Origin of the sequence: Arthrobacter bussei (assembly GCF_009377195.2) — a bacterium.
GTDB classification, from domain to species: domain Bacteria; phylum Actinomycetota; class Actinomycetes; order Actinomycetales; family Micrococcaceae; genus Arthrobacter_D; species Arthrobacter_D bussei.
In genome coordinates this window covers 1359159-1471265 of sequence record NZ_VJXX01000001.1, presented here as the reverse complement: position 1 = coordinate 1471265, position 112107 = coordinate 1359159, and the positions used below count along the sequence as shown (strand labels likewise).

The 112107-nt window shown below is 69.5% G+C and carries 105 protein-coding genes and 1 pseudogene (2 of these 106 running past the window's edge); 63 read left to right on the top strand and 43 right to left on the bottom strand.

The window, feature by feature from the left end:
* The 3 genes from FNH21_RS06975 to FNH21_RS06965 form a co-directional block, all read left to right on the top strand.
* Window positions 1–612 carry the 3' portion of a DUF305 domain-containing protein gene (locus FNH21_RS06975; RefSeq protein ID WP_152813330.1) on the top strand. The gene continues 51 nt to the left of window position 1, outside the view, so 612 of the gene's 663 nt are visible here — the last part of the coding sequence; its start codon lies off the left edge, out of view; the stop codon is at window positions 610–612.
* Window positions 613–738: 126 nt separating this feature from the next.
* On the top strand, window positions 739–1392 hold the full coding sequence (locus FNH21_RS06970) for a DUF3105 domain-containing protein (RefSeq protein ID WP_152813328.1): 654 nt from the start codon (window positions 739–741) through the stop codon (window positions 1390–1392).
* A gap of 207 nt (window positions 1393–1599) precedes the next feature.
* Window positions 1600–2340 (top strand): GAF and ANTAR domain-containing protein, encoded by a 741-nt coding sequence (locus FNH21_RS06965; protein ID WP_152813326.1) that lies wholly within the window; start codon window positions 1600–1602, stop codon window positions 2338–2340.
* Between the two features lie 85 nt (window positions 2341–2425).
* On the opposite strand, the gene FNH21_RS06960 is transcribed toward FNH21_RS06965, so the two are convergent.
* Window positions 2426–2599, bottom strand: a complete 174-nt coding sequence (locus tag FNH21_RS06960; protein ID WP_191931681.1) for a hypothetical protein — start codon at window positions 2597–2599, stop codon at window positions 2426–2428.
* Here FNH21_RS06960 and FNH21_RS06955 point away from each other — a divergent pair.
* Entirely contained in the window at window positions 2598–2849 is a 252-nt protein-coding gene (locus FNH21_RS06955; RefSeq protein ID WP_152813324.1) for a hypothetical protein, read from the top strand. The two genes, FNH21_RS06960 and FNH21_RS06955, sit on opposite strands and share 2 nt — an antisense overlap.
* Window positions 2850–2953: 104 nt before the next feature.
* Here FNH21_RS06955 and FNH21_RS06950 read toward each other — a convergent pair whose 3' ends face one another.
* Complete coding sequence (locus tag FNH21_RS06950) at window positions 2954–3358, bottom strand: hypothetical protein (protein ID WP_152813322.1); 405 nt, start codon at window positions 3356–3358, stop codon at window positions 2954–2956.
* 342 nt (window positions 3359–3700) lie between these two features.
* Window positions 3701–5314: a peptide chain release factor 3 gene (locus FNH21_RS06945; protein ID WP_191931680.1), complete on the bottom strand. Its 1614-nt coding sequence runs from the start codon at window positions 5312–5314 to the stop codon at window positions 3701–3703.
* A gap of 128 nt (window positions 5315–5442) precedes the next feature.
* Here FNH21_RS06945 and FNH21_RS06940 point away from each other — a divergent pair, with 128 nt between their 5' ends.
* Entirely contained in the window at window positions 5443–6699 is a 1257-nt protein-coding gene (locus FNH21_RS06940; protein WP_152813320.1) for a GAF domain-containing sensor histidine kinase, read from the top strand.
* Window positions 6700–6708: 9 nt separating this feature from the next.
* Here FNH21_RS06940 and FNH21_RS06935 read toward each other — a convergent pair whose 3' ends face one another.
* Window positions 6709–7623, bottom strand: coding sequence for an NmrA family NAD(P)-binding protein (locus FNH21_RS06935; protein ID WP_152813318.1), 915 nt, complete (start codon window positions 7621–7623; stop codon window positions 6709–6711).
* Window positions 7620–8246: a MarR family winged helix-turn-helix transcriptional regulator gene (locus FNH21_RS06930; protein WP_152813316.1), complete on the bottom strand. Its 627-nt coding sequence runs from the start codon at window positions 8244–8246 to the stop codon at window positions 7620–7622. The genes FNH21_RS06935 and FNH21_RS06930 overlap by 4 nt, the downstream gene beginning before the upstream one ends.
* 105 nt (window positions 8247–8351) lie before the next feature.
* Here FNH21_RS06930 and FNH21_RS06925 point away from each other — a divergent pair, with 105 nt between their 5' ends.
* Window positions 8352–9587: an epoxide hydrolase family protein gene (locus FNH21_RS06925; RefSeq protein WP_152813314.1), complete on the top strand. Its 1236-nt coding sequence runs from the start codon at window positions 8352–8354 to the stop codon at window positions 9585–9587.
* A 129-nt stretch (window positions 9588–9716) separates the two neighbouring features.
* Here FNH21_RS06925 and FNH21_RS06920 read toward each other — a convergent pair whose 3' ends face one another.
* From FNH21_RS06920 to FNH21_RS06910, 3 genes are all read right to left on the bottom strand, one after another.
* Window positions 9717–12347, bottom strand: coding sequence for an FtsX-like permease family protein (locus FNH21_RS06920; protein WP_191931679.1), 2631 nt, complete (start codon window positions 12345–12347; stop codon window positions 9717–9719).
* 1 nt (window position 12348) lies between these two features.
* Window positions 12349–13146, bottom strand: coding sequence for an ABC transporter ATP-binding protein (locus FNH21_RS06915; RefSeq protein WP_152813312.1), 798 nt, complete (start codon window positions 13144–13146; stop codon window positions 12349–12351).
* 158 nt (window positions 13147–13304) lie between these two features.
* On the bottom strand, window positions 13305–14906 hold the full coding sequence (locus FNH21_RS06910) for an MFS transporter (RefSeq protein ID WP_152813310.1): 1602 nt from the start codon (window positions 14904–14906) through the stop codon (window positions 13305–13307).
* A 61-nt stretch (window positions 14907–14967) separates the two neighbouring features.
* Between FNH21_RS06910 and FNH21_RS06905 the strand changes: the two genes are divergently transcribed.
* The 3 genes from FNH21_RS06905 (at window position 14968) to FNH21_RS06895 (ending at window position 16845) form a co-directional block, all read left to right on the top strand.
* Window positions 14968–15525, top strand: a complete 558-nt coding sequence (locus FNH21_RS06905) for a TetR family transcriptional regulator (protein ID WP_191931678.1) — start codon at window positions 14968–14970, stop codon at window positions 15523–15525.
* Window positions 15526–15742: 217 nt separating this feature from the next.
* Entirely contained in the window at window positions 15743–16162 is a 420-nt protein-coding gene (gene mscL / locus FNH21_RS06900) for a large conductance mechanosensitive channel protein MscL (protein WP_152813308.1), read from the top strand.
* Entirely contained in the window at window positions 16159–16845 is a 687-nt protein-coding gene (locus tag FNH21_RS06895) for a Pr6Pr family membrane protein (protein ID WP_191931677.1), read from the top strand. The genes mscL and FNH21_RS06895 overlap by 4 nt, the downstream gene beginning before the upstream one ends.
* A 16-nt stretch (window positions 16846–16861) precedes the next feature.
* Here FNH21_RS06895 and FNH21_RS06890 read toward each other — a convergent pair whose 3' ends face one another.
* Entirely contained in the window at window positions 16862–18349 is a 1488-nt protein-coding gene (locus FNH21_RS06890; protein ID WP_152813306.1) for an FAD-dependent oxidoreductase, read from the bottom strand.
* A 104-nt stretch (window positions 18350–18453) separates the two neighbouring features.
* On the opposite strand from FNH21_RS06890, the gene FNH21_RS06885 reads away from it, so the two are divergent.
* From FNH21_RS06885 to FNH21_RS06865, 5 genes are all read left to right on the top strand, one after another.
* The gene (locus tag FNH21_RS06885; protein WP_152813305.1) at window positions 18454–20136 is read left to right on the top strand and encodes a cryptochrome/photolyase family protein; all 1683 of its coding nucleotides are present in this window, start codon (window positions 18454–18456) and stop codon (window positions 20134–20136) included.
* A gap of 9 nt (window positions 20137–20145) precedes the next feature.
* Window positions 20146–21129 carry an aldo/keto reductase gene (locus FNH21_RS06880; RefSeq protein WP_152813303.1) on the top strand — a complete coding sequence of 328 codons (984 nt, stop codon included), beginning with the start codon at window positions 20146–20148 and terminating at the stop codon, window positions 21127–21129.
* A gap of 135 nt (window positions 21130–21264) precedes the next feature.
* Window positions 21265–21519: a hypothetical protein gene (locus FNH21_RS06875; protein ID WP_152813301.1), complete on the top strand. Its 255-nt coding sequence runs from the start codon at window positions 21265–21267 to the stop codon at window positions 21517–21519.
* 14 nt (window positions 21520–21533) lie between these two features.
* Window positions 21534–22448 carry an FHA domain-containing protein gene (locus FNH21_RS06870; RefSeq protein ID WP_152813299.1) on the top strand — a complete coding sequence of 305 codons (915 nt, stop codon included), beginning with the start codon at window positions 21534–21536 and terminating at the stop codon, window positions 22446–22448.
* 117 nt (window positions 22449–22565) lie between these two features.
* Window positions 22566–23126, top strand: a complete 561-nt coding sequence (locus FNH21_RS06865; protein ID WP_152813297.1) for a 2'-5' RNA ligase family protein — start codon at window positions 22566–22568, stop codon at window positions 23124–23126.
* Here the strand turns inward: FNH21_RS06865 and FNH21_RS06860 are convergent.
* The 3 genes from FNH21_RS06860 to purB form a co-directional block, all read right to left on the bottom strand.
* On the bottom strand, window positions 23103–24545 hold the full coding sequence (locus FNH21_RS06860; protein ID WP_152813295.1) for a lipase maturation factor family protein: 1443 nt from the start codon (window positions 24543–24545) through the stop codon (window positions 23103–23105). The genes FNH21_RS06865 and FNH21_RS06860 overlap by 24 nt on opposite strands.
* A 72-nt stretch (window positions 24546–24617) precedes the next feature.
* Complete coding sequence (locus FNH21_RS06855) at window positions 24618–25496, bottom strand: endonuclease/exonuclease/phosphatase family protein (RefSeq protein WP_152813293.1); 879 nt, start codon at window positions 25494–25496, stop codon at window positions 24618–24620.
* Window positions 25497–25557: 61 nt separating this feature from the next.
* Window positions 25558–26988 carry an adenylosuccinate lyase gene (gene purB, locus FNH21_RS06850; RefSeq protein ID WP_152813291.1) on the bottom strand — a complete coding sequence of 477 codons (1431 nt, stop codon included), beginning with the start codon at window positions 26986–26988 and terminating at the stop codon, window positions 25558–25560.
* Between the two features lie 123 nt (window positions 26989–27111).
* Here purB and FNH21_RS06845 point away from each other — a divergent pair, with 123 nt between their 5' ends.
* From FNH21_RS06845 to FNH21_RS06810, 7 genes are all read left to right on the top strand, one after another.
* A complete protein-coding gene (locus FNH21_RS06845; protein ID WP_152813289.1) occupies window positions 27112–27417 on the top strand; it encodes a hypothetical protein in 306 nt (101 codons plus the stop codon).
* Window positions 27414–28715, top strand: a complete 1302-nt coding sequence (locus tag FNH21_RS06840) for a hypothetical protein (RefSeq protein ID WP_152813287.1) — start codon at window positions 27414–27416, stop codon at window positions 28713–28715. The genes FNH21_RS06845 and FNH21_RS06840 overlap by 4 nt, the downstream gene beginning before the upstream one ends.
* Window positions 28712–29872: a histidinol-phosphate transaminase gene (locus FNH21_RS06835; RefSeq protein WP_191931676.1), complete on the top strand. Its 1161-nt coding sequence runs from the start codon at window positions 28712–28714 to the stop codon at window positions 29870–29872. The genes FNH21_RS06840 and FNH21_RS06835 overlap by 4 nt, the downstream gene beginning before the upstream one ends.
* A gap of 135 nt (window positions 29873–30007) precedes the next feature.
* On the top strand, window positions 30008–31228 hold the full coding sequence (pdhA, locus tag FNH21_RS06830) for a pyruvate dehydrogenase (acetyl-transferring) E1 component subunit alpha (protein WP_338403179.1): 1221 nt from the start codon (window positions 30008–30010) through the stop codon (window positions 31226–31228).
* Window positions 31228–32202, top strand: a complete 975-nt coding sequence (locus tag FNH21_RS06825; RefSeq protein WP_152813283.1) for an alpha-ketoacid dehydrogenase subunit beta — start codon at window positions 31228–31230, stop codon at window positions 32200–32202. The genes pdhA and FNH21_RS06825 overlap by 1 nt, the downstream gene beginning before the upstream one ends.
* A 9-nt stretch (window positions 32203–32211) precedes the next feature.
* A complete protein-coding gene (locus FNH21_RS06815) occupies window positions 32212–33960 on the top strand; it encodes a dihydrolipoamide acetyltransferase family protein (protein ID WP_152813280.1) in 1749 nt (582 codons plus the stop codon).
* 9 nt (window positions 33961–33969) lie between these two features.
* Window positions 33970–34194, top strand: coding sequence for a hypothetical protein (locus tag FNH21_RS06810; RefSeq protein ID WP_152813278.1), 225 nt, complete (start codon window positions 33970–33972; stop codon window positions 34192–34194).
* Between the two features lie 3 nt (window positions 34195–34197).
* Here FNH21_RS06810 and FNH21_RS06805 read toward each other — a convergent pair whose 3' ends face one another.
* Window positions 34198–35496 (bottom strand): aminotransferase class I/II-fold pyridoxal phosphate-dependent enzyme, encoded by a 1299-nt coding sequence (locus FNH21_RS06805; protein WP_191931675.1) that lies wholly within the window; start codon window positions 35494–35496, stop codon window positions 34198–34200.
* 63 nt (window positions 35497–35559) lie between these two features.
* Window positions 35560–36528: a helix-turn-helix transcriptional regulator gene (locus FNH21_RS06800; RefSeq protein ID WP_152813276.1), complete on the bottom strand. Its 969-nt coding sequence runs from the start codon at window positions 36526–36528 to the stop codon at window positions 35560–35562.
* 377 nt (window positions 36529–36905) lie between these two features.
* Between FNH21_RS06800 and FNH21_RS06795 the strand changes: the two genes are divergently transcribed.
* The 3 genes from FNH21_RS06795 to FNH21_RS06785 all read left to right on the top strand — a co-directional run bounded on the left by FNH21_RS06795 (window position 36906) and on the right by FNH21_RS06785 (window position 38336).
* A complete protein-coding gene (locus FNH21_RS06795; protein ID WP_191931674.1) occupies window positions 36906–37046 on the top strand; it encodes a hypothetical protein in 141 nt (46 codons plus the stop codon).
* A gap of 87 nt (window positions 37047–37133) precedes the next feature.
* A complete protein-coding gene (locus FNH21_RS06790; protein WP_152813274.1) occupies window positions 37134–38102 on the top strand; it encodes a lantibiotic dehydratase C-terminal domain-containing protein in 969 nt (322 codons plus the stop codon).
* A gap of 42 nt (window positions 38103–38144) precedes the next feature.
* On the top strand, window positions 38145–38336 hold the full coding sequence (locus tag FNH21_RS06785; RefSeq protein WP_152813272.1) for a hypothetical protein: 192 nt from the start codon (window positions 38145–38147) through the stop codon (window positions 38334–38336).
* Between the two features lie 106 nt (window positions 38337–38442).
* Here FNH21_RS06785 and FNH21_RS06780 read toward each other — a convergent pair whose 3' ends face one another.
* Window positions 38443–39003, bottom strand: a complete 561-nt coding sequence (locus FNH21_RS06780; RefSeq protein WP_152813270.1) for an NAD(P)H-dependent oxidoreductase — start codon at window positions 39001–39003, stop codon at window positions 38443–38445.
* Window positions 39004–39117: 114 nt separating this feature from the next.
* Between FNH21_RS06780 and FNH21_RS06775 the strand changes: the two genes are divergently transcribed.
* From FNH21_RS06775 to FNH21_RS06760, 4 genes are all read left to right on the top strand, one after another.
* Window positions 39118–39711 carry a TetR/AcrR family transcriptional regulator gene (locus FNH21_RS06775; RefSeq protein ID WP_152813268.1) on the top strand — a complete coding sequence of 198 codons (594 nt, stop codon included), beginning with the start codon at window positions 39118–39120 and terminating at the stop codon, window positions 39709–39711.
* Between the two features lie 135 nt (window positions 39712–39846).
* A complete protein-coding gene (locus tag FNH21_RS06770; RefSeq protein WP_152813266.1) occupies window positions 39847–40674 on the top strand; it encodes a GAF and ANTAR domain-containing protein in 828 nt (275 codons plus the stop codon).
* A 15-nt stretch (window positions 40675–40689) separates the two neighbouring features.
* Window positions 40690–41583, top strand: coding sequence for a Gfo/Idh/MocA family protein (locus FNH21_RS06765; protein WP_152813264.1), 894 nt, complete (start codon window positions 40690–40692; stop codon window positions 41581–41583).
* Between the two features lie 17 nt (window positions 41584–41600).
* On the top strand, window positions 41601–41756 hold the full coding sequence (locus FNH21_RS06760; RefSeq protein ID WP_191931673.1) for a hypothetical protein: 156 nt from the start codon (window positions 41601–41603) through the stop codon (window positions 41754–41756).
* Between the two features lie 22 nt (window positions 41757–41778).
* Here FNH21_RS06760 and ald read toward each other — a convergent pair whose 3' ends face one another.
* Window positions 41779–42894: an alanine dehydrogenase gene (ald, locus tag FNH21_RS06755; RefSeq protein ID WP_152813262.1), complete on the bottom strand. Its 1116-nt coding sequence runs from the start codon at window positions 42892–42894 to the stop codon at window positions 41779–41781.
* A gap of 267 nt (window positions 42895–43161) precedes the next feature.
* Between ald and FNH21_RS06750 the strand changes: the two genes are divergently transcribed.
* Window positions 43162–44391 (top strand): helix-turn-helix domain-containing protein, encoded by a 1230-nt coding sequence (locus tag FNH21_RS06750; RefSeq protein WP_191931672.1) that lies wholly within the window; start codon window positions 43162–43164, stop codon window positions 44389–44391.
* 29 nt (window positions 44392–44420) lie between these two features.
* On the opposite strand, the gene FNH21_RS06745 is transcribed toward FNH21_RS06750, so the two are convergent.
* Window positions 44421–44837, bottom strand: a complete 417-nt coding sequence (locus tag FNH21_RS06745; protein ID WP_152813258.1) for a helix-turn-helix domain-containing protein — start codon at window positions 44835–44837, stop codon at window positions 44421–44423.
* A gap of 158 nt (window positions 44838–44995) precedes the next feature.
* Here FNH21_RS06745 and FNH21_RS06740 point away from each other — a divergent pair, with 158 nt between their 5' ends.
* Window positions 44996–45259: a hypothetical protein gene (locus tag FNH21_RS06740; protein ID WP_152813256.1), complete on the top strand. Its 264-nt coding sequence runs from the start codon at window positions 44996–44998 to the stop codon at window positions 45257–45259.
* A gap of 107 nt (window positions 45260–45366) precedes the next feature.
* On the opposite strand, the gene FNH21_RS06735 is transcribed toward FNH21_RS06740, so the two are convergent.
* Window positions 45367–46332: a hypothetical protein gene (locus FNH21_RS06735; protein ID WP_152813254.1), complete on the bottom strand. Its 966-nt coding sequence runs from the start codon at window positions 46330–46332 to the stop codon at window positions 45367–45369.
* 156 nt (window positions 46333–46488) lie between these two features.
* Between FNH21_RS06735 and FNH21_RS06730 the strand changes: the two genes are divergently transcribed.
* Window positions 46489–47253, top strand: a complete 765-nt coding sequence (locus FNH21_RS06730) for a MerR family transcriptional regulator (protein ID WP_152813252.1) — start codon at window positions 46489–46491, stop codon at window positions 47251–47253.
* 79 nt (window positions 47254–47332) lie between these two features.
* On the opposite strand, the gene FNH21_RS06725 is transcribed toward FNH21_RS06730, so the two are convergent.
* Window positions 47333–48895 (bottom strand): GGDEF domain-containing protein, encoded by a 1563-nt coding sequence (locus tag FNH21_RS06725; RefSeq protein WP_152813250.1) that lies wholly within the window; start codon window positions 48893–48895, stop codon window positions 47333–47335.
* Between the two features lie 200 nt (window positions 48896–49095).
* Between FNH21_RS06725 and FNH21_RS06720 the strand changes: the two genes are divergently transcribed.
* Together FNH21_RS06720 and FNH21_RS06715 are read left to right on the top strand one after the other, a co-directional pair.
* Complete coding sequence (locus tag FNH21_RS06720; RefSeq protein ID WP_152813248.1) at window positions 49096–49956, top strand: DUF1206 domain-containing protein; 861 nt, start codon at window positions 49096–49098, stop codon at window positions 49954–49956.
* Between the two features lie 16 nt (window positions 49957–49972).
* The gene (locus FNH21_RS06715; RefSeq protein WP_152813247.1) at window positions 49973–50356 is read left to right on the top strand and encodes a DUF2256 domain-containing protein; all 384 of its coding nucleotides are present in this window, start codon (window positions 49973–49975) and stop codon (window positions 50354–50356) included.
* A gap of 142 nt (window positions 50357–50498) precedes the next feature.
* Here FNH21_RS06715 and FNH21_RS06710 read toward each other — a convergent pair whose 3' ends face one another.
* From FNH21_RS06710 to rhaI, 3 genes are all read right to left on the bottom strand, one after another.
* Window positions 50499–51947 carry a rhamnulokinase gene (locus FNH21_RS06710; RefSeq protein WP_152813245.1) on the bottom strand — a complete coding sequence of 483 codons (1449 nt, stop codon included), beginning with the start codon at window positions 51945–51947 and terminating at the stop codon, window positions 50499–50501.
* A 1-nt stretch (window position 51948) separates the two neighbouring features.
* A complete protein-coding gene (locus FNH21_RS06705) occupies window positions 51949–53970 on the bottom strand; it encodes a bifunctional aldolase/short-chain dehydrogenase (RefSeq protein WP_338403204.1) in 2022 nt (673 codons plus the stop codon).
* 62 nt (window positions 53971–54032) lie between these two features.
* Window positions 54033–55199, bottom strand: a complete 1167-nt coding sequence (rhaI, locus tag FNH21_RS06700) for an L-rhamnose isomerase (RefSeq protein ID WP_152813243.1) — start codon at window positions 55197–55199, stop codon at window positions 54033–54035.
* Between the two features lie 227 nt (window positions 55200–55426).
* On the opposite strand from rhaI, the gene FNH21_RS06695 reads away from it, so the two are divergent.
* The 7 genes from FNH21_RS06695 (at window position 55427) to FNH21_RS06665 (ending at window position 63576) form a co-directional block, all read left to right on the top strand.
* Window positions 55427–56458, top strand: a complete 1032-nt coding sequence (locus tag FNH21_RS06695) for a LacI family DNA-binding transcriptional regulator (protein WP_152813241.1) — start codon at window positions 55427–55429, stop codon at window positions 56456–56458.
* Between the two features lie 202 nt (window positions 56459–56660).
* Window positions 56661–58151 (top strand): ATP-binding cassette domain-containing protein, encoded by a 1491-nt coding sequence (locus FNH21_RS06690; protein WP_191931759.1) that lies wholly within the window; start codon window positions 56661–56663, stop codon window positions 58149–58151.
* Entirely contained in the window at window positions 58148–59191 is a 1044-nt protein-coding gene (locus tag FNH21_RS06685; protein WP_152813237.1) for an ABC transporter permease, read from the top strand. The genes FNH21_RS06690 and FNH21_RS06685 overlap by 4 nt, the downstream gene beginning before the upstream one ends.
* Before the next feature lie 166 nt (window positions 59192–59357).
* Entirely contained in the window at window positions 59358–60446 is a 1089-nt protein-coding gene (locus FNH21_RS06680) for an ABC transporter permease (RefSeq protein ID WP_152813235.1), read from the top strand.
* Window positions 60447–60507: 61 nt separating this feature from the next.
* Window positions 60508–61572 carry a rhamnose ABC transporter substrate-binding protein gene (gene rhaS / locus FNH21_RS06675; RefSeq protein WP_152813233.1) on the top strand — a complete coding sequence of 355 codons (1065 nt, stop codon included), beginning with the start codon at window positions 60508–60510 and terminating at the stop codon, window positions 61570–61572.
* A gap of 157 nt (window positions 61573–61729) precedes the next feature.
* Window positions 61730–63199, top strand: a complete 1470-nt coding sequence (locus tag FNH21_RS06670; RefSeq protein WP_152813231.1) for an L-fucose/L-arabinose isomerase family protein — start codon at window positions 61730–61732, stop codon at window positions 63197–63199.
* A gap of 50 nt (window positions 63200–63249) precedes the next feature.
* A complete protein-coding gene (locus FNH21_RS06665) occupies window positions 63250–63576 on the top strand; it encodes an L-rhamnose mutarotase (RefSeq protein WP_152813229.1) in 327 nt (108 codons plus the stop codon).
* A 170-nt stretch (window positions 63577–63746) separates the two neighbouring features.
* Here the strand turns inward: FNH21_RS06665 and FNH21_RS06660 are convergent, their stop codons facing one another.
* From FNH21_RS06660 to FNH21_RS06645, 4 genes are all read right to left on the bottom strand, one after another.
* Complete coding sequence (locus FNH21_RS06660) at window positions 63747–66227, bottom strand: glycoside hydrolase family 65 protein (protein ID WP_152813227.1); 2481 nt, start codon at window positions 66225–66227, stop codon at window positions 63747–63749.
* 49 nt (window positions 66228–66276) lie between these two features.
* Window positions 66277–67008 carry an HAD family hydrolase gene (locus tag FNH21_RS06655; protein WP_152814157.1) on the bottom strand — a complete coding sequence of 244 codons (732 nt, stop codon included), beginning with the start codon at window positions 67006–67008 and terminating at the stop codon, window positions 66277–66279.
* Between the two features lie 294 nt (window positions 67009–67302).
* The gene (locus tag FNH21_RS06650; protein WP_152813225.1) at window positions 67303–68199 is read right to left on the bottom strand and encodes an NADP-dependent oxidoreductase; all 897 of its coding nucleotides are present in this window, start codon (window positions 68197–68199) and stop codon (window positions 67303–67305) included.
* 39 nt (window positions 68200–68238) lie between these two features.
* Window positions 68239–69117: an NmrA/HSCARG family protein gene (locus tag FNH21_RS06645; RefSeq protein WP_191931671.1), complete on the bottom strand. Its 879-nt coding sequence runs from the start codon at window positions 69115–69117 to the stop codon at window positions 68239–68241.
* 68 nt (window positions 69118–69185) lie between these two features.
* On the opposite strand from FNH21_RS06645, the gene FNH21_RS06640 reads away from it, so the two are divergent.
* Window positions 69186–69692: a MarR family winged helix-turn-helix transcriptional regulator gene (locus FNH21_RS06640; RefSeq protein WP_152813221.1), complete on the top strand. Its 507-nt coding sequence runs from the start codon at window positions 69186–69188 to the stop codon at window positions 69690–69692.
* Between the two features lie 47 nt (window positions 69693–69739).
* On the opposite strand, the gene FNH21_RS06635 is transcribed toward FNH21_RS06640, so the two are convergent.
* The 3 genes from FNH21_RS06635 to FNH21_RS06625 all read right to left on the bottom strand — a co-directional run bounded on the left by FNH21_RS06635 (window position 69740) and on the right by FNH21_RS06625 (window position 72607).
* The gene (locus tag FNH21_RS06635) at window positions 69740–70123 is read right to left on the bottom strand and encodes a cupin domain-containing protein (protein WP_152813219.1); all 384 of its coding nucleotides are present in this window, start codon (window positions 70121–70123) and stop codon (window positions 69740–69742) included.
* A 245-nt stretch (window positions 70124–70368) separates the two neighbouring features.
* Window positions 70369–71391, bottom strand: coding sequence for an SDR family oxidoreductase (locus tag FNH21_RS06630; RefSeq protein WP_241742746.1), 1023 nt, complete (start codon window positions 71389–71391; stop codon window positions 70369–70371).
* A 199-nt stretch (window positions 71392–71590) separates the two neighbouring features.
* Window positions 71591–72607: a LacI family DNA-binding transcriptional regulator gene (locus FNH21_RS06625; protein WP_152813217.1), complete on the bottom strand. Its 1017-nt coding sequence runs from the start codon at window positions 72605–72607 to the stop codon at window positions 71591–71593.
* Window positions 72608–72727: 120 nt separating this feature from the next.
* Between FNH21_RS06625 and FNH21_RS06620 the strand changes: the two genes are divergently transcribed.
* From FNH21_RS06620 to FNH21_RS06565, 12 genes and pseudogenes are all read left to right on the top strand, one after another.
* A complete protein-coding gene (locus FNH21_RS06620) occupies window positions 72728–74029 on the top strand; it encodes an ABC transporter substrate-binding protein (protein ID WP_152813215.1) in 1302 nt (433 codons plus the stop codon).
* Between the two features lie 9 nt (window positions 74030–74038).
* Window positions 74039–75064, top strand: coding sequence for a carbohydrate ABC transporter permease (locus FNH21_RS06615; protein ID WP_152813213.1), 1026 nt, complete (start codon window positions 74039–74041; stop codon window positions 75062–75064).
* Entirely contained in the window at window positions 75064–75936 is an 873-nt protein-coding gene (locus FNH21_RS06610) for a carbohydrate ABC transporter permease (protein WP_152813211.1), read from the top strand. The genes FNH21_RS06615 and FNH21_RS06610 overlap by 1 nt, the downstream gene beginning before the upstream one ends.
* A 34-nt stretch (window positions 75937–75970) precedes the next feature.
* Window positions 75971–78316: a beta-xylosidase/alpha-l-arabinosidase gene (locus tag FNH21_RS06605; RefSeq protein ID WP_152814152.1), complete on the top strand. Its 2346-nt coding sequence runs from the start codon at window positions 75971–75973 to the stop codon at window positions 78314–78316.
* Complete coding sequence (locus FNH21_RS06600) at window positions 78313–79569, top strand: endo-1,4-beta-xylanase (RefSeq protein ID WP_152813209.1); 1257 nt, start codon at window positions 78313–78315, stop codon at window positions 79567–79569. The genes FNH21_RS06605 and FNH21_RS06600 overlap by 4 nt, the downstream gene beginning before the upstream one ends.
* Window positions 79570–79881: 312 nt before the next feature.
* Complete coding sequence (gene arfA / locus FNH21_RS06595; RefSeq protein WP_191931670.1) at window positions 79882–81387, top strand: arabinosylfuranosidase ArfA; 1506 nt, start codon at window positions 79882–79884, stop codon at window positions 81385–81387.
* Window positions 81388–81560: 173 nt separating this feature from the next.
* Window positions 81561–82310, top strand: coding sequence for a YfbU family protein (locus tag FNH21_RS06590; RefSeq protein ID WP_191931669.1), 750 nt, complete (start codon window positions 81561–81563; stop codon window positions 82308–82310).
* Between the two features lie 293 nt (window positions 82311–82603).
* Complete coding sequence (locus FNH21_RS06585) at window positions 82604–83782, top strand: Gfo/Idh/MocA family protein (protein WP_152814148.1); 1179 nt, start codon at window positions 82604–82606, stop codon at window positions 83780–83782.
* Window positions 83775–84113, top strand: a pseudogene (locus FNH21_RS17535) (sugar phosphate isomerase/epimerase); the annotation flags it as partial. The gene FNH21_RS06585 and the pseudogene FNH21_RS17535, both read left to right, overlap by 8 nt.
* A 257-nt stretch (window positions 84114–84370) precedes the next feature.
* Window positions 84371–85066: a ThuA domain-containing protein gene (locus FNH21_RS06575; protein WP_055766735.1), complete on the top strand. Its 696-nt coding sequence runs from the start codon at window positions 84371–84373 to the stop codon at window positions 85064–85066.
* On the top strand, window positions 85051–86145 hold the full coding sequence (locus FNH21_RS06570; RefSeq protein WP_191931668.1) for a Gfo/Idh/MocA family protein: 1095 nt from the start codon (window positions 85051–85053) through the stop codon (window positions 86143–86145). The genes FNH21_RS06575 and FNH21_RS06570 overlap by 16 nt, the downstream gene beginning before the upstream one ends.
* Window positions 86146–86668: 523 nt before the next feature.
* Window positions 86669–87679: a DUF808 family protein gene (locus FNH21_RS06565; protein ID WP_191931667.1), complete on the top strand. Its 1011-nt coding sequence runs from the start codon at window positions 86669–86671 to the stop codon at window positions 87677–87679.
* Window positions 87680–87745: 66 nt separating this feature from the next.
* Here the strand turns inward: FNH21_RS06565 and FNH21_RS06560 are convergent, their stop codons facing one another.
* Genes FNH21_RS06560 through FNH21_RS06535 form a run of 6 tightly spaced genes read right to left on the bottom strand, consistent with a single transcriptional unit; the run spans window position 87746 to window position 94127 of the window.
* Window positions 87746–88552, bottom strand: a complete 807-nt coding sequence (locus FNH21_RS06560) for an aldolase/citrate lyase family protein (protein WP_191931666.1) — start codon at window positions 88550–88552, stop codon at window positions 87746–87748.
* A complete protein-coding gene (gene hpaH, locus FNH21_RS06555; RefSeq protein WP_152813201.1) occupies window positions 88537–89322 on the bottom strand; it encodes a 2-oxo-hept-4-ene-1,7-dioate hydratase in 786 nt (261 codons plus the stop codon). The genes FNH21_RS06560 and hpaH overlap by 16 nt, the downstream gene beginning before the upstream one ends.
* Window positions 89323–89324: 2 nt before the next feature.
* Window positions 89325–90398, bottom strand: a complete 1074-nt coding sequence (gene hpaD / locus FNH21_RS06550; RefSeq protein ID WP_152813199.1) for a 3,4-dihydroxyphenylacetate 2,3-dioxygenase — start codon at window positions 90396–90398, stop codon at window positions 89325–89327.
* A gap of 40 nt (window positions 90399–90438) precedes the next feature.
* The gene (gene hpaE / locus FNH21_RS06545) at window positions 90439–91989 is read right to left on the bottom strand and encodes a 5-carboxymethyl-2-hydroxymuconate semialdehyde dehydrogenase (protein WP_152813197.1); all 1551 of its coding nucleotides are present in this window, start codon (window positions 91987–91989) and stop codon (window positions 90439–90441) included.
* A gap of 10 nt (window positions 91990–91999) precedes the next feature.
* Window positions 92000–92668, bottom strand: a complete 669-nt coding sequence (locus FNH21_RS06540) for a GntR family transcriptional regulator (protein WP_152813195.1) — start codon at window positions 92666–92668, stop codon at window positions 92000–92002.
* On the bottom strand, window positions 92661–94127 hold the full coding sequence (locus tag FNH21_RS06535) for a fumarylacetoacetate hydrolase family protein (protein ID WP_152813193.1): 1467 nt from the start codon (window positions 94125–94127) through the stop codon (window positions 92661–92663). Before FNH21_RS06535 ends, FNH21_RS06540 begins: the two co-directional genes overlap by 8 nt.
* A gap of 287 nt (window positions 94128–94414) precedes the next feature.
* Between FNH21_RS06535 and FNH21_RS06530 the strand changes: the two genes are divergently transcribed.
* From FNH21_RS06530 to paaK, 4 genes are all read left to right on the top strand, one after another.
* Window positions 94415–96331: an FAD-binding monooxygenase gene (locus FNH21_RS06530; protein WP_152813191.1), complete on the top strand. Its 1917-nt coding sequence runs from the start codon at window positions 94415–94417 to the stop codon at window positions 96329–96331.
* A gap of 1 nt (window position 96332) precedes the next feature.
* Window positions 96333–97055, top strand: a complete 723-nt coding sequence (locus FNH21_RS06525; RefSeq protein WP_152813189.1) for an IclR family transcriptional regulator — start codon at window positions 96333–96335, stop codon at window positions 97053–97055.
* Window positions 97056–97236: 181 nt separating this feature from the next.
* Window positions 97237–98601, top strand: coding sequence for an MFS transporter (locus tag FNH21_RS06520; protein ID WP_191931665.1), 1365 nt, complete (start codon window positions 97237–97239; stop codon window positions 98599–98601).
* A 60-nt stretch (window positions 98602–98661) separates the two neighbouring features.
* Window positions 98662–99993, top strand: coding sequence for a phenylacetate--CoA ligase PaaK (gene paaK, locus FNH21_RS06515; protein ID WP_152813187.1), 1332 nt, complete (start codon window positions 98662–98664; stop codon window positions 99991–99993).
* Between the two features lie 18 nt (window positions 99994–100011).
* Here the strand turns inward: paaK and FNH21_RS06510 are convergent, their stop codons facing one another.
* Entirely contained in the window at window positions 100012–100236 is a 225-nt protein-coding gene (locus FNH21_RS06510) for a hypothetical protein (protein ID WP_152813185.1), read from the bottom strand.
* Between the two features lie 25 nt (window positions 100237–100261).
* On the opposite strand from FNH21_RS06510, the gene FNH21_RS06505 reads away from it, so the two are divergent.
* Window positions 100262–100786, top strand: a complete 525-nt coding sequence (locus tag FNH21_RS06505; RefSeq protein WP_152813183.1) for a CGNR zinc finger domain-containing protein — start codon at window positions 100262–100264, stop codon at window positions 100784–100786.
* Between the two features lie 134 nt (window positions 100787–100920).
* On the opposite strand, the gene FNH21_RS06500 is transcribed toward FNH21_RS06505, so the two are convergent.
* Together FNH21_RS06500 and FNH21_RS06495 are read right to left on the bottom strand one after the other, a co-directional pair.
* Window positions 100921–101355, bottom strand: coding sequence for a VOC family protein (locus tag FNH21_RS06500; protein ID WP_152813181.1), 435 nt, complete (start codon window positions 101353–101355; stop codon window positions 100921–100923).
* A gap of 106 nt (window positions 101356–101461) precedes the next feature.
* Window positions 101462–101998 carry a MarR family winged helix-turn-helix transcriptional regulator gene (locus tag FNH21_RS06495; RefSeq protein WP_152813179.1) on the bottom strand — a complete coding sequence of 179 codons (537 nt, stop codon included), beginning with the start codon at window positions 101996–101998 and terminating at the stop codon, window positions 101462–101464.
* A 254-nt stretch (window positions 101999–102252) separates the two neighbouring features.
* Between FNH21_RS06495 and FNH21_RS06490 the strand changes: the two genes are divergently transcribed.
* Complete coding sequence (locus tag FNH21_RS06490; RefSeq protein WP_152813177.1) at window positions 102253–102576, top strand: nuclear transport factor 2 family protein; 324 nt, start codon at window positions 102253–102255, stop codon at window positions 102574–102576.
* 66 nt (window positions 102577–102642) lie between these two features.
* Here FNH21_RS06490 and FNH21_RS06485 read toward each other — a convergent pair whose 3' ends face one another.
* Complete coding sequence (locus tag FNH21_RS06485; protein ID WP_152813175.1) at window positions 102643–104304, bottom strand: thiamine pyrophosphate-binding protein; 1662 nt, start codon at window positions 104302–104304, stop codon at window positions 102643–102645.
* Between the two features lie 279 nt (window positions 104305–104583).
* On the opposite strand from FNH21_RS06485, the gene FNH21_RS06480 reads away from it, so the two are divergent.
* Window positions 104584–105432, top strand: coding sequence for an HpcH/HpaI aldolase/citrate lyase family protein (locus FNH21_RS06480; RefSeq protein ID WP_152813173.1), 849 nt, complete (start codon window positions 104584–104586; stop codon window positions 105430–105432).
* Window positions 105433–105435: 3 nt separating this feature from the next.
* On the opposite strand, the gene FNH21_RS06475 is transcribed toward FNH21_RS06480, so the two are convergent.
* The gene (locus FNH21_RS06475; RefSeq protein ID WP_152813171.1) at window positions 105436–105666 is read right to left on the bottom strand and encodes a zinc-ribbon domain-containing protein; all 231 of its coding nucleotides are present in this window, start codon (window positions 105664–105666) and stop codon (window positions 105436–105438) included.
* A gap of 174 nt (window positions 105667–105840) precedes the next feature.
* Between FNH21_RS06475 and FNH21_RS06470 the strand changes: the two genes are divergently transcribed.
* Window positions 105841–106593 carry an ABC transporter ATP-binding protein gene (locus tag FNH21_RS06470; RefSeq protein WP_152813170.1) on the top strand — a complete coding sequence of 251 codons (753 nt, stop codon included), beginning with the start codon at window positions 105841–105843 and terminating at the stop codon, window positions 106591–106593.
* Window positions 106590–107993, top strand: a complete 1404-nt coding sequence (locus tag FNH21_RS06465) for an FtsX-like permease family protein (RefSeq protein WP_338403178.1) — start codon at window positions 106590–106592, stop codon at window positions 107991–107993. Before FNH21_RS06470 ends, FNH21_RS06465 begins: the two co-directional genes overlap by 4 nt.
* A gap of 36 nt (window positions 107994–108029) precedes the next feature.
* On the opposite strand, the gene FNH21_RS06460 is transcribed toward FNH21_RS06465, so the two are convergent.
* The 3 genes from FNH21_RS06460 to FNH21_RS06450 form a co-directional block, all read right to left on the bottom strand.
* Window positions 108030–109112 (bottom strand): fatty acid desaturase family protein, encoded by a 1083-nt coding sequence (locus FNH21_RS06460; RefSeq protein ID WP_152813168.1) that lies wholly within the window; start codon window positions 109110–109112, stop codon window positions 108030–108032.
* 116 nt (window positions 109113–109228) lie between these two features.
* On the bottom strand, window positions 109229–109858 hold the full coding sequence (locus FNH21_RS06455; protein WP_152813166.1) for a flavin reductase family protein: 630 nt from the start codon (window positions 109856–109858) through the stop codon (window positions 109229–109231).
* Window positions 109859–109966: 108 nt separating this feature from the next.
* On the bottom strand, window positions 109967–111484 hold the full coding sequence (locus FNH21_RS06450; RefSeq protein WP_152813164.1) for an MFS transporter: 1518 nt from the start codon (window positions 111482–111484) through the stop codon (window positions 109967–109969).
* A gap of 392 nt (window positions 111485–111876) precedes the next feature.
* Between FNH21_RS06450 and FNH21_RS06445 the strand changes: the two genes are divergently transcribed.
* A protein-coding gene (locus FNH21_RS06445; protein WP_055766803.1) for an SDR family oxidoreductase crosses the window boundary here: on the top strand, window positions 111877–112107 show its beginning. 687 nt of this gene lie beyond the right edge of the window; 231 of the gene's 918 nt are visible here — the first part of the coding sequence; it begins with the start codon at window positions 111877–111879; its stop codon lies beyond the right edge, outside the window.

Genomic DNA, 112107 nt, shown 5'->3' with positions numbered 1-112107 from the left:
GCGCTCGCCGTCGTCGCGCTCTTCGCCCTCGCCTTCTCGGCAGGGCGCCTGTCCGCCGCGCCCACCCACCCGGGCACCACCAGTGCCGATGCCGGTTTCGCCCGCGACATGCAGGTCCACCACCACCAGGCGGTCGAGATGTCCATGATCGTCCGGGACGAGGTGGACGACGAGACGCTGCGGGCGGTCGCCTACGACATCGCCACCACGCAGCAGCAGCAGGCGGGCCAGATGTACGCGTGGCTCGAGGAGTGGGGCCTGTCGCAGAGCAGCACCCAACCCCGGATGGAGTGGATGGCCGGCGCCTCCGGCGATCACGGCGGCATGCAGATGGGGCAGTCCGCCGGGTCCGGCTCGATGCTCGAACCGGACGGCCGGATGCCCGGCATGGCGACCGAGCAGCAACTCGACGAGCTGAGGTCCGCATCCGGTGACGACGCCGCGCGGCTCTACCTGCAGCTCATGATCACCCACCACGTCGCAGGCGTCGACATGGCGAAGGCAGGGGCGGAGCTGGGGACCACCGACCAGGTCCGCGACCTCGCATCGAAGATCCAGTCGGGGCAGCAGTCGGAGATCACGCTGATGGAGTCCCTGCTCGACAAGCTCTGACCGAACCGTGGACCCGACCCGCGCGCCCGCCGGTTCGGGGACTGGCAGCACCCGCCGGTACATTGGGTTCCGGCGCCACCCGATCCGCGGCCGTTGCCGCAGACCCCCAGCACTGAAGGACGACCGTTGAACAAGAAGCGATCACAGGAGAACCAGGACCGCCAGGCGCGCCTGGCCGCCATCCAGGCCGAGCAGCGGGCCGGTGAGCGCAAGCGCAACGCCCTCATCTTCGGCGGGATCGGCGCCGTGATCCTGGCCGTCATCATCGCCGTGACCCTGGTGATCGTGAACCAGGTCCAGGTCAACCAGGAGCGCGAGGCGGCGGCGTCCCAGCCCATCGAAGGCATCCAGGAGTACCCGGACGTGACCTTCAACCACGTCGAGGGTGAGGTCGAGTACGACCAGGCCCCGCCCGTCGGTGGGGACCACAATCCCATCTGGACGAACTGCGGTGTGTACACCGAGCCAGTGCCGAACGTGAACTCCGTCCACTCGATGGAGCACGGCGCCGTCTGGATCACGTACGACCCGGAGATTGGGCAGGCCGAGATCGACAAGCTCACGGAGCTCGTGGGGACCCGGTCCTACGTGCTGCTCAGCCCGTACCCCGATCTGGACACCCCGATCGCGGCCAGCGCCTGGGGCCTCCAGCTCAAGGTCGACTCCGCGGACGACTCCCGTCTCGCCACCTTCCTCGACAAGTACATCCAGGGTGAGCAGACCCGCGAGCCCGGCGCCGCCTGCTCGGGTGGCCTCACGCCGGCGGGTCGCGCCTCCTAGTCGGACCGGTCCCGGGTCCGCCCGCGCAGGGCGCCGTCGTCGTACCGTGCACCCGCTCGCCCCGTCCACGGCGGGCGCGCTGTCCTCGTACAGTGCGCCCGCTCGTTCCGAGCGAAATCCGCGGCCTTCCATCCGGGCGACCCGGCCCGGTAGCGTGACCTCAGCGGACCGCGCGGACGTGGCCCGAAGGTGAGGGAAGGCGCTGTGATGACCGACGACAGGATTCTTGGTGAGGTCAGCCTGCCGCGGATGCTGCAGGACATGGTGCTCGAGAGCCTCGACATCCATCAGTTCCTCGATGGCCTGGCCGGGCTCGCCGCTGACAGGCTCTCCTCCGAGGGCACCGGGATGCTGTGTGGGATCACTTTGCTGAGGCCCCGGTCCAAGGGCACGGTGGCGAGCAGCAGCGAGCAGGCCCGCCTGATGGACGAGATCCAGTACCAGTTCGACGACGGCCCCTGCATCCGCGCCGCCCGGGAGGGCCAGATCTACGTGGTCCCGGACTTCCGTGAGGAATCACGGTTCGGCGAGTACCCGAGGGCGGTCGCCGGGCACGGGTTGAGATCCGCCCTCGGTGTGCCGATCCCCCTCGACGGCTTCGCCGCGGCCGGCCTCAACCTGTACTCCCCGCAGCCCGGAGCCTTCGATGACGCGATGATCACCACCGCGAGCGACCTGGCGCGGGAGGCATCGCAGTCGCTGCGCCTGGCCGTGCGCGTGGCCCACCTGTCCGACACCGGGAAGCAGCTCAGGGACGCCATGAGCTCCCGGACCACCATCGACGTGGCGGCCGGCGTCATCATGGGCCAGAACCGCTGCAGCCACGACACCGCGATGACCATCCTCAAGGCGGCCTCGAGCGGGCGCAACGTGAAACTGGCGGAGATAGCGGCGGCCGTGGTCGCATCGATCGGCCAGCAACTTCCCGAGACACACTTCGACGCCTGAGGGCGGTCGAACCCGCCGCTCGCGACATCGACCGGGCGGAGGTGTCCTGTGCTGCATCCGATGGGTGGAATCCGGTCCTCGAGGGTCAGGCGTTCGTGTCGCGGAGCCATGCCTCGACGGAGCGCGGATGACGCCCGAGGAGTGTCTGGGCACTGCGGCTCGCGTCGATGACGTCATCCTGCTGGGTATACCGCGCGTTGCGGGACGTGGCAGCGTCGACGTGCAGGGCCTGTGTCCGGTCGGGAAGGCTGGGCAGCATGGGCGAGATCGGGGGCGGGACATCAGCGGCCGGGGCGAGGGGTGGTCGAGCCCTCGTGGGCGCCGTGGTGTGGTCCATGATCGCCGGCGTCCGGCTGTGGGCGGCGATCGTCGGTGATGGAATCGCCGGGCCGCTGTTCTTCCTCAACATCAGCGCCGTCTGCTTGTGTCTTGCAGTAGCTGCCCAGTGCTGCGTCGTGTTCCGCCGCCGGATCCGCCTGGCACACCAGGACGACGGCCGCCGGCGATAGCACCTCGATGTGGGGCGACTGATCGGGGCGTCAGCCGCGCTCCCTGCGGCATGGCTCCATGCTGGGGCGGCAGTACGAGGGCCGGACGCAGGGCGTCAGCGTGGTCAGTCCGGGAGGTAGGGCCGGTAGGGGTCCAACGTGCCGTCGACGACCGGTACGAGCAGGTCCACGGATCCGTCGGCTGTGGTCGCCACCAGGGTTGTCCGGGCTCCCGGTGCATCACCGGAGGTTCGGAGCAGCGTCTCCCGCGTATCCAAGGCGATACTTCCCTGTCCCGGGACGGTCAGACGTGTCTCCTCGTCATCGTCGCTGATGGTCAGGTCGATCGGCTGGTCGGTGTTGTTCTCGAAGGTTCCGAGGATCCTCGCTGCTGCGCCCTCGTCGCCGGTGACGAGAAGGACGCTGCGCAGGTCGAGGGCTCCGATGCTCTTGTCGTCTCCGACGGCGGTGGAGTTCCAGTTGTCCTCGCCCCCGGTCGCACAGGACGAGACGGCGATCACAAGGGCCACCAGCCCGCTTGCCTGAGCGCCGATCAGGGGTAGCCGCACACGACGGCGGATACCGGCGCTTCGTAGCTGTCGTTCTGGCTGCCTTCGCTGGTGTGGGGGGAGTCGCATGGTCCGGTCCTCTGCGGTGTCGGTGATCGGGCGGTCTCTTCGACCGTAGGTCGGATCGTCGAGAGGTGACACCGCGGGGACAGCACTGCAACCAACCCTTCACCGGATTCCGGGCGGACACCCAGTCGGCGGGGAGCACGCGCCCAGCTTCGAAGGAAGGACGACTGCCGGAGCAGCCGGAGGGAGGTGAACGAGGTCTGCAGCCGGGGAGGCACCCACCGTCGCCCTGGACCGCTACAGGTCGGCGGACGCGCCGATCGGCTCGAGGACGACGTCCGGGTAGTCCTTCGTGAAGTGGCCCACCTTCCACTTGTCCCCGAACACGGCGACCTTCTCGCCGTCGGACCGGGACAGGATCTCGCCGCCGCGGAAGGTCTCGGGGACGCCCTGGCTCTCGGGGGCCACGCGCATGGCGAGGGTGTAGGAGAGGTTGTCGAGCGAGGTGGGGGCGTTGAACTCGGTGCCGAGGCGCCGGGCGGCGACCTCGAACTGCAGCGCCCCGACGGCGGCGAGCACCGGCGCCTGGTCACCGCGGAGGTCGGAGCGCAGCACCTGGACCACGCCCTCGTGCTCGAGCTGCTCGATCCCGCGGCGGAACTGCTTGTACCGCCCCGGATCCTTGGCGCGCGCCACGGCGAACAGCTCGGGGGAGAAGCGGGGGATGTCCGGGAACTGCACGGGCTCCTCCGCGAAGAGGCTGTCACCGACGCGGAGGCTCGTCGCATTCACCAGCCCGACGACGTCGCCGGGCCAGGCGGTGTCCACGACCTCGCGGCTGCGGCCGAGGACGCGGTGCGCGTACTTGGTCGCGAAGGGCTTGCCGGTGCGCTGATTGGTGATGACCATGCCGCGCTCGAAGGTGCCCGAGCAGATGCGCAGGTAGGCGATGTGGTCGCGGTGGGCGCTGTCCTGGCCGGCCTGCACCTTGAAGACGAAGCCGGACATCGGTGCGTCGATCGGGCGCGGCTTGTCGTCGCGGGAGGGGCGGGGCGTCGGGGAGGGCGCGACGTCCACGAGGATGTCGAGCAGCTGCGACACCCCGAAGTTCTTGGCCGCCGCGGCGAAGAGGACAGGTGTCTGGCGGGCCGCCTCGAACTCCTCGCGGTCGAACGAGCCGTTGGAGGACTCGACGAGTTTGGATTCCTCCCGCGCTTCGAGCCAGGGTCCGGCGTCACGCGGATCCAGGGCGTCGATGTCGATGTCCGTCTCCTCGGCCGCCTGCGCACCGGCCTCGACCGCCTCGAGGGCGATGGCCCGCTCGGCGCGGAGATCCAGCAGTCCCTCGAAGTGGCCCGCGATGCCGGCCGGCCACGTGAGCGGCACGGGCGTCATCCCGGTACGCTCACCGACGTCGTCGATCAGGCCCAGGGCGTCCAGGCCCGGCCGGTCCCACTTGTTGATGACCGTGATGATCGGGATGTTCCGTGCCTTGCAGACAGCCAGCAGCTTCACGGTCTGCGGCTCGAAGCCCTTCGCGGCGTCGATGAGCATGACGGCGGAATCGACGGCGGCGAGGACCCGGTAGGTGTCCTCCGAGAAATCCGCGTGCCCCGGGGTGTCCACCACGTTGAGGATGGTGTCGCGGTAGGTCAGCTGGAGGGCGGCGGAGCTGATGGAGATCCCGCGCTCCTGCTCGATGCCCATCCAGTCGGACACCGTGGCATGGCGGCTGGACTTCCCGTGCGTCACGCCGGCGTCCTGGATGGCGCGGGCCAGCAGGGCGAGGGCCTCGGTCAGCGTCGACTTGCCGGCGTCGGGGTGCGAGATGACGGCGAAGGTACGACGGCGTCCGGCCTCACGGCGGACGGCATCGGCGTCGAGGACGGGGGATTCGGTAAGCAGGGCCACGCTTCCATTGTCCCCGATCGCGCGGTGCGGCCCGTCGGGGTGCTGCCGGTGTTCGCTGTGCGCGTGGGTACCGGGGACTACCCTTGGAGGCAGATCATGGCGTGCGGCTACCGGGAGGACGTGATCGCATGACCGATCAGGTATCGGAACGACGTCCGGCCAGGGGGTCGGTCCATGCCGAGCTGCTCGCGCAGTACGGACTCGGCGTGGCCCTCGGCGAGGTATTACCGGTCGGGTCCATGCCTCAGCCTGCCGCACCTTCGGGCGCACCCGCCGCCCTCCAGAACCTCGTGTCCCTCGCGGTCCAGCTCTGCAATGCCCAGTACGGCGCGATCAATGTCATCACGGAGGACGAGTTCCACCAGATCGCCGCCCTCGGCCTCGAGCCGCTCATGTGCGCACGGGAGGACTCGCTGTGCGGGCAGGTGTTCAGGTACGGGCACACCGTGGTCGTGGCGGACTGCACCGAGGATGCCCGCTTCCGCACCAACCCCTTCGTCGACGGGCGCTTCGGGGCCGTGCGTTTCTATGCGACGACGCCGCTGCTCACCACGGAGGGTGTCCCGCTGGGAACGCTCTGCATCTTCGACGAGCACCCAGGCGAACTCACGGAGCAGCAGGCCGCAGGACTCGAGACGCTCGCGGCCCAGGTGGTCGACGTCCTCGACCTGCAGCTCCGGACGCGCCAGCTCGACGCCACCGTCTCGGAACTCCGCCGCAGCAACGAGCTGCTGGGCGAGTTCGCCGGGCGCATCAGCCATGACCTGCGCGGCCCGCTGACCAACGTCGTGGGGCTGGCCGAGCTCGCCGAGGACGAGCCGGCACTGCAGGAGGGGCCCGCCGGCACCTACTTCAAGCGCATCGGCGCGAGCGCGCTCCGCATGTCCTCGATGGTGGAGAACCTCCTCGGCTACTCCCGGGTGGGGGGCGCCACGCGGAGGGACCCCGTGTCCCTCGCCGAGGTCGTGTCCGCGGCCGTCGACGACCTCGGGCACCATGTCGACGGCGTGCGCGTCACCGTGGACGACTTCACCGGCCACGCGGACCGCGAGCAGCTCCGGGTGCTGATCCAGAACCTGGTGGCGAATGCCGTCGCGTACGCGCGGCCCGGATTGCCGCCGAGCGTGCACATCACCGGCTCCGGCAGCCCCCCGTTCTGGCGTCTCGACGTCGCCGACAACGGGAAGGGCATCCCGGAGGAGGACTACGACCGCGTGCTCGAGCCCCTCGTCCGGCTGGAGCGTGAGGGTGATCCGGCGGGTACGGGGATCGGCCTGGCGACCTGCGCGCGGATCGCGCAGGCCCACGACGGACACCTGGCGTTCGACCGGACGCCCGGCGGCGGGCTCACGGTGCGGGTCTGGTTCGGTTCCGGGCCGGGCTGAGCAGCCCGGTCAGCCTGCGGCGTCGACCTGCAGGTGCTTCGCCAGGACATCGCGCACGGATGTCCAGTCCTGCTGCCCGTAGCGGTGGTTCGCCACATGCTGCAGTTCCGCCTCGCCGCTGAACATGCTCACGAAGTACTGCATGCCCTGCCATGCCGGGAAGGTCGCCTCCTCGTCCCTGGACAGGCGGCGACCGATCCGGGCGGCACCGGAGAGCATCGCCGTGGTGCCGGCCCACTGCATGCCGAACGGCGTGCCGGTGAGCTCGCCCATCATCCGGGCGATGCTGCGCGCCGTGACCCGGTCCCCCGCGACCTCGACGACGCGGGGTGCGGCGTCGTCGAGCGCCACGTGCGCAACGGTGCGGGCGACGTCGTCCTTGGTCGTGAAATCGAGCACCTGGTCCGGCGAGGACCAGTAGAGCACCTTCTTCCGCGCGAAGAGGATCATCGGCGCCTGGCCGGTGAGCATGTCCGCGAAGGCGCCGTTCAGCACGGAGGTGGCGCGCACCGGCGTGGCGTCGAGGTAGGCGGCGAACTCGCGGCGCAGTTCGAAGTTCCGGTTGGTGCCCGGGCTGACGCGGCGGTAGTCGGCCGAGTAGTCGGACGGGATGAAGCGTGGGACTCCGGCGTCGACGGCCGCGGCGAGCAGCGCCCGCTGGGCACCGAGGATCACGGCGCGTGCGCCGCTCACCGCGGAGACAACGACGTCGGCACCCGAGAGCGCGGCGACCAGGGCCGCGTGGTCCGTGTAGGCGGCCACCCTGATCTCGACGCGGTCCTGCTCGCCGTACAGGGAGTGTGCGGTGCCGCTGCCCGGGCGGGTCATGACGCGGACGACGGCGTCGGGCCGGGCAGCGAGCAGTTCGCGGACGATCCGGCGGCCGAGGTCACCGGTGGCGCCGGCGACGAGGAGGGTGGTCATGGTGGGGTGCTCTTCTCTGTGGGGGCGGTTGCTCGGGCACCGGCGGAACGCCGGCGGGCCGAGAGGTGGGGTGCGGCGGCGGGTCGGCCGGCGCCTGGGACGGGCCCGACGCAGGACTCGACGGCACCGGCATCGAGGGCGACGCGGGCCATGAGGCGGCGCAGCTGTGTCTGTTCCTCAGTGCCGAGGGCTCGCAGGAGGATTCCCTCCACGGCGCGGAGCGCAGCTCGGGCCGAGGTGAGGATCGCCCGGCCCTGATCCGTGGGAAGGACCTGGCGGATGCGGCGGTCCTGCGGGTCGGGCCGGCGCTCGACCAGCGACGCCTCCTCCAACGCGTCGATGACATAGGTCATCGCGGTCTTGTCAATGCCGAGGCGCTGTGCGAGGACGAGTTGCGAGGTCGGCTCCTCGGTGGTGATGGCCACGAGGACCTGATATCCGCGCGGCCCGCCGGGCACGTCGGCGACCGCACCCGTGGCGATGCGCGAGAAGCCCTGCGACATCGCCTGCACCGACCAGCCCAGCTCGGTCTCGATGCCCCCCGCCTCCCAGTCGATGTCGCCGTCGCCGCGCGGAGGGGCAGAGGGTTCGGGAGGCGGATCGGGGAAGGGTGAAGCAGTCATGCTGCAATCGTAGCAAGTTCAGATGATCTTTTGAAAAGACGATCTCTGGTTAGGATGATCGGACATCAGCCGGTCGGAGACCCAACCACGATCAGAAGGACCCCCATGCCTGACGCCCAGCCCTCCACGACGACGGAACACCCCGCCGCAGCCCTCGGCCACGACGACCATCCCGCTGTCACGCCGTTCATCCTCGACATCCCGGAGGCGGACCTCGACGATCTCCGGCGGCGCATCCTGGCCACGCGCTGGCCGGACCGCGAGACGGTGCCGGACACGACGCAGGGGCCACGGCTGGAGAAGCTCCAGGCCCTGGCGGACCACTGGGCCTCCGCCTACGACTGGCGCCGGACCGAGGCGATGCTCAATGCCTGGGGCCAGTTCACCACCAGCATCGACGGCCTCGACATCCACTTCGTGCACGTCCGCTCCGGCATCCCCGGCGCCCGTGCCCTTCTGCTGACCCACGGCTGGCCCGGGTCCGTCCTGGAGTTCCGGCACGCCGTCGGGCCCCTGACGGATCCCGAAGCCCATGGCGGCGACGCAGCGGACGCCTTCGACGTCATCATCCCGAGCCTGCCCGGCTTCGGCTTCTCGGGGCGGCCCACCGGAGCCGGCTGGGACGCACAGCGGACGGCCAGGGCCTGGGCCGTGCTGATGGAGCGGCTCGGCTACGCCCGCTGGTTCGCGCAGGGCGGTGACCTCGGGGCGTCCGTCACGGCCGAACTCGCCGCTCTGGAGCAGTCCGAGGGCATCGGCCTGGCCGGCATCCACCTGAACATGGCGCTCTTCATGCCGTCCGAGGAGGAGATGCGGGCGGCGTCGGAGGAGGAGCAGGCGATGCTGCAGGAGGGCGGCTACTACTGGCAGACCCTCTCCGCCTACTCGCAGCAGATGGCTACCCGGCCCCAGACGATCGGCTATCCGCTCGCCGACTCGCCCGTCGGCCTGGCGGCGTGGATCTATGCGATGTTCCAGGACGTGGGCGGCGCGCACGGACGGCACGGGGATGCGGAGGCGATCTTCACCCTCGACGAGATGCTCGACGACATCATGCTCTACTGGCTCCCGAACACCGCGGCGTCGGCCGCGCGCTTCTACTGGGAGTCCGGCAGGAACGGCTGGGCCACTCCTGGGACGCTCGAGGAACCGCTGACCCTGCCCGTGGGACTCAGCATCATGCCGGGCGAGTACGTCCGCCGGTCCCGCCGCTGGGCCGAGCGGCGGTACACGAACCTCGTGCACTTCTCCGAGGTGGCGGACGGCGGGCACTTCGCCGTGCTCGAGCAGCCGGAGCTGCTCGTCGACGACATCCGCGCGACATTCCGTTCGCTGCGCTGATCGACCGGTGCCGCGGTGCCGCGGCGCCCCCGCGACGGGCGACGGCGTTGCAGCCCAGGCCTTCCGCTCAGTCGGCCGCCGGCCGCGTGCCGACGGCCTTGCAGCCCGGCCGTCCGCCCGGCCGTCCGCTCAGTCGGCTGCCAGTCCCGCGACAGGTGACAGCCTCGCGGCCCGGCGGGCCGGCAGCACCGAGGCCAGGAGCCCGGCCGCGACGGCGACGGCCAGGACCGCGCCGATCTGTCCGATCGGCACCGCGGGAGCGACCGCGGTGATGCCGCCGAGGGCGGACTGCGTGCCCAACCACCCGTACAGGATGCCGAGGCCGGATCCCAGCAGCGCGGCGACGCCCGCGATGAGGACGGCCTCGACGGCGAGCATGCCGCGCAGCTGCCCGCGCGTCAGGCCGAGTGCGCGCAGCAGCGAGTTCTCGCGGCGCCGCTCCAGGACGGACAGGGACAGCGTGTTGGCGACGCCGATGAGCGCGATCAGCACGGCGACGGCCAGCAGGGCCGTCACGATCAGCAGCATGACGTCGATGATCTGGTTGTACGCCAGGCGCTCGATCACCGCCCCGGACACGTTGTACTCCGAGACCCCCGTCGCGGTGACGATCTCCGACTGCAGGTCGGCCGCGGCCGTGCCGTCGAGCCCGTCGACGAGCCTGAGCCAGAACGTGGCGCCGATGTAGTCGGCGAGAGTCCCGTCCTGCAGGGCCTCCGGTGGTGCGGACGCCGGGTCGAGGTTCGGGTCGAGGCTTGGCCCGAGGAGCGTGGTGAGGGCGTCCGGTGGCGTCCCTCCGAGCTGCTCGGCCGTCGCCGTCGTGATGAGCGGGAGGAAGAACGCGGCATCCGTCGACGTGACAGGCAGCGTCGCGGGGCCGTTCCCGCCGTCGAGCGTGACCTCGTCCTGTTCCCAGGACTGCGGAGCGAGCACCGCGCCGTCCATCAGCTCCAGGCCCTCGGCGCGCAGCACGCCCGCCACCTCGGCCGGATCCGCGGAGTAGACGAGCAGTTCGCCGTCCTCGGCGCTGGTGAGCATGACGGGGGTGACCTCGACGGCATCGAGCACGCCGTCGACCGCGAGGAGGGTCCGTGCGTCGACGGTGATCCGTCCGGCTTCCGCCGCGGTCACCGTCGCGCTTCCCGGCCCGGTGACCTGGAGGTCCACGGCGTAGTTCGCTTCGAGTTCGCGGTCGAAGGACGTACGTGCCGTCTGGGCTCCGACCATCATCATCGTCACGAGCGTGACGCCGACCATCAGTGCCGCGGAGGACGCCGTGGTCCGCGCGGGGTTGCGCACGGCGTTGACCGAGGCGAGCGACCCCGGGACCCCGAGTGGACGGGCGAGGCGGCCGATGGCCGCGACGCTCGCCGGGACGAAGAACGGCGCGAGGAGGATCACGCCGAGGAAGGAAAGCGCGCCACCGACGAGTGCCGGCACGAGGGCCACGGTCACTGCGCCGAAGGCGAGGAGCGCACTGCCGAGGAGCAGTGCCACGAGGCCGATGGCGAGCCTGGTCCGGCCGCTCCTGCTGCCTGCTGCCGGAGGTTCGGCGGGACGCAGGGCGGCGAGGGGTGCCACCCGCGTCGCGGCCCGGGCGGGGACGAGCGCCGCGAGGACCGTCATCAGGACCCCGATGGCGATGCCGATGACGACGGCGGAGGGCGGTACCGCCAGCACGGCGAAGGATCCGAAGGAGGTCTGCCCCGCGAGGCCGACGAGGGCGGCCATGACCCCGACGGCCAGCAGCACGCCGAGCACGGACGCCACCAGGCCCACGACGGCTGCCTCGACCAGCACCGAGGTGCGCACCTGCCGTCGTTCGGCCCCGATGCAGCGCAGGAGGGCCAGCTCCCGTGTGCGCTGGGCGACGAGGACGGAGAAGGTGTTCGAGATGACGAGGGCCGCGACGATCACGGCCACCGCCGCGAAGGCGAGGAGGATGCCGGTGAGGATGTCCCCTCCGCTCGAGAGCTGGGCGACGTCCGCCGTCGTCTGCTCGAGGGCCGTACGGACGGTGAACGTCCCCGGGTCCGATCCTGCCGGACCTCCGTCCCCGGTCGCCGCGGCCGCGGTCTCGTCCAGCACGGACAGGGCTGCAGCCGTCACCGACTGCTCGTCCGCGCCGGGCATGAGGGCGAGCTGCACGTTGCGGACGGACGCGGTTCCGCCGTTGCTCCCGCGCACCACCTCCGGTGAGGCAAGGACCTGGACGACGCCGGACAGGCTGGGGTCGGGGCTCGGAGCGTAGAGTCCGGTGACCCTGAGTGGCCCGGCCGCCGGCGACCCCTGCGGGCCGGAACCACCGTCGAGCGCGACGGTGTCCCCCGGGGTGACGCCGAGCCGCTCGGCGGAGACCTCGTCGAGCAGGACCTCCTCCGGAGCCTGGGGGGAGGAGCCGCTGGAGACCGTCGCGTTCTTTAGGGCCGCCGGAGCGGTCGTGGTGAGCGCGGCCAGCGACGTCTGGGCGCCCGTGGCCAGCTGGGCGTAGGTGCGTTCCTGGCCGTACGCCGCCTCGACGCCGTCGAGCCCGGCGAGGGGTGCCACGGCCTCGGCGGGGACGGGGGCGCCGTCCTGCCCGGTGATTACGAGATCCGCCCTGGCGTAGGACGCCCCGATGCTCTCCCGGAGGCTGGCGTTGGTGGTCGCGTTCACCATGAGGGTCGCGGAGAGGAAGGCGACGCCGAGCACCACGGCGAGGCCGACGGCCACGAAGCGGCGCGCGTGCATGCGGACCTGCGCGAGGGCTACCTGCAGCACGTCAGGCACCCAGCTTCGCGAGTGCGCCGAGGATGGCCTCCGGGGTGGACTGCTGCAGTTCGCCCACGAGCGCGCCGTCCTTCATGAGGACCACGCGATCGGCGTAGGACGCCGCCATGGGATCGTGCGTGACCATGATGATGCTCTGTCCCATCTCGCGGGAGCTGCGCCGGAGCAGGGACAGGACCTCGGCGCCGGTCGCGGAATCGAGGTTCCCGGTCGGCTCGTCGCCGAAGATCACATCGGGCCGCGTGAGCAGCGCGCGGGCGACGGCGACGCGCTGCTGCTGGCCACCGGACAGTTCGTGGGGGCGGTGGGACAGGCGATCGGTGAGACCGAGCGTCGAGGCGATCTGCTGCAGCCAGGGGGAGTCGACGCGACCGCCGGCGAGGGCCACCGGCAGCGTGATGTTCTGTTCCGCGGTGAGCGTGGGGACGAGGTTGAAGGCCTGGAAGACGAACCCGACGTGGTCCCGGCGCAGGCGCGTGAGATCGGCGTCGGGAAGGTCCGTGATGTCCGTCCCGCCGATCCACAGCCGCCCGGCGTCCACCGAGTCCAGGCCGGCGAGGCAGTGCATGAGCGTCGACTTCCCGGAGCCGGACGGGCCCATGATCGCGGTGAAGCGCCCCCGCTCGAAGTCGAGGGAGACGTCGCGGAGCGCGTGCACCGCCGTCTCGCCGCGGCCATAGCTCTTGGACACGCCACGCGCGGCGACGGCGCTGCCGCTCGGGAGGTCGACGATGTCAGGGGCGCCGGCGCTGCCCGGCGGATTCACAGGTGTATTCGTGGAAGTGGTCATCCTCCTACGCTAGGGAGCTTCCGGGCCGCGCGAATCAGCACAGGGGCCGGGGTTCGCCGGCCGTGGCTCATACCGCGGGATGAGGCGGGCCGCCGGCGACCGCCGGCTCGGCGACGCGTGGTCCCCCTGCTACGGCGCCGCCGCGCCGCGTGCCCCGATCAGTGTTCCGCCGTCGCCCGCCCTGTCGCGGCCGGTGTGCCGCCGCGCAGGCTCCAGGCGGCGAGGACCGATGCGCCGATCATCAGCAGGGCAGCGATCCCCGAGGTGACCGTCACCCCGCTGTCGAAGGCATGGAACGCCGAGTCGAGCAGCAGCGACGCATTGCCCGTGCCGAGCTGCGACGCGACCTCGACGGCGCCACCGAGCGTCTCGGTCGCCGAGTCCGCCTGGGCCGAGGTGAGGCCCGCTGGCAGCAGCAGGTTCCGCTGGTAGGAGGCGAGCAGGATGCTGCCGAGCACGGCCGTCCCGAGCACCGAGCCGACCTCGTACGCGGTCTCCGACACGGCAGACGCCGCCCCCGCCTTCGCCGCAGGGACGGTCGAGAGGATGAGGTCGTTCGAGACGGTCTCGGAGGCGCCCACGCCGATGCCGAGGACCACGAAGGCGATCATGAGGAAGCCCGCAGAACCGCCTTCGCCGAGCAGGGCGAGCATCGCGTAGGCGAGTGCGGAGAACAGGAGGGAGACCGAGACGACGACGTGCGGCGGCAGGCGCCGGGCCACGGGCACGACGGCGAGGCCCGCGACGATGGTCACGAGGAGCCCCGGCAGCAGGACGAGGCCGGCGTCGAGCGGGGTGTACCCGAGCACGAGCTGCAGGTGCTGCGAGACGAAGAACAGGAACCCGACGAGGGAGAAGATCGCGAGGAGGTTGACCAGCACCGCGCCGGAGAACGCACGGATGGTGAACAGCCTGACGTCCAGCATCGGATGCCGTCGCCGGAGCTGGCGCACCACGAACGCGGTGCCGGCCGCGATCCCGATGAACGCCGCCGTGACGGACACCAGCAAGGGACCGCCCTTGGCGAGGTTCTTGATGGCGTAGACCACGGGCAGCATGGTGGCGATCGAGAGCACGATCCCGGCGTAGTCCACGCGTCCCGGGTTCGCGTCCCTCGATTCGGGCACGACGGCGGGCGTCAGGGCGAGCATCAGCAGCAGGACGGGCACGGCGAGCAGGAAGACGGAGCCCCACCAGAAGTGCTCGAGGAGCAGGCCGCCCAGCAGCGGTCCGAGGGCCGCCCCGGCGGAGAAGCCCGCGGCCCACACCGCGATGGCGATGCGCCGCTGGTTCCGGTCGGTGAAGATGTTGCGGATCAGCGACAGCGTGGAGGGCATGAGCATCGCGCCGAAGACACCAAGGCCCACGCGGGAGGCCAGGAGGAACTCCGCCGTGGGTGCGAACGCTGCTGCCACCGAGAACAGGGCGAAGCCAGCGGCTCCGATCATCAGGAGCCGGCGACGGCCGAAGCGGTCGCCGAAGCTGCCCATCGCCACGAGGAGTCCCGCCAGGACCAGTGGATAGCTGTCGACGATCCACAGCAGCATCGTCTCGCTGGTCGCGAAGTGGCGCGAGATCTCGGGCAGGGCGAAGCTCAGGACGGTGTTGTCGACGGAGACCAGCAGCACCGGCAGCATCAGCACGGCCAGGGCGAACCAGGCGCGACGGTCGGCGGTGGGGGCCAGGGAAGGGGAAGGGGTGTGAACGGCACGCGGGTTCACCCCGGTCGGACGTGCGGAGGAGGACGGAGTGGTGGTCATCGGTCCAAGCTATACCGTCCAGCCGGTACAGTACAACAAAAGTGACGGGTATCATGAGTGAGTGTCCAGTTCCCGCGAGCGCATCCTCGACAGCTTCGAGGACGCGCTGATCCGCGACGGTGAGAGGGCCGCCACCATGGAGGCCGTCGCCGCCGCTGCGGAGGTGTCGAAGGGTGGACTCCTCTATCACTTCCCGTCGAAGGAAGCGCTCGTCGAGGGCCTCGCGCACCGACTCCGGGCTCTCGCCGACCGGGACCGCGAGGCCATGACCGCAGCGCCGGACGGCGCCGCGCGATACTACGTGCGAACCTCCGTGTTCGAGGACAGCGCGCTGGACCGCGCCCTCGTCTCCATGGCCCGCCTGGCCCAGCAGGGCCACCCGACAGCCAAGGGGTCGCTCGCCGAGATCCAGGAGCGGTGGCTCGACGCCCTGGAGGCCCAGCTCGGCGACCGCACCACGGCCCGGGCGGTCAAACTGCTCGGTGACGGGCTCTACTACGACGCGGCGTTCTTCGCGTCCGCAGGATCAGGGCGCACGAGCGAGCGGGAGATCCGGGATCTCCTCGACGTCGTCGACCTCATCGTGTCCGGACGCAGCGCGGGCGCGGCCACGGGCTGACGCCCGTCCCGTGCCTCCGGCTACTGTCCGCAGCCCCCGTGGCTCACTACAGTTGGCCCTGCATGCACGTCCCGGGCAGGTCCCGTAGGCGCGCCCGCACATGATCCGCAGGCAGTTCCGGCGGACACCCTCCACCGGCACGTCCAGCAGGCACTTCTCACAGGCACTTCTCGCACGCACTTCTCGCACGCACACCGAGCACAAGGGGACGCATCACATGATCAAGGGATTCCGGGATTTCATCCTGCGGGGCAACGTGATCGAGCTGGCGATCGCCGTGGTGATCGGGAGCGCCTTCACCGCCCTGGTCGGAGCGTTCACGGCGAACATCATCAACCCGGTCATCGCCTCGGCGGGCGGGGTCGACGCCGCCGGCTGGGGATTCCCGATCCGGCCGGGCAACGACGCCACCTTCGTGGATGTCGGCGCCGTGCTCACCGCGATCATCACGTTCCTCATCACCGCCGCCGTCGTCTACTTCCTCTTCGTGGTGCCGATGAACCGCGCGAACGCCCGCCTGCGCTCCCTCTCGGCCCCGCAGGAGCCGGAGGAGGAGCCCACCCCCGTGGACATCGCTCTCCTCACCGAGATGCGGGACCTCCTCAAGGAGATGTCGGCGAGGGACGCGCGGCCATGAGTGGCGACGCGGAGAGGGGCGTTGCCCGGGGAATCGTACCGCTGCGCGCGGCCGTCCGGATCGGCGTCGTCGCAGTGGTCCTGCTGGCCGTCGTCTCGACGTTCCTCGACACGGCGTCCAGGGCGACGATCAATCCGTTCAACTTCTTCGGCTTCTTCACGATGCAGAGCAACATCATGGCGGCGGTGATCCTCCTGCTGGCCGCGGTCCTGCAGCTGCGGGCCGCTCCGGGCCCGGAGTGGCTCGTCCCCGTCCGGGCGGCCACCGCCACCTACATGTTCGTCGTGGGTGCGGTGTACAACCTGCTGCTCGCTGGCCTGGCGGGCGGCGTGGAACTGGCCTGGGCCAACTGGGTGCTGCACGTGGCGTTCCCGATCTACGCGGTGCTCGACTGGTTGTGCACCACCGATCGCCGTCCGCTCTCCTACCGCGTCATCCGGCTGATCCTCGTGTATCCGCTCGTCTGGGCCGTCGTGGTGCTGATCCGCGGGGCCACGGACGGGTGGGTGCCGTACCCGTTCCTCGATCCGGCCACGGGGTACGCCTCCGTGCTGCTGTATGTCGTGGCGATCGCCCTGACGTTCACGGCGTTCGGTGCCCTCGTCATCCTCGTCAGCCGGAGCCTTCCGCCGCTCGGCTCCCTGCTCGACGGACGGGCAGGGAGGGCGGCCGGCAAGGCCTGAGTGTCGAATACCCGGCTCAGCGCCGCGTGGTCGCCAGGTCCGAGGTGGACGGCCCCTCGAGCAGTGTGCCGTCCGCGGTGAAGCGCGAGCCGTGCAGCGGGCAGTCCCAGGATCGTTCGGCGTCGTTCCAGGAGAGGATCCCTTTCAGGTGCGGGCAGACGGCGAAGACCCGGTGCTGCACGCCGTCGACGGTGCAGATGCCGATGGGTCGCGCGCCCTCCCGGATCACCCTGCCTTCTCCCTCGCCCGGGGTGGAGGTGCCGCTCTTCGCGAGGCCGGACAGCCACCCGGTGACCAGTTCCATGCCGACCACGGCGTTCGCCTGCGCGGTCTGGAGGGCATCCGCCGGGCTGACCTTCGTCCGGTAGAGCGTGTCTGCCCAGGGCATGTTGCCGCCCAGGATCTCCCCGGCGAGGGCGAGGGAGGCGGCGACCGCGTTGGTCATGCCCCACTTGTTGTAGCCCGTCGCGGCATAGATGTGTCCGCCGCCCGCCGGGACCTTCCCGACATACGGGACGGACGCCGCGGGCGTGTAGTCCTGCGCCGACCAGGCGTAGGCGCGCCTGGCCGTGGGGAAGTACTCCTGGGCCCAGCGCGTGAGATCGTCGACCTTGGCCCGGGTGTTCGAACTGTGACCCACCTTGTGGCCGTTCCCGCCGACGATCAGATAGTTCGTCCCGTCCACCAGGGCGGTCCGCAGGGACCGGGTCGGAGAGTCGGTGCTGAGGTACATGTCCTCGGGGACGTCGTCCTCGACCGTCAGCGCGACACAGTAGGAACGCATGGGCTGCAGGACGGCGAAGTACCCGCCGCGGTCCAGGATGGGGATCCCGGTGGCGAGCACCACGTTCGACGCCGTGACCGGGCCCGCGCTGGTGGCCAGTTCCACGTCCGGGGAGTCGCTCTTCACGACTCCCCGGACCCGGACGCCCTCCACCAGCACGCCGCCGTGCCGCCTGAACTCGGCGGCCAGGCCGGCGAGGACCTCCAGGGGATGGAACTGCGCCTGGTCCTTGAGCCGCAGGGTCTTCCGCACGGGGAAGGGGAGGGTGGCGGCATTGCCCAGTTCGGTCGCTAGGCCTGCGGTCGTGCAGGCCTCGTGTTCGGCGACGAGTCTCCGCGCCCCGGTGTCCGTGGTGGCGTAGTCGACGGCGTCGCGGGTCTCGTAGGCGATGCCGTGCTCGTCGCAGAACCGCAGGAGCCAGCTCTGGCCCTCACGGTTGCCGGTGACATAGGCGCGAGCCAGCTCGGCGTCGTGGTGCTGGAGGATGGTCGACATGCTGGTGCCCTGGAGGAGCGAGAGCTTTGCCGTGGTGTTGCCCGTGGTGACCGCCCCGGTGGTCCGGGCCTCGAGGACGGCGACGCGATGCCCTGCGCGGGCCAGCAGCAGCGCCGTCGTGAGGCCGGTGAGGCCGGCACCCACCACGACCGAATCGAAGGCGCTTTTCTCCTGCAGCGCATCCGACGGGATGGGCGGCGCGGTGTCGAGCCAGAGCGATCTCATGGGCTTCCCTTCAGGAGTCGGTCGGTGCCTCCACCGAACCACTAAGCATGCTTACAGTCAAGCATCGGGAAGCCTGTCGGAGGAGGGCACTAGCATGGCGTCCCATGACCGCCCGCACCAGGAAGGCAGGCCCTGTGCACGTCCGTCTCGTCCTCCCCCACCAGCTCTTCGAGGAACACCTCGATGCACCCCAGGACACGCTCTTCGTGTTCCTCGAGGATGACCTCCTGTTCCGCAGCCTGCGGTTCCACCAGCAGAAACTCGTCCTGCACCGCGCGGGGATGACCATCTTCGCGCGGCGTGCGGAAGCCGCCGGGTACGAGGTGCACTATGTGGACACCTCGGCGGACACTCCGAGCCAGGAGCGTCTTGCCGCCGCCCTGGCCGGGTGCGGCGCAACCGCCGTGACCTACTACGACGTCGTCGACGACTGGCTCGACCGGCGGCTGACGCAGACGCTCGCCGATGCCGGCGTCGAGGTCCGCGTGCTCGAGACGCCGCAGTTCATCACCGACCGCGAGGTCCTCGGCACCTACTTCTCCTCGCACAACTGGCGGATGCAGACGTTCTACGAATGGCAGCGCAAGCGACTCGGCATCATGGTGGGCCCCGACGGGTCCCCGGAGGGCGGTCGGTGGAGTTTCGACACGGAGAACCGCAAGAAGCTGCCGAAGAAGATCGAACTGCCGGACCTCCCGGAGTTCGACCGCCCGCCGGAGGTCCGGGACGCCATCGCCTGGGTCACCGCAGAGTTCCCCGACAATCCGGGGAACGCGGAGTCCTTCAACTGGCCCGTGACCCATCGGCAGGCCTTCGACGCCCTCGAGGCCTTCCTCGCGGAGCGGTTCGAGCTGTTCGGTCCGTACGAGGACTCGATCGCCGTCGGGCAGACCTACCTGTTCCACTCCGCCCTGAGTTCCAGCATGAACACCGGACTCCTCAGCCCAGGGGAGGTCGTGGACCTCGCTCTCGATTTCGCCGGGCGTCACGGCACGCCCATCGCGAGCGTGGAGGGTTTCGTCCGGCAGGTCATCGGCTGGCGGGAGTACATCCGGGCCTCCTACGTGCTGCGGGGCAGGGAGATGCGCACCGGGAACACCCTCGGGTTCACCGCGGATCTGGACGAGCGCTGGTGGACCGGTGACACCGGGCTCGAACCGGTCGACTCCGTCATCACGCGCATCCTCGACACCGCCTACGCGCACCATATCGAGCGCCTCATGATTCTCGGCAACGCGGCGCTGCTGATGCGCGCCAAGCCCGACGCCGTCTACGAGTGGTTCATGGAGATGTTCATCGATGCGTACGACTGGGTGATGGTGCCCAACGTCTACGCCATGAGCCAGTACGCGGCCGGCACCATGATCACCACGAAGCCCTACGTCAGCGGCAGCAACTACATCCGGAAGATGAGCGACTTCGGCGAGGGCCCCTGGCGGTTCAGCTGGGATGCCCTGTACTGGGAGTTCGTGGCCGACCATCGGGAGCTCTTCGCCCGCAACCCGCGCTCGCGGATGAGCGTGAACCTGCTGGACAAGATGGACACCGAACGGCGCGTGTCCCTGCGCGGCGAGGCCGCCCGCTGGATCCCCGGCAGGGGATCGGGACCGACCGCGGAGGACGGTGAGGCCGGGGCGGGGAACGATGCCGGGACGGAGCCGGCCCGGACGCCCACGAAGGCGCGCGCACCGCTCGAGCAGGAACCCTCGCCCGGGGAGCGGTCCGCCGTCGAGCGCCGGATGGCACAGGCGAAGCCGATGACGGAGGCCACACTGCCCGGCCTATAGTCTTCAAGCATGGAACAGAGAATTCTCGGAAGAACCGGCCATCCAGTCTCCGTCGTCGGCCTCGGCACGTGGCAGCTCGGCGCGGACTGGGGCGAGGTGGAGGACAAGGACGCCGTCGCGGTACTCGATGCGGCGGTCGAAGCCGGCGTGACCTTCTTCGACACGGCGGACGTCTACGGCGACGGCAGGAGCGAGTCGACGATCGGCGGCTTCCTCAGGGACAACCCGGACCTCGACATCCTCGTCGGCACCAAGATGGGCCGCCGGGTGGACCAGACGCCGGAGAACTACACGCTCTCGAACTTCCGCCAGTGGATCGACCGGTCGAGGACCAATCTCGGCGTGGATTCCCTCGATCTCGTGCAGCTGCACTGCCCGCCCACCGCCGTCTACAGTTCGGACGAGGTCTACGACGCGCTGGACACGCTCGTGGCCGATGGCGTCATCAGGAACTACGGCGTGAGCGTCGAGCGGACCGACGAGGCCCTGGCCGCCATCGCCCGGGGGAACACCGCGAGCGTGCAGATCATCCTCAATGCCTTCAGGTTGAAGCCCCTCGACGAGGTCCTGCCCGCGGCGAAGGCGGCCGGCGTCGGCATCATCGCCCGCGTGCCGCTCGCCTCGGGCCTGCTGTCCGGGAAGTACACGACGGACACCGCCTTCGCCGAGAACGACCACCGCAACTACAACCGCGACGGCGCCGCCTTCGACGTCGGGGAGACCTTCTCCGGCGTCGACTACGAGACCGGCCTGCAGGCCGCCCGCGAGTTCGCCGAGCTGGTCCCGGAGGGCGTCACGACGGCGCAGGCCGCGCTCGCGTGGATCATCGCGCAGGACGGCCTCAGCACGGTCATCCCCGGCGCGCGCACCCCTGAGCAGGCGCGCGCCAACGCGGCGGCCGCCGGGTCCGCCGGAGTCGCCGCGGGCATGGCGGACGCCGTCGCCGCCATCTACGACCGTCATTTCAGGGCCACGGTCCACCCGAAGTGGTAGCCGCCGCGCCGGGATCCGCCGCCCCCTGCGGGGGCGGGTTCCGGCCGGCCTGACCCTCCGCTAGGGTGGGGAACACCAGGTCAGACGGAGTTAGAGGACGTCTGTCATTGTTGGATCACCGACGAAGGAATCGACATGACTGAAAACACCTCAAGCGTTGGCACCGGCGAGTCCCACACCATCCGCGACTGGACGGACCTCGCGGAGGAGATGTGGTCCTACCTGACCGGACGGGGCGCAGCCATCAACTACACCCTCCAGGACATGACCATCGAGGTCCCGCGGGACATCGGCCCCGATGCCCCGCGTGCAACCTGGAAGTTCAACGGCACCCTGCGGATCACCACGAGTGACAACGCCGCCAGCGGTTCCGACCCCCACGCGAGCTGATCCGCCGGACCACGATGGCCTCGACACTCAGGCTCGACATTGACATCGATTTCTCGCTGGGCGAGCCCGCGGTCGACGGCAAGCCGGAAGCGCGCCTCTCCGGCACGGTGAAGGCCGCCGGGAGCACCGTGGACGTCTTCGTGGACGATCCGGCATCCTTCCGGGGCAACAACCTGCCGGGGCTCGCTCAGGTGCGTTCCATCGCGAAGGAACTCGCGGATCGCGGCCTCGCCGTCTCGGTCAGTGGGCCCAAGGGCCTGCTGGTGAGTCTCGGTGCGGTGCAGTCCTCGATGGCGCAGCGCCTCATCACGCGCTCGCCGCACATCCGCCTCGGTTCGCCCGGTACGCTCGCGCCGCTGCTCGGGATCGGCCGGCGTGCCCTGGAGAAGGGGGACACGCCGTCGCTCCTTCCTCCGGGCACGCCGTTCCCCCTCGTGCCGACCGTGAACCGGAGTATCAAGCGCACCATCACGACGACGCACTACCTGCATGGGAGCGGGCGTCCACGGCTCATCTTCGTGCAGAACTCCGAGACGTGGGACGGCCAGGTGCCGAGGGAGGTGGAACTCCTCGGTGACCGCACCACCATCGGCAGCGGCGAGGACGCGATGCTCCGCCTCGCGGGCCTCGACGAGCTGCACGCGGAGGTCATCCACACCGAGGACGACGAGTACGTCCTGGTGCCGCACGGCGTGATCACGGGGAGCGTCAACGGCAAGGAGCAGTCCATCCTCCGAACGGGTGCCCGCATCCAGCTAGGGGAGTGGGCGCTCGCGTTCTTCCGCGAGGAGTACGCCGATCACGGAAGGCCCTTCGGCGGGCGCAACGGTGGTGAGCTCTCGTATCAGCGTCCGCAGCGCAACCCGCGCACGGGTGCCACCGAGGTGGACGGTTCAGCCGGGGTCGGCGACTTCCGCCGGCCGCGCTGACCCGTGCCGGTTCGCCTGGCCGGGCTCCCTGCCCGGTCAGGAAGAGGCGAGCAGGGGACCGTAGTGGACGGGCAGTGGGACGGGTGCTGACGGGACCGGCGGGAGAGGGTGTGCTGCATGGCCGATAGCATCGAACTCCTGCTGGACCCGCCCTCCGACCTCCGCCTCCTGCAGGACTGGGCCACGCTCGAGGCCGCGGGCCTGCCGAACCAGTCGCGGCACCAGTCCTTCAGCAATGCCCCGCACATCACGCTCGCCGCGGCCGCGCGCATCGACGACCGGTACGACGCCGACCTCGCCGCTGCGTCAGGCGGACCCGCCCCCGACCTGAGGACCGCCGGTTTCCTGGTGTTCCCCACGCGCCGGAAGTTCGTGCTGGCGCGGCAGATCGTCGCGGGGACGGCACTGACCGGCTTGCACCGGCGCATCTGGTTCGCGCTCGACGGTGTCCAGGAGACCGTGCCGACCACCGTCAGCGGAGCCTGGACGCCCCACATCACGCTCGGCCACGGCCTGACCGCCGAGCAGCTGGGCGCAGCGCTCGATCTGCTCAGGGACAGCCCTCCGGTGCGGCTTGCAGCCGGGATCGTGCGGCGGTGGGATGCCAAGGAGAAGCGCCTGATCCTGCTCGGCGGCGGAAGAGCTCCTCAGGCGTCAGGGCGACTCGGCGCGCAGTGAGGCGGGCCGGACGAGAACCCCCTGGGGCTCCCGGATCCACCACAGGCCCGTCTCCCGCTTCTCGCGTCGGCTGGCGAACCGGTAGAGGAAGATCCGCGCCCGTACGTACCGCGGGCGGGCGCCGTCGAACGGGTCCTCCGCGAGGAGTCCCAGGGTCTGCGGATCGGCCTGCAGGAGCTTGACCAGGAACGGCGTGAACCATCCGCGCTCGGACCCGAGCGCGAGGAACCACATCATCCAGTCCAGGCGCAGGTGGTACGGCGCGAACTGCCGTGGCCTGCGCGCCGGGTCGCCGGGTTTGCCCTTGAACCCGTACTCCCGCCAGTGCGCGTCCGGACCGGCGTCGTCGAGCGTGCCCTCCACGACCACCTCGTAGCGCACCTTCGTGACGCTCCCGAACGCCCCGTACGCATTGCCGAGGTGCCACCTGTTGAAGCTGGCATTCATCAACTGGTGCCGGGCGAAGAGGTTCACGAGCGCCTGGCGGCTCAGGTAGGCGAGCACGAGCACGGCGAGCACGACGACGATTGTGAACCACAGCGGGGTCGGCTGGTAGGAGCCGGCGGGATCGACGGCGGGGACCACCGCGGCGTAGAACGAGTCGGGGACGGCCGCGAAGGCCAGGATGATGGTGAGCGTGTTGAGCCAGGCGAAGTTGCCCGAGACCACGAGCCAGCCCTGCGTCAGGATCATCACCAGGGCGGCGATCCCCGCGAGGGGCTGGGGAGCGAACAGCAGCCACGGCACCGCGAGCTGCGTGACGTGGTTGCCGGCCACCTCGACGCGGTGCAGGGGCTTCGGCAGGAGGTGGAAGAATCGGCTGGCCGGGTTCGGCATCGGCTGCGTCTCGTGGTGGTAGTCCAGGGCGGTGAGGTCACGCCATGAGCGGTCGCCGCGCATCTTGATCATGCCCGCGCCGAACTCGAGACGGAAGACGAGCCAGCGGATCATGATCAGGACGAGGAACGGCGGGGCCACCTCGTCCGACCCGAGGAACGCGACGATGAACCCGGCCTCCAGCAACAGGCTCTCCCACCCGAACCCGTAGAACACCTGCCCCACGTTCACGATCGACGTGTAGAGCCCCCAGAGCACCAGGAAGGCGACGAGGGGCAGCCAGGGCGGGCCTGCCTGCGGCAGCCCGAGGACCAGGAGCGCCGAGAGGACGATGCCGGTCCAGGCCACGGCACGGAGCCGGCGGTCCGTGTATCCGCGGCGGAAGAGCGTGGGACCCGCGCGGTCGCCCGCCCGTCGGAGGTACTCGGGCACGGGCAGCAGCCCCCGCTCCCCGAGGAGGGCGGGGAACTGGTTCAGGGCCGAGGCGAAGGCGATCAGGTAGACCGCCGCCACCCCGCGCTGCACGATCTGCCGGCCCACCTCGTAGTCCTCCGCCGCAAGGACCCCGGTCACCCACTCCATGCCGTACAGCCTCCGGTCCGCCGGACGCCGGGGTCAACAGGACATCGGTGCACCGGGCAGGGGGCGTGTCTGCTAGCGCGGCGTCACGGGGTAGGCGGCGCCCGATCCCCTGCGGGGGATCTCGACGAGGGCCTGCACGGGCGCGTGGTCGCTGGCCCAGCGGCCGTCGAGGGTCGCCGTGTTCACGCCGGCCTGCCGCACGAGGACGTCCGGCGTCGTGAGGATCCAGTCGATGCGGCGCCCGCCGTCGACCGGCCGTCCATAGCGCGGGAAGGTGCCGAAGTCCGGTGTGAGGTGTTCGTCCGCGAGGACCCAGGCATCGCCGAGCACACCCGAGTCGAGGAAGCTCCGATAGGCGGACGAGGTGCCGGCGTCGGAGTTGAAGTCACCCATGACGACGGTGGGCAGCCTGGGACGGAAGAACCTGACGAGGTCGAGCACGGCGGCGGCGCTCCGGATGCGCGCGATGTCCGACTCGTGGTCGAAGTGCGTGTTGACGAGCAGGATCTCGCGGTCGGTCGAGGTGTCCCGGAAGCGGCCCCACGTGACGATCCGCGTCACGCCGTTGCCCCACGTCGAGGAGCCGATCAGCTTCGGGGTGTCGGAGAGCCAGAACTGGTCCCACTCGATGAGCTGCAGGCGGCGCGCATCGTAGAAGATCGCGGAGTACTCACCCCTGCTCCCGCCGTCACGCCCGGCCCCGATCATGCGGTACCGCGGGGGGAGGGTGGCCTCGACGACCACGAGCTGGTGGTGCAGTGCCTCCTGCACGCCGAGGACCGTGGGCACCTCACGCCGCAGCACGTCCTGCAGAGGCGGGATGCGGTCCGGCCAGTAGTCGACGTCCCCGGGACGCGAGGCGGGACGGTCGTAGCGGATGTTGAAGGTCATGACGTGCAGGGAGCTCCTGCCGGCCCTGATGAGCGGCGGGACAGGTGGTGTTCGTGGCATGGCGCCTTTCCGGTGCGGCACGGGGATCGTGGCTGCTGCCCGGCTGAGCGCCGGCACGCGGTCAGCCGAGATGGTCCACGAGCCGCGCCGCGATACCGGTGTAGCCGGCGGGCGTCAGCGCGAGCAGCCTCTGCTCGGCCTCTGCACTCAGCCCGAGCCCGCTCGCGAACTCGCGCATCCGGGCCGCGTCCACACGCCGGCCGCGGGTCAGGTCCTTGAGGCGTTCATAGGGATCGTCCAGTCCCGGCACGCCCGCGATCGCCTCGGCGCGCATGACCATCTGCACCGCCTCGCCGAGCACCTCCCAGTTGCCGTCGAGATCTGCTGCCAGCACGTCCTCGGCGACGTCGAGCCTCGCGAGTCCCTTGGCCACGTTGGAGACGGCGAGGAGGGAGTGGCCGAGGGCGACGCCGATGTTGCGCTGGCTGGAGGAATCTGTGAGGTCGCGCTGCCAGCGGGACGTGACGAGCGTCGAGGACAGCACGTCCAGCAGGCCGGAGGAGATCTCCAGGTTCGCCTCGGCGTTCTCGAAGCGGATCGGGTTCACCTTGTGCGGCATCGTCGAGGACCCGGTGGCTCCGGCCACCGGGACCTGCGCGAAATAGCCGATGGAGATGTAGCTCCACACGTCGGTGCAGAAGTTGTGGAGGATCCGGTTGAAGCGGGCCACGTCCGAGTAGAGCTCGGCCTGCCAGTCGTGGGATTCGATCTGCGTGGTCAGCGGATTCCAGGTCAGGCCGAGGCCTTCGACGAAGGTCCGGGCCACGCCCTCCCAGTCGGCGTCGGGGACGGAGGCGTAGTGGGCCGCATAGGTCCCGGTGGCGCCGTTGATCTTGCCGAGGAACCCCGTGGCCGCGATGCGGTCCAGCTGGCGCGTCAGGCGGTGGGCGACGACGGCCATCTCCTTGCCGAGCGTGGTCGGCGTCGCCGGCTGGCCGTGCGTCCGGGAGAGCATCGGGGTCTCGCGGGTCGAGCGCGCCAGATCGGCGATCGAGGCGACGAGGGAGCGCGCCGCCGGCAGCCAGACCTCGGTGACGGCGCCCTTGATCCCGAGCGCGTAGGAGAGGTTGTTGATGTCCTCGGAGGTGCAGCCGAAGTGGACCAGCGGTTTCAGGTGGCCGATGCCGATGCCGTCCAGGCGCCGTCCGATGAAGTACTCCACCGCCTTGACGTCATGCACCGTGACGGCTTCGATCTCGGCGAGCTCGGCGACCGAGGCGGCGTCGAACGAGGTGACCACGGCGCGGAGCCGTCCCTCCTGGTCCGCGGTGAGTGGCTCGGTTCCGGGCAGGACGGAGTGACGCGTGAGGTGGATCAGCCACTCCACCTCGACGTGCACGCGGTCGCGATTGAGGGCGGCCTCGGACAGGAAATCGACGAGGGGCGCCACGGCGTCACGGTACCGGCCGTCGAGGGGGCCGAGGGTCAGCGACGTTCCCTCCCCTCGGGACAGAGCAGCGAATTCAACCCGGGAGAGTGCGAAGTCAGCCATGGCTCCATCCTTCCATGGAGCGGGGCCGGCTCCTCACGGCCTGTCCACATACCCGGCCACCCTCGGGTGGCCTTTCCGTAGGGCTCCTAGCGTGGACGAACAGGGCGGGCGAGGGGACGGATCATGGACAGTGGCGGGGAGGGTGGTTCGAGCCGTCCGGGGGGCGGCGCGGGCGACGACGTACTGGCGATCCAGGCAGCCCTGACCCGGCATGCGGAGAGCCTCACCGATGTGCGGCGCCAGGCGCTGTCCGTCTCCCTCCTCTCCTGGGACTCGCCCGCGGGCGGCGCCTTCCGTACGTACCTGGCCGAGCGGTGCAGCGAGCTCTCGGGCACCATCGAGCTGCTCCACTCCGCAGCCCGTCTCCTGGGCGAGTACGGCCGCCTCGTCCGCGTGGCGGAGGCCCTGCAGCGAGGGGCAGGGCTGTGACGCGGCTGCTCGGGCCCGAGGATCCCGGCGACGGCCCGCTGCTGATCCGCGGAGGTGTGGGCGGGATCCGCTTCCAGTGGGAGGAACTCGACCACGCCGCGAGCGTCCTCTCCCTGCTCGCATCGGACACCGCCGCGGTCGCCACGGCGCTCGCGCAGCTCGATGCGGAGGTCGCCGAGCTGCCATGGCGTCCGGTGCAGCTCCTGCCCCCGGGCGCCGGAGCGGCCTACCAGGAGGCACGCGGGCAGGTCGGTGCCTCCTTCTACTCGGCCATGGAGAACGCGGCGTCACTCACCGAGACGGGGGAGAGGCTGAGATCTGCCGTGGACGCCTATGCCTGGGCGGATGATGCGGCCCGTGCAGCGACCGAGTCGGCGCGCCGCGCATCGGTGGTGACGGCGCGGGCCCTCGCCCGCGAGGCCATCCGTCGCGGCGCGCTGGACGTCGGGCCCATCGACCTGCTGGAGACGCGCGGTGCGGTCTCCGGGACGGCCTCGGACGTCGTCACCTTCGATGGGTCGATCGAGGGCGTCGTCGCCCGGATCTCCGCCGTGGAGGCGGAGGGGCCCGGCGTGTTCGAGGTGCTGCGGCTGGGTACGGAGACGCAGCCGGTCCATCTGGTGGTGCTGCCCGGAACGCAGTCCGGGCTGGTGGGCGACGCGCGCGGCAGCAACCCCTTCAACGCCGGGGGTGTCGCCGAGGCTCTCGTGGAGGACAGCCGCCACACCGAAGCCGCTGTGCGCGAGGCGCTGCGTCGAGCGGGGGCGCAGGAGGGGGACGCACTCATCCTGGCGGGGTACAGCCAGGGCGGGATCCACGCCGTCAATCTCGCGCGCGGGACCGGTCTCGGCGCGTCGTACGACGTCCAGCTGGTCGTGACGGTCGGCTCACCCACGGGGTGGCACCCGACGGCGGACACCGAGTACCTGCACCTGGAGCATGCAGTGGACCCGGTCCCGCTCCTCGACGCGATCCCCAACCCCGACGATCCCCACCGGACCACCGTCACGCTGACCCATCAGGTACCCCCTCTGGGGCGGGAGGCGGACGGGTCCGCCGAACCCTGGGGGCTGGGACCGGCGCACAAGCTCGGGAACTACGCAGCGGGGGCGCGCCTGGTCGACGCCGGCACGGCGCCGTCGCTGGGTCCCGCCATGGCACTCCTCGTTTCGGCCGCCGCGCGCGGCTCGGCCCGACGGTCCTCCTTCACCGCGGTACGGAGACCGGATCCCGCGCACGAGGTGCAGGCTGCGGCGGGAAGGCATGCCACGGGAGGCGGGTCTAGGCTATGGCCATGACTTCGATCGACGACTCCCCGGCACCGTCCACCACCGGTCGGGACACTGCGGGCAGCACAGAGCAGGGCCTGCGCCCACGCGGCGTCTTCGGGAAGCTGCCGCGTTATGCCGCCGGCAAGCCGCCCGTGGTGGTGGAGGGCCTGGAGAGCTTCAAGCTGTCCTCCAACGAGAACCCCCTCCCGCCCCTGCCGGCCGTGCTGGAGGCGATCGCCTCCGAGACCTCGGTCAACCGCTACCCCGACCCGATGACCACGGCCCTCCGCACCGAGCTGGCGGGCTACCTCGGCGTCCCCGCGACCGACATCGTCACCGGGGCCGGCAGCCTCGGAGCGCTGAACCAGATCCTCGCGACCTTCGCGGGCCAGAACGATTTCGACGCTCCGGACGAGGTCGTGTACGCATGGCGTTCCTTCGAGGCCTATCCCATCAGCGTCGGGCTCGCCGGCGCCGCGGGAGTGCAGGTGCCGGTCCGCGCCGACGGTACCCATGACCTGGACGCGATGGCGGCCGTGATCACCGACCGCACCAGGGTGGTCATGCTCTGCACGCCCAACAACCCGACCGGGCCGGTCCTCACACGCGACGACGTCGTCGGTTTCCTCGAGAAGGTACCCGCCCACGTCGTCGTCGTCATCGATGAGGCGTACCAGGAGTTCGTCCGCAGGTCCGATGCCGTCGACGGCATCGAGCTCTATCGCGGGTACGAGAACGTGATCGTGCTCCGGACCTTCTCCAAGGCGCACGGGCTGGCCGGGCTGCGCGTCGGGTACTCCGTGTCCCAACCGGCCCTGACCGAGCACCTCCGCGTCAGCGCCGTCCCCTTCGCGGTCTCCCAGATCGCTGAACACGCGGCCGTGACGTCCTTGCGCCACATCGACGAGGTCGAGGTGCGCGTGCAGAGCATCGTCGACGAGCGCATCCGGGTGGTCGCGGGCCTCCGGGATCTGGGGTGGACCATTCCGGAGGCCGAGGGGAACTTCGTGTGGCTCGCCCTGGGTGAGCACACCCAGGACTTCGCCGTCCGGGCCGGCGAGCACGCCCTGTCCGTCCGTGCCTTCGGGTCCGAGGGAGTTCGGGTCTCGATCGGCGAGGAGGCCGCGAACACCCGTTTCCTGGCGCTGTGCAGAGACTTCCCGCACCGTCCAGCGGAAGGCTGACGCCGTCTTAAATAGGCCCGTCGGCCCGCGCTGACTAGTCTTGGTCAGGATGTCGCCGGAAGATATGTTCTCCGGTGTATGACTGATGGCATACATTCCGCACATGGAATGTGCAGGTCGGATGAGGAGCGAGGGATGAACGGCGGTCGATTGCCGACAGCGGAGTTCGAGGTCGAGGAGGTCGAGCGCGCGGCGCGCACGGCGGGACTCGGGCAGGACCGTCAGGCCGAGCCGGGTATGCTCCGGATCCTCGATCCGGAGGGCCGGCTGGCCGATGGGATGACGGCCGAGATCGCCGGTGAGCTCGTCGACTTCGCGCCCTACCTCTCGACGTCGGACGCCCCGCACCTGCTCTCGCTCTACCGGGACATGTACCTCGTCCGTCGCTTCGACCAGGAGTCCACCGCCCTGCAGCGGCAGGGTCAGCTGGCCCTCTGGGTCCCCCTCACCGGTCAGGAGGCCGCACAGATCGGGTCGGGCCGCGCCATGGAGGCCCAGGACTACGCCTTCCCGACCTATCGCGAGCACGGCGTCGCGCTGACCCGCGGCGTCGAGCTGTCCGAGATCCTGCGCCTCTTCCGCGGCGTGACCAACGGCGGCTGGGATCCCCGTGAGCGGAACTTCCACCTCTACACCCTGGTGCTCGCCGCGCAGTCCCTGCACGCCGTGGGCTACGCCATGGGCATCCAGCGGGACCAGCTCGCCGATCCTTCGCTCCCGCAGGCCGCGTCCGTCGCCTACTTCGGCGACGGAGCGAGCTCCGAGGGCGACATCCACGAGTCCATGGTGTTCGCGGCGTCCTTCGATGCGCCCGTCGTGTTCTTCTGCCAGAACAACCAGTGGGCCATCTCCGTGCCCTCGACGGTGCAGACGCGCGTGCCGCTGGCGAAGCGGGCCGAGGGCTACGGCTTCCCGGGCGTCCGCGTGGACGGCAACGACGTCCTCGCCGTGGAGGCCGTCACCCGCTGGGCCCTCGAGCACGCGCGGACCGGCAGGGGACCGGTACTGATCGAGGCGTACACCTACCGCATGAGTGCGCACACCACGGCGGATGATCCGACCAAGTACCGGCTGTCCGGTGACGAGCAGGAGTGGCGGACCCGGGACCCGTTGGCCCGTCTCGAGACCTATCTGCGCTCGGCCGGACTCGCCAACGACGCCTTCTTCGAGGGGCTCGCGGGCGAGGCCCGGGTCATGGCCTCGGACCTCCGGGCGGCCGTGCTGTCGATGACCGCGCCGGATCTGGAGAGCCGCTTCGCGGCCGTGTACGCCGAGCCGCACCCGCTCGTGCAGGAGGAACTCCGGTTCTTCCAGCAGTACGAGTCCGGTTTCGCCGACGAAGGGAAGCACGCCTGATGGCGACGATGACCATCGCCAGGGCGATCAACGAGGGCCTCCGCGCGTCCCTCGCGAACGATCCGAAGACCCTGCTCATGGGGGAGGACATCGGTGAGCTCGGAGGCGTGTACCGGGTCACGGACGGACTGAAGAAGGACTTCGGCGCGATGCGCGTGGTCGACTCCCCGCTCGCCGAGTCAGGGATCATCGGCACGGCGATCGGGCTCGCCCTCCGCGGCTACCGGCCCATCTGCGAGATCCAGTTCGACGGTTTCGTGTTCCCGGGGTTCAACCAGATCACCACCCAGCTCGCCAAGCTGCGCACCCGCAGCGACGGGATGCTGAGTGCCCCCGTGGTCATCCGCATCCCCTACGGCGGGGGCATCGGCAGCGTCGAGCACCATTCGGAGTCGCCGGAGGCGCTGTTCGCCCATACCGCCGGCCTCCGGATCATCACGCCCTCGAATCCCCAGGACGCCTACTGGATGATCCAGCAGGCCGTCACCTGCGAGGACCCGGTGATCGTCTTCGAGCCCAAGCGACGGTACTGGCTCAAGGGCGAGGTGGACACGGGGGCGCCCGTCGGTGATCCGTTCACCGCGCACGTCCTCCGCCGTGGCACCGATGCGACGGTGGTCGCCTACGGTCCGCTGGTGCCCGTGGCGCTCGCGGCGGCCGCCGCTGCCGAGGAGGACGGGCGGAGCGTCGAGGTCATCGACCTTCGGTCCATCTCGCCGATCGATTTCGACACCGTGACCGAGTCCGTGATCCGCACGGGGCGGCTGGTCGTCGCGCACGAGGCCCCGACCTTCGGCGGGATCGGCGGCGAGATCGCCGCCCGCGTCTCCGAGCGGGCGTTCCTGTCCCTCGAGGCGCCCGTCATCCGTGTGGGCGGGTTCCACATGCCCTATCCGGTCGCCCGCGTGGAGGAGCAGTACCTGCCCGACATCGATCGCATCCTCGAGGCACTCGACCGTGCCTTCGCATACTGAAGGACCACCATGACGCTGAAGACGTTCAACCTGCCCGACGTCGGTGAAGGCCTCACCGAGGCGGAGATCGTGCAGTGGAGAGTGGTGCCAGGCGCAGCCGTATCCGTCAACGACATCATCTGCGAGATCGAGACCGCGAAGTCCCTCGTCGAGCTGTCCTCGCCCTACGAGGGCACGGTCTCCGAGCTGCTGGTGCCGGAGGGCGAGACGATCGAGGTCGGGACGCCGATCATCTCCGTGGAGGATGGCACCGGACCGTCCGGCGGTGGCGGCAGTGGCGACTCCGCCGTGACCGCGCCGACGTCCGGGGCGGCGCCTCGGCTCGAGGGTTCGAACGGCCGCGACGCGCAGGTGCCGGCAGAAGAGTCAGCCGGGAGCGAGGCAGGCTCGGCGACCGAGGGCCAGGTCCCCGTGCCGGAGATGCCGGGGGAACTGGCAGGCCCACAGGCCGATGGTCCCGCAACGGTCACCGGAGGTCACTCCGCTGCCGGCGGTGATGCCGCGTCCGGCGCAGGCCCCGCAGCAAGGCGAGGGGAGACGGCACCAGGATCGGGTCCCGCGGATCCGGTACCAGGCCCCCTCGTCGGGACGGGCCCGAAGGCCGACGCCGTCAAACGCCGCCCCCGCAAGGCACCGTCCGCCCCGGCCCGGGCCGTCTCCGCCGCGCCGGCGGCCGGCCATCGGGACAGGAGCGATGACCGGGCGGCGGGAAGCCTCCAGCCGCCCGTCGACGGACAGTCCACCGTGACGGTCGCGCCCGCACCGCCTACGTCAGTCGGCCCTGGGACGGCAGATCGACAGCAGGTGCCCAGCGCGACGCCGGCACCGTCCGCGAGCATCAGCGCCCAGGGCCGCGTGAACCCGCTCAACCAGCTCATCAATCGCGTCCTGGCGAAGCCCCCGGTCCGGAAGGCGGCGCGGGACCTCGGCATCAACCTGGCCGACGTGCCGGCCACCGGATCCGCCGGCGAGGTCACGAAGCAGGACCTCATGAGCTACCAGTCGCAGCGTGACGCGGAGCAGGACGGCGCCGACTCCTTCTGGTCGGAGCGCAAGCTCCTCGGGGGCGACCGCATCGAGCGCATCCCGGTCAAGGGCGTCCGCAAGGCCACCGCCAGGGCGATGGTCCAGAGCGCCTTCACCGCGCCGCACGTCAGCATCTTCGTGGACGTCGACGCATCCCGCACCATGGAGTTCGTGAAGCGGCTCAAGGCCAGCCGGGACTTCGAGGGCATCAGGGTCTCACCCCTGCTGATCCTCGCGAAGGCGGTCATCTGGGCCGCTGCACGGAACCCCTCCGTGAACGCGACCTGGTCGGACGACGAGATCCTCGTCAAGCACTTCATGAACCTCGGTATCGCCGCGGCCACGCCGCGGGGCCTCATGGTGCCCAACATCAAGGATGCGCAGGATCTCTCCCTGAAGGAACTCGCACTGGCCCTCAACGAGCTGGCGACGACGGCGCGGGCGGGCAAGACGCAGCCTGCCCAGATGCAGGGCGGCACGCTGACCATCACGAACATCGGCGCCCTCGGCATCGACACGGGAACGCCCATCATCAATCCGGGGGAAGTGGCGATCGTGGCGTTCGGCACCATCAAGCAGAAACCCTGGGTGCTCGACGGCGAGGTGATCCCCCGCTGGATCACGACCCTCGGGGGATCCTTCGACCACCGCGTGGTGGACGGGGACCTCAGTGCCCGCTTCATGGCGGACGTCGCTTCGATCCTCGAGGAACCAGCGCTGCTCCTCGACTAGGGTTGGCGCATGAACCAGGAGTTGCCGGGGGAGGATCCCGACCGTCGACCGCGCGCCAGGTACCCGCTGAGCAGGCTGCTGCTGGTCGTGGTCGTCGGCTTCATCGCCTCGAGCCTCCTGCAACTCGCCTTCCCGTGGCTGGACACGATCGCCCGCCTGTCCATCCTGGTGATCGTCGCCGCGCTGATCTCGATCACGGTGACGTTCCGCCAGCAGAGGCGCCCGCCGCGCTGACGCCTAGGGCGCCCGGAGATCGGTGATGGCATCGCGGAGGATCGGCGCGAGACGCCGGACGCCCTCGACGATGTCCTCGGGGGACACGGCGCTGAACGCCAGGCGCAGCTTGTTCGACGGCTCGTCCGACGGCGTGAAGGCGGCACCCGGGATGAAGACGACGCCGGCGTCGATGGCGGTGTAGAGCAGGGGATAGGTGTCGATCCCCTCGGGCAGGGTGACCCAGACGAAGAAGCCGCCGTCGGGCGTGGTCCAGTGCACGTCGTCGGGCAGCTCGGCGGACAGGGCGCCGAGCATGGCCTCGCACCGCTCGCGGTAGAGGCCGCGCATGGACTGCAGGTGCCCGCGCCAGTCGTACTCGGTGAGATAGGCGGTGACGAGCATCTGCGTGAGCGGCGACGGACAGAGCACCACCGCCTCGCAGGCCAGGTAGAACCGGCGGTAGAGGTGTCTGGGCACCAGCGCCCAGCCCAGGCGTACGCCGGGCGCGAAGATCTTGGAGAACGAGCCGAGGTAGATGACGTCCTCGGGATTGGCCGCGCGCAGGGGCTCGAGCGGCTCGCCGTCGAAGCGGAGCATGCCATAGGGGTTGTCCTCGAGGACCAGGATCGTGTGCGCGCGGCAGATGTCGACGACGCGCTGGCGGCGGTCGGCGGCCAGGGTGATGCCGCTCGGGTTGTTGAAGCTGGGGATCGTGTAGAGCAGCTTGATGGTACGCCCCTCCGCCTCGAGCTCGCCGATGATGCGCTCGAGTTCGTCCGGGATCAGTCCGTCCTCGTCCATCGGGACGGTGACGACGTCCACCTCGTAGGCCTCGAAGGTGTTCAGGGCGCCGACGTACGTCGGGTCCTCGCAGAGGATCACGTCTCCGGGATCGCAGAAGACCTTCGCGGCGACGTCCTGGGCGGATTGCGATCCGGTGGTGATGACGATGTCCTCGGGGCTGGCGCCCACGATCCCCTCGGCGGCCATGACGTCGCAGACGAGTGAGCGCAGTTCCGCCATCCCCTGCCCGCCGCCGTACTGCAGAGCCTCCAGACCGTGCTCGGCGATGATCTTCTGGGCCGTGCGGCCGAGGTCCTCGAGGGGGAGGGACCGGAGGTAGGGGCTGCCACCGGCCAGGGAGACGAGGCCGGGGCGGATCGAGATGTCGAAGACGTCGCGGACGGCCGACTGCTTGATGTTCGCCGCGCGCACGGAGAAGAGCGGGTCGTGCCGTGCAGCGGAGTCGACGGCGCGTTCGAGGGCTGCTTCCGTCTCGGCGGGCAGGAGGTCGGCGGAGGCTTCGCTGGAGGACGTCACGCCCAGAGTCTAGGCGCGGGTTCACCATCAGGCAACAGGTGTTGACCAGCGGCGCGTGCGCCGTCAGATCCAGCCGGCGTCGCGGGCCTTCAGCGCGGCCTGGAAACGGCTGTCCGCGCGCAGGGTCTCGAGCATCCAGGCGATGTGCCGCCTGCACGTCCGCACGTTGATGTCCAACCGCCGTGCGATCGACTCGTCGGAGAGCCCGTTGGCGAGTCCCTGGATGATCGATCGCTGCAAGCTGCTGAGCGGGGACTCCACCTCCTCGGGTGCCAGGAACGTCTGGCTGATCTCCCAGGCGATCTCGAACAGCTGCGTGAAGATGTTGATCAGGCTATGGTCCCGGATCACGAGCGCCGCCTTGTCGTCGCGCGTCAGCTGTCGGCCCACCAGGGCCAGCTTCTCGTCGAAGATCAGCATGCGCAGCGGGATGAACGGCAGGACTCCGAACTCACCACCGCCGGCGGCGATGGCCTCGACGGCCTTCCGCGTCGGGACGTGGTCCCTCGTACTCGTGTCGTACAGGGTGCGGCGGCGCACCCCTTTCTCCAGGAGTTCGAGGTCCTTCCGGACGCTCTCCTCGTGGACGTCCGCCGTCGAGCCCTGTCCCGGCTGTGCGATGTAGACCTTCTCCGTCACATCCCGGCCGTAGTCGATGAGCACGCGGTGGATGAGGTGGGGGTCCTCGAGTGTCTCCACCGACGTGCTCGCGAGGACGTGCTTGCGCGCATCGAGGAAGGTGGGGAGAAGGCTCGAGAGTTCGCGCCGCTGGCCGCTGATGCGTGCCTTCAGGTCCTGCAGGGTGCGCTCGTCGGCGTCGACCAGATCGGCGAGGGCGACATCCGGGGACACCGCGACGAGGCCGTCGTCGCTGCCCGCCTGAGGGCTGAGCAGCCGGCGCCGGGACAGCTCGCCGATGGCCTCGTCGATCCGGCGCAGTGTCAGGCCCAGCTGCTCCGACACCTCGGCGCGGGTCCAGCCCGGGTGTCCCACCGCATAGCGATAGACCTCCAGCGCCGTGGCATCCAGCATGAACCCTCCCTGTCGTCCCCTGGTCATGAGCATTCAGCACGGTGCGAAAAACATGACATGTCCAGTTAATGACACATCTGGCGGGCTCGCAATCCACGGGCCCCGTCCGAGCCGGGAATCCGCGTCGTTCCGCGGATCCGCCGTATCCGTCTTCCCTGTCGGCACGCATGGCCGTGGTGTCCGCATCCGCTCGGCGTCCGGTTGGCGTCATGTCCGCAAACGGCCACCCGTACTGCTGGACACTACCCTCTGCGCACCGACATTCTGATGGAGCCGGTTCACCGGGGTCCTGACCGGGATGCCGATGGATACGGGCACTGCGCATCCGCAGTGCGGACCAGTTCGACCTCCCGGGGAACGGGCAAGGAAGGATCGCCATGAAGAAGGTACTCGGCGCAACTGCAGGCCTGATGATCCTGGTCGGAGCCGTTGCGCCGGCAGGCCAGACCGTCAGCGCGGCAAGCTGGGACTGGCCCAAGGCCTCGGTCTCGGCCAGCAGCTGGGACTGGCCCAAGTAGGAACATGGCGGCGCCGGACTAGAGCCCGGGCGCCGCTCCCATAGCCCGCCCCAGCGGGGGTGATCACAGACCCTGAAGGAGAGAGCCATGAGTCAGCTGACAGCCGTGCGAACCGCCTCACGGACGGTCGTCAGCACTCAGTGGTGGCATCTCTCCCTCTCGACGGGTGGCTTCGATGTAGCGGACGGCATCATCGAAGAGCTGGTCACCCCGCTGGTGGCGCAGGCGCAGGCGCTGGGCGCCAAGCGCTGGTACTTCACGCGATGCGAGGACGCATCCACCGGAGTGGTCAGCCAGATCAGGCTCAGCATCCACGCGCACCCCCGGGTCCTCGAGAGGCTCCGCGCCTTCCAGCGGGCGCTCCAGGCCCGCACTGCGCGGACCCTTCCGCTGCTGGCGGTCCGTCAGCACTACACGGCTCCCGCGAGCAACACCTACTACTCGGGTGGGCAGGAGATGGCCGACCCTCAGCTCGAGGCGAACCTCGTGAAGTACGGCGGTGTGGAGGGACTCCACCTGGCCGAGGAGGTCTTCGAACTCAGCTCCGAGCTGGCGATCTGGGGCAACCAGCGGTTCCCCCGCATGCAGAGCCGCTCGGCGCTCGGCGCTCTGGTCCTGTTCGACGCCGCCCAGAGCATGATGCGCGGGCCGCGCTCGGCCGGCTGGCAGGATCGCCGTCGCCTGACCTGGGACTTCTACTGGGACAGCCACCTGCGAACCTGCACCGCCGACGTCGGGCCGCGCGCTCCGGCAGTCCGCGAGGCCATGGCGGCGCAGGTCTCCTCGAAGGCGACCGGCTTCCACGCCCTGATGGCGGCGACGGCGTCCGAGTCCGCGGTGCACAACTGGCGACGGCGCTGGTACCGGGCGCTCGACACCTACCTCTACCGCGCCGACAAGGTGCGGGTCAGCCGCAGCGCGCAGCACCTCACGGTCTACCAGGCGCACATGACGCTCAACCGCCTCGGATTCGTCCCCCGCGAGGAGGCCGCCCTCGGTCTCTACGCGCGGAGCTGGAAGCCGCAGGTGGACCTCATTGCACCGCGACAGCCCTGACGGTCACGGCCGCCCAGGACCCATCGAGCGAAGGACCGCACCATGAATGCCAGGAACACCATCGTGCTCGCCATGGACCAGGACGACCTCTCCGAGGCGCTCGGCTGCTCCTCCGAGGCGATCGAGTCCATGCAGAACGACGGCGTGCTCGAATCGCAGGGTCAGCTGTGGGAGATCGGTCCCGCGCGGGACTACCTTCGGGACGCCGCCTGGGCGGACAGCCTCTGGCACTGACACCCGGTCACCGGAATGTTCCGGTGCACGCACGACGACGCCGGCGCATCTCTGCGCCGGCGTCGTCGTGTTCCGATCCGGGTGCCCTCGGCCGAGGGTGCGTTCCTCAGGCTGCGACGGGTGACGCGGCTCCCGCCAGGGCCGAGAGGACGTCCGACACCTGGCCGGCAACCTCGGCGTCGTCCTTCGGGTGGACCTCGGCGAAGCGGGTGATCGATCCGCCGATGGACAGCTTGGTGTCGTCCACGACCGACGCTCCGGCGACGCCGAGGGCGCGGCGCGCCTCGTCGTGGGCCCAGACTCCGCCGTACTGGCCGAAGGCGGACCCGATGACGGCGGCCGGCTTGCTCGAGATGGCGCCGGCGCCGTAGGGGCGGGACAGCCAGTCGATGGCGTTCTTGAGGACGGCGGGCATGGTGCCGTTGTACTCGGGCGAGACGAGGAGGAGGGCGTCCGCGTCTGCGGCTGCGGCGCGGAGGTCGTCGGCCGACTTCGGGCGGTCGGCGTCGTTGTCGATGTCCTCGTTGTAGAACGGGACCTCACTCAGGCGATCGAACGTCACCACGTTCACGGCCTCGGGCGCGTGCTCCTTCGCGGCCTCTGCGAGCTGGCGATTGATGGAGCCTTCGCGGAGGCTGCCGACGAGTGTCAGGATCGTGGTGGTCATGGAATCTCCGTTGCTAGTGACCTCGCGGCCGGGGCTGGTGCGGACGCACTGATCCGCGTCTGCTCAGGGTCAAGCGGACCACGGTCCGTTTTATTCCGGGTCTATGCTTGCCCCATGCAGGGGGAGGGTTTGCTCCGGGTCACGGGCGACGACGGAGAACGCACGGATGCGGCCCGGAACCGCCGGCTTTTGCTCGACGCCGCGGCCGAGATCGTGGCGACCTGCGGTGCGGAACGGCTGACCACCGATGCGGTGGCGCGCAGGGCGGGGGTGGGCAAGGGAACCGTCTTCCGCCGCTTCGGAAGCCGGGCGGGCCTCATGCACGCGCTCGCCGACGAGGCCGGACGGGAATTCCAGCAGGCCTTCATGAGCGGCCCGCCGCCGCTCGGCCCGGGCGCCCCGCCGCTGGAGCGGCTCATCGCCTTCGGAGAGGCGAGCATCGCCAGGATGCGACTGGACGGACAGATCCTCCGGGCCACGGAACAGCAGGGCGGACCCGATCTCGAGCACCCGACGCAGCGGTTGGTCCGCCTGCACCTCGCGATACTGCTGCGGGGGATCGGGGCCTCCGATCCCGAGGTGGGCGCGTACCACCTGGCCGCCGTCCTCAACGCGGGTCTGCTCCTCCATCTGCAGGACGATCGGGGGATGTCCGTCGAGCGGCTGACCGCCTCCTGGGCCGCCCTCGTCTCGGCTCTGGCCGCCTGACGGCGCGCGGCCGGCGCCGCCGCTCATGGCTCCGGCAGGCGGTCCGACGTCGGTCCGGGGTGATCGCGGAGCCCTTGTACACTGTGGAAAAAGCGCCGGCAGCCTGCCGGCGGGCGAGTCGAGGTTGGAGTCGGTATGGAGGAGCTACCCGAGGCGCAGGCCGATGCCCGGGCGACATCCGCCGGCGACGACCCCTCCTCGCGCATCCTCCACGTGGTCGCCGACGAGGTGGAGGTCCTGCCGCCCGCGGAGGCCGCCGCGCGCCTTCAGGACCTGCTCGTCGACCACCCGGACGTCCGGTCCTTCCTCCAGGAGCTCGCGGACTTCACGGCCGAGACCCTGGGGACGCAGGGAGACACCTACTGCGGCATCACCCTGCAGCGGTCTCCGAGCGAGCAGCTCACCGTCGCGAGCAGCGGCGAGAAGGCACGCGCGATGGACGAGGTGCAGTACGACCACAACGACGGCCCGTGCCTGCACGCCCTCCGGGTCCATGACGAGGTCTTCATCGCCGACGTCGCCTCCGAGGACCGCTGGCCGGACTTCATGCGGCACATCGCCCGCAACGACGTCGGCGCCATGTTCTGCCTTCCCCTGGACCTCGAGGGATCCGCCCGCGCGGCCCTGAACCTGTATGCCGAGGACAGCTCGGTCTTCAGCGACGAGTACCGCCGGGTGGCGCGGGCCTTCACCGTCCAGGCGTCGCAGGCGCTCAAGCTCGCGGTGAGGGTGGCGCAGCACACGGCGACCGCGGAGGACCTGCACGCGGTCCTCCAGACCCGTACCGAGATCGATCTCGCGGTCGGCATCATCATGGGGCAGGACAACTGCTCGCAGAAGGACGCGTTCGACAAGCTCCGCCGGGCGTCGAACTCCCGCAACGTCAAGCTGCGCATCCTGGCGGCGGGGATGGTCGCCGGCCTCAACGGCTCCGTGCCCCGCGCCCACTTCGACCCGTCCTGACCCTTCCGCCCGCCCGTGTCAGCACCTCCCGACCGTCCGATCAGCACGGTCCTGGTCGGGTTCGGCCACGGTGGCCGCGTCTTCCACGCCCCGCTGCTCCGGCATGACCCGCGCTTCGACGTCGCCGCCGTGGCCACGCGCAGTGAGGCGCGGCAGGACGCGGCACGGAGGGAACATCCGGAGGCCGTCGTCGTCGGCACCCTCGGCGAGGCACTCCGCGCGGTGCCGGCCCTCGAACTCGCGGTGATCACCACACCCAACGCGACGCACGGTCCGCTGGCCACCGCGGCCCTGGCCGCCGGCCTGCACGTGGTGGCCGACAAACCGTTCGTCGTCGACGCCGAGGAGGGCGAGCGGCTGCGCCACGCCGCCCTGCGTGCCGGCCGGCTCCTCGTCCCCTTCCACAACCGCCGCTGGGACGGTGACGTCCTGGCCGTGCGGGCAGCGGTGGACGCCGGCAGGCTAGGGACCGTGCGGAGCGTCGAGTCCGCTGTGGAGTCCTGGAAGCCGACCGTCGGCAAGGCCTGGAAGCGCGAGGCGGCCCCCGCTGCGGGTGGAGGCGTCCTCCACGACCTCGGGACCCACCTGATCGACCAGGCGCTGGTGCTCTTCGGCCCGGGGGAGGCCGTCTTCGCGCAGCTGCACCGGAACCGGGAGGACACCGCCGCGGAGGACACGGCGTTCGTCGTCATCGAGCACGCGTCGGGCGTGACGAGCCACGTGCGCGCCGGCACGCTCGAACCGCTGGCCCGCCCGCGGTTCCGCGTCACCGGTAGCGCCGGTTCGCTCGTCATCACCGGGACGGACCCGCAGGAGGCGCTGCTGGACCAGGGTGTCCCTCCTGCCGGCGTCGCTGCAGCCGCTGCAGCCTGCCGGGCGCGAGCCGCGGCGTGCTCGGCGCGGGCGTAACCGAGGAGCCCTTCCCCGTGGGGCCGGGCGACTACCCGGCGTTCTACGCCGGCCTCGCTGCGGCGATCGACGGGGAGGGACCAGCTCCCGTATCGGTGGAGGAGGCCCTCGCCGTCGTCCGGCTCATCGAGCGGGTCCATGCGGCGTTCCCCGTCCGGCGCGGTCCGCGCTGAGCGCACGACCGGCGGACGGGGATCACCCGACCAGCGCGGCCCGGTCCTCGGCGAGCTCGAGGCCGTGCGCCGCCGACACGGAGTGGTGCGCCACCCGGCCCGCAGCGACGTTGAGTCCTCGGGCCAGCGCCGGATCGGCCGCGAACGCAGCCTGGACCCCCTTGTCCGCGAGGGCGACGGCGTAGCGGAGGGTCACATTGGTCAACGCGTAGGTCGAGGTGTTCGGGACGGCGCCCGGCATGTTGCCCACGCAGTAGAAGAGGGACCCGTGGACCCGGAAGGTCGGGTCCTCGTGGGTGGTGACGCGCGAATCCTCGAAGCAGCCGCCCTGATCCACGGCGATGTCGACGAGGACGCTGCCGGGCTTCATCCGCTCGACGAGGGCATTCGTGACGAGCTTCGGGGCGCGCGCGCCCGGGATGAGGACGGAGCCGATCACGAGGTCCGCCTCGAGGACGGAGGTCTCGATCTCCAGCGAGTTGGAGGCGACGGTCTTGACGCGGCCCGCGTAGAGGGCGTCGATCTCGCGCAGCCGGGCGATGTCGATGTCGAGGATGGTGACCTCCGCACCCGTCCCGACCGCCATCGCCGTCGCGTTGGTTCCTGCGACCCCCGCGCCGAGGACCACCACCTTGGCAGGGCGGACCCCTGCCACCCCGCCGAGCAGGAGGCCCGGGCCGCCGGCGGGTGCCGTCATCACCTGCGCACCGACCTGGACGGACAGGCGGCCGGCGACCTCGGACATGGGAGCGAGGAGGGGGAGCGAGCGGCCGTCCTGCACCGTCTCGTAGGCGATGGCGGTGACACCCGCGTCGAGCAGGGCGCGGGTCAGCTCCGGCTCGGCAGCCAGGTGGAGGTACGTGAACAGGATGAGCCCGTCGCGGAAGCGGTGGTACTCCGCCGCGACCGGTTCCTTCACCTTCATGACCATGTCCGCGCGCGCCCACACGTCGTCGGCGTCGTCCACGAGTTCGGCTCCCGCCGCCTCGTACTCCGCATCGGTGATGCTGGAGCCGGTCCCGGCGCCGCGCTCGACCAGGACGGTGTGTCCGTGTGCGCGGAACTCATGGACGCCGGACGCGGTGATCGCCACCCGGAACTCGTTGTTCTTCACTTCTTTGGGGACGCCGATGATCATGGGATTCTCCAGGCTGCGATCGGGGCGGACGGGGGGTGACTCAACGATAGGCCCGTGCCGGGCGGTCCGACCGGGGGTCTTCGGCCGGTGTCCCCGGGGAGCGTCGCCGGCCGACCCGCCCGGAGGAACACAACGGCGCCACGCCGCGGAACTCCGGCGGTGTGACGCGCACCACTAGCACGGTAGCGTCGGTGCCGCCATCGACAGATGTCGAGTCCGGGAGCGGCACATGTCGCCCGGAACGACCGGTCGCCCTACTGTTGGTCTGTGCAGAACCAGGCCATCGAGGACGTCGTCGAGTCCATAGCGCAGTGCCTCAGACGCGGCCTCTCGCTGGAGGACCCCGACGGCGTGCTCCTCGCCTACAGCAGCCACCAGACCTCGGCCGACCGCGTCCGGGTCAACTTCCTCCTCAGCAAACGGGTTCCCGCCGACGTCAGCGAGTGGCAGCAGCGGCACGGCATCACCCATGCGGTGCGCGCCGTCGCCGTTCCGGCGAACGAGGATCTCGGGATGCTCGGGCGTGTCTGCGTCCCCCTCCTCGTCCGGGGTTTCCGGGTCGGCTACCTGTGGGTGCAGCAGCAGTCGAGCGATGATCCTGCCGCCGGGATCCTGGCCGCGCTCCCGGCCGTCCGGCCGACCATCGACCGGCTGGCCGAACTGCTCCTCGAGACCGACACGGCGTCCTCCGAGCGCCGGACCCGGCGTGAAGCGACGTTCCTGGCGGCCTGCCGCGGCGTCGCCACCGCCGTCGAGGAGCTGCGGGGCTGGCGGGAGCTCGGTGGCCACGGCCCCTGGCGCATCGCCATGGTGTTCGAGGTGCCCCATCCGACCGCACCGAGGGAGGGGGCCGACCCGAACGAGGCCGCGCTGCTGCAGCGCACCCTCGCGCTGCAGGCGACGGTCGGCGTCGCACCGGTCCTCTTCAGCGCCGGTTCCCCGGACGTCTCGGTCCTCCTGTGCGCGGCGGACGTGGGCCGCACGGCGCTCACGCAGGTGCTGGGCAGGTACACGCGCGAGGTGGAGAAGCGCGCAGGCCGCTCGGCCGGCCGGTTCATCCTCGGGTTGAGCGAGCCCGCTGACGATCCACGGGACCTGATGGAGGCCATGCTGCAGGCGCAGCATGCCGTCCAGGCCGCCGCAGTGGATCCGCAGCTCGGCGAGGCGTGCGCCTATGCGGACATCGGCGCCTACCAGTTCCTCGGCGCCGCCGGCTGGCAGGCGCCCACGCACGGCAGCGTCCACTTCGGGGAGCTGAGCGAGGCCGACCGCGTGGAGGAACTCCTTCCGGTCCTCGAACTGCTCTACGACAAGAACGGGTCGGTGCAGGACGTCGCAGCCCAGCTCCATCTCCACCGCAGCAGTGTCTACAACAGGCTGGCGCGCATCCGCTCCATCATCGGCGTCGATCCGCTGGCGGGGCTGGTGCGCCTCGAACTGCACCTGGCACTCAAGGCCCAGCGCTGGCGGTCACGGCCCCGCTTCGAGCGCGACTGACCGGGTGCTGTCCGTGCTGCGCACGGTTGTCAGCGGGACTCGGCCGCGTCCGGCCCGTGCGGCGCCCCGACCGGATCCCTGCGCTCGAGCTGGCCACGGAGCCACTCCTCGACGTCTGCCCTGCGGAGGCGACGGTGCGAGCCCCGGTACTCGACCGGGAGGGTTCCCGCATCCGTGAGCTTCCGGAGATAGCTGTGCGAGATCCCGGCGAGCTCCGCCGCCTGCGACGTGGTGAGTAATTCGGCGACGGACGTCACCTGCACGGCGTCGCCGTCGGACAGGCGGGTGAGGAGGTCGACGACGGCAGCGTGAGCTTCCGCGGGAAGGCGGTGCGCGGTGCCGTCCACGAAGACGGTGACGTCGCGGCTCGCGTGAAGGGCCCGGCGGAGCGGCCCCGCCAGTTCCGGGGAGAGGGCGGGTGATGATCTCGGGGCCCTGGAAGTCATGGAGCTCATTGTGCCAGCCGGCGTCGCGGCACCCGGACCCCGCCCCGGCGCTGCGGAATACCTGCTTCCGCAACGCGGAGCGGGAGTCTATATTCTAGGTATAAGTACCCTTACTACTTGTTTCCAGCGTCGGAGGCAAGACGAAAAAGGTGAATCTCATGACAACCATCGATCACGGGCGGAGCACGCGCACCAGCGGTCCCACCTCTCCTCTCCTCGACACGGGCGAATCACCCTCCTGCCCCCGGTGCAACACCGACGACTACCTGATGTTCGAGGAGTTCGTGCCTGCTCGGCAGGCGGAACACTCCACGGACCTGCTTCCGGCGAGTGCCAGCTACAGCTGCTCCGAATGCGGTACGTTCAACGCCCATACGGTGCCGACGTCGTGGCGCCCGCCCCAGTGGTTCTGGTACAGCTGACGGTCCCGCAGGGCACTGCTGTTCCGTCGGGCTGAGGCCCTTGCGGGACACCTGATGGCTCCGGACGGTGGATGACCGGGGCACGCCCATCGTCGGGACACCGCTGGTCAGGGTGCGGGCGACTCGCTCGGATCCGGTGTGGCGGATGTCGGGGCGGTGCCGGCCGCGGCGGACCGTCCAGGCGCGGCCAGGTGCGGAGCACCTGCGGGATGGGCGGTTCGGGACGCCGTCGACCCGACGTCGTCCTGCATGGTGTCCACCATCGTCTCCGACGTGGTCTCCGTCATGGTCCCCGTGCGTCCGGGCCGGGTCCGGTGCGGTGCGGCAGCACCGCCGGCCACCCGGTAGGCGATCCCGTCCTCGACGCGGCGGTGCTGGAGGAGGTGCAGGAGGGATGCGACGCACAGGGCCAGCCCGGTCATCTCGAGCGTCTCCTCGACCAGCGTCAGGACGAAGAACGACGGCGCCTGACCCTCGTTGATGAGGGTCATCCCCGAGAGCGTCTCCGCGCCCACCGAGCCGCTGACGAAGACCACGCCCGACGCGAGGAGACCGATCATCGCACGTCTCGGCAGCGAGACCACCAGCCTGAGCAGGAAGGCGCAGAGCACGGCGGCGATCAGGACCCCGGGAAGCACCCACGTGAACCCGAGGGTGATCGGCACGTACCGGGCGAGCTCGTTGCCGATGCCGTCGAGCCTCTCGTGCAGTTCCAGCGTCTCGTCGAGGGACAGGAAGAAGGCGAGGAAGGCGAAGAAGCCCCAGGACACCCGGAACCGCGCCGCACGCCGGGCGAAGTAGCCGGTGATGAGACCGACACCGATCCACAGGCCTGCACTGAACCAGGTGGGCACGTTGATCTCGCGGCCCACATCGAAGAAGTAGAACCAGAACTGGATGTCCGGGAAGGTCTCCGGCGTCGACTGTGCGATGGCCCGCCACAGCAGGTAACTCGTGGTGCTCAGTGCAAGGACGGGGACCATCAGGACCAGGAAGCTCCTGAGCAGTCCGATCCTCACCCACTGCGCAGGTACGGTGGCCTCGGCTGACCTGTCCGCTCGGCTCGAGCGCATCTGACTCCCTCGACGGAACTTCGCTGTCCTCGACCGTATACCGTCCGGGAGAGTGACTCACGGGGGACACGCCTCGTTTGACCCTGCCGCTGCGTCAACTCCTACCGTTGTACCCACCGGCGCCCCTGAGCACCGGATGCTCGAGGAAGGAGCGGCATGGACTACCCCATCACGGCCGTCGCGCGGCTGGCGGGCACCACGAGCAGGACGCTGCGCCACTACGGCGAGGTGGGTCTGCTCGAGGCGACGCGCATCGGGGTGAACGGCTACCGGTACTACGACGCCGCTGCACTGCTGCGGCTCCAGCGCATCCTGCTGCTGCGGTCCCTGGGACTGTCCCTGCCGGCGATCCGCGACATCGTCGACGAAGAGCCGGGCGGCAACCCGGCGTCGGCCCTGCGCGCACACCTCGATCACCTCCGCAGCGAGCAGCAACGGCTCGACCAGCAGATCAACGCGGTCCTCACCACGGTGGAGGCCCTCGAACGAGGAGAAGAACCCATGCCCGAGACCATGTTCGACGGATTCGACCACACCCGCCACGAACGGGAGGTGACGGAGCGATGGGGCGCGGAGGCCTACGCGCAGGGCGACTCCTGGTGGCGGGGCAGGAGCGAGGAGGAACGGCGAGCATTCCAGGACGAGGTGGCAGATCTCAACGCCGCCTGGACGGATGCCGCCTCGGCGGGGGTATCGGCGGGCAGCGCGGAGGCCGGCCGGCTGGCCGAGCGGCACATCGCCTGGCTCTCGTCCGTGCCGGGCGTCCCTCGCGATGACAGGGGCCGGTTGTCCTCCGACTATCTCCGCGGCCTCGCCGAGATGTACGTCACCGACCCGCGCTTCGGCGCGAACTACGGAGGACCGGGCGGCGCCGGATTCGTGCGGGCGTCACTGGAGGCGTGGCTGGCGCGCCGGCCCTGATACCGGCGCCGGACGGGGCCGCTCCGACGGGGCGCTCTGCCTCGGCGCGACCCGCGTCCGGCCGGTTCCACGTGGGCAGCTACCAGGGTCCGACCGCCCGGTCCCGTCCCGTGCGCTTGGCACGGTAGAGGTTGAGGTCCGCCTCCCGGAGGAGGGCGGACGACGTCGTGCCCGGGACGCAGCCCGCGAAGCCGAGACTCGCGGTGAGGTGGAGCCCACGGTGGATGTGCGGCCATCGCAGGTGGCGGACGGCGGACAGGACGGCGTCCGCCACGTCCTGCGGATCCGCATGCTGCTTGAGGACCAGCAGGAACTCCTCGCCACCGATGCGCGCGACGTCCCGGACGCCGTGGCATTCCTGCAGGCACTCGGCGACCGAGACGAGGACGTCGTCCCCCGCAGCGTGGCCGAAGCGGTCGTTGACCTGTTTGAAGTGGTCGAGGTCCACGATGGCCAGGGAGCCCGTCCAGGCGCCACCGGTCTGCCATGACCGTACGACGTCGGCCAGGGAGTCCTCGACCCAGCGCCGGTTCCGCACCTTGGTGAGGGGATCGATCGCGACGGCGGCCTCTGCCTGTTCCGCCCTGACGATCGCCTCGGTGAGGTTCTGAGCCGCGAAGAGGTGGTCCACCTGGGAGCGCCGGGCTTCGAGCCAGCGGGTCCGGGAGGCGCTGTGGAACGCGCGGTGGAGTTCGTAGGCGAGCATGAAATCACCCTGCGTCGCCGCGACGGCGGCGCGTTCCTCGAGGACGGACGCCGCGATCTCCTCGAGTTCGTGCAGGGTCGTGAGGGCCTCTGCCTCGTCGAGGGCGCGGACAGCGAGGTCCAGCTCCCCGAGGCCGTGATGGATCTGCGCGAGGAGGAGCTTCCGGCTCGCGCGGAGCTCGGGCTGGGAACCCGGGGTGACGTCCATCCCGTACCGCTCGAGCACCGCCGATGCCTCCTCCGGCCGACCGGAGGCGAGGTGACCGCGGATGAGGACGTCACTGAACTCGCCCTCGAGGTGCGGTGCGGCGGCGACCACCTCGTCGAGGATCTCGCTCCACCGGGATGCCTCCTCCGGCAACACCTCGTCCATGGCGGCGTGGAACGCATTGGACGCGAGCTGGGCCTTCAGCTCGTGGTCGCGCAGCTGCTCCGCGAGCACCAGGGCTCGCCGGGTCACGTCGAACCCGTGCTGCGGCAAGCCCGCGGCGAACAGCCCGACCGCCTGCCGGGTGAGCAGCTTCGCGCGGAGGCGTGGCAGCTCGGTCCCGTCGAGAAGCGTCACGGCGGTCGTGGCGTGCTCGGCGCCGGTGCCCGAGAGGCCCGCCATGAGGTCCGTCATCGCGAGGAGGGCATGGCAGCGGCTGGCGAGCCGGGTGTCGCCCTGCTCGGTCGCCCAGCCGAGGATGTGCGCAGCGCGAGCCCGGGCGTCGCGCGCGCCCTCGGTCCGGGTCAGGGCGTCGAGTGCCGTGACCTCGGCCCACAGGGCGACGTCGGTGCGGCCGAACTCCTCCGCGGCCACTTTGATCGCGGCCGCCTCGATCAGCGCCTGCGGCAGGTCGGTGCTGATCTCCACCGCCTCCAGCCCTGCGATGAGATCCCGCTCCTGGGCGAGGCGCAGCGAGCCGCTCTCCGTCACGACGTCCTCATTCAGCATGCGCACTCCCAGTGGTCGAGACAGCGCTGTCCGACGTACTGCTGGGGTGAGACCGGGGTGTGCGCTGGCGTGCCGATGCAACCGGCACCACCAGTGTGCCGCCTCGGAGCGACAGCCTCAAGGGGGCGCCGCTCCTCCTATGCTGGTGGGGAGACATCCGGAGCGTCCCCGCCGACCGGCGGAAGGGACGGCTGGGGCAGATGCGGGAGGGCACGGTGGCGACGACGGACAGCAGCGCGGGTCTGCGGGGCCGCGCGAGCCGCGCGGCCGACGCCGTCGAGCACGTCTCCGACACGCGTGCCCTCGACGTGGTGGCGCGGCTCGGATTCGGAGCGCTCGCGGTCGTGCACATCCTGATCGGCCTGATCGCCCTGCGCATCGCCGTCGGGGGGAACGGTGAGGCCGAACCGACGGGTGCGCTGGAGGAGGTCGCTGAAGGGCCCGCAGGGACAGCGCTGATGTGGATCTGCGCCGTCGGCTGCGCGGGCCTGGCGCTCTGGCAGTTCAGCGAAGCGACCCTCCGCGCGCGCCACCTCCCGCGGAAGCAGCGCATCGGCAAGCACATCTCGTCCGGGTCCCTCGTCATCATCTACGGCTCGATGGCGGCGACCTTCGCGCGCTTCGCCCTCGGCGACGGGCCGGACTCCTCCGAGTCCACGGTCGACTTCACCAGGACCCTGCTGGCGTCGGCGTTCGGCGTGCTGCTCGTGTTCGTGACCGCGGGCATCATCCTCGGCATCGGCGTCCACTTCGTGGTGAAGGGGGTGCGCAGGAACTTCCGCCCGGAACTCAGGACGTTCGAGGACACCGCCCGCGGCCGCGTGATCGAGGTGGTAGGGGTCGTGGGGCACATCGCCAAGGGCCTTGCGCTCCTCCTGGTGGGTGGCCTGTTCGTGATCGCCGGACTGGACCGCGATGCCCAGGAGTCGACGGGACTGGACGGCAGCCTCAAGGCCCTGCAGTACCACCCCCTCGGTGCCCACGTCCTGACCGCCGTCGCCCTGGGGCTCATCTGCTACGGCGCGTTCGCCGTGATCCGCTCCGTCTTCGGGCGCATGTGACGGGCACGGTGCCGCGATGGTGAGATCAGCAGGGCAGGCGCACGAGCCCAGGTCCTGCCGCTCCTGCGGCCGCCGCATCGAGTGGCGGAAGAAGTGGGAGCGGAACTGGGAGGACGTCGCCTACTGCAGCGACGCCTGCAGGGCCCGCAAGGTCCGCGCCATCGACACGGCGCTGGAGGAGTGGCTCCTCGGGCGGCTCGGCGCCGGATCCCGCGGCTCGGGGGTCGACCCGGCCGCCGCTGCCGCGGCCCTCGGTGGCGGTGACGCGTCGCTGCACGAGCCTGCGCGGAACGCCGCCCGCAGGCTCGTAGCCCGCGGACTCGCGGAGATGGTGCAGCGCGGCGCCGTCATCGATCCCTCGACCGCGAAGGGCCCCGTCACACTGCGCCGACCCCGGTGATCGCGCCGCACGCGGGCAGGTGTCCGCCATCGTCGGTGCTCCGCGCCAGGACCATCCGTCGCCAGGACCATCCGTCGCCAGGACCATCCGTCGCCCGTACCGGCCGTGCCACCGTCGTCGGGGTGCTCGCCCGCGGTGCCTGCTATCCCGCCGTCGTCAGTGCTCCGTTGCGTGCAGGCTCGTACCGGACCGTGTCCGCCGCGGCGTGCGCCGCTCGCCGGATGCTCCCGAGGCCGGGGCCGGCCTCCAGGAGGCCGGCCGCCCGCGCCTGGACCAGGATGTTCCCGAGGGCTGTCGCCTCCACCGGACCGGCGAGGACCGGCAGGCCCGTGCGGTCCGCCGTCAGCTGGCAGAGGAGGGCGTTCTGCGATCCGCCGCCGACCACGTGGATGACGTCGATGGTGTGTCCCGAGAGACGTGCCGCGTCCCGGAGGGTGCGCGCGTAGGCGTCGGCGAGGCTGTCCATGATGCACCGCACCACCGACTCCCGGGTCGGGAGATCGCCCGCCGCGCGCCGGATGCGACCGGGCATCCCGTCCGGCGCGAGGAAGTCCGTGGACTCGGCGTCGATCATGGGCCCGCCGGCCGGGAGCGTCGCGGCAGCCGAGAGCAGGGTCGGCAGATCGGGGACCGGCCCTTCGACGGCCCACTCCCGCAGGCACTCCTGGAGGAGCCACAACCCGCCCGTGTTGCGGAGGTAGCGGATGGTTCCGTCCACACCCCGCTCGTTGGTGAAGTTCGCGGCGCGGCTCGCGGCGGTGAGGATGGGCGCGTCGAGTTCGACGCCGACGAGCGACCAGGTGCCGGAGGAGATGTAGGCGAAGCCCGGCCCGGTGGCAGGGACGGCGGCGACCGCGGAGGCGGTGTCGTGGGAGCCGACGGCGACGACGGCTGTCTCCTCCGGCAGTCCGGTGGCGAGTGCGACCTCGGGCAGCAGCTGCCCGATGACGGCTCCGGGTTCCACGAGCGGAGGGAACAGGTCACCGGGGAGACCGAGCGCGTCGAGCAGATCCTCGGCCCAGGTGCCCGTCCGCGCATCGAGCAGGCCCGTGGTGGACGCGTTGGTCGCCTCGGTGCGGCGCTCGCCGGTGAGGCGGTAGGCGAGCAGGTCGGGGATCAGGAGGGCCTGCACGCCGTCGAGCGACCGCTCGGCGGCGAGCTGGTAGACCGTGGTGAAGGGCAGGAACTGCAGCCCGGTCCGGTCGTAGAGGGCCTCGGGTGGAACCGTGCGGTGGACGACGTCGACGGTCGTCCGGGTCCGCGCGTCGCGGTAGCTGAAGGGCAGGTGCCACAGGATTCCGTCGGCGTCGACCAGCCCGTAGTCCACGGCCCACGTGTCGATGCCGATGCCGGCGATCCGTAGACCCGACCCCGCTGCGGCGGAGGCCGCCAGGCGCAGCCCCGCCACCACCTCGGCGAAGAGCGCATCGATGTCCCACCGCAGCGCGCCGCCGAGGAACTGCGCGCCGTTGGGGAAGCGGTGGACCGTCGTGAGGCGGGGGCCGTCCTCGGAGACGCTGCCGAGGATCACGCGACCGGAGGAGGCCCCGATGTCGATCGCGGCGAACACGGGTGCTGGAGGGGCGCCCATGTCAGCGCAGGAAGGCGGCAGCGACGCCCGCGTCAACGGGGATGTGCAACCCGGTGGTGTGCGAGAGCTCGTCGGAGGTCAGGACGGCGACGGCGTTCGCGACGTTCTCGGGCAGCACCTCGCGCTTGAGGAGGGTGCGCTGGGCGTAGTACTCGCCGAGCTTCTCCTCGTCCACGCCGTACACCGCGGCGCGCTTGGCGCCCCAGCCGCCGGCGAAGATCCCGGAGCCACGGACCACCCCGTCGGGGTTGATGCCGTTGACGCGCACGCCGTACTCGCCGAGTTCGGCGGCGAGGAGCCGTACCTGATGCGCCTGGTCGGCCTTCGTGGCGCTGTAGGCGATGTTGTTGGGGCCCGCGAACACGGAGTTCTTGGAGGAGATGTAGATGATGTCCCCGCCCATGTCCTGCTCGATCAGCACCTTCGCGGCCGCCTGCGACATGAGGAAGGAGCCCTTCGCCATGACGTCGTGCTGCAGGTCCCAGTCCTTCTCGGTGGTCTCCAGGAGCGGCTTGGAGATGGACAGCCCGGCGTTGTTGACCACGAGGTCCAGCCCGCCGAAGGCCAGCACGGCGGCCTGCACGGCACGGAGCACCTGGGCGGGGTCGGTGACGTCGGCCTGGACGCCGATGGCGACGTCCGGGCCGCCGAGCTCCTCGGCGACACTGCCCGCGCTGTCGATGTTCAGGTCCGCGATGACCACGCACGCGCCCTCGGCCGCCAGACGGGTGGCGATGGCCTTGCCGATGCCGGACGCCGCTCCCGTCACCAGGGCGATGCGCCCGGCGTGGGACTTCGGCTTCGGCATCCGCGCGAGCTTGGCCTCCTCGAGGGACCAGTACTCGATCCGGAACTTCTCGCTCTCCTCGATGGGCGCGTAGGTGGAGACGGCCTCGGCCCCGCGCATCACGTTGATCGCGTTGAGGTAGAACTCCCCGGCCACCCGGGCGGTCTGCTTGTTGGCGCCGAAGGAGAACATGCCGACGCCGGGGACGAGCACGATCGCCGGATCGGCCCCGCGCATGGCGGGGGAGTCCGGGGTCGCGTGGCGGTCGTAGTACGCGGCGTAGTCGGCCCGGTACTCGGCGTGGAGCTCACGCAGGCGCAGCAGGCAGCTCTCGACGTCGGCATCGGCCGGGAGGTCGAGGACGAGCGGCTTGACCTTGGTGCGCAGGAAGTGGTCGGGGCAACTGGTGCCGAGCGCGCCGAGGCGCGGGTGGGCTTCGGCGGCGAGGAAGTCGAGCACCCGGGGATCATCCGTGAAGTGGCCGACCTGCGCCCTGTCGGTGGAGGCGAGGCCGCGGATGGTCGGGGCGAGGGCGGCGGCCCTGGCCCGGCGCTCGTCCTCCGGCAGCGGGCCGTAGCCCTCGAGGGCGGGGCCGAAGGGCCCGGGGGTCCCGTGCTCGGCGATGTACCGCTCGGCGGTCTCGATGATCCACAGGGAGTTCGCCTCGGCCTCGGCGGAGGTGTCTCCCCAGGCCGTGATGCCGTGGCCCCCGAGGATGGTGCCGATCGCCTCGGGGTGGGCGTCCTTGATGGCGGCGATGTCGAGCCCGAGCTGGAAGCCGGGACGGCGCCAGGGGACCCAGAGGACCTTCGGTCCGAAGATCGCGGCGGTCAGGGCCTCACCGTCCGCAGCCGTCGCGATCGCGATCCCCGCGTCGGGATGCAGGTGGTCCACGTGCGCCGCGTCCACGAGGCCGTGCATGGCGGTGTCGATGGACGGCGCCGCACCGCCCTTGCCGTGGAGGGTGTAGTCGAAGGCCGCCACCATCTCGTCCTCGCGCTCGACGCCGGGATAGACCCCCTGCAGTGCGCGCATCCGATCGAGGCGGAGGACGGCGAGGCCGGCCTCCTTCAGCGTCCCCAGGTCACCGCCGGAGCCCTTGACCCAGAGCAGCTCGACGTCCTCGCCCGTCACGGGGTCGGTGCCCACACCCTTCGCCGAGGTGTTGCCGCCGGCGTAGTTCGTGGTGCGCTTGTCCGAGCCCAGGCGGTTGGAGCGCTCGATGAGCTCCTGCACGGTCTGATTGACCGTCGGGTTCGTGGTGGCGTCGGTCGCGGGCCCTGTCGTCGTCGTCACTGTCATGCTCCCCATCCGGCCTGCCGGCCGCCCTGTCGCTCGCTGTTGATCCGGTCCTGGTAGCCGCTGGCGCGGTAGGCGTCCATCGGGTCGGCCGGAAGGCCCTTCGACTCACGCCACTGCGCGAGTCCGGGCCGGACGTCGGTGTAGAAGGCGTCCATCAGGATGGCGTTGGCACCCAGCACGTCGCCGGATTCCTGCGCGGCGGTCAGCGCGGCGCGGTCGATCAGCAGGGCCCGCGCCGTCATCTCCTGCACGTTCAGCACGGAGCGGATCTGGCCGGGGATCTTCTCCTCCAGGTTGTGGCACTGGTCGAGCATGAGGGCGATCCCGCTCTCAGGCGAGAGGCCGCCGCCGCGGACCACCTCGGCCATGATGCGGAACAGCTGGAACGGGTCCGCGGCTCCCACGATCAGGTCGTCGTCCGCATAGAAGCGCGAGTTGAAGTCGAAGGAGCCGAGCTTCCCGAGCCGGATGAGCTGGGCGACGATGAACTCGATGTTGGTCCCGGGAGCGTGGTGGCCGGTGTCGAGGCAGACGAAGGCCTTCTCGCCGAGCTGCAGGCAGTGGGCGTAGGAGGTGCCCCAGTCGGGGACGTCCGTGTGGTAGAACGCCGGCTCGAAGAACTTGTACTCGAGGACCAGGCGCTGGTCCTCGCCGAGCCGGTCGTAGACCTTCCGCAGCGAGTCCTGCAGCCAGTCCTGGCGGGAGCGCATGTCCGCCTGGCCCGGGTAGTTGGAGCCGTCGGCCAGCCAGATCTTCAGGTCGCGGGAGCCGGTGACGTTCATGACCTCGATGCACTCGTACATGTGGTCGATCGCCTTGTTCCGGACCGCCGCGTCGCTGTGCGTCAGGCTCCCGAACTTGTAGTCGTCATCCTGGAAGGTGTTGCTGTTGATGGTGCCGAGGCGCATGCCGTGATCGGCCGCGTAGGAGGCGAGGACGCCGTAGTCGTCCACCCTGTCCCACGGGATGTGCAGGGCGACGCTGGGCGCAAGGCCTGTCAGCTTGTTGACCATGGCCGCGTCCGCGATCTTCTCCTGCACCGTGCGCGGCGTCCCGGGGGTCGCGAAGACCCTGAAGCGCGTCCCTGAGTTTCCGTAGGCCCAGGACGGGACCTCGATCGCGAGCTGGTCCAGCTCCGCGGTGATGTCGTCGATGACAGTCATGTACTCTCTCCAGCGTGTGGCGGCCGGCTGCTCCATCACAGACCGGACGGCGATTTCTCGGGTATCTTCCACGCCCGGGGACGGCTCGGGAGGAGAAGCAGAAGTGCCGTGCTGTTGAATCGTTTCATTAGCACGTTTCAAAGTTATCCTTGCTGCAGACCGAGTGTCAACAGTCCCGCCGTCCGCCTGTCCGGCGGGGGCCGAGCACCGAGGAGCCCGAGGTATCGATGGAGAGCCGACCCGTCAGCATCAAGGATGTCGCCGACCGGGCGGGGGTGGCCGTGGGGACCGTGTCCAACGTGCTGAACCATCCCGCACGGGTCTCGTCCGCAACGCGCGAGCGGGTCCAGGCCGCGATCGATCACCTCGGTTTCGTGCGGAACGATGCCGCCCGGCAACTCCGTGCCGGCCAGAGCCGCACCATCGGGCTGATCGTGCTCGACGTCGGCAACCCGTTCTTCTCCTCGCTCGCCCGTGCCGCGGAGGACTGCGCGGCGGAGAACGGGAGCACCGTGGTGCTGGGGGACAGCGGGCAGGACACCGAGCGCGAGGCCCGCTACATCGACGTCTTCGAGCAGCAGCGCGTGCAGGGCATGCTCATCTCGCCGGTGGGGGACGTCGGTCCACGCGTCGAGGCCCTCCGGAAGCGCGGCATGCCCGTGGTCCTGGTGGACCGCGTCGATGCACAGCGGCGCTGCAGCTCGGTGTCGGTGGACGACGTCGCCGGTGGCTACATGGCGGTGCGCCACCTCCTCGAGGCCGGGCGCCGCCGCATCGTGTTCGTGGGGACGAAGGCCTCCTTCCGGCAGGTGGCCGATCGCCTGGCCGGCGCCCGCCAGGCAGTGGGCGAGCAGGAGGGCGCCGTGCTCGAGGTCGTGGAGGCGGACGCCATGACGGTCCTCGCCGGGCGGGAGGTGGGCGGCGTGATCGCCCGGCGGCCGGCAGGCCGTCTGCCGGACGGCATCTTCTGCGCCAACGACCTCCTGGCCATCGGGGTCATGCAGGCCGTGCTCCTGATCCGCGGCCTCCGCATCCCCGAGGACCTTGCGCTGATCGGGTACGACGACATCGACTTCTCCGCCTCCGCCGTCGTGCCCCTCTCGAGCGTCCGCAAGCCGACCGAACTCATGGGGCGTACGGCGGTGGAGCTCCTCCTCGAGGAGATCGAGGGCCCGTCCTCGCGTCGTCGCCAGGTGATCTTCGATCCCGAACTGGTGGAGCGCGGCAGCACGACGGCGGCGGTGCGGGCCGCGGGCTGAGCGGCGCGCCGGGGCCCGCGGGCCCCGGGTCCCAGCGCGATCCCGGGCTGTTGACGGTGATCTGGGTCACGCCTACTATTCGAGGTGGGTCGTTGCTCTGAAACGATTCATTCTTCCTCGAGGAGTTGCATTGACGCACTTTGATGGTCGTGGCACTGACGCCGCGGACCAGGCCGCACCAGCCGGCAGGCGACGGGAGAGCGTGCTGACCCTGCGGGGGGCACTCAAGACCTTCGGCCCGGTCGTCGCCCTCGCCGACGGCACCATCGACCTCGCGCCGGGTGAGATCCACGCCCTGGTCGGCGAGAACGGCGCCGGGAAGTCCACCCTCGTCAAGATCCTCGCCGGCGTGCACCAGCCGGACGCAGGGGAGTTCACCGTCGCCGGGCAGGGCGTCAGCTTCCGCACCGTGGCGGACAGCAAGGCGGCCGGCATCTCGGTCATCTATCAGGAGCCCACCCTCTTCCCCGACCTGACAGTGGCGGAGAACATCTTCATCGGCCGCCAGCCCAAGGGCCGCTTCGGCCTCATCAGCCGTGGTGAGATGCGCCGCCAGGCCAGGGAGCTCTTCGGGCAGCTGGGCGTCCCCATCGATCCGGACCGTGTGGCGGAGGGTCTCTCGATCGCCGACCAGCAGATCATCGAGATCGCCAAAGCCATCTCCCTGGACGCGCGCATCCTCGTGATGGACGAGCCGACGGCCGCACTCAGCGGTATCGAGGTGGAGCGCCTCTTCGCCGTCGCCCGGCGCCTGCGCGACGCCGGCAGCGGCATCCTGTTCATCTCCCACCGCTTCGACGAGGTCTTCGGCCTCTGCGACCGCATCACCGTCATGCGGGACGGCGCCTACATCGCCACGCACGAGACCAGCGCGACGACGGTCGAGGCGGTGGTCCGCGAGATGGTGGGCCGCGACATCGAGGCCCTGTTCCCCAAGACCGAGACGGAGACGGGCGACGTCGTCCTGCGGGTGAGCGGCCTGACGCGGCCCGGGGTGTTCCACGACATCGACTTCGAGGTGCGTGCCGGCGAGATCGTGGCGCTGTCCGGACTGGTCGGTGCAGGCCGCACGGAGGTGGCCCGTGCGGTCTTCGGCATCGACCGCTACGAGTCCGGCAGCGTGGAGATGCTCGGCCGGACGCTCCGGGGCAAGGACCCGAGGGCTGCGATCGACGCCGGGGTCGGCTTCGTGCCGGAGGACCGGCGCAAGCAGGGCCTGGTCATGGAGCTCTCGGTCGAACGCAACGCCGCCCTGACGCTCCGGCACTCGCTCGCCCGCTTCGGGCTGATCAGCGGGAAGGCGGAGCGCGAGGCCTCCGCGACCTGGGCGAAACGCCTCCAGGTGAAGTCCGGTTCACCCGAGCACGCCGTCTCCACGCTCTCCGGCGGGAACCAGCAGAAGGTGGTCCTCGCCAAGTGGCTCGCCACGGACCCGAAGCTGCTGATCATCGACGAGCCGACCCGCGGGATCGACGTGGGCACCAAGAGCGAGGTGCACCGCCTCATCTCCGAACTCGCCGGCAGGGGCATCGCGATCCTCATGATCTCCTCGGAACTGCCCGAGGTGCTCGGCATGGCCGACCGCGTGCTCGTCATGCGGGAGGGCAGGATCACCGGTCGGCTGGACCGCTCCGAGGCCACCTCCGAAACCGTCATGCACGCCGCGACCGCAGCCCTGGAGTCCTCCCGATGAGCCTCGACAGCAGACACGCGGCGCCCGCGCAGCCGGCCCCGCACCCGACGTCCTCGCCCCTCGGCTCGTTCCTCAGGCTCCGCGAGCTACCGGTCATCCTGGCGCTCGTGCTCCTCGTCGCCGTCACGGCGGCGGTCAATCCGCTGTTCCTCAGCGAGCAGGGGGTCAAGGACCTGCTGCTCAACGCGACGATCCTCATGATCCTCGCGGTCGGCCAGACCCTCGTCATCATCACCCGGAACATCGACCTGTCCGTCGGGTCCGTCCTCGGCCTGGTCGCCTTCGGGACGGGCAGCGTCTTCGTGGCCGCGCCCGGCCTGCCGATCGTCCTGGTCTTCCTCATCGGGATCGCCTTCGGGGCTGTCCTGGGAGCGGTGAACGGACTCCTGATCACCATCGCGAAGGTGCCGGCCCTCGTGATCACGCTCGGGACCCTCTACATCTTCCGGGGCATCAACAACGCCTGGGCAGGGGGCACCCAGTACTTCGCCGGTGACCGGCCGGACGCCTTCGGCAACCTGTCCGTGGACACCGTCCTCGGGTTCCCCGTGATCACGCTGATCGCCGTCGTCGTCGTCGCGATCGTGGCGGTCTACATGCTCGGGACCCGGCCCGGCCGTGACCTGTACGCCATCGGCTCGGAGCCGGAGGCCGCGAAGCTCTTCGGCATCCCCGTGACCCGCCGCGTCCTGCTGGCCTTCGTGGTCAACGGCGCGTTGGCCGGACTGGCCGGCGTCCTGTACGCGAGCCGCTTCAACTCCGTGGGCGCGACGACGGGCTCCGGACTCGAGCTCGACGTCGTCGCCGCGGCGGTGGTCGGAGGGGTGGCGATCTTCGGTGGCAGCGGCACGGTGGTCGGTGCGGCGATCGGCGCCCTGCTCCTCACCACCATCACCAGCGCCCTGACCGCCCTCCGCGTCGACAAGTTCTGGCAGCAGGCGATCGTGGGCATCCTCATCCTGGCCGCCGTCGTCATCGACCGCATCGCCGGGGTGCGTGCCGCCCGCAAGCTCAGGATCGCCGAGGCCCGCAATGTCTGATCGCCTCGCCGGCCGGCCCGGCCCGCAGGCGGCAGTCCCGCCGGACGGCCTGCGGGCGCAGGTCCCGGCGGAGGACGGGCTCCGGAACGCAGGGCGGAGCCCAGGGCAGGACGCAGGGCAGGACACAGGGCAGGACACAGGGCACGACTCAGCGGAAGGCAGGCGCATGGCCGCCCCAGACACCAGGACGTCCGAGCAGGCCGCTGCGGGCGGTGCCGTGCAGCACACGGCCGGCACCGCGAAGGTCCTCGCGGTCCCCAAGGGCCGGACCGGCGCCGCACGGCTGCTGCTCGGCCGCGACGCGGTGATGATCTACGTGCTCCTCGTCGTCGTGATCTACGCGTGCCTCGTCATCCCCCGGTTCGCCTCACCCGTGACCGTCGGGTTCCTCCTCCTGGACGTGATCCCCACGCTGCTGATCGCGCTGCCGATGACGCTGGTCATCATCTCCGGGGAGATCGATCTCTCGGTGGCGAGCATCGCGGGGCTGACCAGCGCGCTGATGGGCGTGCTGTGGCAGGCGGGCGTACCGATCGCCCTGGTCCTGGTGATCTGCGTCCTCGCCGGTCTCGCCGCCGGGGCCTTCAACGGGGTGCTGATCGCCTACCTGGGATTGCCCTCCCTGGCGGTGACCATCGGGACGCTCGCCCTGTTCCGCGGGCTCGCGCTCGTGGTGATCGGCGACAACGCCGTGGCGAACTTCCCTCCCGCGCTCACGGCGTTCTTCACCTCGAAGATCGGCGGCACGGGCATCCCCACGGTGATGATCGGCGTCGTCCTGCTGATCCTCGCCTTCGCCGTCGTCCTGCACGTCACGCCGTTCGGCCGCGGGCTCTTCGCCCTGGGCTACAGCAGGGAGGCCGCGACGTTCGTCGGTATCGACGTGGCCCGCTCGAAGTTCCTGCTTTACCTCGCGACGGGGACGGTGTCCGCCCTGGCGGGCATCTACTGGACGCTGCGCTACTCGAGTGCCCGCAGTGACAACGCCAGCGGCCTGGAGCTGGCGGTCATCGCCGCGGTGCTGCTCGGCGGGGTGTCCATCTTCGGCGGCAAGGGCTCCATCCCGGGGGTCCTCGCCGGGGTGCTGCTGATCGGCACCATCAACTATGCACTGAAACTGGATCGCGTCTCCGAGGTGGTCCTCATCATCGTGACCGGCTCCCTCCTCATCCTCTCGGTCGTGGCCCCCACCATCACCGACGCCCTCCGGCGGGCCCGCCATGCGCGGCGTGTCCGCTCCGCACCACTTCCCTAGGCCGTCCCCCTAGGTTCGCACCCGGCGACTGGTCCCCAGCGCCCATCGAAAGGAAGAAACAATGAGGTTCATCCATTCAGGAACCATACGACGCCGGGCGGCTTTCGCTGCCCTGGCGACGAGCACCGCGCTGGTCCTCAGCGCCTGCGGCGGCGGAGCAGCGTCCGAGGGCGGCGGTGCCGAGGGCGGCAGCGGGTCCGACGGCGAGCAGACCGTCACCTTCATCCCCAAGCAGCTCAACAACCCCTACACCGACGTGGTGCTCGGGGGTGGCGAGGACGGCGCATCGGAGGCCGGGTTCGCCTCCTCGGAGGTCGTGGGGCCGCTGGACGCCAGCGCGTCGAGCCAGGTCTCCTTCATCAACGCGGAGACGCAGCGCGGCACCAACGTGATCGTGATCGCCGCGAACGACCCCGACGCCGTCGGCCCCGCCCTCGAGGAGGCCCGCACCGCCGGAGCCAAGATCGTGGCGTTCGACTCCGACACCAACCCCGACTACCGCGACGTCTTCGTCAGCCAGGTCGACGCGAAGGATGTGGCACTCATCCAGCTCGAGCTCATCTCCGAGCAGATCGGCGGCGAGGGCGAGATCGCCATCCTCTCGGCCACGGCGAATGCCACCAACCAGAACGAGTGGATCAAGTACATGGAGGAGGAGTTGGCCGCCAACCCCGACTACGCGGGCATCGAGCTCGTGGCGAAGGTCTACGGCGATGACGACGACACGAAGTCCTTCCAGGAGGCGCAGGGCCTGCTGCAGGCGTACCCGGACCTCAAGGGCATCATCTCGCCCACCACCGTCGGGATCGCCGCCACCGGCCGCTACCTCTCCACGTCGGAGTACAAGGGCAAGGTCGCGCTGACAGGGCTGGGGCTGCCGAACGAGATGCGCCCCTTCGTGAAGGACGGCACCGTGACGGAGTTCGCGCTCTGGGATCCGGCACAGCTCGGCTACGTCGCCGCCTTCGCGGGCAAGGCACTGGCCGACGGCGACATCACCGGCGAGCCCGGCGACACCTTCGAGGCCGGCGAGCTCGGCGAGCGTGAGATCGGCGAGGGCGGTATCGTCCTGGTCGGCCCGCCCACGCAGTTCAACGCGGAGAACATCGACGACTACGACTTCTAGCCGCACGAGCGGGGCGGGGCGCCCATCATGGCGCCCCGCCCTTCCGCACCTCTCGCCCTTACGCACCTCTCGCCCTTCCGCACCTCTCGCCCTTACGCACCTCTCGCCCTTCCGCACCTCTCGGCCCGCCGTTCCGCTTCCCGTCGCAGGAGCCACCATGACCACCGATCCCACGGTCGAGCACAGCGCATCGCCCGCCCTGTCAGGACTGCTCGAGCCGATCCGACGCCGGCCGACCCGCCTGGGCCTGGTGTCCGGAGGGCTCGGCGCCTACTGGCCCCAGTTCCCGGACCTGCTGCCGCAGCTCAGGGAGTCGGCGCGGTACGTGACGGAGCGGTTCACCGCCCTCGATGCCGAGGTCACCGACGTCGGCTTCGTGTCCGATCCGCGTGAGGCCGCCGTGGCGGCCGAAGAGCTGCGCCGCGCGGACTGCGACCTGATCGTCATCTTCCTCACCACATACCTGACGTCCTCGATGGTGCTGCCGATCGCTCAGCGCGCGAAGACGCCCGTCCTGGTGATCGACCTGCAGCCCACCGAGGCCATGGACCACGCGAACGTCGACACGGGGACGTGGCTCGCGTACTGCGGCCAGTGCCCCGTGCCGGAGGTGGCGAACGTGTTCAAGCGTGCCGGCATCCCCTTCCGTTCCGTCTCCGGGTACCTCGCGCAGGAGTCCGCCTGGGCGCGGATCGGCCAGTGGGTCCACGCCGCCGGGGTCCGCGGCCGGCTGCGCCACGCACGCCACGGACTGATGGGCCACGTCTATCCGGGCATGCTCGACGTCTCGACGGACCTGACCTCGGTGTCGACGACCTTCGGCTCCCACGTGGAGGTCGTCGAGTTCGACGATCTCCGCGAGTTCGTCGCCGAGGTGACGGATGAGCAGGTCCGTGAGCGCATGGCGCTGGCGCGCAGCCTCTTCACCGTCGACGAGTCCGTGGACGACGGCGATTTCGCCTGGGGCGCGCAGGTGTCGGTGGGACTCGATCGGCTGGTCGCCGAATTCGACCTCGATTCGCTCGCCTACTACCACCGGGGTCTCGCCGGTGAGCAGCACGAGCGGATCGGAGCCGGGATGATCCTCGGGGCTTCGATCCTCACGGCCCGCGGGGTCCCCATGGCGGGCGAGTACGAACTGCGGACCTCGATCGCGATGCTCGCCGCCCAGGCCATGGGCGCGGGCGGATCCTTCACGGAGATCCAGGCCCTCAACTTCTTCGACGGCGTGGTGGAGATGGGCCATGACGGGCCGGCCCATCTCGCCGTCAGCGCTGCGGGCCCGCTCCTGCGCGGGCTCGGCGTCTTCCACGGCAAGCGCGGGTGGGGCGTCTCGGTCGAGTTCGACGTGCGCCACGGGCCGGTCACCACCTTCGGGATCGGCCAGGACCCGGACGGCTCCTACGTCTTCATCACGTCCGAGGGCACCGTCGTGCCCGGGCCGCTGCTATCGATCGGCAACACGACGTCGCGCGTGGACTTCGGCGGCGACCCCGGACTGTGGGTCGACGAATGGAGCCAGACCGGAATCGGCCATCACTGGGCACTGTGCGTGGGGCACCGTGCGGCCGATGTGAAGGCGGCCGCGTCACTTCTCGGCGTCGAGCACCGCCACGTCACCCTCTGACAGCCCACCCACAGATCGACCACAGATCACGTTCACAGCAAGGAGAACCGATGGAACGCGTCTGCTTCCAGTTGCAGGTCCGGCCCGAGCGCATCCCCGAGTACCGGGAGCGGCACGCAGCCATCTGGCCGGAGATGGCCCGGGCGCTGAAGGACACGGGCTGGGACAACTACTCCCTGTTCCTGCGAGGGGACGGGATGCTGATCGGCTACGTGGAGTGCGAGGACTTCGCGGCGTCCCAGGCCGCCATGGCCGCCACGGAGGTCAACGGGCGGTGGCAGGCGGAGATGGCACCGTTCTTCGTCGCGCTGGAGGGGCGCCCGGACGAGGGGTTCCTGCGGCTCGAGGAGGTCTTCCACCTCGAGGACCAGCTGTAGCGGAGGCGGCGGGGTTGTCCCGGCCCGGAGCCGGACGTCCCGCACGGCCTCGCGTCTCACGGTCCATCGAGGTCGGTCCTGCCGGGAGCGTCGCGGGCCTGGGGGTCGGGACCGCCGACGTCGCCGCCACGCACTGATCCGCTCCGTCCGCAGGGACAGGGCATGCGGACTCAGGGGTCGACGGAGATCCGGGGGATCGAAGCCGTGACCAGGGAGCCGTCGGCACGCCGGCTCCCCTCGATGTCGCTCGTGGTCGGCGCCCCGGTGAGGCGTGGGCCCTGGTCCTCGAGCGCCACGGTGACCGGTGCGGACGCCGTCACCGTCACCGACCGGCCGTGGACCGAGAACGTCGCGGTGTCACCGGTCTCGACCGTGAAGGTGATGGCCCGCTGCGTCACCTCGACGCGCAGGCGCGTCCCCCGCAGGGTGACCCGGAAGGCCACGCGTGTCCACGCGACCGGCAGCCTCGGCTCGAAGGTGATGCGGCCGCCGTGGTCGCGCATGCCCCCGAAGCCGTACACCAGGGCGCTCCACACACCGCCGGTCGAGGCCACGTGGATGCCGTCGGACGTGTTCCGGTGCAGGTCGGCGAGGTCCACGAAGAGCGAGGACATGAAGTACTTCAGCGCGAGGTCGTGGTAACCGACCTCGGCGGCGATGATCGACTGCACCACGGCGGAGAGCGTGGAGTCCCCCGTCGTGAGCGCCTCGTAGTACTCGAAGTCGGATCGCTTCTGCTGCATCGTGAACTCGTGCCCCTGCAGGAGCAGCGCGAGGACGACGTCGGCCTGCTTGAGGACCTGGAAGCGGTAGATCACCAGCGGGTGGTAGTGGAGCAGGAGGGGACGCTTGTCCGGGGGAGTGTTCTCGAGGTCCCAGAGCTCCTTCTCGAGGAACGCGGCATCCTGCGGGTGGATGCCGGCGCGTTCGTCGAACGGGATGTGCATGCGCTCGGCGGCGTGCGTCCACTCCCAGAGTTCATCCTCGTGGAGATCCAGCCGGGCGACCATGCGTGCGTGCGCAGCCGGGTCCACGTCGGCGAGTGATTCGACGGCGCGCACCGCGGAGCGGAGGTTGGCCCGCGCCATGACGTTCGTATAGAGGTTGTCGTTGACCACCGTCGTGTACTCGTCGGGTCCGGTGACGCCGTGGATGTGGAAGTTGTCATCCCCGTTGCTGCGCCAGAACCCGAGATCGGCCCACATCCTCGCTGTCTCGACGAGGACGTCGACGGCGCCGCGGTGGAGGAAGTCGTCGTCGCCCGTCGCGGCTACGTACTGCATCATGGCGTGGGAGATGTCGGCGTCGATGTGGTACTGCGCGGTGCTCGCGGCGTAGTAGGCGGAGGACTCCTGCCCGTTGATGGTGCGCCAGGGGAAGAGGGCGCCGCGCTGGTTCAGTTCGCCGGCGCGCGCTCGGGCGGAGTCGAGCATCGACTGCCGGAAGCGCAGTGCGTTCCGCGCGACGGTGGGCGCGGTGTAGCTCAGGAACGGCAGGACGTACACCTCGGTGTCCCAGAAGTAGTGCCCGCCGTAGCCGGAGCCCGAGACGCCCTTCGCCGCGATGCCGCCGCCGTCGGTCCTGGCGGTGGACTGCGCGAGCTGGAAGATGTTCCAGCGGACCGCCTGCTGGACGGTGGGCTGCCCCTCGATCTCGACGTCGGAGCGGGTCCAGAAGTCGGCGAGCCAGTCCTTCTGCTTCCCGAAGTGCTCCTCCACCGTCGTCTCGCGGGCGCGGTCGAGGGTACGGCCGCAACGGTCCGCGAGCTCGCGGGCCGGCACGCTGCGGGACGTGTGGTAGCTGATGGTCTTGAGGAGGCGGACGGGACGGCCGGGCCTCGCGCGGACGCGGTAGACGTGCTTCGCGAGGTCGTCCTCGATGTGTGAGCTCTGGTCCCATTCGTTGTCCGTGAGCAGCTCGTGCTCCATGGCGCAGGCGATGGTCATGCGCGAGTTGGTGGTGCTGTAGCCGAGCAGGTAGCGCGGACCGTCGGAGCGCTTCAGCCGCGGCTGCAGCACCCGGTCGCGGAACGATTCCGCCTTGCGGGGGTCGAAGGACTCGCCGTCGACAGGAGCACTGACGTGGTACTCGTCCAGGCCGTCCTGCCGGTTGAGGATCTGGCTGGAGATGAGGATGGAGGCGTCGGCGTCGAGCATCTCCACCTCGTAGTCGATGAGGGCGAGGTGCCGGTCGGTGAAGGAGACCATGCGGCGCGAGCGGATGAGGACACGCTTGCCCGACGGCGTCCGCCACTCGATCTCGCGGGTGAGGACACCGTCCAGGAAGGAGAGACGCCTGGTGTGCCGGAGGATGTCGGCCCGCGTGAGCACGAACGGCTCGTCGTCGACGTACAGCCGGATGATCTTGGCATCCGGCACGTTGACGATCGTCTGGCCCACGCGGGCGAATCCGAAGGCCTCCTCGGCGTGCTGGATGGGCCAGGTCTCGTGGAATCCGTTGATGAAGGTGCCGGCGTCGTAGCCGTCCCTCCCTTCGTCGAGGTTGCCGCGCATTCCGAGATAGCCGTTGCCGACGGTGAAGAGGGTCTCGTTACGGCCCGCATGGGCACCGTCGAACTCGGTCTCGACGAGGGCCCACTCGTCCACCGGGAAGTGGTTGCGGTCCACGGGGTCTGCTGGGGGGAAGATCATGGGGTTCCTGTACTGGGTGAGCGGAAGCGGGCAGGCAGCGGCGGCGGCGTCAGCCGGCGGCGAGGAAGGGGATCAGTTCGGCGAGGTCGTCCACGACGACGTCCGCCCCGTGGCCCAGGAGTGTCGCAGCACCCACGCCGCGATCGACGCCGATCACGAGCCCGAATTCGCCGGCACGACCGGCGGCAACCCCGGAGGGCGCGTCCTCGACGACGGCGCAGGCCGAGGCCGGAAGGCCGAGCAGTTCCGCCGCGTGGAGATAGGTGTCGGGGGCGGGCTTGCCCGCGATGCCGAGCTCCGCCGCCAGCAGGCCGTCGACCACGGTGCCGAAACGTGCGGTGAGGCCGGCCGCGGCGAGCACCGCTGTGCCGTTCCGTGAACTGGTGACGACGGCCATGCGGATGCCGGCCGTCCGTGCGGCGTCGAGCAGTGCGAGGGAGCCGGGGTAGGCCGCGACGCCCTGTTCCTCGAGGGTCTCGTTGAAGGTCCGGTTCTTCCGGTTGCCGAGGCCGCACACCGTGTCGAGCGTCGGCGCGTCCTCGGGTGAGCCCTCCGGCAGGGTGATGCCTCGGGAGGCGAGCAGGGCCCTGACGCCGTCGTACCGCGGACGTCCGTCGATGTGGGTGAAGTAGTCCTCGTCCGTGTAGGGGCGGTCGATCCCCCGGCCCGCAAGGTATTCGGAGAAGAGGCGGGCCCAGGCACGCATGTGCACCTCGGCGGTCGGGGTCAGCACGCCGTCGAGGTCGAAGAGGAGGGCCTGCAGGGAGGCCAGCCGGGCCATGGCGGGGGAAGGGTGCACGGGGTGGCTTTCGGGAGGGTCGGTACACCATCCCCGCCTGCGCGGAGCCTATGGTGTCGGGCGGAGTCGGCGTCGACCCTCGGTGGTGCCTCGGGTACGTCGTCGGGTGCGAGGACACGCGACTTTCCGCCCATGTAAAGCGCAACCCTGCGCCACCATTCTACCCCCGGGAGGCGGAGGGTGCTCAGGACGACGGGGTGGCCACGGGTCATCCGCTGCCGGCACGGTCTCCCATGCGGGCAGCGGATGGTCCTGCGGCCGGACGGGCCTGCCCGGTCAGGGTGTGACGACCAGCTTGCCGACGGTGTGACCTCCTGCTGCCTGCCGGTGGGCGTCGGCGATGTCGACGAGGGCGTAGCGCCGTTCCACGCGGAGGGCGAACCCGGGAAGGGCCGCAGCCTCGGCGAAGCCGTCCTCGGGCCTCATGGTGCGCGTGGCGCCGGTGGACACCCGGGCTCCGTGACCCGGCGCCGTGAAGTCGGCGATCGAGATGACGTCGGTCGGGTGTGTGACGAGGCCGACGAGTTCGGGGATCACCCCGGCGCCGGAGAGGTCGAACGCCCCGTCGACGCCGTGCGGCGCCACCTCGGCCACACGGTCCGCGAGTCCGGCGCCGTAGGCGAGGGGGATGGCACCGAGGCCTGCCAGATACTCGTGACGGGGCGCACTCGCGGTGCCGATGACGGTCAGTCCACGCGCGACGGCGAACTGGACGACGGCCGAGCCCACCCCTCCGGAAGCGCCACTGACGAGGAGGGTCCCCTCCCGCAGGCCCAGCTCCGTGAGCAGGCGTCCGGCGGTCTCGGTCGCGACTCCCCAGCCGCCGGCCTCGACCGGGTCGACGCCCCGGGGCACGGTGGCCCACGCGGTCAGGATCGCCTGTTCGGCCATGGTGGCTCGGCCGGTGCCGAAGACGACGTCGCCGACGGCCACGCCGGTGACGCCCGGTCCGACCGCGGTCACGGCGCCGGCGGCGTCGACCCCGGTTCCGAGCGGGAACGCGGCCGGTCGCCCCTGGGGCATGGCACCTGCCCGGATCTTCGTGTCGAGCTGGTTGACTCCTGCGCCGGCGACCCGGACGAGGATCTCATCAGGTCCCGGAGCCGGGACATCGACGTCGGCGATCCGGAGGACCTCCGGCCCGCCGAAGGACGTGAACTGCACTGCTCGCATGATGTGCTCCTGCTGGGGTGGGCGTCGGGGTGGGCCGGGTCAGGGTGCAGCGGGGGCGTGACCTGCATCGAGCCACGTTCCCAGCGTCCGGAGGCCGGGATGGACCTGCCGCACCTGGTCGAGGTCCGCCTGGTAGGCGGGGGTCTCCGCGAACCACCGGAACATCGCCTGCAGATCGTCCTGTCCGTCCATCACGCCCAGGGGCAGCGCCTCGTACCGGGCGGGAAGCCCGGCCCTTCCGCCGTGGATCGAGGCGATCTCCTCGCCGGTGAGCTCGTCCCCGGCGATCTCGATGGCGGCGGGTAGCGACGCCTGGTCGAGCAGTGCCTGCGCAGCGATGATCCCGACATCGCGGACCGCGATCATCTGCAGGGGTACATCCGCGGGGATCGGAAGCCGCAGGACGAGGGTGCCGTCCTCGACGGTCGGTGCCATGAACGTGAAGTTCTCCATGAAGAAGACGGGGCGCACGATGGTGGTGTTCAGGCCGAGGCTCGTCAGGTGTTCCTCGACGAGGTACTTGGAGTCGAAGTGGGGCACGCCCGACGACCGGTCGGCGCCGCCGACGGAGTTGAAGACCACGTGCGGAACTCCGGCCGCTGCTGCGGCGTCCGCCAGGGCGATCCCCTGGCGCGTCTCACCGGCGGTGTCGGCGTCCTGCATGCCGCCCGGGGGGATGGTCATGAACCAGAAGGCGTCGGCCCCCTCCAGAGCCGCCACCAGGGACGATGGCTCCTCGACGTCGACCCGGACGAGCTCCGCACCCCGCTCCGCGAGTGCTGCGGCCTTGGGGGACGCCGTCGAGCGGACCAGTGCCCGGACGCGGACCCCGGCCTCGAGCAATGCGTCGGTGACGGCCCCGCCCTGGCTTCCCGTGGCAGCGAAGACGGCGATGGTCCTGATGGGTTCCTCAGTCATGATTGACTCCTTCATAGTCGGTATCAGACCTAGCATTAGCCGGCTAACTATTATTCCCGAGGAGCAGCATGACGCGTTCGACCAGCACCTCCGTGGACGGCGGCGGTCTCGAGGACGCCTCCATCAGCTCCCTGATACCGACGGTGTCGAAGGCGCATCGGAACCTCGCGGGTTCCCTCCTCGCGGAGGTCGGGCTCGCGGCCGGCCAGCAGTTCGTCCTCATGCTGCTGTGGAAGGCGTCACCCACCTCGCAGGCGGACCTCACGAGGCAGCTGATGATCGAACCGCCCACCGCGGCGAAGATGCTGGCTCGGCTGGAGAAGGCCGGGTTCATCGAGCGCCGGCGCTCGGCAGCGGACGGACGGGTGGTGCTGGTGTCGCTCACCGAGTCCGGTCGCGCCCTGGAGGCGCCGGTCACCTCGATCTGGACGAGGCTGGAGGAGCAGACGACGAGTGACCTGACCCCGGCCGAGCAGGCGCAGCTCCGGCATCTCCTCTCCCGGGTCACGCGCTCCCTGACAGCCGATGGTGATCCGGGGCCCCCGGGAGCAGCTGCACGGCCGGCAGCGCGTTGAGGTCGTCCGTCCCGGCCTCCGGGCCGGGACGGACGGCGCTGCGGCCCTCAGGCCAGGTGACTCGTCTGGTCGGCGATCGGAACGGAGCCCGCAACCGCGACATCGCCGGTGTGGGAGGTCGTGACCGTCTCGACGAGGACGACGTGCACTTCCTCCTCGGCGACGGGATTGTGCCGCACGCCGCGCGGTACGACGTAGAACTGCCCGGGTGCCAGTTCCACGGTCGCCTGTCCGTCGATCTCGATCCGCAGGTGCCCCGAGACCACGAGGAACATCTCGTCCTCGTGGTCGTGGGCGTGCCAGACGAGTTCCCCGAGGAGCTTGGCCACCTTGATGTACTGATCATTCACCTGCCCCACGACGCGCGGGGTCCAGTGCCTGGTCACCTGTCGGAGTTCGGCGGCGATGTCTGTTCCGGAGAAGTCGGTCATGGCACCAGTGTCCACCAGGGTGCGGATGACGGACGGTGAACCGTGGATGATGCCGCGGGCGATGATCGATGCCCGTCGCACCGAAGCTGCCCGATCGGGGCTTCGGCCTGCCCCAGGGCGGGTGCTGTCCGGGCACGAGATACCCGCTTCAAGAAGTGCCCCGACATACACCGAGGTCGACGACGTGCTCCTCGTATCAGCAATGGAGAGGTTGCCCCGGCGATGTGCAGGACATCATTCGTCCATCAGACAGGACGCGGTGCGTAGACGTCAGCGAGCCGATCCATCAGGGCGTCCATCCGGGGGTCGACTATTCGGCGTCCCGGGTCCGCGTCATGCCAGGCCATCATCTCTCGAGCGCCCTGGCTGAACGGAATCCTGGCCGCGAATCCGGGGACGAACGAGCGGATTTTCGAATTGTCGAAGATCATCGTGTGCGATTTGTCGCCCAGTAGACCTGCGCCCCACTGAGGGTCGGCTTCGGCGATGGATTCTGAGGCCACGTGGACCAGGACGGGGTCGGGGACGCCGGCAGCTTCCGCGATCTGGGCATAGATCTGGTTCCACGAAGGGGCTTCCTGGCTGGTGATGTGCACAGCTTCACCGATCGCGCAGGTATTTCCGAGCAGACCGACGAAGCCCCTCGCAAAATCGCGGCTGTGGGTGATCGTCCACAAGGAGGTTCCGTCTCCGGGCACGATGACGGGCCGCCCGGCGCGCATGCGGTCGACAACGGTCCATCCTCCGTCGAACGGGACCAGTGTCTCATCGTAGGTATGAGAGGGTCGCACAATCGTGACGGGAAATCCCTCCGCGCGATAAGCCGCGGTGAGCAGGTCCTCACAGGCAATCTTGTTGCGCGAATACTCCCAGAAGGGATTCCTCAAAGGAGTCGATTCCAGTACGGGCATGTGCGTCGGCGGTGTCTGATAGGCAGAGGCCGAGCTGATGAAAACGTACTGTCGGGTACGTCCGGAGAAGATCTCGATGTCCTGCTTCACCTGCTCGGGAGTGAAATTGACCCAGCTGACCACACAGTCGAAGATGTGACCGGCTGTGGCATCGAGGACCGCCTGCTTGTCCCGGGAGTCGGCGATCAACGTGGTGACGCCCTCGGGAACCGGACGCAGGTTGTTCCTTCCTCGGTTGAGGAGATAGACGTCCATCCCTGCGTCGACTGCCTGTCTCGTGCAGGAGGTGCTGATCACTCCACTGCCGCCGATGAACAATACTTTCAAGCCCTGCATGGTTGTCTCCTGATAATTCATGGAACCCGCCTGTCGTACGGTCCCTGACGATACGCCGCTGAGGGACCGGAATGAGTACGAGCTGAGCTGCGGTCGACGAGGCACAGGCTGTCCTGTGCCTCCGTCGACCTCGTTGTTCCCTCCACCATCGACGAAGGGTTCACTGTCGGGTCATTGAGACGATCCGCGGTCGATCTCGGGTCGTATCAACCCCGTCTGGTCAGCCCGCAATCGGCGCGGCCGTACTGTCACGGACGACGAGCCGCGTTGCGAGGTCCATCCGCGGGATGGTTCTGAGGGTGCTTTCACTCATGCGGATCACGAGCCGCGCGGCTTCCTCAGCCATCGCAGTCAGAGGCTGATGCACGGTCGTGAGCGCAGGGCTGGACCACTGAGCAAGCTGGAGATCGTCGTACCCGACGATCGACAGATCAACGGGCACGCGCAGGCCGAGGGTCCTCGCAGCCTCGATGACGCCGAGCGCCTGGAGGTCGCTCCCCGCAAAGATGGCTGTGGGGCGGTCGGGCATCGTCAGAAGTTCACGAGCGATACTGCGGCCACCATCGACCCGGAAGTTACCGAATCGCACGAAGCGGTCATCTATCTCGATGCCGGCGGTGTTCATGGCGGACCGGTATCCGTCGAGGCGGGCAAAGGAGCACATCATGTCGTCGCGACCGGTGATCGCGGCGATTCGGGTGTGGCCCAGTTCGATGAGATGGCGAGTGGCGACGAGGCCGCCGGACCAGTTCGCCGACCCGATAGCGGGGACGTCCGAGGCCGGATCTCCGGCCGGATCGATGATCACGAACGGGATGGCACGCGATTGGAGAGTTGCCTTGGCTTCAGCTGCGAGATCGGCGAAGACGAGCACCACCCCGACGGGGCGCCTGCGGAGCACCCCGGTGAGCCAGGCCGGCGACGGGGAGTGGCGGTCGCCCGACTCCGTGAGTACGACGCTCAAATCGTTGGTACGAGCGACATTTTCGACTCCTCGAATGATCTCCATGGCCCACGCCGTTTCGAGTTCGGGAAAGACGAGCTCGATCAAGGTGTCCCTGCTGGGTAAGCCGGGGCGTCGTTGGTACCCGTGCTTACCGAGAAGATCTTCTACTTTCGTCCTCGTCCGCGCGGACACGTCCGAACGGCCGTTGAGGACCTTGGAGACCGTGGAGAGCGAAACACCGGCCTCCGCAGCCAATTCATTGAGCTTGACCTTGCGGCCTGAGTCGATCATCGGGATCCAATCCAACGTCTTGCGTCAAACACTTGCGTCACACCCAGCCATCACTGTTACGCTCACCACACACTATGTGTCTTCGACGAAAATGTCGAAACTTTCGAGAGGTGTTCAAAGATGAACAAGCACAACATGAGGAAGCTGCTGACCGTCGGGGCGGTATCAGCTCTCGCCCTCGGCGGGCTATCGGCGTGTGGATCCGGCGATGGAGCAGCGGAAGACGGTGGCGATGTCACCATGACCTTCTGGCACAACTCGACCACCGGCGCCGGCAAGGCGTACTGGGAGGAAACCGCCGCAGCATTCGAGGAAGCGAACCCGGGTGTCACGATCGAGATCCAGTCGATCCAGAACGAAGAGATGGACGGGAAGCTCCAGACGGCGCTGAACTCCGGCGATGCACCCGACATCTTCATGGCGCGCGGCGGCGGCAAGCTCGCAGATGTCGTCGCGGCCGGGCAGGCCATGGACATCACGGACTCCATCGACGACGCCACCAAAGCCGCTGTGCCCGAGAGCGTGCTGAACGCCTTCGCGGTCGACGGCAAGATCTACGGCATGCCGACAGCCCTGCTGCCCGGTGGCATCTACTACAGCCAGGACCTCCTCACCGAAGCGGGCGTCGAAGGAACACCGACCACCATCGACGAGCTCGGTTCAGCCGTCGACGGTCTCAAGGGCGCGGGCATCGATCCCATCGCGGTCGGCGCGAAGGATGCCTGGCCTGCTGCTCACTGGTACTACTTCTTCGCGGTTCGAGCCTGCTCGCAGGACGCCATCAACACGGCCGCCGACACCATGGAGTTCGATGACCCGTGTTGGCTGGAGGCCGGTGACAACCTGCAGGCATTTGTCGACACGGAGCCGTTCAACAACGGATTCCTCACCACCTCGGCGCAGCAGGGCGCGGGCAGCTCTGCCGGACTCCTCGCCAACAAGAAGGCAGCCATGGAGCTCATGGGAGCGTGGAACCCCGGTGTCATCGCTTCGCTGACTCCTGACGAGAAGCCTCTGCCGGATCTGGGGTGGTTCCCGTTCCCGGAGGTCGACGGCGGCGACGGTGAGCCTGGCGCCATGATGGGCGGTGTCGACGGATTCACCTGCTCCGCTCAGGCACCCCAGGAAGAGTGCACCGCTTTCCTGAACTTCTTCATGCAGCAGGAGCCGCAGGAAGGCTACGCAGCGGCGTTCCAGACGATCCCCGCCAACCAGGACGCCCAGGCGGCTGTCACTGATCCGGCGCTCCAGTCGATCCTCGAGGCGTACAACGAAGCACCGTACGTCACCGTGTGGCTCGACACGCTCTTCGGACAGAACGTCGGAAATGCGCTGAACACGGGCGCCGTCGACATGTTCGCCGGTCAGGGCACCGCCGAGGACATCGTCGCCGGTATGAGCGACGCAGCGGCCAAGGGCTAGCAGCAGATCATGATCCAACCTGCAGGGGGTGCTCCGTCGATGACGGACCAGCAGCCGCCGCGGGGCACGGTCGAGGCAGGGGATGGCGCTCACGCGGCATCCCCTGCCGCACCGCGACCCGGACGGCGTGCAATCGACTGGCGCAAGCGCCTCGAGATCATTCTTCTGGCCGGGCCGGCGATCCTCGTGTTTGTCAGCTTCGTGATCTTCCCGGTCGTCCTCGCCGGCTACTACGGTTTCTTCCGCTGGAAGGGCTTCGGTCCGGCCACCGACTTCGTCGGTTTCGAGAATTACCTGATCATCCTTCAGGACAGCGCGTTCCATGACGTGCTGCGCCACAACGGGTTCATCCTGGTGCTTTCGCTGGTCATCCAGGGACCGATCGCGATCGTCCTCGCGCTCTTGCTCAACCAGAAGATCCGGGGCCGCTCGATCATCCGGGTGCTCATCTTCGTCCCGTACATCATCTCCGAGGTCATTGTCGGGATCGGCTGGGGTCTCATGCTGCAGACCTCCGGTTCGGTCAATGGCCTGCTCGACAGCATCGGATTGGGAGCTTTCCAGAAGGACTGGCTCTCCGATCCGAGTATCGCCATCTGGTCACTGATGGTGATCATCTCGTGGAAGTACATCGGCTTTGCCGTCATCCTCTTCCTCGCCGGCTTGCAGAGCATCCCCGACGAATTGTTCGAGGCGGCCGCGATCGACGGAGCCAGCTACTGGCAGATCCAGCGCACCATCACGCTGCCGCTCCTCGGGCCGACCCTGCGGATCTGGGCGTTCCTGTCGATTATCGGCTCGCTGCAGTTGTTCGACCTGGTCTTCATCATCTGGGGCCAGTACGTCGCCTCCACTGCTGGGACCTCGACCATGGCCACCTACATGGTCGCCAATGGACGCACGTCCGGCAACTTCGGCTACGGCAGTGCTGTCGCCGTCGTCATGTTCCTGATCTCCCTCGTCATCGCACTGATCTACCAGCGGTTCGTCCTTTCACGCGACACTGCCGGTGCCCTCACAGAAGGAAAGAAGTGATGGCTGTTCTCGAAGGTCCACCACGCCTGCACAAGAAGCGTCCGCCGAGTGACCGCCAGGAGTGGGGGAGCCCGGCGACATATTTCATCGCCTTCGTCTTCATCGCACTCTGTCTCGGACCTGTCGTCTACATCATCCTCGGTGGGTTCCGTGACAACTCGCAGATCACCAATTCGCCCGCCGGGTTCCCGGATCCGTGGAATTTCGACAACTACGCGGAGGTGCTCGCGAGCCGGACCTTCTGGCAGCAGGTCGGCAACTCGGCGATTGCCGGGCTCGCTACGACCATCGGTGTGGTGGTGCTCGGCCTGATGGCGAGCTTCGTCCTCGCGCGGTACAGGTTCGCCGGCCGCGGGGCCATGTACTCACTGTTCGCTGCCGGGCTCATGTTCCCGATGACCGTGGCGATCACGCCGCTCTACATCCTCGTCAGGGAACTGGGCCTGATGAACAGCCTCGCCGGCGTGATACTCCCGCAGATCGCCTTCGGCTTGCCGGTGACGATCATCATCCTGGTGCCGTTCCTCAAGGCCATCCCCGATGAGATCGAAGAGGCGGCGTCGATCGACGGGACCAGCCGGCTGGGCTTCTTCTTCCGGATGGTCGTTCCCCTGTCGCTGCCGGGCGTGGTGACGACGGGCATCCTTGCGTTCGTAGCGAGCTGGAACAGCTATCTCCTGCCGCTGTTCATCCTCGGTGACCAGGCGACGTACACCCTGCCGCTCGGCGTCCAGGCGTTCGCGTCGCAGTATTCGGTGGACACGGCGAAGGTTCTCGCCTTCACCTCCCTGTCCATGATTCCGGCACTCATATTCTTCACGCTGTTCGAGCGTCGCATCGTCGGTGGACTTACCGGCGCCGTCAAAGGTTAGGACCCCCTTGAGCACCACGACATCCACGACGACCATGCCGGCATGGCACGACGTGACCGCATCTGCTTCCGACCGTGCCGAAGCACTCCTGACCGAGCTCACGCTCGAGGAGAAGATCGCCCAGCTGTTCGGCGTCTGGGTCGGAGCGTCCACCGAGGGCGGAGACGTTGCACCCCATCAGAACGACATGGACGACGTCATCGACCTCGACGCTCTCCTACCGAACGGGCTCGGCCAGTTGACTCGGCCGTTCGGCTCGGCTCCGGTCGACCCGGCACTCGGAGCGCTGTCCCTCCTCCGCAGCCAGCGTCGGATCGCAGCATCCAACCGGTTCGGCATCCCGGCTGTCGCGCACGAAGAGTGCCTCGCCGGCTTCGCCACCTGGGGGGCGACCGCCTATCCGGTGCCCCTCGCCTGGGGGGCCTCGTTCAACCCGGGGCTCATCGAGCGGATGTCGCGCCGCATCGGTTCCGACATGCGCTCGGTCGGCATCCACCAGGGCCTCGCCCCGGTGCTCGACGTCGTGCGGGATGCCCGTTGGGGCCGCGTGGAGGAGACGATCGGGGAGGACCCGTACCTCATCGGCGCCATGGGAACGGCGTACGTCCGGGGCCTCGAGTCCGCAGGGATCGTCGCAACGCTCAAGCACTTCGTCGGATACTCGGCGTCGAAGGCCGGCCGCAACCTCGCGCCGGTGTCGGTCGGGCCGCGTGAACTCGCCGATGTCCTGCTCGTCCCGTTCGAGATGGTCATGAGGGAGGGCAAGCCGCGTTCGGTCATGCACTCCTATACCGACATGGACGGTGTGCCATCGGCGGCGGACGAGTCGCTGCTCACCGGGGTCCTGCGCGACGCCTGGGGTTTCGACGGCACGGTCGTGGCCGACTACTTCGGGATCGCCTTCCTGAAAATGCTGCACGGCGTCGCAGGGTCGTGGGGCGAGGCCGCCGCTCTCGCGCTCACTGCGGGCGTTGACGTCGAACTGCCGACTGTGAAGACTTTCGGCGCACCGCTGGCTGAAGCGGTCCGGTCGGGCGAGCTGCCCGAGTCGGTCGTCGATCGCGCGCTCCGGCGCGTGCTGCGCCAGAAGGTCGAACTGGGGCTGCTCGATCCGGACTGGGATGCGACCCCCGAAGCGTTGCGGGACGTCGACGTGGACACGGCGGACGGCATCCGCGGCACCATCGACCTGGACAACGCCGGCAATCGGACGGTCGCCCGCGAGATCGCCGAGCAATCCATCGTGCTGGTGAGCAATGACGGGACCCTTCCGCTCGCCGCTCCCCGCCGGATCGCCGTCGTCGGGCCGACGACCGACGACCCCTTCGCCGTGCTCGGCTGCTACTCGTTCCCCGCGCATGTCGGCGTGCAGCATCCCGACACGCCCCTCGGCATCGAACTACCGACACTGTTGGCCAGCCTCCGCATCGAGTTTCCCGAAGCTGACATCGAGTACGTGCCAGGCACGACGATCGACGGAGGAGAGACCGCAGGGATCGCAGCAGCCGTGGAGGCTGCAACGCGGGCCGACGTCGTCATCGTCGCCCTCGGTGACCGGGCCGGGCTTTTCGGCCGCGGGACGAGCGGTGAGGGGTGCGACGTCGAGTCGCTCCGTCTACCCGGAGCCCAGCAGGACCTTCTCGACGCCGTGCTGGCGACATCGACTCCTGCAGTCGTCACGCTGCTCGCCGGACGACCGTACGCGCTCGGATCCGCTGTCACGGGCGCCGGTGCGATCGTGCAGGCGTTCTTCGCAGGAGAAGAAGGAACCGGAGCACTCGCCGGCATCCTCTCCGGCCGGGTCAATCCGAGCGGACGCCTGCCCGTCAGCATCCCGGCCTCGGAGGGAACGCAACCGTCCACCTATCTGGCCGCTCCCCTTGCGCGCTCCAACGACGTGTCCAGCATCGACCCGACCGCAGCCTTCGCGTTCGGGCACGGGATGGGCTACACGACCTTCGACTGGAGTGCCGGCCAGCACGGACCGAACACGGTCGGAGTCGACGGCACGGCGACCCTCGGCCTCCGTCTCAGCAATACCGGGGACCGCTCCGGGACGGAGACAGTCCAGATCTACGTCCACGATCCGGTCGCGTCAGTGGTGCGCCCGGTGCAGCGTCTCGTCGGATTTCAGCGCGTCGACCTGAACCCGGGCGAATCCGTCGAACTCTCGATACACGTCCCCGCAGATGTCACCAGCTTCACGGGCAGGAACGGCCAGCGGGTCGTCGAACCGGGGGAGATCGTCCTTGCTCTCGGGGCATCGAGCACCGATCTGCGGATCACGCACTCGGTGCAGCTCGCCGGTGAAGCCCGCGTCGTCGGCTTCGACCGGGTCTTCCACCCGAGCTTCACCGAGATTGCACGCAGCGCCTCATGAGTGTCGATCACCGCCGGGGAACCATGCAGATCAGGGTGCTGGACGCCGTCGGCGACCCTGTGCGCAACGCACATGTCACCGTGGAACAGCAGAGTCACGAGTTCGCCTTCGGCAACATCGGTTTCGACTTCATCCCGCTGGCCAATGGTGAGACCGCGCAGGACACCGCGGCGGAGCCCGTTCCCGGCGGGGCGCAGCTCGACGGCCTGCCGGAGCTCGGGACGATGTGGCTGGACCTCTTCAACACTGCGACCCTTCCGTTCTACTGGCGGGGATTCGAGCCGACCCGCGGCAAGCCCGACACTCAAAGACTGCTGCGGGCCGCCTCGTGGTTCGCTGAGCACGGCGTGACGGTGAAGGGGCACCCGCTGACCTGGCACACACTCGCGCCCGAGTGGCTCACCGGTCTACCGGTCGCGGAGATCGAGCGGTTGCAACGCGAGAGGATCCGACGCGAGGTCACCAACTTCTCAGGGGTGATCGACACGTGGGACGCCATCAACGAGGTCGTGATCATGCCCGTCTTCACCGCAGAGGACAACGGCATCACCCGGCTCGCGCAGAGCATCGGCCGCGTGCCCATGATTCAGCTCGCGTTCGAGGAAGCTCGCGCCGCCAACCCGTCGGCAACTCTCGTCCTGAATGACTTCGACCTGTCGACGGACTACGAAGCCCTGATCGAGGGCGTGCTCGAAGCAGGGATCGCCGTAGACGCGATCGGCCTGCAGACGCACATGCATCAGGGGTACTGGGGAGAAGAGACCATGCTCGCGATGGTCGACCGGTTCGCCCGCTTCGGGCTGCCCCTCCATCTGACGGAGACCACGTTGCTGTCGGGGGACCTCATGCCACCGGAGATCGTCGACCTCAACGACTATCAGATCCCCTCCTGGCCATCGACACCCGGTGGAGAGGCCAGGCAAGCCGATGAGATCGTCCGCCACTATCGTTCGCTCGTGGGTCACCCAGCGGTGCACGCCATCACCTACTGGGGGTTCACCGACGACGGAGCATGGCTCGGCGCACCGGGCGGAATGGTCCGTGCCGACGGCACGCCGAAACCCTCGTTCCATGCACTGCGGTCGCTGATCAAGGACGAATGGTGGCTGCCTCGAACATCGATGCGCACGAATCATGACGGACAGGTGTCGATCGCAGGGTTCTTCGGTGATTACGTGATCACGCGCGACGGGCGGAGCGCCCCCGTCTCGCTCTCCCGGGGTCGTGAGACGGACGCGATCCGATTGTGCTGACTCCGATCGTCGCGCCAACCGGACCACAACCACCTGCACCCGGCAACTCGTCACACGGCCCGGAACGCGGTCGACCTCGTCATTCCTCGGACCGGTGGTGGGTCCAGGCGATCCTCACACCGCCCCTACGTCCTGCGAGGTGTTGTGCATGAAGGCGATGACGGCGATGGAGGAACGCTTCGCTCAGGAGGAGCGATGCCGAGCAGTTCCGTGTTCCACACCAGGGCCAAGGCCCCGGGCATGTCTCCGCTCGGGGGGCGCGGGCTCTGAGGGAAGAGTTTCCTCAGACGTAATGATGGACAGGATCATGTTGTGACCGATGCCCGTATCAGTATTGAACGTTCAGCGATCGTTGCACCCCTGAACCGCAGGATCTTCGGGTCGTTCGTCGAGCACCTCGGCCGGTGTGTGTACGGCGGGATTCACGAGCCTGATCATCCCACCGCCAATGAGGACGGGTTCCGGCTCGACGTGGTCGAGCTCGTCAAGGAGCTCGGATCGACCACCATCCGTTACCCGGGTGGCAACTTCGTGTCGGGTTATCGCTGGGAAGACGGTGTGGGACCACGCGATCAACGCCCGGTACGCCGCGACCTCGCCTGGCATGCTCTGGAGTCGAACCACGTAGGAATCGACGAGTTCGCTCGCTGGTGCAAACTCACCGGCTCGGAGTTGATGATGGCGGTGAACCTCGGGACTCGTGGGATCGACAGTGCCCTTGACCTCCTGGAGTACGCCAACCATCCAGCAGGAACGGCACTGAGCGACCAACGCATCGCCAACGGCGCTGTGGAGCCCCACGACATACGCATGTGGTGTCTGGGAAACGAGATGGACGGACCGTGGCAAACCGGGTACATGAGCGCCGACGCTTACGGCCAGATCGCTGCCCGGACCGCACAGGCCATGAAAGCGGCGGACAAGACCCTGGAACTCGTGGCCTGTGGATCCTCCGGGTCCTCGATGCCCACCTTTGGCGACTGGGAGCGCATCGTGCTCGAACACGCCTATGAACATGTGGACTACATCTCCTGCCACGCGTACTACCAGGAGCGCGGTGGTGACCTCGATTCCTACCTCGCCTCGTCCTTGGACATGGAGTACTTCATCCGAGCCGTCGTCGCCGCCGCTGATCACGTCAAACACAAGGTGCGCAGCGACAAGACCATCAACCTGTCCTTCGACGAGTGGAATATCTGGTATCTCGACGAGCATCAAGCGTCCGGCCAGGTCAATGACCAGTGGACCTATGCGCCCCGCCAGCTCGAGGACGTGTACTCCGTCGCTGACGCCGTCGTGCTCGGCAACCTCCTGATCACCCTGCTCAAGAACCACGACAGAGTCACCTCTGCATCGCTGGCACAACTCGTCAACGTCATCGCGCCGATCAGGACCGAACCAGGTGGTGCTGCATGGCGTCAGAGTACGTTCTTCCCTTTCTCGGTCACGGCACGCCTGGCCCGAGGCCAGATCCTTCGCCCGATCATCGAGGTGGCCACCTACGAGACTTCCGTCTACGGCCCTGCCCCTCTCGTCGACGCCGTTGCAACAATCGATGTGGAGGCCGGCTCGTCTGCAGTGTTCCTCGTGAACCGCAGTCGAACCGAATCGATCGACGTCTCGATCGACGTTTCCGATCTGGGAGCCACCACGATCACCGAGGCACTCACCCTGCACGATGACGACGTCTACGCGAAGAACACGTTCGAGGACCAGAACCGGGTCGGCCTCGCACCACTCGGGAGCGTCGCTCTCAACGAAGGGACGCTCACCCTGATCCTTCCGCCTGTGTCCTGGTCAGCCATCAGCCTCAGGTAGCTCTCCGGTCCTGGCGCTCACCACGTCAAGGGATGCCGTGTGACAACGGCCTGAGTCCCGGATTCGGGGTTGGATGCACCGGCACACATATTCGTACAAAGGATCTACCCCTCATGACTCACGTTAGTGCCGACCGACCCGCGCAAGGGTATCTGCCCCGAGAGGAGGCCTGCATGGTCACCACCGTCACGATACGACTCGACGAGGAACTGCGAGATCGAATTGCAGAAGCAGCGCGGCTGCACGATGTGACGCTCAGTCGTTACATTCGGGACCAACTCGCCGAGAACATGCAGTTCGAAGTACGAGAGGGCGCAGATGGCGATGGGTCGGACCTGGACGTCGACAACCCTGATCTATCACCCTTCGAGCGCAGGATGCTCGTTCAGGCGCACCGGTTGATTCTGGCAGCGAAGGGAGACCTCGGAGAGGCCTACTACAACAAGGACGATGAGGTCCAAGCGATCCAGATTCTGGAAAGCGGATTCGTCGGGGACTATTCGGCGGAGTTCGCTGGGATAGTCACTCCGATGTCTCAGGCGGAATGTGAGCTCGTATGGGACATCTTCGACATGTTCCGGGTCATCGGAGCCAGTGCCAGAGCCCTCGACGGGGGGTGGCAGCACCTCGGGGTGGACGAGCGCTACGGCACGTTCCGTGGTTTCGACGGAAACCATCCACTCGAGAGTCGCATGCTCGGCTACGCCAGATACCTCGTGAAGCACGACCGATGGACCGAACAAGCTGATGTCGTCCTGGAGGAGGGCGGCGTCTCGCCTACCGAGATGGTGCCGACCTACAGATCCATGCTGCGTGCCTTCAAACCTCTCTGGAGCCAGGTAGTGAGAGACGGCACGCGCTGGCACTTGTCAGAAGAGCAGATCAGGCAGGTCCTGGAGACCGTCCCGGATGAGCGGGGTTGATGGATGGATTGCGACATCGCGGACGTGAGGATCCCGGGCGCGGATCCGGAGGAACGGCCGGGGTGATTCCTTCGTCTCGGTCAGGGCCCTCCACGTTTGCCACCGTCCATCTGCTGATGACCGACCAGTGGAAGCTTCTGACTGCTACCTGTGATGCGGATAGCTGCAGGTGGGCCGTTTCCCGTCGTCAAAGATCTTGCTTTGATCGGGAAACCGGGCAACTCGTTCGCTGCATAAGGTGAGGGCGAGATTCTTGCTCGATTCTCTTGATGAAAGGAACTACCAGCCTCATGATGTCCACAGACAAGCCCGCCCTGCGGGTCGGTATGGTCGGCTATGCCTTCATGGGAGCGATGCACTCCCATGCCTGGCGCACCGCGCCCCGCTTTTTCGACCTGCCTCTTCACCCCGAGCTCGCCGTCCTCGCAGGTCGGGACGGACGTGCCGTGAAGGCCGCGGCCGGGAAGATGGGATGGGCGGACACCGAGGTGGATTGGCGGGCCCTGGTGGATCGTGATGACGTCGACCTGATCGATATCTGCACCCCCGGGGATACGCATGCGGAGATCGCGATCGCGGCGTTGGAAGCCGGCAAGCACGTGCTCTGCGAGAAGCCGCTGGCGAACTCGGTCGAGGAGGCGGAGCGCATGGCGGCGGCAGCGCAGGCCGCCGCGGCGAAGGGTGTCTTCGCGATGTGCGGGTTCTCCTATCGCCGCACTCCGGCTCTCGCCCTCGCCCGGCGGCTCGTCGGGCAGGGGAGGATCGGGACCATCCGGCACATCCGCGCCCAGTACCTCCAGGACTGGCTGTCGGATGAGACTGCGCCGATGACCTGGCGCCTGGACAGGAGCAGGTCTGGTTCGGGCGCGCTGGGGGACATCGGAGCGCACAGCATCGACGCCGCGCAGTACGTCTCCGGCTTGCGAGTCACGGGGGTCTCCGGTCTCCTCACCACGTTCGTGAACGAGCGTCCCCTCGGCGGGACCCTCGTGGGCCTGGGCGGTCAGGGCGCCAGTGACGGGGGCACCGGAACAGTCACGGTCGACGACGCCGCTGTCTTCAGCGCGCGCTTCGACTCAGGGGCTATCGGGGTGTTCGAGGCCACGCGCTTCGCGCTCGGCAGGAAGAACTCGATGAGGCTCGAAGTCAACGGCAGCCTCGGTTCGCTCGCCTTCGACTTCGAGAACATGAACTCACTGGAGTTCTACGACGGCACTCAGCCCGCCGAGACCTCGGGCTTCAGCACCATCAATGTCACCGAACCCGTGCACCCCTACACCGGGAACTGGTGGCCGGCCGGGCATGGCCTCGGCTACGAGCACGGCTTCACGCACCAGGTCGTGGACCTGGTGCAGGCGATCGCCGACGGCGTGGCGCCTTCGCCGTCCTTCGACGAGGCCCTTGGGGTCCAGAAGGTCCTGCACGCCATCGAGCGAAGCGCAGCGAACGACTCGGGGTGGCAGCATGTCTGAGGCTGCCCCGGCCGGTATCGGACCGCGCCCCGTCACCCTGTTCACCGGGCAATGGGCCGACCTACCCTTCGAGCAGGTCGCCCGGCCGGCCGGCGAGTGGGGCGACGACGGTCTCGAGATCGCCTGCTGGGGGGATCACCTGGACCCGGTTCGGGCGGCGCACGACGACGACTACGTGCAGGACCGGCTGCGGATCCTCGCGGAGAACAACCTCAGCGTCCATGCAATCGCCATCCACCTGACGGGACAGGCCGTGTGCGATGGCCTGATCGACGAACGCCACCAGGGCATCCTCGCCATCGAGGTCCGGGGCGACGGCGATCCCGAGGGCCGGGACTTCGTCACCGGGCACGGGGACGTCCCGTGGAACCCGATCCGCATGTTCAACTCGATCGGCTACGAAGGCCCCACCAGCATCGAGTGGGAGGACGCCGGGATGGACCGGCTCATCGGCGCCCCACGAGCGTTGGCGCTCGTCCGAGAGCTGGCACGCCCAGCCCCGTCTGCTGCCGCCGTCGACGCCGCTTTCCCGGTGCGGAACGCGGGCATCCCTGACGTATCCGAGCACGCCTCCACGAAAGAAGGATCATGACCATGAAGAAAGCACTCGTCGTCCGCGGGGGGTGGGACGGTCACCAGCCCGTTGAGGCTACGGACCGTTTCATCCCGTTCCTCCGCGAGAACGGGTACACCGTCCGGGTCGAGGGATCGCCGAAGATCTACGCGGATGCGGATTACCTGTCGACCGTGGACCTGATCCTCCAGTGCACCACGATGAACACCATCGAGAAGGACGAGTTCATCGGGCTACGGGCCGCCATCGAAGCGGGGACCGGGCTCGCGGGATGGCACGGCGGCATCGCCGATTCCTACCGCAACGAGTCGGACTACCTCCATCTCATCGGGGGGCAGTTCGCGTGCCATCCGGGCAAGCATCCGGACGAGAGGATCGGCGAGCAGTCCGACAACTACGTGCCCTATCGGGTCACCGTGCTGCCGGCTGCGGCGGACCATCCGATCATGCAGGGGATCGGGGACTTCGACCTCGTCACGGAGCAGTACTGGGTCCTGGCGGACGACTACATCGACGTGCTCGCGACCACGACCCAGGCGGTCCGTGACTGGGACCCGTGGAACCGCCCCGTGACGTCTCCGGCCGTCTGGACCCGGCAGTGGGGCGAGGGACGCATCTTCGTCTCGACGCCCGGTCACCGCGTCGAGATCCTCGATGATCCGAACGTCCGAACCATCATCGAAAGGGGTTTGCTGTGGGCGAGCCGTTGAACGTCGGAATCATCGGCTGCGGAGCGATCGTGGCCCAGTACCTGAAGACCCTGCCGTCGCTGGAATCGGTGAATCTGAGGGCGGTGGCGGATCTCGACTTCAGCCGCGCGGAAGCCGTCGCCGCATCGCAGGAGAGCGTGCGGGCGCTGACGGTGGACGAGCTCCTGGCCGACCCCGGGATCGACACGGTCCTGAACCTCACGATCCCTGCCGCCCACGCAGAAGTGGCTTCCCTGGCCATCGCTGCCGGCAAGAACGTCTACGGCGAAAAGCCCCTCGCTGCGAGCACGGGTGAAGCACGGGAGGTGCTCGCCCTGGCCACCGAAGCCGGAGTGCGCATCGGGTGTGCGCCCGACACCGTGCTCGGGACAGGCATCCAGACAGCCCGCGATGCCATCGACAGCGGCATGATCGGCCGCCCGATCTCGGCCTCGGCCACGATGATGGCACCGGGCCACGAACGGTGGCACCCCAACCCCGACTTCTACTACGTCCCCGGTGGCGGGCCCCTGCTGGACATGGGCCCGTACTACGTCACCGCGCTCGTCACCCTGCTGGGGCCGGTCACGTCCGTCATCGGTGCGGCCAGCCACACGCGGAAGGAGCGGACCATCGAATCCGGTCCGCGCGCGGGACAGACCGTACCCGTCTCCATCGACACGCACGTTACCGGCGTCCTCGTCCACGAGTCCGGAGCTCTTTCCACCCTGGTCATGAGTTTCGATGCGGTACGAACGCGGGCTTCCAATATCGAGATACACGGGGAGCTGGCCAGCCTCACCGTTCCTGATCCGAACTATTTCGACGGCGAGGTGTCCATCTGCAGCCTCGGGAACGGGCATCAGGACGGGTGGACGGTGCTTCCCGTCAGTGCGGGATACACCGGTGCGGGCAGGGGGTACGGGCTCGCCGACATGGCATCAACGCCGAACGGCGAGCAGCACAGGGCGAACGGCAACCTCGCCTACCACGTACTCGACGTCATGGAATCGCTGCTGACTTCTACCTCCAGCGGGAGGGCCGAGACGATACGGAGCACGGTGGTCAGACCCCCCCTGGTGCCGCTGACCTCCCTGTGAGGGACGGTTGCCCCTGGGTCGACGACGGGAGAGGCCGTCTCCTGGAATCTCTCTGACCGCAGTTCCGCAGAACGTCCTTCGCCTCGGGCAGCACCGAATCTGCTCACTGACTCGAGGTTTCCTCGGAAGGCCACTGATTGCCCTGCGTCCCATCCGGTCCGCGATAGCTGGATGGGTGCTCGACCGGTCGTGCGAAGCACACGCCGGTCGAGGAGAAGGGCCTGGTTGCAGTGAGTGGCTGCAACCAGGCTCCTCTCACCGCGACTCGTGACGTGTGTCATCTCGATGGGCCGGGGCGACCCACGTGCCAGTACAGGCTGGTCAGCTCGTCGGACCGCGAACGCCTCGGCCGGGCCATCGATCGAGCCGAGAGGGCGGAGCGGCCGTGAGGGCCGCGGCGGCGGGATCGGGACTCCCGCCCGCCGCCGGTGCCCGCCCCGACATATGATCTGACCATGCCGAACACCTGCTCCGACCGGGGCGTCCACGCCCAGCCGTCCGTCCCCGCGGGGGGTGGGTCCCTGTGAGCGGCGGCCTCGTCGCGCTGCTCGACGACGTCGCGGCCCTCGCGCGCATCGCCGCCGCCTCGGTGGACGACGTCGCCGCCGGTGCCGGACGGGCGAGCATGAAGGCCGCGGGCGTGGTGATCGACGACGCCGCCGTGACGCCGCAGTACGTCTCCGGCGCCGATCCCTCCCGTGAACTGCCGATGATCAAGCGGATCTTCTGGGGTTCGCTCCGCAACAAGCTGCTGATCATCCTGCCGGCACTGCTGCTGATCAGCGCCTTCATCCCCGGGGTCATCCCGTTCGTCCTGATGCTCGGCGGGACCTACCTCTGCTACGAGGGCGCCGAGAAGGTGTGGCACAAGCTCCGGGGCCACCACGAGGCGAAGGACACCCCCGCCGTCGACCGCGGACCGGAAGCCGAGGCGAAGGTCACCAAGGGGGCCATCACCACCGACTTCATCCTCTCCTGCGAGATCATGGTCATCTCGCTCAACGAGGTGGCGGCCGAGTCCATCTGGGCCAAGGGGATCATCCTGGTCGTCGTCGCCCTCATCATCACGGTCGCCGTCTACGGGGCGGTCGCGCTGATCGTCAAGATGGACGACATCGGGCTGCATCTGACGACGAAGGATTCACCCGCCTCGAAGCGCCTCGGTGCGCTCCTCGTCAAGGGGATGCCCGCCGTGCTCGCCGGGATCACCCTTGTCGGAACCATCGCCATGCTGTGGGTCGGCGGGCACATCATGCTGCAGGGCGCCTACGACCTCGGGTGGCACCTGCCCTACGACCTCGTGCACACCGTGGAGGAGCCGTTCGTCGGCATCCCCGTCGTCGGCGGCTTCCTCGCCTGGCTCGTGAACACGCTGTGCTCCGCGATCGTCGGTGCCATCTGGGGCTCCGTGGTCATGGCCGTGGTGCACCCGCTCCTGAAGGTCCTGCCGTTCGGCCGGAAGGGGGACCACCAGGAGGGTGACCTCCGCGCGGCCGTCGCGGGTCACCTCCCGAAGGGGCACGACGGCGCCTGACCGGCCCGCCTGGCCCCGGCCGTCGCGGGGCATGCCCCGAGCAACGAGGGCCGGCACGCCCGGAGGTCAGTAGCTCGTGGCCGGTCCGGTGCCGTCCGCAGACCGGACGAAGGCCGTGGCCAGGCCCTCCGACCCCCGCGCCAGCAGGGCGACGTCGGCCCCGACGAGGATGAAGCGCGCACCCGCGTCGAGGTAGTGGTGCGCGGTCGCCGGGCTGAAGGCGTTGACGCCGGCAGGGACATCCGCGCGTCCTGCCCCAGCGAGGCAGCGCTCGACGGCGGCACGGACCTCGGGGTGTTCCTGCTGACCGAGCAGCCCCATCGAGGCGGCGAGATCGGACGGTCCCACGAAGATCGCGTCCACGCCGTCCACCGCGAGGATGTCCTCCACCGCGTCGACGGCGGCGGCGGACTCGATCTGGACGGTCACGCTGACCGTGCCGGCCGCGGTGGCGAGGTAGTCCGGCACCCTGTTCCAGCGCGCCGCGCGTGCCAGCGCGGATCCGACGCCCCGCACGCCCTCGGGCGGATACCGGGTGGCCGCGACGGCGGCCTCGGCGTCCGCCACGGAGTGCACCATGGGGATCAGCAGGTTCTGCACGCCGAGGTCGAGGTACTGCTTGATGAGCACGGGATCGTTCACGGGCGGTCGCACGAGCACCTGCACGGGGTAGCCGTGGACGGCCTGCAGCTGGGCGAGGATCGATTCGAGCCCGTTCGGGCTGTGCTCGGCGTCGATCAACAGCCAGTCGAGGCCGGAGCCGGCGCAGATCTCCGCGACGAGCGGGCTGCCGGAGCACACCCACATCCCGGCGAGCGGACGCTCCGACCCGGCGAGGGCGTGGGGGAAGGTGGTGCTCAGTGGAAGTGGCACGTCACGGCTCCCAGGGGTCCGTAGTCGGCGTGGATCGTGTCGCCCCGGTCCACCGCGACCGGGCGCGTGAAGGACCCGGCGAGGATGATGTCCCCGACCTTCAGCCCGTCCCCGTGGGCGGCGATCTTGTTCGCGAGCCAGTGCACGCCGGCGGCGGGATGGTCGAGGACCCCGGCCGCGACACCGGTCTCCTCCACCACCTGGTTCCGGTACAGGAGGGCGGCGACCCATCGGAGGTCGACGGCGTCGGGCCGCACCGGCCGGCCGCCGACCACCATGGCGCCCATCGCCGCGTTGTCGGAGATGGTGTCCACGATGGTGCGGCCCGTCATCTCGATGCGTGAGTCGAGGATCTCGAGGGCGGGCACCACGTAGTCGGTGGCGTTCAGCACGTCGAAGAGGGTGCAGCCGGGCCCGGTGAGATCGTCCTTCAGCACGAACGCGAGCTCCACCTCGACGCGTGGCCCGGTGTAGCGCTCCCACTCCACCGAGCAGCCCGTCTCGAGGACCATGTCGTCGAAGATGGAGCCGTAGTCGGGCTCGGTGATGCCGGTGGCGGCCTGCATGGCGCGCGAGGTCAGGCCGATCTTGCGCCCCACCAGCGTGCGTCCGGCAGCCTCGTTCCGCTGCCGCCACAGGCGCTGGACGGCGTAGGAGTCCTCGACCGTCATGTCCGGGTAGCGGGCGGTCAGGAGGGGGACCGGGGTCCGCGTGCGGCCCGCTTCGAGGAGTTCGTCCGCGATGGCCCGGATCGTCGTCGTGTCCAGCATGGCTACAGCTGCGCCCCGAGCTTGAAGCCCTTCTCGGTGCCCGCGTCCCGGGTGTAGGAGAAGCCGTCGGCGCCGACGGTCACCGCCATCTCGCTCCTGTCCTCGCGGGCCGTGACGGGCTGCGGTTTGCCGTCGAGGTCGAGCACCAGGGACGCCTCGGTGTACCAGGACGGCACGACGGCGTTGCCCCACCAGTCGCGGCGCTGGTTGTCGTGCACGTCCCACGTGACGGTGGGATTGTCCGGATCACCCGTGTAGTAGTCCTGCGTGTAGATCTCGATGCGGTGGTCGTCCGGATCGAGGATGTACAGGTAGAAGGCGTTCGAGACACCGTGGCGCCCGGGGCCGCGCTCGATGCGGTCGGAGATGCGGAGGGCGCCCATCTTGTCGCAGATCTGGATGATGTTGTGCTTCTCATGGGTGGCGAAGGCGACGTGGTGCATGCGCGGTCCATCGCCTCCGGTCAGCGCCGTGTCATGGACGGTCTGCTTGCGGTGCATCCACACCGCGTAGCTGACGCCGTCGGCGTCCTGGATGTCCTCCGAGACGCGGAAGCCGAGGTCCTCGAGGTACGCCCTGCCGCGGGGGACGTCGGGGGTGACCTGGTTGAAATGGTCCAGCCGGACCAGTTCACCCGCGGAGTACAGGTCGTAGCGCTGCGTCAGCCGTTCCACGTGCTCCACCTCGTAGAAGAACTCGTAGGGGAAGCCGAGGGGGTCCTCGACCCGGACCGAGTCGCCGATGCCCTTCGTGAAGCCGCCGGCACGACGCTCGGTGCGGCAGCCCAGCTCGCGGTAGTACGCCTCCGCGGCATCCACCTCCTCGGGGGACCTCACCCGGTAGGCGAAGGCGGCCACGGCTGCGACCGGCCCCTTGCGGAGCACGAGGTTGTGGTGGATGAACTCCTCGAGCGAGCGCAGGTAGATGGCCTCGTCGTCCTCCTCGGTGACGTGCAGGCCGAGCACGTCGACGTAGAAGGCGCGCGAACGGGCCAGGTCGGTGACCACGATCTCCATGTAGGCGCAGCGCACGATGTCCGGGGCGGGCAGGGCGGGGGTGGGGACGAAATCAGTCATGGTCTTCTCTTCTTCGAGGGAGGGTGGACGGGAGGGCGGGTCAGCCCTCGTTGGCGGCGGAGGCCGCGATGCTGCCGAACTTCGGGGTGTGGACCGTACCGAGGGTGATGTGGACGGCCTGCTGATCCGTGTAGAAATCGATGGAGCGGTACCCCCCCTCATGGCCGAGGCCGGAGGACTTCACCCCACCGAAGGGGGTGCGCAGATCGCGGACGTTGTGGCTGTTGAGCCACACCATGCCCGCCTCGACGTTCTGCGAGAAGGTGTGGGCGCGCGCCAGGTCGCGGGTCCAGACATAGGCGGCGAGCCCGTACCGGGTGTTGTTCGCGAGCTCGAGCGCCTCGGCGTCGGTGTCGAACGGCGTGATGGTGACGACGGGACCGAAGATCTCCTCCTGGAAGATCCGCGCGTCGGGGGAGACGTCGGCGAACACCGTGGGGGCGATGTAGTTGCCCTCCGGGAGGTGGTCCGGGCGTCCGCCACCGGCGAGGAGGCGGCCCTCGGTCTTCCCGAGCTCCACGTAGGAGGCCACCTTGTCGAAGTGCACGGGGTGGACGAGTGCGCCGACCTCGGTCCTCGGGTCGTGGGGATCACCGACGACGATGGCCCTCGCCCGCGCGGCATACGCCTCGCAGAACGCGTCGTACACCGGGCGTTCGACGAGGATGCGCGAGCCCGCCGTGCAGCGTTCGCCGTTGAGGGAGAACACCCCGAACAGCGCGGAGTCGATGGCGGCGTCGAGATCGGCGTCCGCGAAGACGATGCAGGGGGACTTTCCGCCGAGCTCCATGGAGAGGCCCTTGAGGTTCTCGGCGGCGTTCCGGAAGATGGTCTGTCCGGTGGTGGTCTCACCGGTGAAGGAGATGAGCGGGACGCCGGGGTGCTTCACCAGCGCGTCCCCCGCTTCCTCGCCGAGGCCGTTCACGAGGTTGAAGACCCCCGCCGGCAGGCCCGCGTCCTCGAAGATCCGCGCCCAGAGGGAGGCGGAGAGGGGCGTGAACTCGGCGGGCTTGAGGACCACGGTGTTGCCCGTGGCCAGGGCGGGCGCGAGCTTCCAGGACTCCAGCATGAAGGGCGTGTTCCAGGGCGTGATGAGCCCGGCGACGCCGATGGGCTTCCGGTTCACGTAGTTGATCTGCGATCCGGGCACCTTCATGGCGTCGTCGAACTGGGCCACGATGAGGTCCGCGAAGAAGCGGAAGTTCTCGGCGGCGCGGAGCGCCTGGCCCTTGGCCTGGGTGATCGGCAGGCCCGTGTCGAAGGTCTCGAGCTCGGCCAGCCGTGATTCCTGGGCCTCCACGGCGTCCGCGATGCGGTTGAGGACGCGGGCGCGCTCGCGCGGCTTCATGCGGGGCCACGGACCGTGCAGGAACGCCTCCCGCGCAGCGGCGACAGCGGCGTCCACGTCCTCCGCCTGGCCGGCCGCGGCCGTGGCGTAGGTCCGGTTCGAGACCGGATCCAGCACCTCGAAGGTCTTCCCGCCGATGGAGTCGACGGTCCGTCCACCGATGTAGTGCTGAAGGTGGGTGGGCAGGTCCTCGGGCACGAAGTGCCGGGAGCCGGCGGCAGCGGTGTCGGCAGGGGTCGTCATGGTGCGGGTCCTAACTGTTGTCCGCGCCGGTCCGGGCGAGGTAGGCGTCGAGGGTGGCACTGCGGTGGAGTCGGGCGGCGCGTTCGATCACGTCGGCGTCGGCCCCGGAACCGATGAGGTCCAGGAGGGCGTCGTGCTCCGTGACCGACTCGCTCGCGCGGCCGGGCACGAAGCGGAAGGTCGAGGAGCGCATGGAGGCGAGGCGGGTCCAGCCCCGGTGCACCAGGTCCAGCAGGTGCGGGTTGGGGCAGTGCTCGAACAGGACGCCGTGGAAGTCCTGGTTCAGCCGGGTGAACCTGACGGGGTCGAAGTCCTGCAGGCAGGCCCGCATCTCGTCGTTGACGGCCCGTGCCCGCTCGATGTCCGCGGGACCGATCAGCGGTGCGGAGAGCGCCGTGGCGGCGCCCTCCACGATGCTCAGCGTCTGCATCGTGTAGAGGTACTCGGTGGGATCGATGCCGGCGACGGTGGCGCCGATGTTGCGCTGGAACGTCACGAGTCCCTCGGCCTCGAGGCGCCGGATGGCTTCCCGGACGGGCACCACGCTCACCCCGAGGTCGTGGGCGAGGCGCGCCAGCACCAGGCGGTGTCCGGGGGAGTACGTGCCGTCCGAGATGCGGGCCTTCACCGCGGAGTACGCCTGCTCGGACTTGCTCGCCATGAGCGCCGGCTCAGTCATGCGGGGCCCCGGCGTCCTGCTGCTCGTAGCGCGCCCGCCAGGCGGCGTTCATCGGGTAGAGGCCGTCCACGCCGTGGCCATCGCGCACCATGGCCGCGATGAACTCCTCCTCCCGCTCCTGCGCGAGGGCGTCGTCGGCCACCTCCTCCGCGAGGGACGGCGGGATGACGAGGATGCCGTCGGAGTCGGCGACGATGATGTCGCCGGGCTGCACCGTGGTGCCACCGCAGGCGATGGTCACGTCGGTGTCCCAGGGGATGTGGCGCCGCCCGAGGACAGCCGGGTGGGGGTTGGCGTAGTAGGTGGGGATGTCGAGGGCCGCGACGGTCGCGAAGTCCCGTACGCCGCCGTCGGTGATGATGGCCGCGGCGCCTCGGACCTGTGCGCGGAGGGCGAGGATGTCGCCGATGGTTCCGGTCCCCTTCTCCCCGCGCGCCTCCATGACGAGGATCTCGCCCGCGCCGACCGAGTCGACGGCCCGCTTCTGCGCGTTGAATCCGCCGCCATGGGCGGCGAACAGGTCCTCGCGGTTGGGGACGTAGCGCAGGGTGCGGGCGAGGCCGACGACGCGACGGTCCGGGCGGGTGGCCTGCAGCCCGTCGATGCTCACGTTGTCCAGGCCGCGCCTGCGCAGCTGGGAGGACAGGGTGGCGGTGGCGACACGCTCGAGCTTCGTCCGCAGTGCTGCGGGGAGTGCGCTGGCTGCGGGAGCGAGGCCGGCGGCTTCCGCGGAACCGTAGGCCTCCTCGCGCTGGACGTCGTCGGCCTTCGGCTGCGCGCCGTAGGCGGCGAGCGGCGTGGTTCCCGCGGTGATGCGGGTGGTCAGGCGCCCGGTCGCCGCCGTCCCGTCGACGGTGGAGACCTCGACCTCGACGACGTCGCCCGGCACGGCGACGGAGGCACCGGCGGGAGTGCCGGTGAGGATGATGTCACCCCTCTCGAGCGTCAGCAGCTGGGAGAGATCGGCGATGAGCCGGGCGAAGGGGAAGAGCAGGTCCGCGGTGGTGTCGTCCTGCACCACGGTGCCGTTGTGCCAGGTCCTGATACGCAGTGCCGCCGGGTCCACGTCGCCCGCCCGGAGCAGGCCGGGCCCCACCGGGGTGAAGCCGTCGCCACCCTTGGACCGGAGGTTCGAGCCCTTGTCCGCGGAGCGCAGGTCGTACACGCCCAGGTCGTTGCCCGCCGTCACCCACTCCACATGGCTCCACGCGTCGGCAGGGCCGACGCGGCGCGCCGCGGTCCCGATCACGAGGGCGATCTCGCCCTCGAACGCGAGCAGCTCGCACCCGGCGGGGCGTTCCACCCCGGCGCCCGTCATGGCCAGGGAGGAGGAGGGCTTGAGGAAGTAGGAGGGCTGCTCCGGCGTGCGGCCGCGCTGGGCGGCCCGGCTGGGGTAGTTGATGTGCACGGCGATCACCTTGCCGGCTGCGCGCATCAGGTCCTCGGATACCAGGTCCATGCCCTACTCCCTCGTAGACGATCGGATATGAAATCGTATACGAACGTTAGGGCTGTGACCGGGGACACGTCAAGCCCGGATCGACGGGCCGGCGCTCAGGTCGTCGACATGCCCCTGACGTCCGCCAGGGTCGCGACGAGCAGGTCCTGGAACTCCGCGTCGTGGAATCGACGCCATGGTCACGGGGGTGATTGTGCGCGCCGTCACACAGGGCTACCATCGCTGGACGAAAGAAGAACATGCCGTTCGATTATCGAACAGAGTCGTCACGATGAAGTGAGGAACCCTTGCAATTCCACCATCACGGATACGTCTCCGGAGATCCCCGCGTGCAGCCTGCGGCAGGTGCCGGCATCGATCGTCCCGAGGATCTGCCGGACGAGGTCGACGTCCTCATCATCGGAACCGGTCCCGCGGGCATGATCACCGCGGCGCAACTCTCCCAGTTCCCCGGGATCACCACGCGCATCGTCGAGCGCCGTCCGGCCCGGCTCGCCATCGGCCAGGCGGACGGCATCCAGGCCCGTAGCGTGGAGACCTTCCAGGCGTTCGGGTTCGCGCAGCGCATCACGGACGAGGCCTACCGGATCGTGGAGATGGCCTTCTGGAAGCCCGACCCCGAGGACTCCACGCGCATCATCCGCACGGCCCGTCCCGAGGACGATCCGGCCGGTATCAGCGAATTCCCCCATCTGATCGTGAACCAGGCGCGTGTGCTCGACTACTTCGCCGAGTTCATGAGGAACGCGCCCACCCGCCTGGAGCCGGACTACGGTTTCGAGTTCGTGGGCCTCGACGTCGACGACGATCGGGAGTACCCGGTGGAGGTCACCCTCCTCCGAACGGCCGGTGCGGGCGAGGGCTCCACCCGCAGGGTACGGGCCAAGTACGTGGTGGGGTCCGACGGCGCCCGCAGCAAGGTCCGCGCAGCGATCGGCTGCACCCTCGCCGGGGACAGGGCGAACCATGCGTGGGGTGTCATGGACGCCGTCGCCGTCACCGACTTCCCCGACATCCGCCGCAAGTGCGCCATCCAGTCCGGCGAGGGTGGCAGCATCCTGCTGATCCCGCGCGAGGGAGGCCACCTCTTCCGGATGTACGTGGATCTCGGCGAGACCGGACCGGATGACGACGGCGCCGTCCGTCGCACGACGATCGACCAGATCATCGGCAAGGCCAATGCCATCCTGAGCCCCTACACGCTCGATGTCCGGGACGTGCCCTGGCACAGCGTCTACGAAGTGGGTCATCGCCTCACCGACAGGTTCGACGACGTCCTCCCGGAGGACCGCGGGAGGCGCACTCCGCGGGTCTTCATCACCGGAGATGCCTGCCACACCCACAGCGCCAAGGCCGGCCAGGGCATGAACGTCTCGATGCAGGACGGGTTCAACATCGGCTGGAAGCTGGGCCACGTGCTGGAGGGCCGGAGTCCCGAGGAGCTGCTCGCGACCTACTCCGCCGAGCGCCAGGTCGTCGCGCAGAACCTCATCGACTTCGACAAGCAATGGTCCACCCTCATGGCGAAGCGGCCCGAGGACTTCGCGAGCCCATCGGAACTGGAGGACTTCTACGTCCGCACCGCCGAGTTCCCGGCGGGCTTCATGACGCAGTACCAGCCGTCCCTGCTCGTCGCCGGGGACCAGCACCAGGGCCTCGCCGAGGGCTTCCCGATCGGCAAGCGCTTCAAGTCCGCCCCGGTGGTCCGCGTCTGCGACGGCGTCCCGACCCACCTCGGCCATCACGCCACGGCGGACGGCCGGTGGCGCATCTACGTCTTCGCCGACCCTGCCGAGGCCGGTGCCGCGTCAGGCGTGTCCGCCCTCGCGGACTGGCTCGGTTCCGCGGCAGATTCCCCGCTCGCCGCAACACCCGAAGGCCTCGACGGTGATGCCTGGTTCGATGTGAAGGTCGTCTACCAGCAGGCCCACACGCAGGTGGACATCGGCCGGGTCCCGGTGATGTTCAAGCCCTCCGTCGGGCCGTTCGGCCTGACCGACTACGAGAAGGTGTACGCCACCGACCCCGGTGCCGACATCTTCGAGGAGCGCGGGCTGCACCGGGGCGGCGTCGTCGTGGTCGTCCGCCCGGACCAGTACGTGGCGAACGTCCTGCCCCTGGCCGATACCGGCGGGCTCGCCGCGTTCTTCGCCCCGCTGCTGGCGGCCGCGCCGAGGGTGCAGCGCGGCCGGGCGTTCGCCTGACATGAGCACCGCGGACACCGCGCGGGCGGCCACCTCCGCTCCCGCCTCGCAGACCCTCTCCCGCGGCATCCGCGCGCTGGAGATCCTCGCCGACGCGCCGGACGGCAGGACCACCGCACAGGTCTCCGTGGAGCTGGGGGTGCACCGCTCCATCGCCTACCGGATCCTCCGCACACTGGAGGAGCATTCCCTCGTCATCCGGGACGCGGGCGGACGTTTTCTGGCCGGTCCCGGTCTCGCCAACCTCGCCCGCGGGGTGGCGCCGCGGCTGCAGACTGCAGCGCTGCCGGAGCTCACCACCCTCGCGGCGGACCTGCGGATGACGGCGTTCGTCGCCGTGTGGGACCGCAGCCACTGCGTCACGCTGGTCGCCGTCGAGCCGCCCCACGGGGAGGGGACGATCGTGCAGCGGCCCGGCTCGCGCCATCGGTTCGACGCCGGTGCGCCGGGCATCGCCATCCAGTCGGCCCTGACCGAGGCGGAGTGGGACCACCTCGCCCCCGGTCAGCCGTACCGCGAGGAATCGCGCGCGGCGGCGGTCACGGGGTTCGCGGCGAGCCATGACGAAGTCATCCCCGGGGTCAGTTCCATCGCTGCCCCCATCCTGGTCCGGGGGCAGCTGCCCGCCGCGATCGCCGTCGTCTACGTCCGTAGCGACTCGTCCGTCGAGGATCTGGGAGCGCGGGTGGCACGGGCCGCCCGTGCCGTCGGGGCACTCCTCTGACCTGAGGTCCCCGCCGCGTCCCCGGAGCGCGCGTCACCATCTCCGCCACCAAGAACCCAGCATTACCGAATGAACGATCGTTCGGTAATGTGTGGGGCACCGACCACCGGACGAGCTCCCGCTCCCGGGCCGGCGCCGCACGAACACCTGCACCACACACCGGAAGACGAAGGAGTTTTTCATGGCACTGGCACCAGAGCGGCCGCAGTCGGGCACCGACGCCCGCATGAGCTCGCAGGACCGCAGGGTCCTCGCGGGCACGATGGTCGGCACCACGATCGAGTGGTACGACTTCTTCATCTTCGCGCAGGCCGCGGGCATCGTCTTCGCGACCCTCTACTTCGGCCCGCTCGAAGGTGAGAGCCCCGGACTCGCGCAGCTCGTCGCCTGGGCCACCATCGGCATCAGCTTCTTCTTCCGTCCGCTCGGTGCCGTCGTCGCCGGTCGGCTCGGGGACAAGATCGGCCGCAAGGCGATGCTGGTGTTCACCCTCGTCATGATGGGCGGCGCCACCGCCCTCATCGGGTTGCTGCCCACGTACGCACAGATCGGCATCTGGGCTCCGATCCTCCTGATGCTCCTGCGCATCCTGCAGGGATTCTCGGCCGGCGGCGAATGGGGTGGCGCGGCCCTCATGGCGGTGGAGCACGCACCCGTGCACAAGCGCGGTTTCTGGGGTGCGTACCCTCAGATCGGCGTGCCCGTCGGGATGATCCTGGCGACCTTCGTGCTGTTCATGCTCCGTACCTCCCTGTCCCCCGAGGACTTCCTCGCGTGGGGCTGGCGCATCCCGTTCCTGCTGTCCGTGGTCCTGATCGTCGTGGGGTACTTCATCCGGTCCGCTGTCGCCGAGAGCCCCGTCTTCAAGCGCATGATCGAACGCAAGCGCGAGACGGCGACGCCCCTGCGGAATCTGCTGCAGACCAACAAGAAGCAGGTCATCCTCGCCGCGGTGATCTTCATCGGCAACAACGCCGCCGGCTACCTCGTCATCGCGTTCCTCTCCTCCTACGCCCAGCGCGTCCTCGGGATGCCCGCCGCGCCTGTCCTCCTCGCGACGCTCCTGGCCGCCTTCGGGTGGCTCATCTTCACCCTGTACGGCGGCATCCTGTCCGACCGCATCGGACGAGTACGCACCTTCCAGATCGGCTACGGGCTCATCTTCGTCTGGATGATCCCTCTGTTCCTGCTCATCGACACCCGCAACATCTGGGCCTACGGGATCGGCATCTTCGTCCTCACCATCGGCCTCGGCCTGTCCTACGGGCCCATGTCCGCGATGTACGCCGAGATGTTCCCCGCCAACGTCCGGTACTCGGGCATCGGGATCGGCTACGCCCTCGGGGCGATCCTCGGTGGGGCGTTCGCTCCGCTGATCGCGGAAGCGCTCCTGCGGGAGACCCAGTGGTCGGGTTCCATCAGCCTCTACATCATGGCGCTCTGCATCATCTCCTTCGTCGGCGTGACGCTCGTGAAGGAGACGAAGGGTGCCCCGCTCGAGGCCGGCGAGGAACTGATCGCCGACCGCGCCGCCGACCGCGGCTAGCCGGCCGTCCCCGACAGGCCGGCGCCCGCGTCCACCGACACCACACTGCTGAGGAGCACCATGCCCACCACCACCCTGCAGGCCTCGGCGGCCGACCCTTCGACGCTCGACGTCGAGGAGACGTGGACACGCGACCATGTGGAGTCGGTGCAGCTCGAGCGGCTGCAGTGGACCCTGCGTCACGCCTACGGGAACGTCCCGCTCTACCGGCGCAAGTTCGACGACGCCGGAGTGCGTCCCGAGGACCTGCGGTCCCTCGCTGATCTGGCCCTGTTCCCCTTCACCACGAAGGAGGACCTCCGGAGCGTCTACCCGTTCGGCATGTTCGCCGTTCCGCAGGCGCAGGTGGCGCGGGTGCATGCGTCGTCGGGCACGACGGGGCAGCCCACCGTCGTCGGCTACACGGCCGGTGACCTGGACCGGTGGGCGTCGCTCGTGGCGCGGTCGCTCCGCGCCTCGGGCGTGAAGGCCGGCTGGAAGGTGCACAACGCGTACGGCTACGGACTGTTCACCGGGGGGCTCGGCGCCCACGCGGGTGCCGAGCGCCTCGGCTGCACCGTCATCCCGATCTCCGGCGGGCAGACCGAACGCCAGGTGCAGCTCATCAGGGACTTCGAGCCGGACGCCATCCTGGCGACTCCCACCTATCTGCTGACCATCCTCGACGCCATGGCGGCGGCCGGGACGGATCCGCGGTCGACCTCCCTGAAGACCGCCGTGCTCGGGGCAGAACCCTGGACCGAGGGGATGCGCCAGGAACTCGAGGGCCGCATGGGCTTCGACGCGTGCGACATCTACGGGTTGTCCGAGGTCATGGGCCCGGGGGTGGCGGGGGAGTGCGTGGAGTCCAAGGACGGCTCGCACGTCTGGGAGGACCACTTCCGGCCGGAGGTCATCGATCCCTTCACGGAGAAGGTGCTCGACGACGGCTCGCCCGGTGAGCTCGTGTTCACCTCGCTCACCAAGGAGGCCCTGCCGATCATCCGCTACCGGACGCACGACCTCACGCGGCTGCTGCCGGGTACGGCCCGCCCGGGGATGCGGCGGATGGAGCGCATCACGGGCCGGAGCGACGACATGGTGATCGTGCGCGGGGTCAATCTGTTCCCCACGCAGGTCGAGGAACTCGCCCTGGCCATCCCGGCGCTCAGCCCGCACTTCCAGCTGGAACTCACCCGGCCCGAGGGCCAGCGGATGGACCAGCTCACCATCAACATCGAGGTGCGCGACGGCGTCTCGGCGATCGACGGCGCCGCCGCCGCGCAGGAGCTGCAGCATCGCATCAAGACGCACATCGGTTCCACGTGTTCGGTCCGGATCGTCGAGCAGGGCTCGCTGGTCCGCTCCAGCGGCAAACTTCGGCGCATCTACGACCTGCGTCCGCGTGGCTGACGGCCGGTCCGGCGGGCCTCATCTCGAGCTGCCGACGGGGCAGCTCAGGGCGATCGGAGGAAGGGTGCCCGTCGGCTGCAGGTCGACCCGCCGGACACCGCAGGTGCCGCAGCGTACATAGTGCACCCGTCCCTCCGACGTCGGGTGCACCGACTCGGTCGCCCAGGCGTGCTCTAGGTGCAGGTCCAGGTGCAGGTGCAGCGGGTCGGGGCGTGTGGTGTGCTGCTGTGGAGTAGGGGTCATGCCCTCAGGGTGGTGTAATGCCCTTATGCATCTCAACCCTTACGGTGAATACGCGGTCCTCCTCGCGGCATCACTCGCGGATGACTGGCCGGTGGATCGGGCGGGCATCATCTCCAGGACGCGCGAGTTCGGCATGACCATGGCGTTCCCCTCCGACCGCGAGGACCACCCGTCGGTACGCGGCGTGATCGACGAGTGGCTGGCCGTCGTCGATGCCGATTCGGACGATGCCCGGGCTGCGCTGCTGAACCACGCGATGGCCGCCGTGGCGGCATACCCGCGCCTGACCGACCACGACGGCGAGGGCTGGCACCTGCACTACCGGGACGAGGGCCAGGCGCTGCCGAGCGTGCTGCGGGCCGTGATCGGGGTCGGTACCTCGCTGCATCTCGTCACCCGGGGGATGCACCGGCTGGGTCGCTGCGCGGGGGACCCGTGCTCGCGCGTCGTCGTCGACACGACGCGGAACGGCCGGCAACGGTACTGCTCCGTCCGGTGCGCCAACCGGGCAGCAGTGCGTCGGCACCGGAACCGAGCCCCCGGTCGATGACCACCGGATCCCGGACTCCGCCCTGAGGTGGTCCTGGCCGGAGCGGTGTCCGCGCCGGCCCTCGTGCTCCCACTCGTCCGCCCGCTCCCTCCGAGGGCAGGGTGGGAGTCCTGCCGTCGGGCGTCGAGGTGGTCTCAGTCGAGGCAGAACTCGTTGCCCTCCACGTCCTGCATGACGAGGCACGCCTCGTCCTCGTCGTCCGCCGGCAGGAGGTGCAGCCGGCGCGCGCCCAGCGGAACGAGACGGGCCGCCTCGGCCTCCAGTGCGGCGACGCGTTCGTCGCCGCGCAGCCCGGTCCCGACGCGCACGTCCAGGTGCATCCGGTTCTTCACCGACTTCGGCTCGGGTACCCGCTGGAAGAAGAGGCGGGGCCCGATCCCGTCCGGGTCCTGGCAGGCCGACATGGAGCCCCGTCGTTCCTCGGGCAGGGAGGCATCGAAGGCCTCCCAGGAGGCGAAACCGGGTGGCACGGGCGGGTCCACGTACCCGAGAGAGGCCTTCCAGAACGCCGAGACGGCGCGCGGATCGGCGCAGTCGAAGGTCACCTGCACCTGCTTCACATCAGTCATCGCACCAGCGTAGGAGTGCGGAGGAGGTGTGTCGACAGGGGTGGGTGGTCCGCCGGCGTCGTGTGCCGCACCAGCACCGCATCGTGGTCCTGACCGTCACCCTCCGCTACGGCGGAGGTCGAAGGCCCCGTTCGCGCATCCGCGCGATCGACCCGATCGCGTCATCGACGAAGCGCTCGGTCAGGGCGGTGTAGCGGTCGATGTCGGAAGCAGACCAGCCCTCGAGCACTTCACTGATCATCCTGTCGCCGAGGGCGTAGACGCCGCGTGCGGCCTCCACACCTGCCGGCGTCAGGGTGATCAGGGTGGCTCGGCGATCATCGGGATCCGTCGACCGCTGGACCAGGCCGTCAGCTTCGAGTCGCCCCACGATCTTGCTCACGTACGACGCCCCGACGCCGAGTTCGTCCGCGAGGGCCGTGGGACGCAGGGAGCCCCACGCCAACAGGAGCCGAAGGGTCTGGTGGGAGGGTTGATCCAGGGATTCGCCGCTCTTCGCGAGGATCTGGCCCTGCACAGCCGGGGAGTCCCACAGGAGGATCAGCGCGCTGAGGTTGGCAAGGAGCGTGGACCGATACGGGAAGTCATCGGCGTTCAGCGGCCGCCGTCGTTCCGTGTCGTGATCCTCGTCCTCGTCAGCCATCCCAGCACTCTATCCGCATGACCTGCTGAGGTAGTGCACCCCGTAATGCTGTCCTGCAGGACAGTATTATGATACGGTCGTCCTTCGTCGACCGGTCGACGACCGAGCGGTTCACGTGGCCGCACCGCCGTCGACGACGAGCCGCACAGGCTGACCGGGGCCGATCCGGTCGCCACCTCCCGACGGCCGGAACCGTCGGTCCGAACCCAGCGGGCGCGTGTCTCGCTCCCGTCACACGAGAAGAGAGCATCACCATGGCTGAGATCACCCTGCCCACCACCGTCGGCGCCTTCGTCGCTGCCACGAACGCGCACGATGCCGACGCGCTGTTCGCCGTCTTCGCCGGCGGCGCGACCGTCACGGACGACGGGACCACCTACGACACCGGACCCGCACTGCGCGAGTGGATCAGGGTGCACCAGGTCGATCCGAAGATCGTCATCACCCCGGTCTCCTGGCGGGGGACGCGCCTCGTGGGGTCGGTCGACGGTGAGTTCCCCGGCGGTCCCCTCAGGTTCGCCTTCACCTTCACCGAGCAGGACGGCACCATCACCGGGCTGTCGATCGAGCCCGCATGATCGACATGCCTCGCACGCGTCGACGGATCCAGCCACCCCCAGCCGGAAGAGGAGGCCCGCGCAGCGCTACTTCGCGCCGGTCGCGACGGCGACGATCTCCTGCATGTACGGGGCCACGACCTGCTGGGAGATCTTGCAGTCGAGCAGCAGCACGCCGTCGTCGTCGGAGGCAAGCCAGCCCGCCACGCCGTCGAGATCCTGGAGGGTCCTGATCGTGCGGCCCGTGGCGCCGAGGGCGGTGGCGAGGGCGGCGAAGTCGACCTCGTCGATCATCATGGGGCCGGAGTGGATACCACGCACTGCGTACTGGTGGATCTCCGCACCGTAGGCGGCATCGTTGAACACGACGATCACCGCGCGCCGGGCGGTCCGGATGAACGAGTCGAGGTCGGCGAGGGCCATCAGCCCGCCGCCGTCACCCGTGCAGAGCACGAGGGTGGAGGCCGGCAGGGCACGCGCGGCACCGACGGCGCTCGGGAAGCCGAGGCCGATGGTCTGGTAGGCCGTCCCGACCATGATCAGCCGGTTGGGCGCCGGGACGCGCAGGTAGCCGGGCGCCCAGCCGATGAAGTGCCCGCCGTCCTGGACGATCGTGCGGTCCGCCGGCAGCATTCCGTCGAGCGCGCGGCACAGGCTGCGCGGATCGAGCCGCCCGTCGGCGGCGAGTGCGTCACCGTCCTCGCGGGCGTCGTGGGACAGCAGGGCGCGGACTGCGGCGACGTCGCTCCAGCGCGCAGCGGTGTGTCCGGCCGCAGGCGTCCCGATCAGCACGTCCGTCAGCGCCTCCGCGATCGCGCGGGCATCGCCGCGCAGATGGTCCGTGACGACGGCCGAGGTGGGGGCGTCGGCTACGTCAACCTGGATCACGTGGGCGGAGCCGCCGAACGCGTGCCCGAAGCGGGTGGTGAACTGGTTGAGCCGTGCGCCGAGGACGAGCACGACGTCGGCCTCGGCGATCAGCTGAGCCGTGCGTTCCGAGGCCCAGCCACCGGCGATTCCCAATGACGACGGATGGTCGCCGAAGAAGCCGGCGCCGAGGCCGGACGTGGCCGTGAGGGCCCCGAGGTGCTCGGCGAGCTTCGTCGCGGCGCCCTGCGCCCCACTGATCCAGGCTCCGCGGCCGGCGAGGACGAGCGGCCGCTCCGCGGCGGTCAGGACCGCTGCCACGCGTTCGAGGTTACCCTCGGCGGGCAACGGCAGCACCGCCGGCCGGACGGCGCCGGGCTGGTCCTCGTCCGAGGCCTCCACGCCGGCGAGGTCGTAGGGGATGGCCAGCACCACCGGCGTCCGGTGGCGCAGCGCGTGCTCGACCGCCGCAGTCGTCTCCGCCAGCACGTGTTCCGCGGACACCGTGAAGGTCGGGGCGCCGAGCCCCGCCGCGATCCGCACCTGGTCGACGTCCCAGGGGCGCCGGCCGCTGGTGGGGGTATCACCGACCACCAGCACGAGGGGGATGTCCGCCTGCACTGCTTCGGCCAAGGGTGTCAGCGCATTCGTGAAGCCGGCGCCGTAGGTGGTGGTGGCGACGGCCAACCGGCCGGCAGCGCGGAAATACGCGTCGGCGGCGGCGACCGCACCCGCTTCATGCCGGACGGCGGTGTAGTGGAAGGTGTCGGGTGCCGCCATGACGGCGTCGAGGAAGTGGGCGTTGCCGTTGCCCATGACACCGAAGACCTCGGAGGCAGCGGGCTGGAGGGCGGACACGATGCGGGCGGAGACGGTGGCCATCGGACATCTCTCAGGACGAACATCCGGGCGGTGGCGAGGTGCACACGGTCACCCGGGACGTTGGTGGGTGGGATCCGTATGTGCCTCGGGCCGACAGCCCTTATTGCCTCTTTTTCAGGCACGACGCGCGGTGGGCGTCCGACGTCGCCACTATAGCCGACCCCGTTGGACCCGACGGTCGCCCCCGATCCGGGCCCGTGCGCCTTTTGGTCGTAGTGTTCACGGACCGCGGTCCGTCTCCGGTGGATAATGCGCAGCACTCCTCAGTACTGTTTGACCATGGCCACCTCCCTCAGAAACAGCCGCGCCGCCGCGCTTCCCGCCAAGCTCTCCCGATCGTGGCTGCTGGCGTCCGCTGCTTCCGAGGACAACTTCATCCCGGCGCTGACGTCGGAGGCGGACTCGGTGGTGTTCGACATGGAGGACGCCGTCCCCGCCGCGGACAAGGCCGAGGCGCGCGATCGCGTGGTCGAGGCGCTGTCCACGGGGATGACCGCCTGGGTGAGGGTCAACGGGATCGAGACCGACTACTGGGCGGACGACCTCGCGGCCCTGTCCAGGGCACCGGGCCTCCGCGGCGTCATGCTGGCCATGACGGAGAAGCCCGAGCAGGTCACCCACACGGCCATGCGGCTGCAGGCGGGAACCCCGGTCCTGGCCCTGGTCGAATCCGCGCTCGGCATCGAGAACGCGACGGCGATCGCGAGTGCCCCCGGCACGTTCCGCCTCGCGTTCGGCGTCGGCGACTTCCGCCGCGACACCGGGGCGTCCGACGACCCCATGGCGCTGGCCTACGCACGGTCCAAGCTCGTGGTGGCGTCCCGCGTGGGGCAGCTGCCCGGTCCGATCGACGGGCCGACCGTCGGTGCCCTCGGCGACGACCTGCTCGAGGCATGCAAGGTCACCGCCTCCATGGGCATGACCGGCAAGCTCTGCCTCCTGACGGATGCGACCGACACCATCAACCGGGGCCTGTCCCCGAGCGAGTCCGAGATCAGCTGGGCCTCCGAGCTGCTGCGTGAGCACGCGGCGGGGGCCGTGGTGGGCGACGGTTCGTACCTGCCGCGCCTGGCCCGCGCACAGAAGATCTCCTCGCTCGCCGACTCGTACGGCCTGTGGAACGCCTGACCGTCAGCGTGCGAGTGCGTGTTCTTCCGACCCGCTGATCCGCGAGGTGCCGCCACAGTTGGTGCACACCTGCAGCCGCGTCCGCTTCAGCGTGAGGAGCGGCACGAAGAACACCGACAGCTTGGTCTTCCGCTGGACCACCTGCTGCGGGGCGAACTGCCCGCAGTAACGGCAGGACGCCGATCGGGTGAACCGGAGCTGCTCGCGCGTGGTGAGGCCGAAGAGGAAGAACATCCCTCCACCGTAGCGAGTCCCTCCCGCGGGTGAGCGGGCCAGGGGCGCTTCCGGAGCCCCTTGCGGTCGGCGGCGCGGGGTGCAGGGTCATCTCCGACCACGGGATGAGGTGGGCGTGTCCGGTTCAGCCCCCGGCCCGACGCGGCGGCACCCGGTCCCCGGAAGCATGGAGGCATGACCCCCTTCCAGCACGGCAGACCACTGCCCGCCGCCCCCGCCCACCTGCCGCCCGCCGTCCTCAGTGCCCGTGGCCTCGTCAAGTCCTACGAGGCCACGCGGGCCCTCGCCGGGCTCGACCTCGACATCCGCGCCGGTGAATCGGTCGCCGTCATGGGTCCCTCGGGCGGCGGGAAGACGACCCTCCTGCACTGCCTCGCGGGGATCGTCACGCCCGACGCCGGGCAGGTCCTCCTCCAGCTCGACGGCGCCACCACCGACGTCGCGGGCCTCGACGACCGCCGCCGGTCCGCACTCCGGCGCTCGACCTTCGGGTTCGTCTTCCAGCAGGGCCTCCTGATCCCCGAGCTCACGGCTCTCGAGAACGTCGCCGTCGCCCTCATGCTGCTGGGCGTCGACCGCCGGGGCGCCGAGCACTCCGCGGCGCAATGGCTCGGGGCCCTCGGCCTGGGCGGCATGGAGGACCGCCGCGTCGGCCAGCTGTCCGGCGGCCAGGCGCAGCGCGTCGCCATCGCCCGCGCGCAGGTGTCGGGAGCGAGCGTCGTCTTCGCGGACGAGCCTACCGGCGCCCTCGACTCCGGCACGTCCGCCGAGGTCATGGACATCCTGCTCCGGTCGACCACGGGAACGGGCCGGACACTCGTGGTCGTCACGCACGACGACGACGTCGCCCGCCGGTGCGCGCGGACGGTCCACCTCCGCGACGGGCGCATCGTCCGTGACTCGCTGTGCCCGGGGACAGCGGCGTGAGCGCGGCCCTGCGTTCTGCGTCCCCGCGAGCGGAGGCGATCGGTGGGGCCGCAGGTGCCGGCGTACCCCTGCGGGTCGCCGTCCGCCTCGCCTGGCTGCTCGCGAAGCCGTCGGCCAACGGCCTGTCCTCGTCCGTCCTCCCCGTCACCGCCTTCGCGTTCGTGACCGCTCTCCTGCTCACCGTCGTCGCCGGCGGACTCGCCTTTCTCCAGTGGCAGGACGAGACAGGGCAGCTCTACCTCGCGCTCGCCGCCATCGCGACCTCGTTGCTCGTGGTGCCGCTCATGACGCTCGGCGGCTCTGCAGCGAGGCTCTCCGCCCGACGCCGGGACGGACGCCTCGCGACCCTGCGGCTGCTCGGGGCTCCGTCGGGGACCGTCGCCGTCATGACCGTCGCGGAATCGATGATGCTCGCCGCAGTGGGAGCGCTGGCCGGGATCGTGGGTCATCTCCTGCTCCTGCCGCTGGTGCAGCTCATCCCCTTCCGGGGCGAAGCACTGGGCGGTGCGGTGTGGATGGGGCCGGGACCGGTCGCGCTGGTCGCTCTCGGCATCGTGGCGCTCGCCGCCCTGAGTGCTGTCCTGGGCCTCCGGAGGATCGTGATCTCCCCGCTGGGCGTCAGGACCCGGCAGCAGGTCCCGAAGCTGCACTGGTGGCGTGCGGTGGTGGCCGTCTGCGTCATCGCCGTCGTGTCCGTGGTCATGGGGAACCTGGGTGGCGCCCAGGACTTCGCGACCGTGGTGGTGGTCCTCGCCGTCGGATTCGGCGGGGCGCTGGGGGTGTTGAACCTGATCGGTCCGTGGGCCATCGGGGTCGTCGCCCGTCGCCAGGCGCGGTCGGCGCGGAGCCTGGAGCGGCTCCTCGCTGCCCGGCAGATCCTCGATTCTCCGAAGGCGGCATGGCGTCAGGTGAGCGGCGTGGCCATGACGTGCTTCGTGGCGGTGTTCGCGGGTACGGGCGCTGCACTCATGAATGCGGCGGGGCCCCTCGAGGGGAGCGAGCGCTTCCTGGGCGACGACGTCCGGACGGGAGTCCTCATCACGATCGTGGCCTCGTTCCTGATGGTCGCCTGCTCCGCGGGTATCACCCAGGCCTCCCTGCTGCTCGACCGGCGGGACCTGTATGTCGGGCTCGACCGGCTGGGTATGCCGACGGGGACCATGGAGGCGTCCCGGACGCGGGCCGTCCTCCTCCCGCTGCTCGTCGTGTCCATCGGCAGCGCTGCGACGGCCGTCGTGGTCGTGCTGCCGCTCGCGGGGATGGCCCTGATCGTCGCACCGCTGTCCGTGGCGGTGATTCTGGGGTGCCTCGCAGCAGGTGTCGGCCTCGTGGTGCTGGGGCTCCGCGCGACGCGTCCGGTGCTCTCCCATGTGCTCCGGAATCCGGCGGCCGCCCTGTAGGGCAGGGCCGCGCCGCGGCGTCCTACCGGCGCGGGGTCAGGGGCGGCGGAAGCGGTTGACCATGGGGCAGTCGAAGGGGTCGCGGGCGGCGAGGCCTACCCGGTTGAGGTAGGAGACGACGGCGCCGTAGGAGGCGGCGACGCCTACTTCGGTGTAGGGGACGCGGAGGCGTTCGCAGTGTTCGCGGACGATCACGGCCGCTCGGCGCAGGTGTGGGCGTGGCATGTCCGGGAAGAGGTGGTGTTCGATCTGGAAGTTGAGGCCGCCGTAGGCGTTGTTCACGAAGGAGCCGCCGCGGATGTTGCGGGAGGTCAGGACCTGCTTCTGGAAGAAGTCGAGCTTACTGTCCTTGGGGACCACGGGCATGCCTTTGTGGTTCGGGGCGAAGCTCGCTCCCATGTAGACGCCGAAGACGGCCAGTTGGACGCCGAGGAACGCGAACGCCATGCCGACGGGCAGGAACCAGAAGAGGATGCCGAGGTACGCCCCGAAGCGCGCGCCGAGGAGTGCGAGTTCGACCCAGCGGCCCTTGATGGTGCGGCGGGCGAAGAGGGTGCTGATGGAGCGGGCGTGGAGGTTGATGCCCTCCATGGTGAGCAGCGGGAAGAAGAGGTAGCCCTGCCGGCGGGTGATCCACGCCTGGAGGCCTGTGGCTTTGGCGGCGTCCTCCTCGAGGAACGAGATGGTGTCGACCTCGATGTCGGGGTCCTTGCCCTTGGTGTTGGGGTCGTTGTGGTGGCGGGTGTGCTTGTCCATCCACCAGGCGTAGCTGATGCCGACGACGCCGGCGGCGAGGATGCGGCCCGACCAGTCGTTGGCGCCGCGGGTCCTGAAGATCTGGCGGTGGGATGCCTCGTGGGCGAGGAAGGCCATCTGGGTCAGGACGACGCCGAGCACCGCGGCGATGAGCAGCTGGAACCACGTGTCACCCAGGAGCGCGAACCCCGTCCATGCCGCGCCCATGGCCAGGGCCAGGAGGGAGAACACCGCGACGTAGAAGCGCCGTCGGCGGTTCAGCAGTCCTTCCTTCCGTACCTGCTTGAGCAGGACCGAGTAGGAGGCGACGACATCGTTCGGCTTCGAGATACGGACGGTACGCGGTGCGGCGGCAATGCTCAATGGGATTCCCTGGGGCCGGTGGAAGGCTTCCCAGCCCGGGGTGGGGTGTTAACCCGCAGATTCACTCACTGTATGTCAGGTCCCTGAGGAGTGGCTGAGCGTATGTCATGAGCAGGTCACGGTGTTGCTTTCTCCGCGTCGTAGTGACCGGGCCAGTCCTGCACCGGGATGCGCGTGATCTCCCGGACCGTCCCGGCCGTGCCCCACTCGTTCTTCCCGAGACGGGAGAGGGGCTTCAGGGCCTGGACCGAGGGCAGGTCGCCGTCGAGCATGTCCTCCGACACGACCGCGTGCAGCACCTCGCCGAAGACGAGCGTGCAGTCACCCATGTCCTGGATCAGGTGCAGCCGGCACTCCAGGGCCACCGGGGATTCGAGGACGCGCGGTGGGCCCACGGTCGCACTCGGCTCACGGGTGAGCCCCGCTGCGTCGAATTCGCTGACATCCGGGGGGAAGTTCGTCCCGGTCGCGTTGACGGCCTCGAAGAGATCCTCCGGCGTGAAGGCGACCACGAACTCGCCGGTCGCCTCGATGTTGCGGACCGAGTCCTTGCGGCCCACGGAGGTGAACTGCACGATCGGCGGGTCGACCGAGGCGATGGTGAAGAACGAGTGGGGCGCGAGGTTGTCCACACCGTCCGCCGAGGTCGAGGAGATCCACGCGATGGGCCTCGGCACCACGACGGAGGTCAGGAATCTGTAGAAGGCACGGCTGGAGTCCGGGTCGGGGATCACGTCTTTGCGCATGGCGGCAGCCTAGCCCGGCGTTCCGGCCACCCGTGCGGATCGACCGGTCGCGGCCGTGTCAGGTGTTCGACGTCGGTGCGCGCGTGACCGGTGCAGCCTCCGGACCTCCTAGGGTGTCGTGCTCCCGGACGGGGCGTCGCTCCCCTCGGCGTCGGCCGCCTCCGCTCCGTCCGCACCGTCCGCACCGTCCGCACCGTCCGCACCGTCCGCACCGTCCGCACCGTCCGCACCGTCCGCACCGTCGGCCGTGCCCTCCCGGTAGGACGCCGAGATCCGGCGGTACACGGGCGTGAGGAAGGCGAGGAGGGCCGCGACGATGATGACGATGCCGGCCACCAGGAACACCAGGGCGATCCCGCGGGACGTACCGTTGCCGAGGAGGGGGGCGAGCTGCGCCGCACCACCTTCCGAGCGGGCGTAGGGGATGATCCAGAACTGCGCGAGCGGGGCGATGAGGAAAGCGGTGACCGGAGCTGCTGCGGATTCGAACGCCATGGCGAACCCGAAGACACGTCCCTGCCGTTCGAGGGGTACCACCCGCTGGATGACCGTCTGCTCGGCCGCCTCGATGAACGGCACCAGCACGAGGTAGAGCCAGATCCCGAGGACATACAGCCAGGCCCATTCACGGACGGTGAACAGGGCGCCGATGACGCCCATGAGGACGACGGCGACGAGCATGGTGCGCAGGGGGTTCCGCCCCAGTCCGAACTTCGCGATCAGGGCTCCGCCCACGATGAACCCGGAGGCCCCGACGGCGAAGAACGTGCCCCACAGTTCGACGGAGAACAGCTCGAGCCCGTACGGATCCATCAGCGCCATGTAGACGCCCCCGACGAAGTTGTTGAACGTGGAGAACAGGATCAGGGCGAAGAGGCCCGCGATGGCGAGGACCGCGGCGTAGGATCCGCGGAGGTCGAAAGCGCCGTGGGCGTCGGTGGCGGCAGCACGCACCTCCTCCGGCATGCGCAGGGTGAGCAGGTGCACGAAGGCCAGGGCGGTGAGTGCGAGCGCGACGACGATGGTCCAGCCCATGCCGAGCAATCCCACGGACAATCCGGAGAGCACCGAGGTGATGATGAACATCAGGCCCTGGACCATGCCGACGAGCCCGTTCGCGTTGGCCCTCCGGTCCGGCTCGATCAGGATGGTCACCGTCGTCGACAGCGCGATGTTGCGCATGTTCTCGACGACGGCCCCGATCAGCACGATCAGGGTGAAGACCCAGAACCACGGCCGTGTCAGGTCGAGGAGGGTCGGTTCGGGCGTGACGAGGAACATGGCCCCGGCCAGGGCGAACATCCCGAGCGTGAAGGCGCCGGCGAAGCGCATCACGGACACCTTGCGGTAGCGGTCCACGAAGGTGCCGAAGCTGATGCTCGAGAGCGCCACCAGGAGCATGTAGGCCCCGCCGATCACCCCGGTGGCGATCACGTTGCGGGTCTCCAGATAGGCCCAGAAGGTCAGCGCGAACCAGAGGTAGCTCGTGGTGATGTTGGCGACGCCGGTGTTGAGAAGGATGCCGGTGAAGGTCCGTGAGCGCTCGGCCGGGGACCGCACGGAGAGGTCGACTCCTCCGGGTGCGTCTGTGCCGGACCCCGGAGGGGCCGGGGCCTGCTCGGTCATGGCGCCCAGTGTACGTCCGGCGCGGCGGGCCCAGAAGGGGCCGGCCTGCACGCGACGGAGCACGCGGTCGGTCGTTGTCCGCATCCCGCCGAGGACCCTCCGGCTAGACTGGCCGCACTATGGATCTCATGCGCAGGCTCCGCACCCCGATCATCTGGCTCGTCATCGCAGCCCTGGTGCTGAGCATCGGCGCAGGCCTCTTCTCCGTCGTCTTCTGACGGCAGCCCTCCCGTAGCAACTCCCGCGGCCGAGGTCCACCTGCTCCCACCGCGCCGACCGGCTTGTCCGCCGCCGTCCTGTGCCCCTAATGTGATAAGTAGGCTTAGCTTCCGGCGGCCAGTCCATCCCGCGCCTGCCGCGCGGGACACGCATTCTGTACAGGGAGAACACACATGACCTCCGACAGCACGACAGGATCGACCGACCAGTACACCTTCCAGAACCCGGTCACGCGGTTCGAGAGCATCTCGCCGCCCGCAGAGCACACGGCTGAACCGGGCCTCGAGTCGGACCTCGAGATCAAGGCCGACCGCGGGGAGACCTCCTACCGCGGCACCGGACGACTCGTGGGACGCAAGGCGCTCATCACGGGCTCCGACTCCGGTATCGGTGCGGCCGTCGCC

What these genes read in the sequence shown, in the direction of transcription:
- FNH21_RS06455 (WP_152813166.1), bottom strand. Translation starts at nt 109,858, where the DNA reads ATGCGCAAAGACGTGATCCCCGACCCGGACTCCAGCCGTGCCTTCTAC.
- FNH21_RS06885 (WP_152813305.1), top strand. Translation starts at nt 18,454, where the DNA reads ATGACCGCCCGCACCAGGAAGGCAGGCCCTGTGCACGTCCGTCTCGTC.
- rhaI (WP_152813243.1), bottom strand. Translation starts at nt 55,199, where the DNA reads ATGACTGTCATCGACGACATCACCGCGGAGCTGGACCAGCTCGCGATC.
- FNH21_RS06815 (WP_152813280.1), top strand. Translation starts at nt 32,212, where the DNA reads ATGACGCTGAAGACGTTCAACCTGCCCGACGTCGGTGAAGGCCTCACC.
- FNH21_RS06890 (WP_152813306.1), bottom strand. Translation starts at nt 18,349, where the DNA reads ATGAGATCGCTCTGGCTCGACACCGCGCCGCCCATCCCGTCGGATGCG.
- FNH21_RS06790 (WP_152813274.1), top strand. Translation starts at nt 37,134, where the DNA reads ATGAGTCAGCTGACAGCCGTGCGAACCGCCTCACGGACGGTCGTCAGC.
- FNH21_RS06810 (WP_152813278.1), top strand. Translation starts at nt 33,970, where the DNA reads ATGAACCAGGAGTTGCCGGGGGAGGATCCCGACCGTCGACCGCGCGCC.
- FNH21_RS06855 (WP_152813293.1), bottom strand. Translation starts at nt 25,496, where the DNA reads ATGCCACGAACACCACCTGTCCCGCCGCTCATCAGGGCCGGCAGGAGC.
- FNH21_RS06480 (WP_152813173.1), top strand. Translation starts at nt 104,584, where the DNA reads ATGGCCACCTCCCTCAGAAACAGCCGCGCCGCCGCGCTTCCCGCCAAG.
- FNH21_RS06865 (WP_152813297.1), top strand. Translation starts at nt 22,566, where the DNA reads ATGGCCGATAGCATCGAACTCCTGCTGGACCCGCCCTCCGACCTCCGC.
- FNH21_RS06720 (WP_152813248.1), top strand. Translation starts at nt 49,096, where the DNA reads ATGCGGGAGGGCACGGTGGCGACGACGGACAGCAGCGCGGGTCTGCGG.
- FNH21_RS06660 (WP_152813227.1), bottom strand. Translation starts at nt 66,227, where the DNA reads ATGATCTTCCCCCCAGCAGACCCCGTGGACCGCAACCACTTCCCGGTG.
- FNH21_RS06505 (WP_152813183.1), top strand. Translation starts at nt 100,262, where the DNA reads ATGCATCTCAACCCTTACGGTGAATACGCGGTCCTCCTCGCGGCATCA.
- FNH21_RS06520 (WP_191931665.1), top strand. Translation starts at nt 97,237, where the DNA reads ATGGCACTGGCACCAGAGCGGCCGCAGTCGGGCACCGACGCCCGCATG.
- FNH21_RS06470 (WP_152813170.1), top strand. Translation starts at nt 105,841, where the DNA reads ATGACCCCCTTCCAGCACGGCAGACCACTGCCCGCCGCCCCCGCCCAC.
- FNH21_RS06610 (WP_152813211.1), top strand. Translation starts at nt 75,064, where the DNA reads ATGGCTGTTCTCGAAGGTCCACCACGCCTGCACAAGAAGCGTCCGCCG.
- FNH21_RS06605 (WP_152814152.1), top strand. Translation starts at nt 75,971, where the DNA reads ATGCCGGCATGGCACGACGTGACCGCATCTGCTTCCGACCGTGCCGAA.
- FNH21_RS06725 (WP_152813250.1), bottom strand. Translation starts at nt 48,895, where the DNA reads ATGCTGAATGAGGACGTCGTGACGGAGAGCGGCTCGCTGCGCCTCGCC.
- FNH21_RS06665 (WP_152813229.1), top strand. Translation starts at nt 63,250, where the DNA reads ATGGAACGCGTCTGCTTCCAGTTGCAGGTCCGGCCCGAGCGCATCCCC.
- FNH21_RS06495 (WP_152813179.1), bottom strand. Translation starts at nt 101,998, where the DNA reads ATGGCTGACGAGGACGAGGATCACGACACGGAACGACGGCGGCCGCTG.
- FNH21_RS06870 (WP_152813299.1), top strand. Translation starts at nt 21,534, where the DNA reads ATGGCCTCGACACTCAGGCTCGACATTGACATCGATTTCTCGCTGGGC.
- FNH21_RS06935 (WP_152813318.1), bottom strand. Translation starts at nt 7,623, where the DNA reads ATGACCACCCTCCTCGTCGCCGGCGCCACCGGTGACCTCGGCCGCCGG.
- rhaS (WP_152813233.1), top strand. Translation starts at nt 60,508, where the DNA reads ATGAGGTTCATCCATTCAGGAACCATACGACGCCGGGCGGCTTTCGCT.
- FNH21_RS06525 (WP_152813189.1), top strand. Translation starts at nt 96,333, where the DNA reads ATGAGCACCGCGGACACCGCGCGGGCGGCCACCTCCGCTCCCGCCTCG.
- FNH21_RS06780 (WP_152813270.1), bottom strand. Translation starts at nt 39,003, where the DNA reads ATGACCACCACGATCCTGACACTCGTCGGCAGCCTCCGCGAAGGCTCC.
- FNH21_RS06740 (WP_152813256.1), top strand. Translation starts at nt 44,996, where the DNA reads ATGACAACCATCGATCACGGGCGGAGCACGCGCACCAGCGGTCCCACC.
- FNH21_RS06835 (WP_191931676.1), top strand. Translation starts at nt 28,712, where the DNA reads ATGACTTCGATCGACGACTCCCCGGCACCGTCCACCACCGGTCGGGAC.
- FNH21_RS06635 (WP_152813219.1), bottom strand. Translation starts at nt 70,123, where the DNA reads ATGACCGACTTCTCCGGAACAGACATCGCCGCCGAACTCCGACAGGTG.
- ald (WP_152813262.1), bottom strand. Translation starts at nt 42,894, where the DNA reads ATGATCATCGGCGTCCCCAAAGAAGTGAAGAACAACGAGTTCCGGGTG.
- FNH21_RS06535 (WP_152813193.1), bottom strand. Translation starts at nt 94,127, where the DNA reads ATGGACCTGGTATCCGAGGACCTGATGCGCGCAGCCGGCAAGGTGATC.
- FNH21_RS06475 (WP_152813171.1), bottom strand. Translation starts at nt 105,666, where the DNA reads ATGTTCTTCCTCTTCGGCCTCACCACGCGCGAGCAGCTCCGGTTCACC.
- FNH21_RS06615 (WP_152813213.1), top strand. Translation starts at nt 74,039, where the DNA reads ATGATCCAACCTGCAGGGGGTGCTCCGTCGATGACGGACCAGCAGCCG.
- FNH21_RS06585 (WP_152814148.1), top strand. Translation starts at nt 82,604, where the DNA reads ATGTCCACAGACAAGCCCGCCCTGCGGGTCGGTATGGTCGGCTATGCC.
- FNH21_RS06915 (WP_152813312.1), bottom strand. Translation starts at nt 13,146, where the DNA reads ATGACCACTTCCACGAATACACCTGTGAATCCGCCGGGCAGCGCCGGC.
- FNH21_RS06510 (WP_152813185.1), bottom strand. Translation starts at nt 100,236, where the DNA reads ATGACCCCTACTCCACAGCAGCACACCACACGCCCCGACCCGCTGCAC.
- FNH21_RS06715 (WP_152813247.1), top strand. Translation starts at nt 49,973, where the DNA reads ATGGTGAGATCAGCAGGGCAGGCGCACGAGCCCAGGTCCTGCCGCTCC.
- FNH21_RS06670 (WP_152813231.1), top strand. Translation starts at nt 61,730, where the DNA reads ATGACCACCGATCCCACGGTCGAGCACAGCGCATCGCCCGCCCTGTCA.
- FNH21_RS06925 (WP_152813314.1), top strand. Translation starts at nt 8,352, where the DNA reads ATGCCTGACGCCCAGCCCTCCACGACGACGGAACACCCCGCCGCAGCC.
- FNH21_RS06540 (WP_152813195.1), bottom strand. Translation starts at nt 92,668, where the DNA reads ATGACTGAGCCGGCGCTCATGGCGAGCAAGTCCGAGCAGGCGTACTCC.
- FNH21_RS06650 (WP_152813225.1), bottom strand. Translation starts at nt 68,199, where the DNA reads ATGCGAGCAGTGCAGTTCACGTCCTTCGGCGGGCCGGAGGTCCTCCGG.
- FNH21_RS06730 (WP_152813252.1), top strand. Translation starts at nt 46,489, where the DNA reads ATGGACTACCCCATCACGGCCGTCGCGCGGCTGGCGGGCACCACGAGC.
- FNH21_RS06745 (WP_152813258.1), bottom strand. Translation starts at nt 44,837, where the DNA reads ATGACTTCCAGGGCCCCGAGATCATCACCCGCCCTCTCCCCGGAACTG.
- FNH21_RS06875 (WP_152813301.1), top strand. Translation starts at nt 21,265, where the DNA reads ATGACTGAAAACACCTCAAGCGTTGGCACCGGCGAGTCCCACACCATC.
- FNH21_RS06845 (WP_152813289.1), top strand. Translation starts at nt 27,112, where the DNA reads ATGGACAGTGGCGGGGAGGGTGGTTCGAGCCGTCCGGGGGGCGGCGCG.
- purB (WP_152813291.1), bottom strand. Translation starts at nt 26,988, where the DNA reads ATGGCTGACTTCGCACTCTCCCGGGTTGAATTCGCTGCTCTGTCCCGA.
- FNH21_RS06960 (WP_191931681.1), bottom strand. Translation starts at nt 2,599, where the DNA reads ATGCTGCCCAGCCTTCCCGACCGGACACAGGCCCTGCACGTCGACGCT.
- hpaH (WP_152813201.1), bottom strand. Translation starts at nt 89,322, where the DNA reads ATGCTGGACACGACGACGATCCGGGCCATCGCGGACGAACTCCTCGAA.
- FNH21_RS06775 (WP_152813268.1), top strand. Translation starts at nt 39,118, where the DNA reads ATGCAGGGGGAGGGTTTGCTCCGGGTCACGGGCGACGACGGAGAACGC.
- FNH21_RS06795 (WP_191931674.1), top strand. Translation starts at nt 36,906, where the DNA reads ATGAAGAAGGTACTCGGCGCAACTGCAGGCCTGATGATCCTGGTCGGA.
- paaK (WP_152813187.1), top strand. Translation starts at nt 98,662, where the DNA reads ATGCCCACCACCACCCTGCAGGCCTCGGCGGCCGACCCTTCGACGCTC.
- FNH21_RS06575 (WP_055766735.1), top strand. Translation starts at nt 84,371, where the DNA reads ATGACCATGAAGAAAGCACTCGTCGTCCGCGGGGGGTGGGACGGTCAC.
- FNH21_RS06450 (WP_152813164.1), bottom strand. Translation starts at nt 111,484, where the DNA reads ATGACCGAGCAGGCCCCGGCCCCTCCGGGGTCCGGCACAGACGCACCC.
- FNH21_RS06930 (WP_152813316.1), bottom strand. Translation starts at nt 8,246, where the DNA reads ATGACTGCTTCACCCTTCCCCGATCCGCCTCCCGAACCCTCTGCCCCT.
- FNH21_RS06590 (WP_191931669.1), top strand. Translation starts at nt 81,561, where the DNA reads ATGGTCACCACCGTCACGATACGACTCGACGAGGAACTGCGAGATCGA.
- FNH21_RS06895 (WP_191931677.1), top strand. Translation starts at nt 16,159, where the DNA reads ATGAGTGGCGACGCGGAGAGGGGCGTTGCCCGGGGAATCGTACCGCTG.
- FNH21_RS06770 (WP_152813266.1), top strand. Translation starts at nt 39,847, where the DNA reads ATGGAGGAGCTACCCGAGGCGCAGGCCGATGCCCGGGCGACATCCGCC.
- FNH21_RS06695 (WP_152813241.1), top strand. Translation starts at nt 55,427, where the DNA reads ATGGAGAGCCGACCCGTCAGCATCAAGGATGTCGCCGACCGGGCGGGG.
- FNH21_RS06735 (WP_152813254.1), bottom strand. Translation starts at nt 46,332, where the DNA reads ATGCGCTCGAGCCGAGCGGACAGGTCAGCCGAGGCCACCGTACCTGCG.
- FNH21_RS06860 (WP_152813295.1), bottom strand. Translation starts at nt 24,545, where the DNA reads ATGGAGTGGGTGACCGGGGTCCTTGCGGCGGAGGACTACGAGGTGGGC.
- FNH21_RS06655 (WP_152814157.1), bottom strand. Translation starts at nt 67,008, where the DNA reads ATGGCCCGGCTGGCCTCCCTGCAGGCCCTCCTCTTCGACCTCGACGGC.
- FNH21_RS06940 (WP_152813320.1), top strand. Translation starts at nt 5,443, where the DNA reads ATGACCGATCAGGTATCGGAACGACGTCCGGCCAGGGGGTCGGTCCAT.
- FNH21_RS06600 (WP_152813209.1), top strand. Translation starts at nt 78,313, where the DNA reads ATGAGTGTCGATCACCGCCGGGGAACCATGCAGATCAGGGTGCTGGAC.
- FNH21_RS06490 (WP_152813177.1), top strand. Translation starts at nt 102,253, where the DNA reads ATGGCTGAGATCACCCTGCCCACCACCGTCGGCGCCTTCGTCGCTGCC.
- FNH21_RS06500 (WP_152813181.1), bottom strand. Translation starts at nt 101,355, where the DNA reads ATGACTGATGTGAAGCAGGTGCAGGTGACCTTCGACTGCGCCGATCCG.
- FNH21_RS06630 (WP_241742746.1), bottom strand. Translation starts at nt 71,391, where the DNA reads ATGAATTATCAGGAGACAACCATGCAGGGCTTGAAAGTATTGTTCATC.
- FNH21_RS06620 (WP_152813215.1), top strand. Translation starts at nt 72,728, where the DNA reads ATGAACAAGCACAACATGAGGAAGCTGCTGACCGTCGGGGCGGTATCA.
- FNH21_RS06910 (WP_152813310.1), bottom strand. Translation starts at nt 14,906, where the DNA reads ATGACCACCACTCCGTCCTCCTCCGCACGTCCGACCGGGGTGAACCCG.
- hpaE (WP_152813197.1), bottom strand. Translation starts at nt 91,989, where the DNA reads ATGACGACCCCTGCCGACACCGCTGCCGCCGGCTCCCGGCACTTCGTG.
- pdhA (WP_338403179.1), top strand. Translation starts at nt 30,008, where the DNA reads ATGAACGGCGGTCGATTGCCGACAGCGGAGTTCGAGGTCGAGGAGGTC.
- FNH21_RS06800 (WP_152813276.1), bottom strand. Translation starts at nt 36,528, where the DNA reads ATGCTGGATGCCACGGCGCTGGAGGTCTATCGCTATGCGGTGGGACAC.
- FNH21_RS06645 (WP_191931671.1), bottom strand. Translation starts at nt 69,117, where the DNA reads ATGACTGAGGAACCCATCAGGACCATCGCCGTCTTCGCTGCCACGGGA.
- mscL (WP_152813308.1), top strand. Translation starts at nt 15,743, where the DNA reads ATGATCAAGGGATTCCGGGATTTCATCCTGCGGGGCAACGTGATCGAG.
- FNH21_RS06965 (WP_152813326.1), top strand. Translation starts at nt 1,600, where the DNA reads ATGACCGACGACAGGATTCTTGGTGAGGTCAGCCTGCCGCGGATGCTG.
- FNH21_RS06685 (WP_152813237.1), top strand. Translation starts at nt 58,148, where the DNA reads ATGAGCCTCGACAGCAGACACGCGGCGCCCGCGCAGCCGGCCCCGCAC.
- FNH21_RS06825 (WP_152813283.1), top strand. Translation starts at nt 31,228, where the DNA reads ATGGCGACGATGACCATCGCCAGGGCGATCAACGAGGGCCTCCGCGCG.
- FNH21_RS06785 (WP_152813272.1), top strand. Translation starts at nt 38,145, where the DNA reads ATGAATGCCAGGAACACCATCGTGCTCGCCATGGACCAGGACGACCTC.
- FNH21_RS06710 (WP_152813245.1), bottom strand. Translation starts at nt 51,947, where the DNA reads ATGGGCGCCCCTCCAGCACCCGTGTTCGCCGCGATCGACATCGGGGCC.
- hpaD (WP_152813199.1), bottom strand. Translation starts at nt 90,398, where the DNA reads ATGACTGATTTCGTCCCCACCCCCGCCCTGCCCGCCCCGGACATCGTG.
- FNH21_RS06880 (WP_152813303.1), top strand. Translation starts at nt 20,146, where the DNA reads ATGGAACAGAGAATTCTCGGAAGAACCGGCCATCCAGTCTCCGTCGTC.
- FNH21_RS06955 (WP_152813324.1), top strand. Translation starts at nt 2,598, where the DNA reads ATGGGCGAGATCGGGGGCGGGACATCAGCGGCCGGGGCGAGGGGTGGT.
- FNH21_RS06640 (WP_152813221.1), top strand. Translation starts at nt 69,186, where the DNA reads ATGACGCGTTCGACCAGCACCTCCGTGGACGGCGGCGGTCTCGAGGAC.
- FNH21_RS06625 (WP_152813217.1), bottom strand. Translation starts at nt 72,607, where the DNA reads ATGATCGACTCAGGCCGCAAGGTCAAGCTCAATGAATTGGCTGCGGAG.
- FNH21_RS06680 (WP_152813235.1), top strand. Translation starts at nt 59,358, where the DNA reads ATGGCCGCCCCAGACACCAGGACGTCCGAGCAGGCCGCTGCGGGCGGT.
- FNH21_RS06485 (WP_152813175.1), bottom strand. Translation starts at nt 104,304, where the DNA reads ATGGCCACCGTCTCCGCCCGCATCGTGTCCGCCCTCCAGCCCGCTGCC.